111 protein-coding genes and 1 other RNA gene (3 of these 112 cut by a window edge) are annotated in these 112330 nt (G+C 67.3%); 41 read left to right on the forward strand and 71 right to left on the reverse strand.

The annotated features are described in order from the left end of the window. From B0920_RS13370 to B0920_RS13385, 4 genes are all read right to left on the reverse strand, one after another. A protein-coding gene (locus B0920_RS13370) for a HAMP domain-containing sensor histidine kinase (protein ID WP_078032965.1) crosses the window boundary here: on the reverse strand, positions 1-1281 show its 5' portion. 18 nt of this gene lie to the left of the window's left edge; 1281 of the gene's 1299 nt are visible here — the first part of the coding sequence; its start codon is at positions 1279-1281; the stop codon falls past the left edge of the window. Further along, complete coding sequence (locus B0920_RS13375) at positions 1278-1943, reverse strand: response regulator transcription factor (protein ID WP_218669383.1); 666 nt, start codon at positions 1941-1943, stop codon at positions 1278-1280. The genes B0920_RS13370 and B0920_RS13375 overlap by 4 nt, the downstream gene beginning before the upstream one ends. Positions 1944-1956: 13 nt before the next feature. Further along, entirely contained in the window at positions 1957-3003 is a 1047-nt protein-coding gene (locus B0920_RS13380; protein ID WP_078032967.1) for a type 1 glutamine amidotransferase domain-containing protein, read from the reverse strand. A gap of 62 nt (positions 3004-3065) precedes the next feature. Continuing rightward, positions 3066-3557: a DUF1203 domain-containing protein gene (locus tag B0920_RS13385; protein WP_078032968.1), complete on the reverse strand. Its 492-nt coding sequence runs from the start codon at positions 3555-3557 to the stop codon at positions 3066-3068. A gap of 172 nt (positions 3558-3729) precedes the next feature. Here B0920_RS13385 and B0920_RS13390 point away from each other — a divergent pair, with 172 nt between their 5' ends. Beyond that, entirely contained in the window at positions 3730-4056 is a 327-nt protein-coding gene (locus tag B0920_RS13390; RefSeq protein ID WP_078032969.1) for a Dabb family protein, read from the forward strand. 55 nt (positions 4057-4111) lie between these two features. Here the strand turns inward: B0920_RS13390 and secA are convergent, their stop codons facing one another. Further along, positions 4112-6895, reverse strand: a complete 2784-nt coding sequence (gene secA / locus B0920_RS13395; protein WP_078032970.1) for a preprotein translocase subunit SecA — start codon at positions 6893-6895, stop codon at positions 4112-4114. Positions 6896-7121: 226 nt separating this feature from the next. Between secA and B0920_RS13400 the strand changes: the two genes are divergently transcribed. Next, complete coding sequence (locus B0920_RS13400; protein WP_078032971.1) at positions 7122-7619, forward strand: DciA family protein; 498 nt, start codon at positions 7122-7124, stop codon at positions 7617-7619. Positions 7620-7814: 195 nt separating this feature from the next. On the opposite strand, the gene lpxC is transcribed toward B0920_RS13400, so the two are convergent. The 19 genes from lpxC to mraZ all read right to left on the reverse strand — a co-directional run bounded on the left by lpxC (position 7815) and on the right by mraZ (position 28420). Continuing rightward, positions 7815-8750 carry a UDP-3-O-acyl-N-acetylglucosamine deacetylase gene (gene lpxC, locus B0920_RS13405; protein WP_078032972.1) on the reverse strand — a complete coding sequence of 312 codons (936 nt, stop codon included), beginning with the start codon at positions 8748-8750 and terminating at the stop codon, positions 7815-7817. Between the two features lie 83 nt (positions 8751-8833). Further along, positions 8834-9676 (reverse strand): DMT family transporter, encoded by an 843-nt coding sequence (locus B0920_RS13410; protein ID WP_078033415.1) that lies wholly within the window; start codon positions 9674-9676, stop codon positions 8834-8836. Between the two features lie 35 nt (positions 9677-9711). After that, on the reverse strand, positions 9712-10161 hold the full coding sequence (locus B0920_RS13415; RefSeq protein ID WP_078032973.1) for a GNAT family N-acetyltransferase: 450 nt from the start codon (positions 10159-10161) through the stop codon (positions 9712-9714). Positions 10162-10202: 41 nt separating this feature from the next. Next, positions 10203-10706, reverse strand: a complete 504-nt coding sequence (locus tag B0920_RS13420; protein WP_078032974.1) for a peroxiredoxin — start codon at positions 10704-10706, stop codon at positions 10203-10205. Between the two features lie 493 nt (positions 10707-11199). Continuing rightward, positions 11200-12393 (reverse strand): cell division protein FtsZ, encoded by a 1194-nt coding sequence (gene ftsZ, locus B0920_RS13425; RefSeq protein ID WP_078032975.1) that lies wholly within the window; start codon positions 12391-12393, stop codon positions 11200-11202. A gap of 132 nt (positions 12394-12525) precedes the next feature. Continuing rightward, positions 12526-13758, reverse strand: a complete 1233-nt coding sequence (gene ftsA, locus B0920_RS13430) for a cell division protein FtsA (RefSeq protein WP_078032976.1) — start codon at positions 13756-13758, stop codon at positions 12526-12528. A gap of 14 nt (positions 13759-13772) precedes the next feature. Continuing rightward, on the reverse strand, positions 13773-14597 hold the full coding sequence (locus B0920_RS13435; protein ID WP_078032977.1) for a cell division protein FtsQ/DivIB: 825 nt from the start codon (positions 14595-14597) through the stop codon (positions 13773-13775). A gap of 6 nt (positions 14598-14603) precedes the next feature. After that, a complete protein-coding gene (locus B0920_RS13440; RefSeq protein WP_229455620.1) occupies positions 14604-15572 on the reverse strand; it encodes a D-alanine--D-alanine ligase in 969 nt (322 codons plus the stop codon). Positions 15573-15582: 10 nt separating this feature from the next. After that, complete coding sequence (gene murC, locus B0920_RS13445; RefSeq protein ID WP_078032979.1) at positions 15583-16971, reverse strand: UDP-N-acetylmuramate--L-alanine ligase; 1389 nt, start codon at positions 16969-16971, stop codon at positions 15583-15585. A 6-nt stretch (positions 16972-16977) separates the two neighbouring features. Next, entirely contained in the window at positions 16978-18072 is a 1095-nt protein-coding gene (gene murG / locus B0920_RS13450; RefSeq protein ID WP_078032980.1) for an undecaprenyldiphospho-muramoylpentapeptide beta-N-acetylglucosaminyltransferase, read from the reverse strand. After that, a complete protein-coding gene (ftsW, locus tag B0920_RS13455) occupies positions 18069-19286 on the reverse strand; it encodes a putative lipid II flippase FtsW (RefSeq protein WP_078032981.1) in 1218 nt (405 codons plus the stop codon). Before ftsW ends, murG begins: the two co-directional genes overlap by 4 nt. After that, positions 19286-20785: a UDP-N-acetylmuramoyl-L-alanine--D-glutamate ligase gene (gene murD / locus B0920_RS13460; RefSeq protein WP_078032982.1), complete on the reverse strand. Its 1500-nt coding sequence runs from the start codon at positions 20783-20785 to the stop codon at positions 19286-19288. The genes ftsW and murD overlap by 1 nt, the downstream gene beginning before the upstream one ends. After that, positions 20785-21954 carry a phospho-N-acetylmuramoyl-pentapeptide-transferase gene (mraY, locus tag B0920_RS13465; RefSeq protein ID WP_078032983.1) on the reverse strand — a complete coding sequence of 390 codons (1170 nt, stop codon included), beginning with the start codon at positions 21952-21954 and terminating at the stop codon, positions 20785-20787. Before mraY ends, murD begins: the two co-directional genes overlap by 1 nt. Position 21955: 1 nt before the next feature. After that, entirely contained in the window at positions 21956-23452 is a 1497-nt protein-coding gene (gene murF / locus B0920_RS13470; protein ID WP_078032984.1) for a UDP-N-acetylmuramoyl-tripeptide--D-alanyl-D-alanine ligase, read from the reverse strand. Beyond that, a complete protein-coding gene (locus B0920_RS13475) occupies positions 23452-24978 on the reverse strand; it encodes a UDP-N-acetylmuramoyl-L-alanyl-D-glutamate--2,6-diaminopimelate ligase (protein ID WP_078032985.1) in 1527 nt (508 codons plus the stop codon). The genes murF and B0920_RS13475 overlap by 1 nt, the downstream gene beginning before the upstream one ends. Next, entirely contained in the window at positions 24978-26756 is a 1779-nt protein-coding gene (locus B0920_RS13480) for a penicillin-binding protein 2 (protein ID WP_078032986.1), read from the reverse strand. The genes B0920_RS13475 and B0920_RS13480 overlap by 1 nt, the downstream gene beginning before the upstream one ends. Continuing rightward, the gene (gene ftsL, locus B0920_RS13485) at positions 26753-27025 is read right to left on the reverse strand and encodes a cell division protein FtsL (protein ID WP_078032987.1); all 273 of its coding nucleotides are present in this window, start codon (positions 27023-27025) and stop codon (positions 26753-26755) included. The genes B0920_RS13480 and ftsL overlap by 4 nt, the downstream gene beginning before the upstream one ends. Continuing rightward, on the reverse strand, positions 27022-27984 hold the full coding sequence (rsmH, locus tag B0920_RS13490) for a 16S rRNA (cytosine(1402)-N(4))-methyltransferase RsmH (RefSeq protein WP_078032988.1): 963 nt from the start codon (positions 27982-27984) through the stop codon (positions 27022-27024). The genes ftsL and rsmH overlap by 4 nt, the downstream gene beginning before the upstream one ends. A 7-nt stretch (positions 27985-27991) precedes the next feature. Then, entirely contained in the window at positions 27992-28420 is a 429-nt protein-coding gene (gene mraZ, locus B0920_RS13495) for a division/cell wall cluster transcriptional repressor MraZ (protein ID WP_078032989.1), read from the reverse strand. 493 nt (positions 28421-28913) lie between these two features. On the opposite strand from mraZ, the gene B0920_RS13500 reads away from it, so the two are divergent. Next, the gene (locus B0920_RS13500; protein ID WP_078032990.1) at positions 28914-29864 is read left to right on the forward strand and encodes an AAA family ATPase; all 951 of its coding nucleotides are present in this window, start codon (positions 28914-28916) and stop codon (positions 29862-29864) included. Between the two features lie 210 nt (positions 29865-30074). Here the strand turns inward: B0920_RS13500 and B0920_RS13505 are convergent, their stop codons facing one another. After that, positions 30075-30518: an Lrp/AsnC family transcriptional regulator gene (locus B0920_RS13505; RefSeq protein ID WP_078032991.1), complete on the reverse strand. Its 444-nt coding sequence runs from the start codon at positions 30516-30518 to the stop codon at positions 30075-30077. A 118-nt stretch (positions 30519-30636) separates the two neighbouring features. On the opposite strand from B0920_RS13505, the gene B0920_RS13510 reads away from it, so the two are divergent. After that, the gene (locus tag B0920_RS13510; protein ID WP_179119157.1) at positions 30637-31260 is read left to right on the forward strand and encodes a LysE family translocator; all 624 of its coding nucleotides are present in this window, start codon (positions 30637-30639) and stop codon (positions 31258-31260) included. 22 nt (positions 31261-31282) lie between these two features. Here the strand turns inward: B0920_RS13510 and glpK are convergent, their stop codons facing one another. Continuing rightward, positions 31283-32770, reverse strand: a complete 1488-nt coding sequence (glpK, locus tag B0920_RS13515) for a glycerol kinase GlpK (protein ID WP_078032993.1) — start codon at positions 32768-32770, stop codon at positions 31283-31285. A 152-nt stretch (positions 32771-32922) separates the two neighbouring features. Further along, positions 32923-33339 (reverse strand): hypothetical protein, encoded by a 417-nt coding sequence (locus B0920_RS13520; RefSeq protein ID WP_143745726.1) that lies wholly within the window; start codon positions 33337-33339, stop codon positions 32923-32925. A 293-nt stretch (positions 33340-33632) separates the two neighbouring features. On the opposite strand from B0920_RS13520, the gene B0920_RS13525 reads away from it, so the two are divergent. After that, positions 33633-35942 (forward strand): TonB-dependent receptor, encoded by a 2310-nt coding sequence (locus B0920_RS13525; protein ID WP_078032995.1) that lies wholly within the window; start codon positions 33633-33635, stop codon positions 35940-35942. Between the two features lie 101 nt (positions 35943-36043). Here the strand turns inward: B0920_RS13525 and rnpB are convergent. From rnpB to B0920_RS13540, 3 genes are all read right to left on the reverse strand, one after another. Next, positions 36044-36382, reverse strand: an RNA gene (gene rnpB / locus B0920_RS13530) — RNase P RNA component class A. Positions 36383-36463: 81 nt separating this feature from the next. Continuing rightward, the gene (locus B0920_RS13535; protein ID WP_078032996.1) at positions 36464-37012 is read right to left on the reverse strand and encodes a hypothetical protein; all 549 of its coding nucleotides are present in this window, start codon (positions 37010-37012) and stop codon (positions 36464-36466) included. A 22-nt stretch (positions 37013-37034) separates the two neighbouring features. Continuing rightward, positions 37035-37418, reverse strand: a complete 384-nt coding sequence (locus B0920_RS13540; protein ID WP_078032997.1) for a hypothetical protein — start codon at positions 37416-37418, stop codon at positions 37035-37037. Positions 37419-37669: 251 nt separating this feature from the next. Here B0920_RS13540 and B0920_RS13545 point away from each other — a divergent pair, with 251 nt between their 5' ends. After that, positions 37670-39373 (forward strand): thiamine pyrophosphate-binding protein, encoded by a 1704-nt coding sequence (locus B0920_RS13545; protein WP_078032998.1) that lies wholly within the window; start codon positions 37670-37672, stop codon positions 39371-39373. A 36-nt stretch (positions 39374-39409) separates the two neighbouring features. On the opposite strand, the gene B0920_RS13550 is transcribed toward B0920_RS13545, so the two are convergent. After that, positions 39410-39628 carry a hypothetical protein gene (locus B0920_RS13550; protein ID WP_078032999.1) on the reverse strand — a complete coding sequence of 73 codons (219 nt, stop codon included), beginning with the start codon at positions 39626-39628 and terminating at the stop codon, positions 39410-39412. A gap of 240 nt (positions 39629-39868) precedes the next feature. On the opposite strand from B0920_RS13550, the gene ftsY reads away from it, so the two are divergent. The 5 genes from ftsY to arfB all read left to right on the forward strand — a co-directional run bounded on the left by ftsY (position 39869) and on the right by arfB (position 44383). Then, on the forward strand, positions 39869-40966 hold the full coding sequence (gene ftsY, locus B0920_RS13555) for a signal recognition particle-docking protein FtsY (protein WP_078033000.1): 1098 nt from the start codon (positions 39869-39871) through the stop codon (positions 40964-40966). Positions 40967-40974: 8 nt separating this feature from the next. Beyond that, positions 40975-41634 (forward strand): cell division ATP-binding protein FtsE, encoded by a 660-nt coding sequence (locus B0920_RS13560; RefSeq protein ID WP_078033001.1) that lies wholly within the window; start codon positions 40975-40977, stop codon positions 41632-41634. After that, positions 41631-42560, forward strand: coding sequence for a permease-like cell division protein FtsX (gene ftsX / locus B0920_RS13565; protein ID WP_078033002.1), 930 nt, complete (start codon positions 41631-41633; stop codon positions 42558-42560). Before B0920_RS13560 ends, ftsX begins: the two co-directional genes overlap by 4 nt. 481 nt (positions 42561-43041) lie before the next feature. Further along, positions 43042-43932: an RNA polymerase sigma factor RpoH gene (rpoH, locus tag B0920_RS13570; protein ID WP_078033003.1), complete on the forward strand. Its 891-nt coding sequence runs from the start codon at positions 43042-43044 to the stop codon at positions 43930-43932. Between the two features lie 52 nt (positions 43933-43984). Beyond that, entirely contained in the window at positions 43985-44383 is a 399-nt protein-coding gene (gene arfB, locus B0920_RS13575) for an alternative ribosome rescue aminoacyl-tRNA hydrolase ArfB (RefSeq protein ID WP_078033004.1), read from the forward strand. Positions 44384-44467: 84 nt separating this feature from the next. On the opposite strand, the gene B0920_RS13580 is transcribed toward arfB, so the two are convergent. Beyond that, positions 44468-44944, reverse strand: coding sequence for a 3'-5' exoribonuclease (locus B0920_RS13580; protein WP_078033005.1), 477 nt, complete (start codon positions 44942-44944; stop codon positions 44468-44470). 168 nt (positions 44945-45112) lie between these two features. Between B0920_RS13580 and yghU the strand changes: the two genes are divergently transcribed. Further along, positions 45113-45952, forward strand: a complete 840-nt coding sequence (gene yghU, locus B0920_RS13585; RefSeq protein WP_078033006.1) for a glutathione-dependent disulfide-bond oxidoreductase — start codon at positions 45113-45115, stop codon at positions 45950-45952. 7 nt (positions 45953-45959) lie between these two features. Here the strand turns inward: yghU and B0920_RS13590 are convergent, their stop codons facing one another. The 3 genes from B0920_RS13590 to pstS all read right to left on the reverse strand — a co-directional run bounded on the left by B0920_RS13590 (position 45960) and on the right by pstS (position 50476). Continuing rightward, a complete protein-coding gene (locus B0920_RS13590; protein ID WP_078033007.1) occupies positions 45960-48659 on the reverse strand; it encodes an EAL domain-containing protein in 2700 nt (899 codons plus the stop codon). A gap of 86 nt (positions 48660-48745) precedes the next feature. Then, positions 48746-49390, reverse strand: coding sequence for a response regulator transcription factor (locus B0920_RS13595; protein WP_078033008.1), 645 nt, complete (start codon positions 49388-49390; stop codon positions 48746-48748). 57 nt (positions 49391-49447) lie between these two features. Next, a complete protein-coding gene (gene pstS / locus B0920_RS13600) occupies positions 49448-50476 on the reverse strand; it encodes a phosphate ABC transporter substrate-binding protein PstS (RefSeq protein ID WP_078033009.1) in 1029 nt (342 codons plus the stop codon). A 166-nt stretch (positions 50477-50642) separates the two neighbouring features. On the opposite strand from pstS, the gene B0920_RS13605 reads away from it, so the two are divergent. From B0920_RS13605 to ilvD, 5 genes are all read left to right on the forward strand, one after another. After that, the gene (locus B0920_RS13605; RefSeq protein ID WP_078033010.1) at positions 50643-51044 is read left to right on the forward strand and encodes a hypothetical protein; all 402 of its coding nucleotides are present in this window, start codon (positions 50643-50645) and stop codon (positions 51042-51044) included. A 23-nt stretch (positions 51045-51067) separates the two neighbouring features. Continuing rightward, entirely contained in the window at positions 51068-52810 is a 1743-nt protein-coding gene (gene ggt, locus B0920_RS13610) for a gamma-glutamyltransferase (protein WP_078033011.1), read from the forward strand. A 117-nt stretch (positions 52811-52927) separates the two neighbouring features. Next, positions 52928-53821, forward strand: coding sequence for a bile acid:sodium symporter family protein (locus B0920_RS13615; protein WP_078033012.1), 894 nt, complete (start codon positions 52928-52930; stop codon positions 53819-53821). Positions 53822-53903: 82 nt separating this feature from the next. Continuing rightward, complete coding sequence (locus B0920_RS13620) at positions 53904-55970, forward strand: PAS domain-containing sensor histidine kinase (protein WP_078033013.1); 2067 nt, start codon at positions 53904-53906, stop codon at positions 55968-55970. A gap of 166 nt (positions 55971-56136) precedes the next feature. Continuing rightward, positions 56137-57999: a dihydroxy-acid dehydratase gene (ilvD, locus tag B0920_RS13625; RefSeq protein WP_078033014.1), complete on the forward strand. Its 1863-nt coding sequence runs from the start codon at positions 56137-56139 to the stop codon at positions 57997-57999. A 322-nt stretch (positions 58000-58321) separates the two neighbouring features. On the opposite strand, the gene B0920_RS13630 is transcribed toward ilvD, so the two are convergent. From B0920_RS13630 to B0920_RS13645, 4 genes are all read right to left on the reverse strand, one after another. Beyond that, on the reverse strand, positions 58322-58906 hold the full coding sequence (locus B0920_RS13630) for a TerD family protein (protein WP_078033015.1): 585 nt from the start codon (positions 58904-58906) through the stop codon (positions 58322-58324). 26 nt (positions 58907-58932) lie between these two features. Next, positions 58933-59631: a TIGR00266 family protein gene (locus B0920_RS13635; protein ID WP_078033016.1), complete on the reverse strand. Its 699-nt coding sequence runs from the start codon at positions 59629-59631 to the stop codon at positions 58933-58935. Positions 59632-59683: 52 nt separating this feature from the next. Beyond that, the gene (locus tag B0920_RS13640; RefSeq protein WP_078033017.1) at positions 59684-60259 is read right to left on the reverse strand and encodes a TerD family protein; all 576 of its coding nucleotides are present in this window, start codon (positions 60257-60259) and stop codon (positions 59684-59686) included. 120 nt (positions 60260-60379) lie between these two features. Next, on the reverse strand, positions 60380-61444 hold the full coding sequence (locus B0920_RS13645; protein ID WP_078033018.1) for a DUF475 domain-containing protein: 1065 nt from the start codon (positions 61442-61444) through the stop codon (positions 60380-60382). Between the two features lie 110 nt (positions 61445-61554). Here B0920_RS13645 and B0920_RS13650 point away from each other — a divergent pair, with 110 nt between their 5' ends. From B0920_RS13650 to B0920_RS13660, 3 genes are read left to right on the forward strand one after another with little or no spacing between them, the layout of a single operon-like run. Continuing rightward, complete coding sequence (locus tag B0920_RS13650) at positions 61555-62463, forward strand: LysR family transcriptional regulator (protein WP_078033019.1); 909 nt, start codon at positions 61555-61557, stop codon at positions 62461-62463. A 47-nt stretch (positions 62464-62510) separates the two neighbouring features. Continuing rightward, positions 62511-63869: a hemolysin family protein gene (locus tag B0920_RS13655; RefSeq protein ID WP_078033020.1), complete on the forward strand. Its 1359-nt coding sequence runs from the start codon at positions 62511-62513 to the stop codon at positions 63867-63869. Between the two features lie 2 nt (positions 63870-63871). Beyond that, positions 63872-64675, forward strand: coding sequence for an alpha/beta fold hydrolase (locus B0920_RS13660; protein ID WP_078033021.1), 804 nt, complete (start codon positions 63872-63874; stop codon positions 64673-64675). Between the two features lie 473 nt (positions 64676-65148). Here the strand turns inward: B0920_RS13660 and B0920_RS13665 are convergent, their stop codons facing one another. From B0920_RS13665 to B0920_RS13690, 6 genes are read right to left on the reverse strand one after another with little or no spacing between them, the layout of a single operon-like run. Further along, positions 65149-66204, reverse strand: coding sequence for an AI-2E family transporter (locus B0920_RS13665; protein ID WP_078033022.1), 1056 nt, complete (start codon positions 66202-66204; stop codon positions 65149-65151). A gap of 29 nt (positions 66205-66233) precedes the next feature. Then, positions 66234-66839: an SCO family protein gene (locus B0920_RS13670; protein ID WP_078033023.1), complete on the reverse strand. Its 606-nt coding sequence runs from the start codon at positions 66837-66839 to the stop codon at positions 66234-66236. 1 nt (position 66840) lies between these two features. Then, positions 66841-67734 (reverse strand): heme o synthase, encoded by an 894-nt coding sequence (gene cyoE / locus B0920_RS13675; protein ID WP_078033024.1) that lies wholly within the window; start codon positions 67732-67734, stop codon positions 66841-66843. Further along, the gene (locus B0920_RS13680) at positions 67731-68984 is read right to left on the reverse strand and encodes a heme A synthase (RefSeq protein ID WP_078033025.1); all 1254 of its coding nucleotides are present in this window, start codon (positions 68982-68984) and stop codon (positions 67731-67733) included. The genes cyoE and B0920_RS13680 overlap by 4 nt, the downstream gene beginning before the upstream one ends. 3 nt (positions 68985-68987) lie before the next feature. Further along, entirely contained in the window at positions 68988-69611 is a 624-nt protein-coding gene (locus B0920_RS13685) for an SCO family protein (protein ID WP_373887886.1), read from the reverse strand. After that, entirely contained in the window at positions 69592-70329 is a 738-nt protein-coding gene (locus tag B0920_RS13690) for an SURF1 family protein (protein WP_078033027.1), read from the reverse strand. The genes B0920_RS13685 and B0920_RS13690 overlap by 20 nt, the downstream gene beginning before the upstream one ends. A gap of 33 nt (positions 70330-70362) precedes the next feature. On the opposite strand from B0920_RS13690, the gene B0920_RS13695 reads away from it, so the two are divergent. Beyond that, on the forward strand, positions 70363-70563 hold the full coding sequence (locus B0920_RS13695) for a twin transmembrane helix small protein (RefSeq protein WP_078033028.1): 201 nt from the start codon (positions 70363-70365) through the stop codon (positions 70561-70563). A 204-nt stretch (positions 70564-70767) separates the two neighbouring features. Here B0920_RS13695 and B0920_RS13700 read toward each other — a convergent pair whose 3' ends face one another. Genes B0920_RS13700 through coxB form a run of 6 tightly spaced genes read right to left on the reverse strand, consistent with a single transcriptional unit; the run spans position 70768 to position 75428 of the window. Beyond that, on the reverse strand, positions 70768-71637 hold the full coding sequence (locus B0920_RS13700) for a cytochrome c oxidase subunit 3 (protein ID WP_078033029.1): 870 nt from the start codon (positions 71635-71637) through the stop codon (positions 70768-70770). A gap of 54 nt (positions 71638-71691) precedes the next feature. Beyond that, positions 71692-71913, reverse strand: a complete 222-nt coding sequence (locus B0920_RS13705; protein ID WP_078033030.1) for a DUF2970 domain-containing protein — start codon at positions 71911-71913, stop codon at positions 71692-71694. Between the two features lie 7 nt (positions 71914-71920). Continuing rightward, complete coding sequence (locus B0920_RS13710; RefSeq protein ID WP_078033031.1) at positions 71921-72508, reverse strand: cytochrome c oxidase assembly protein; 588 nt, start codon at positions 72506-72508, stop codon at positions 71921-71923. Between the two features lies 1 nt (position 72509). After that, positions 72510-72620, reverse strand: coding sequence for a cytochrome oxidase small assembly protein (locus B0920_RS26135; RefSeq protein ID WP_229455486.1), 111 nt, complete (start codon positions 72618-72620; stop codon positions 72510-72512). After that, the gene (gene ctaD, locus B0920_RS13715) at positions 72620-74215 is read right to left on the reverse strand and encodes a cytochrome c oxidase subunit I (protein ID WP_078033032.1); all 1596 of its coding nucleotides are present in this window, start codon (positions 74213-74215) and stop codon (positions 72620-72622) included. The genes B0920_RS26135 and ctaD overlap by 1 nt, the downstream gene beginning before the upstream one ends. 28 nt (positions 74216-74243) lie before the next feature. Then, entirely contained in the window at positions 74244-75428 is a 1185-nt protein-coding gene (gene coxB / locus B0920_RS13720; protein ID WP_078033033.1) for a cytochrome c oxidase subunit II, read from the reverse strand. A gap of 2 nt (positions 75429-75430) precedes the next feature. On the opposite strand from coxB, the gene B0920_RS25625 reads away from it, so the two are divergent. Beyond that, entirely contained in the window at positions 75431-75700 is a 270-nt protein-coding gene (locus tag B0920_RS25625; RefSeq protein WP_143745727.1) for a hypothetical protein, read from the forward strand. A gap of 76 nt (positions 75701-75776) precedes the next feature. On the opposite strand, the gene B0920_RS13725 is transcribed toward B0920_RS25625, so the two are convergent. Next, on the reverse strand, positions 75777-76697 hold the full coding sequence (locus B0920_RS13725) for a methyltransferase domain-containing protein (protein WP_229455487.1): 921 nt from the start codon (positions 76695-76697) through the stop codon (positions 75777-75779). Positions 76698-76766: 69 nt separating this feature from the next. Between B0920_RS13725 and B0920_RS13730 the strand changes: the two genes are divergently transcribed. Both B0920_RS13730 and trmL read left to right on the forward strand, forming a co-directional pair. Continuing rightward, on the forward strand, positions 76767-77510 hold the full coding sequence (locus B0920_RS13730; protein WP_078033035.1) for a ComF family protein: 744 nt from the start codon (positions 76767-76769) through the stop codon (positions 77508-77510). A gap of 69 nt (positions 77511-77579) precedes the next feature. Continuing rightward, the gene (gene trmL, locus B0920_RS13735) at positions 77580-78050 is read left to right on the forward strand and encodes a tRNA (uridine(34)/cytosine(34)/5-carboxymethylaminomethyluridine(34)-2'-O)-methyltransferase TrmL (RefSeq protein ID WP_078033036.1); all 471 of its coding nucleotides are present in this window, start codon (positions 77580-77582) and stop codon (positions 78048-78050) included. Between the two features lie 24 nt (positions 78051-78074). On the opposite strand, the gene B0920_RS13740 is transcribed toward trmL, so the two are convergent. Then, positions 78075-78317, reverse strand: a complete 243-nt coding sequence (locus tag B0920_RS13740; protein WP_078033037.1) for a hypothetical protein — start codon at positions 78315-78317, stop codon at positions 78075-78077. A gap of 131 nt (positions 78318-78448) precedes the next feature. On the opposite strand from B0920_RS13740, the gene B0920_RS13745 reads away from it, so the two are divergent. From B0920_RS13745 to B0920_RS13755, 3 genes are all read left to right on the forward strand, one after another. Beyond that, positions 78449-79345 (forward strand): SPFH domain-containing protein, encoded by an 897-nt coding sequence (locus tag B0920_RS13745; protein ID WP_078033038.1) that lies wholly within the window; start codon positions 78449-78451, stop codon positions 79343-79345. Positions 79346-79356: 11 nt separating this feature from the next. Further along, positions 79357-79566 carry a hypothetical protein gene (locus tag B0920_RS13750; RefSeq protein ID WP_078033039.1) on the forward strand — a complete coding sequence of 70 codons (210 nt, stop codon included), beginning with the start codon at positions 79357-79359 and terminating at the stop codon, positions 79564-79566. A 197-nt stretch (positions 79567-79763) separates the two neighbouring features. After that, positions 79764-80312 (forward strand): PEP-CTERM sorting domain-containing protein, encoded by a 549-nt coding sequence (locus B0920_RS13755; protein WP_078033040.1) that lies wholly within the window; start codon positions 79764-79766, stop codon positions 80310-80312. A gap of 4 nt (positions 80313-80316) precedes the next feature. Here the strand turns inward: B0920_RS13755 and rfaE2 are convergent, their stop codons facing one another. Then, positions 80317-80790, reverse strand: a complete 474-nt coding sequence (gene rfaE2, locus B0920_RS13760; protein WP_078033041.1) for a D-glycero-beta-D-manno-heptose 1-phosphate adenylyltransferase — start codon at positions 80788-80790, stop codon at positions 80317-80319. A 12-nt stretch (positions 80791-80802) separates the two neighbouring features. Then, complete coding sequence (locus B0920_RS13765; protein ID WP_078033042.1) at positions 80803-81990, reverse strand: PilT/PilU family type 4a pilus ATPase; 1188 nt, start codon at positions 81988-81990, stop codon at positions 80803-80805. A gap of 136 nt (positions 81991-82126) precedes the next feature. On the opposite strand from B0920_RS13765, the gene B0920_RS13770 reads away from it, so the two are divergent. Beyond that, a complete protein-coding gene (locus tag B0920_RS13770) occupies positions 82127-83068 on the forward strand; it encodes a hydrogen peroxide-inducible genes activator (protein WP_078033043.1) in 942 nt (313 codons plus the stop codon). 33 nt (positions 83069-83101) lie between these two features. Here the strand turns inward: B0920_RS13770 and B0920_RS13775 are convergent, their stop codons facing one another. From B0920_RS13775 to B0920_RS13785, 3 genes are all read right to left on the reverse strand, one after another. Next, positions 83102-83560 carry a YaiI/YqxD family protein gene (locus tag B0920_RS13775; RefSeq protein WP_078033044.1) on the reverse strand — a complete coding sequence of 153 codons (459 nt, stop codon included), beginning with the start codon at positions 83558-83560 and terminating at the stop codon, positions 83102-83104. A 94-nt stretch (positions 83561-83654) separates the two neighbouring features. Continuing rightward, positions 83655-84236: a PEP-CTERM sorting domain-containing protein gene (locus tag B0920_RS13780; RefSeq protein ID WP_078033045.1), complete on the reverse strand. Its 582-nt coding sequence runs from the start codon at positions 84234-84236 to the stop codon at positions 83655-83657. 23 nt (positions 84237-84259) lie between these two features. Further along, on the reverse strand, positions 84260-85762 hold the full coding sequence (locus B0920_RS13785; protein WP_078033046.1) for a PhoX family phosphatase: 1503 nt from the start codon (positions 85760-85762) through the stop codon (positions 84260-84262). A 300-nt stretch (positions 85763-86062) separates the two neighbouring features. On the opposite strand from B0920_RS13785, the gene ubiA reads away from it, so the two are divergent. From ubiA to B0920_RS13805, 4 genes are read left to right on the forward strand one after another with little or no spacing between them, the layout of a single operon-like run. Beyond that, a complete protein-coding gene (gene ubiA / locus B0920_RS13790; protein WP_078033047.1) occupies positions 86063-86917 on the forward strand; it encodes a 4-hydroxybenzoate octaprenyltransferase in 855 nt (284 codons plus the stop codon). 42 nt (positions 86918-86959) lie between these two features. Then, positions 86960-87259: a YqjD family protein gene (locus B0920_RS13795; RefSeq protein ID WP_078033048.1), complete on the forward strand. Its 300-nt coding sequence runs from the start codon at positions 86960-86962 to the stop codon at positions 87257-87259. Position 87260: 1 nt separating this feature from the next. Then, positions 87261-87638: a phage holin family protein gene (locus tag B0920_RS13800; RefSeq protein ID WP_078033049.1), complete on the forward strand. Its 378-nt coding sequence runs from the start codon at positions 87261-87263 to the stop codon at positions 87636-87638. Next, entirely contained in the window at positions 87628-87930 is a 303-nt protein-coding gene (locus B0920_RS13805; RefSeq protein WP_078033050.1) for a hypothetical protein, read from the forward strand. The genes B0920_RS13800 and B0920_RS13805 overlap by 11 nt, the downstream gene beginning before the upstream one ends. A gap of 104 nt (positions 87931-88034) precedes the next feature. On the opposite strand, the gene proC is transcribed toward B0920_RS13805, so the two are convergent. Together proC and B0920_RS13815 are read right to left on the reverse strand one after the other, a co-directional pair. Continuing rightward, positions 88035-88844 (reverse strand): pyrroline-5-carboxylate reductase, encoded by an 810-nt coding sequence (gene proC / locus B0920_RS13810; protein ID WP_078033051.1) that lies wholly within the window; start codon positions 88842-88844, stop codon positions 88035-88037. Between the two features lie 14 nt (positions 88845-88858). Further along, a complete protein-coding gene (locus tag B0920_RS13815; protein ID WP_078033052.1) occupies positions 88859-89563 on the reverse strand; it encodes a YggS family pyridoxal phosphate-dependent enzyme in 705 nt (234 codons plus the stop codon). Positions 89564-89630: 67 nt separating this feature from the next. Between B0920_RS13815 and B0920_RS13820 the strand changes: the two genes are divergently transcribed. Together B0920_RS13820 and B0920_RS13825 are read left to right on the forward strand one after the other, a co-directional pair. After that, the gene (locus B0920_RS13820) at positions 89631-90674 is read left to right on the forward strand and encodes a type IV pilus twitching motility protein PilT (RefSeq protein WP_078033053.1); all 1044 of its coding nucleotides are present in this window, start codon (positions 89631-89633) and stop codon (positions 90672-90674) included. An 8-nt stretch (positions 90675-90682) separates the two neighbouring features. Next, a complete protein-coding gene (locus B0920_RS13825) occupies positions 90683-91819 on the forward strand; it encodes a PilT/PilU family type 4a pilus ATPase (RefSeq protein ID WP_078033054.1) in 1137 nt (378 codons plus the stop codon). Positions 91820-91888: 69 nt separating this feature from the next. On the opposite strand, the gene B0920_RS13830 is transcribed toward B0920_RS13825, so the two are convergent. Beyond that, on the reverse strand, positions 91889-93040 hold the full coding sequence (locus B0920_RS13830) for a glutathione-independent formaldehyde dehydrogenase (protein ID WP_078033055.1): 1152 nt from the start codon (positions 93038-93040) through the stop codon (positions 91889-91891). Between the two features lie 267 nt (positions 93041-93307). Then, positions 93308-95023 carry a methyl-accepting chemotaxis protein gene (locus B0920_RS26445; RefSeq protein ID WP_078033056.1) on the reverse strand — a complete coding sequence of 572 codons (1716 nt, stop codon included), beginning with the start codon at positions 95021-95023 and terminating at the stop codon, positions 93308-93310. A 336-nt stretch (positions 95024-95359) separates the two neighbouring features. Between B0920_RS26445 and B0920_RS13840 the strand changes: the two genes are divergently transcribed. Further along, positions 95360-95839, forward strand: coding sequence for a glutathione peroxidase (locus B0920_RS13840; protein WP_078033057.1), 480 nt, complete (start codon positions 95360-95362; stop codon positions 95837-95839). A 3-nt stretch (positions 95840-95842) separates the two neighbouring features. Here the strand turns inward: B0920_RS13840 and B0920_RS13845 are convergent, their stop codons facing one another. From B0920_RS13845 to B0920_RS13865, 5 genes are all read right to left on the reverse strand, one after another. Further along, positions 95843-97879: a glycoside hydrolase family 97 protein gene (locus B0920_RS13845; RefSeq protein WP_078033058.1), complete on the reverse strand. Its 2037-nt coding sequence runs from the start codon at positions 97877-97879 to the stop codon at positions 95843-95845. 172 nt (positions 97880-98051) lie between these two features. After that, positions 98052-98366, reverse strand: coding sequence for a hypothetical protein (locus B0920_RS13850; protein WP_078033059.1), 315 nt, complete (start codon positions 98364-98366; stop codon positions 98052-98054). 86 nt (positions 98367-98452) lie between these two features. After that, entirely contained in the window at positions 98453-99721 is a 1269-nt protein-coding gene (gene glcF, locus B0920_RS13855; RefSeq protein WP_078033060.1) for a glycolate oxidase subunit GlcF, read from the reverse strand. A 1-nt stretch (position 99722) separates the two neighbouring features. Beyond that, a complete protein-coding gene (glcE, locus tag B0920_RS13860; RefSeq protein WP_078033061.1) occupies positions 99723-100790 on the reverse strand; it encodes a glycolate oxidase subunit GlcE in 1068 nt (355 codons plus the stop codon). 10 nt (positions 100791-100800) lie between these two features. Further along, positions 100801-102294, reverse strand: coding sequence for an FAD-linked oxidase C-terminal domain-containing protein (locus B0920_RS13865; RefSeq protein WP_078033062.1), 1494 nt, complete (start codon positions 102292-102294; stop codon positions 100801-100803). 80 nt (positions 102295-102374) lie between these two features. On the opposite strand from B0920_RS13865, the gene B0920_RS13870 reads away from it, so the two are divergent. The 5 genes from B0920_RS13870 (at position 102375) to B0920_RS26450 (ending at position 108573) form a co-directional block, all read left to right on the forward strand. Next, positions 102375-102926 (forward strand): cob(I)yrinic acid a,c-diamide adenosyltransferase, encoded by a 552-nt coding sequence (locus tag B0920_RS13870; protein WP_078033063.1) that lies wholly within the window; start codon positions 102375-102377, stop codon positions 102924-102926. 31 nt (positions 102927-102957) lie between these two features. Continuing rightward, on the forward strand, positions 102958-103656 hold the full coding sequence (locus B0920_RS13875) for a 2OG-Fe(II) oxygenase (RefSeq protein ID WP_078033064.1): 699 nt from the start codon (positions 102958-102960) through the stop codon (positions 103654-103656). Positions 103657-103845: 189 nt separating this feature from the next. Beyond that, positions 103846-104604, forward strand: coding sequence for a PEP-CTERM sorting domain-containing protein (locus B0920_RS13880; RefSeq protein ID WP_078033065.1), 759 nt, complete (start codon positions 103846-103848; stop codon positions 104602-104604). Positions 104605-104701: 97 nt separating this feature from the next. After that, on the forward strand, positions 104702-105436 hold the full coding sequence (locus B0920_RS13885; RefSeq protein ID WP_179119159.1) for an NF038120 family PEP-CTERM protein: 735 nt from the start codon (positions 104702-104704) through the stop codon (positions 105434-105436). After that, a complete protein-coding gene (locus B0920_RS26450) occupies positions 105433-108573 on the forward strand; it encodes a S8 family peptidase (RefSeq protein ID WP_078033067.1) in 3141 nt (1046 codons plus the stop codon). The genes B0920_RS13885 and B0920_RS26450 overlap by 4 nt, the downstream gene beginning before the upstream one ends. 265 nt (positions 108574-108838) lie before the next feature. On the opposite strand, the gene dxs is transcribed toward B0920_RS26450, so the two are convergent. The 4 genes from dxs to B0920_RS25970 all read right to left on the reverse strand — a co-directional run. Next, on the reverse strand, positions 108839-110710 hold the full coding sequence (dxs, locus tag B0920_RS13895) for a 1-deoxy-D-xylulose-5-phosphate synthase (RefSeq protein ID WP_078033068.1): 1872 nt from the start codon (positions 110708-110710) through the stop codon (positions 108839-108841). Then, the gene (locus tag B0920_RS13900; RefSeq protein WP_078033069.1) at positions 110711-111604 is read right to left on the reverse strand and encodes a polyprenyl synthetase family protein; all 894 of its coding nucleotides are present in this window, start codon (positions 111602-111604) and stop codon (positions 110711-110713) included. After that, a complete protein-coding gene (locus B0920_RS13905) occupies positions 111601-111849 on the reverse strand; it encodes an exodeoxyribonuclease VII small subunit (RefSeq protein ID WP_078033070.1) in 249 nt (82 codons plus the stop codon). The genes B0920_RS13900 and B0920_RS13905 overlap by 4 nt, the downstream gene beginning before the upstream one ends. Before the next feature lie 269 nt (positions 111850-112118). Continuing rightward, on the reverse strand, positions 112119-112330 hold the 3' portion of the coding sequence (locus B0920_RS25970) for a hypothetical protein (protein WP_179119054.1). Its footprint extends 28 nt past the window's final position; 212 of the gene's 240 nt are visible here — the last part of the coding sequence; its start codon lies beyond the right edge, outside the window; the stop codon is at positions 112119-112121. Further along, positions 112251-112330: the 5' end (the start) of an aromatic ring-hydroxylating dioxygenase subunit alpha gene (locus tag B0920_RS13910; RefSeq protein WP_078033071.1), read on the forward strand. The gene runs 1018 nt beyond the window's last position; only the first 80 of its 1098 coding nucleotides appear in the window; it begins with the start codon at positions 112251-112253; the stop codon falls past the right edge of the window. The two genes, B0920_RS25970 and B0920_RS13910, sit on opposite strands and share 108 nt — an antisense overlap.

The raw sequence follows: 112330 nt of genomic DNA on the forward strand, positions 1-112330 counted from the left end.
CGGCTGGGCCGCGCACTGCGCCGCGAGCCCCAGCGCGGCCCGCACCCCGCCCTTCGCCCCGTCCTCGATCTTCAGCGCGATGCCGGCGCGCGCGGCCACGCGGCGCGTGATCGACAAGCCCAGTCCGAATCCGGCGCTGCCGGCGCGCTTGACGCCGGGCTGGCCGAGGCGCTCGCGCACCCCGGCGTCCAGTCCCGGTCCGTCGTCCTCGATCACCAGCCAGCCGTCCTGCGCGAAGATTCGCACCGAGCCCTGCGGCGCGTGCTGGAAGGCGTTGGCGACCAGGTTGTCGAGCAGGATCGCGAAGGCGTCGGCGCTGCACTCGGCCTTCACCCGTGCGTCCAGCGACACCGAGACTTCGCCCTGGGCCAGCGCGGCGTGGCGCACCACGCTCTCCTCGACCATCGGCAGCACGGCGAAGGCCCTGGGCTGCCAGGCGCCCTGCGCATCCTCGCGCGCCAGCGCCAGCAGGGTGCGCAGGGTGCGTCCCATGTGTTCGGCGGCCTGGCGGATGCGTTCGGCCTGCTGGCCCGCCTGCCCGGGCAGCGGCTGCTGGGCGAGCAGGAAGGCGGCGCCCTCGATGACCGCCAGCGGCGTGCGCAGCTCGTGGCTGGCGTCGCGCGTGAAATGCTGCTCGCGCTCCACAAACGCCGCGATGCGGGCCATGGCCTGGTCGAGGGCCTGGGCCAGCGCGCCGATCTCGTCGTCCGGAAAGCCGGCGGCGAAGCCGCGCGGCAGCTCCTCGGGCCTGGTGCCGGCGACCAGTGCGGTCAGGCGGCTCAGGGGCGCGGTGGCGCGCCGCGCCAGCCAGTAGCCGGCGCCCAGGGTCACCAGGAGCAGGCACAGGGCCAGCCCGCCAAGCAGCAGGGCGAACTGGCGCAGGCGCGGGCGCACCGCCAGCTCGCCGCTGGTCTCGGCCACAAGGTAACGTGGCGCTTCCTCGCCGGCCAGATGCAGGGCGCGCACGTGGTAGTGGCGTCCGGCCTCGCCGAAGAACTCGCCCGCGCGCGCCGGCCCCTGGCGCGCCAGGTCGGGAGGGAAGCTCGACGCGTCGCGGTGCAGGCTGGTGCCGGCGCGCAGCGGCGGCGCGGTCCTGCCGCTGGCGGCCCAGCTGCCTTCCTGGTGGGCCGCTTCCTCGGCCAGCATGCGGTCGAAGAAGTGATCCTCGACCACGTAGACGAAGACCATGCAGAAAGCGCTGAAGCACAGCGCGCTCAGGAGGGAAAAGCAGGCGAAGGCCAGCGCGAGGCGGCGGCCCAGACCGTGCACGCGCAGCCTCATGCGTCGTCCACCAGGCGCAGGCCGACGCCGTGCACGGTGGCCAGCATGGGCGTGGCGAAGGGTTTGTCGAGCGCCAGCCGCAACTGGTAGAGGTGGCTGCGCAGCGCGTCCGAGTCGGGCGCCTCGTCGCCCCACAGCTTGCGGCTCAGTTCGGAGCGGGTGAGCACGCGCGGGCTGGCTTCGGCCAGCGCCAGCAGGATGCGGTAGCCCAGCGGCTGCAGGCGCAAGACCTGGCCGGCGCGGGTGGCCGTGCGCGCGCGCCGGTCGATGGACAAGCTGCCCACCTGGAGCAGGTAGTCCTCGTGGCGCTGGGCCAGCGCGCGGCAGCGCGCCAGCACTTCCTCCATCGCGAAGGGCTTGACCAGGTAGTCGTCGGCCCCGCAGTCGAAGCCGGCCAGCTTGTCCTGCAGGGTGTCGCGCGCGGTCAGCATCAGCACCGGCAGGCGCCGCGCCTGGCGCGCGCGCAGGCGGCGGCAAAGCTCCATGCCGTCCATGCGCGGCAGGCCGAGGTCGAGGATCACCAGGTCGTAGTCCTGGCTCAGGGCCAGTTGCAGGCCCAGTTCGCCGTCGGCGGCGAAATCGAGCGTATGCCCTGCCCCCTCGAGCGCCTCGGCCAGGTTGTGCGCCAGCGGCGCGTGGTCTTCGACCACCAGCACGTGCAATCCCATGTCCTCTTCACCCCCTTGCCAGCCGCTGCAACTGGAACGCGTCGCCCACCCGCCACTGCATGGCCGCGACCAGCGCGTGCAGCAGCACCAGCGAACGGTCATACTGCGGCGCCTGCGCCGCGCGTGCCGCCGCCAATCCTCCCCGATAATACGCCGCCAGCATGCGCACGCTGCGTTCTTCGGGCGTCGCCTCGCGCGCCACCGGCGCGTGGCCCAGGGCGCGCACCATGGCTTCGGCCACGGACCAGGTCGACCATGGATTCTGCCCTGTTACGAGGCGGCCGTCCACCACGGTGGTGTCGACGAACTGCGGACCGCCGACGAAGCGGGCGCCGCGCTCGCGCGCCCGCTCCTCCAGCAGGAAAGGCAGGCGCTGGCGCGCGTCCTTCATCAGGAACAGCTCTTCGGCATTGGTGAAGCCCGCCATGCGCCGGCCCTGCACCAGGTAGCGGCCGTCGTCCAGCCGCACGTCGAGCAGGGCCGCGGGCCCGTGGCAGACCGCGCCGATCACGCCGCGCCCGGCCAGGTCGCGCACGATGCGGGCGACCTCCGGGTTCCCAGGCAGGTCGAACATGGCGCCCTTGCCGCCGACGAAGTACACGGCAACGTAGCGGCGCGGATCGACCCCGGCCAGCGGCAGGCTGGCGCCGACCTTGCGCTGGGCCTCAGGGTCGTTGAGGAAGGCGTAGTCGACTTCCTGCATGTCGTCGGTGTCGATGCGCTCCGGCGGCCTGCCGCCCTGGGGCGAGGCGATGTCGACCTCGTAGCCATTGGCCCGGAAGACGTAATAGGCGCGCGACAGTTCGGTGAGCTCGTAGCCTGCCTTCTTCTTCCCGTCGCGCATGGTGGCGGTGCTGGACACCACGGCCAGGATGCGGCCGCGCGGCGCGCCCGCGCCCTCCTTTAGGAAGGCAAGGCTGGCCGCGGTGGCCTTGGGGTCGGGCCGCGGGGCCTTGTCCAGCTCGAAGCCACGGGCATACAGGTAGAGGGCGCCGGCGAGCAGGACGAGGGTGGCCAGCAGCCAGGCGGCGCAGCGCAGGATTGTTTTCAGCATGGCGGACTCCCTTGGTGATCGGAAGCCCATGCTGGCGCAGCGCGCGTGAAGAGGATGTGAAGCTAGCGCCGCGCGCCCTCGCCGCGCTCCAGCCTGAGCGCATAGCAGCCATACGCCGTGAAGCGCGCCAGCACGAAGGCGACCTCCGGCCGCGCGAACAGCGCGCTCAGGTCGGCGTCCGCCGACTGCGGCGCGCTGACGCGCGCGTCGACGATGCGTTCGTCGCCACTGTAGGCGCGCAGGACGAAGCTGGCGCCCAGATAGGGCTGCGGGCCGGCCAGCGGCAAGGCGTCGCATGCCGGCGCTTCGCCTCCCTGGGCGGAGACGAACACCGGGCCGTACTCCCGATAGGGGCCGGCCTGGGTGAAGGGGCAGTAGCTGGCCAGCAGGATCGCTTCGCCCGGACGGGCGCGCCGCAACAGGTCGCGCAGCGGCTCGCCGCCTTCGGCGACGTGGCGTTCGACAGCCTGGCCCTGGTCGTCCATGCCCTCGCGGGCGCGCCGCAGGAAAGCGTCGGGGAGCGGAACGATGCGGATCGGTGTGGTGGCTTGCATGGGAAACCTCGCAGTGGATGGAAACCCATTCTCGGCCGAGGCGCTGCCGGCCGCGATCCGTTTCTTGCGCTCGAATCGCCGGGCGTGCGCGGCGCGCGATGCAGGCGCGCTACCATGAGGAACCATCATCGCCGGGCCCGCGCGCCCTGGCCTTCCTGTCTCGAGGAGAACCATGTCAGCCAACCTGTCCGCTTCGCTGCGCCACGTCGTCCTGTTCGCGTTCAAGGACGCCGCGGGCGCCGACGAGATCGACGCCATCGCTTCCGATTTCGCCACCCTGAAGAACGCCATCCCGGCCGTCGCCGGCTTCGAGTGGGGCACCAACGTCAGCCCTGAGGGCTTGAACCAGGGCTTCACGCACTGCTTCACCCTCTCCTTCCGCTCGGTCGAGGACCGCGACGCCTACCTGGTGCATCCGGAACACCAGCGCTTCGTCTCCACGCTGGGCGGCTTGCTGGAGAAGTCGCTGGTGATCGACTACTGGGCCCAGGAAGAATAAGGGCGAAAAAAAAGGCCGGATCGCTCCGGCCTTTTTCCTTGGGCTCAGCGGGCGCTTACGCCAGCTTGCCGTGGCACTGCTTGAACTTCTTGCCGCTGCCGCAAGGGCAAGGATCGTTGCGGCCGACCTTCATGCCCATGTAGGTGCTGTGGTCTTCGGCCGCCACCGGGGCGGCGCCGGACGACACCGGGTTCGGGTTGAGCAGCTCTTCCGGCGCGGCCGACGGATTGAAGTCGGCGTGCTGGAAGTTGATGTTCTCCAGGTGCGCCGCCTGGGCCGCCATCGCGGCTTCGGCCGCCTCGACTTCCTCGCGGGTCTGGATGCGCACGGTCATCACGGTGCGGATCACTTCGTTCTTGATCATGTCCAGCATGTTGCCGAACAGTTCGAAGGCTTCGCGCTTGTACTCCTGCTTCGGGTTCTTCTGGGCGTAGCCGCGCAGGTGGATGCCCTGGCGCAGGTGGTCCAGCGCCGCGAGGTGCTCGCGCCAGTGGGTGTCCACGCTCTGCAGCATGACGTTGCGCTCGAAGCCGCCGAAGGATTCCTTGCCCACGATGCCGACCTTGGCCTCGTAGGCGGCGTCGGCCGCGGCCAGCACGCGCTCGAGGATGTCGTCGTCGTTCAGGTTCGGCTCGTCCTGCAGCATCTGTTGCAGCGGCACGTTCAGGCTCCATTCGCCGGCCAGGGTCGCTTCCAGGCCCTTGATGTCCCACTGCTCTTCCACCGACTCGGCCGGCACGAAGCCGCGCACCACCTCGGTGAACACGCCGGCGCGCAGCGAGGCGATCATCTCGGAGATGTCGGTCGACTCCAGCAGCTCGTTACGCTGGGTGTAGATCACCTTGCGCTGGTCGTTGGCGACGTCGTCGTATTCGAGCAGCTGCTTGCGGATGTCGAAGTTGCGGGCCTCGACCTTGCGCTGGGCCGATTCGATCGAGCGGGTCACGATGCCCGCCTCGATCGGCTCGCCTTCCGGCATCTTCAGGCGCTCCATGATGGCGCGCACGCGGTCGCCGGCGAAGATGCGCAGCAGCGGGTCGTCCAGGCACAGGTAGAAGCGCGAGGAGCCCGGGTCGCCCTGGCGACCCGAACGGCCGCGCAGCTGGTTGTCGACGCGGCGCGACTCGTGGCGCTCGGTGCCGATGATGTGCAGGCCGCCGACCGAGACCACGTGGTCGTGCAGCGACTGCCATTCGTCGCGCAGGGTCTTGGCCTGGGCCGCCTTGTCGGCGTCGGACAGCTTGTCGTCGGCCTCGATGAACTGGATCTGCTTCTCGACATTGCCGCCCAGGACGATGTCGGTGCCGCGGCCCGCCATGTTGGTGGCGATGGTGATCATCTTCGGACGGCCGGCCTGGGCGATGATTTCCGCCTCGCGCGCGTGCTGCTTCGCGTTGAGCACGTTGTGCGGCAGGCTGGCCTGGGTCAGGATCTTGGACAGCAGCTCGGAGTTCTCGATCGAGGTGGTGCCCACCAGCACAGGCTGGCCGCGCTCGTAGCAGTCGCGGATGTCGTTGAGCATCGCGTTGTACTTCTCTTGCGCGCTCTTGTAGACCTGGTCCTGGCGGTCCTTGCGCTGCGAAGGCCGGTTGGGCGGGACGACCACGGTCTCGAGGCCGTAGATCTCCTGGAATTCGTAGGCTTCGGTGTCGGCGGTTCCGGTCATGCCCGCCAGCTTGGCGTACATGCGGAAGTAGTTCTGGAAGGTGATCGAAGCCAGGGTCTGGTTCTCGTTCTGGATGCGCACGCCTTCCTTGGCTTCCACCGCCTGGTGCAGGCCGTCGGACCAGCGGCGGCCCGTCATCAGGCGGCCGGTGAATTCGTCGACGATGGTGACTTCGCCGTTCTGCACCACGTAGTGCTGGTCCTTGTGGTACAGGACGTGGGCGCGCAGCGCCGCGTACAGGTGGTGGATCAGGGTGATGTTGGCGGCGTCGTAGAGCGAGGCGCCTTCCGGCAGCAGGCCCATCTTGGTCAGGATGGCTTCGGCCTTCTCGTGGCCGGCCTCGGTCAGCAGCACGGTGTGCGCTTTCTCGTCCTTGGTGTAGTCGCCCGGGACTTCGATCTTGCCCTTGCCGTCCGGGGTCTCCTCGCCGACCTGCAGGGTCAGCTGCGGCGGGACTTCGTTCAGGCGGTAGTACAGGTCGGTGTGGTTCTCGGCCTGGCCCGAGATGATCAGCGGGGTACGGGCTTCGTCGATCAGGATCGAGTCCACCTCGTCGACCAGCGCGTAGTTCAGGGCGCGCTGCACGCGCTCGCGCGCATCGTAGACCATGTTGTCGCGCAGGTAGTCGAAGCCGAATTCGTTGTTGGTGCCGTAGGTGATGTCGGCGGCGTAGGCTTTCTGCTTGCTGTCGTGGTCGAGCTGGGACAGGTTCACGCCGGTGGACAGGCCCAGCCAGGCGTACAGGCGGCCCATCTGCTCGGCGTCACGCTGGGCCAGGTAATCGTTGACGGTAATGACGTGCACGCCCTTGCCGGCCAGTGCGTTCAGGTAGACCGCCAGGGTCGCGGTCAGGGTCTTGCCCTCGCCGGTGCCCATTTCGGAGATTTTGCCCTGGTGCAGGACCATACCGCCGATCAGCTGCACGTCGAAGTGGCGCATCTTGAGCACGCGCTTGGCGGCTTCGCGGCAGACGGCAAAGGCTTCCGGCAGGATGGCATCCAGGTCCTCGCCCTTGGCCAGGCGGTCCTTGAATTCGGGTGTCTTGGCCTGGAGTTCGGCGTCCGACAGCTTTTCCATCTGCGGCTCGAGCGCGTTGATCTGACGCACGGTTTTTTGATATTGCTTGAGCAGACGCTGGTTACGGCTGCCGAAAATCTGGGTCAGGAATGACATTGCTGTGTTCTAGAAAATTACGCCGCAAAAAGAGCCAGGGATGATATCAGATAGATAAGCACCGAAGACCGCCTATGGCAAAAAGCCACTGATTTTATCATGCGATGGAGCCACACTTGGGGACGATGGTCAGGAACGCAAGAGTTCCGACGACCAGAATGTTATCAAAAGGCACTCGTTAATAGCCTGGCATTGCAAAGCGCGCGCGCTGTGGTATGTTGCAACTATGCAGTTTTCATCCTCTAAGCCGCGTCCGTTTCACATCTTCGGGACTTCGACCCGGAAGACTTCCCACGCCGCGACCGACTTTCTTCAGCGCAACGATCACCTCGCCAGCCTGCTGCCGGCAGCCCAGCGCATGGGCCGCCTGCAGGCCGACTGCGCGGCGGCGCTGCCGGCCATGTTCAGCGGCTGCGCGGTGCTGTCCTTCCAGGACGGGGTGCTGGTCTTGTCGGTGCCGAGTTCGGCGCTGGCGGCGCGGCTGAAGCAGATGCTGCCCAAGCTGCAGGCGAGCTTGCAGCAGAAGGGGTGGCAGGTGGAGAACATCCGGCAGAAGATCCAGATGACGCGGACCGTCGACGAGAAGCCGATCATGCGCACGCTCGAACTACCGCCGCGGGCGGTGCAGGCGTTCGAGGAGCTGGCAGAGTCGCTGGAGGAGACGGCGCAGAACAAGGAGTTGGTGGCGGCGCTCAGGGCGCTGGCGGCCAAGCGCAAGGGCTGAGTACGAAGCTGGTGGCGGCTTTTGGAAACTTGGATCCCGGCCTTCGCCGGGATGACGTTGATTGAGGATACGACACGCCCAAGTGTGCGAACTTCGGCTGCGCAAACTTCGGATTCGCGCCTACGCACCGTCATCCCCGCGTAGGCGGGGATCCAAGTTTGCGTGCGAAGCCCTTAGCTCAGACCCGCAGCCACCTCAGCTCTGCGCCCACTCCCGCGACATCATCTGCACGTAAGACGCCGGCGCCGTCCCCAGCGAATCGAAAGTCACGATCTCGTAGGAATCCGGCTGAGCCAGCAGCGCGCGCAGCAGTTCGTTGTTGAGCGCATGCCCCGACTTGTGGGCCGTATAGCTGGCCAGCAGCGGGTGCCCCACCAGGTAGAGGTCGCCGATCGCGTCGAGGATCTTGTGGCGCACGAACTCGTCCTCGTAGCGCAGGCCGTCCGCGTTCAGGATGCGGTACTCGTCCATCACGATCGCGTTCTCGAGCGAGCCGCCACGCGCCAGGCCCATGCCGCGCAGGCTTTCCACGTCCTGCATGAAGCCGAAGGTGCGGGCGCGCGCGACGTCGCGCACATAGGTGATGTCGCCGAAGTCGACCAGCGCGCGCTGCATGGTGCCGTCCACCGCGGGGTGGTTGAACTCGATGAAGAAGTCCAGCTTGAAACCGTCGTGCGGCGACAGGCGCGCCCACTTCTCGTTGGCGCCGCTGCCCTGGCGCACCTCGACATCCTTGAGCACGCGGATGAACTTGCGCGGCGCATCCTGCTCTTCCACGCCCGACTGCTGCAGCAGGTAGACGAAGGACGACGCCGAACCGTCCATGATCGGGATTTCCTCGGCCGTAACGTCGATGTAGAGATTGTCGATGCCCAGGCCGGCGCAGGCCGACATGATGTGCTCGACCGTCGACACGCGGGCGTCGTCCTTGACCAGGACCGAGGCCATGCGCGTGTCGCCCACCACATGCGCGCTGCTCGGGATCTCGACCGGCGGATTGAAATCCACGCGACGGAACACGATGCCCGTGTCGGCATCGGCCGGACGCAGGGTCAGTTCCACCTTGCGGCCCGAGTGCAGTCCGACGCCGGTGGTGCGGACGGTTTCTTTGATAGTACGTTGATTCAGCATCCGCCGATTATAGCCCGGCAGCGCCGGGCGCGCTGAGGCCCCCTCTTTCGGCTGGCCCCAGGGTTGCGCCCTTGCCACGCTGTCTACGGATGTTCCGCCTCGACGTGCTCCTTCTCGTGGCGGATCAGATACAGCCCGCTGCCGATGATGATGGCGGCGCCCACCAGGGTCCAGGCGTCCGGCAGCGCCCGCCACAGCAACCAGTCCAGGCCCACGCCCCAGGCCAGGGCCGAGTATTCGAAGGGCGCCACGCTCGAGGCCTCGCCCTTGCTGAAGGCTTCGGTGATCGCGAGCTGGCCGATGAAGCCGGGGATGGCCAGGCAGAACAGCAGCGGCACGTCGTCCAGGCCGATGCCGACCCAGTTGGGGGCGGCGAGCACGCTGCCGCCGATGGCCATCATCAGCATCAGCCAGAACACCATGTGCTCGTTGCGGTCGGTGCGCGAGAGCACCCGCACCGTGATGGCCGAGATGGCGTAGCTGGCGGCCGAGCCCAGGATCGCCAGGCCGCCGATGGTGAGGAAGCCGGCGCCGTCCGGGCGCAGCACCACCAGCACCCCGCCCAGGCCGACGGCGATCGCCAGCCAGCGCGCCGGGTCGACGCGCTCCTTCAGGAACAGCACCGACATGGCGGTGATCAGGGCCGGGGCGATGAAGAAGATCGAATAGGCCTCGGCCAGCGACAGGCGCTTGAGGCCGTAGGCGAACAGGGCCAGCATTAAAATGCCGAGCAGCGCGCGCAGCAGGTGCATGGGCCAGCGCACCTGGAAGATGCCGGCGTAGGCGCCGCGCCAGGCCAGGTAGGCCGCCACCAGCGGCAGCGAGCACAGCGCGCGCAGGGCCGCCACCTGCATCGCCGGGTAGCGCGCCGACAGCAGTTTCATGGCGGTGTCCATCAGGGCGAACATGAAGACCGCGAGCAGCATCGCGTAGATGCTGTACAGGTTTTTGCCGGGCTTCTTCAAAGGCGCTTTTCCATGAACAGGCTGAGCGGGTCGGGCTGGTAGTCGCCGAAGGGCGCGCGGCGCACGAAGCCGGCGCGCTCGTAGAGGCGGATCGCCTCCGGCTGGTGGATGCCGGTTTCCAGCATCAGGGACGGCAGGCCGGCCATGCGCGCGAACATCGTCAGGTGCTCGAGCAGCTTGTTGCCGGCGCCCAGGCCGCGCCGGGCTTCGTCCACGTACATCCGTTTGACTTCGCCGTAGCCGTCGCGCCGCACCAGGGCGGCGCAGCCAACCGCCTTGCCCTCGACGTCGCGCGCGACCAGGAACAGGGCTTCCTCGCGCAGCAGGGCCTCGACACCCAGCAGGTGGTTGGATTCGGCCGGGTACAGGGCGGCGCAGTAGGCGTCCAGCTTGTCCAGCATGGCCCGCACTTCGGGCTGGTCGGGTGTTTCGGTGTTGATGATCATGATGAAAAACGGCGCCGCGGCGCCGTTTGCGTCGGTGGGGATCAGCCCAGTTGTTCCAGCATCTTCTCGGCGCTCGACACCTCGAAGCCGGTGGTCTCCAGGTTTAGCGACTTGACCACGCCGTCCTCGACCAGCATCGAGTAGCGCTTGGAGCGGGTGCCCATGCCGTGCTTGGAGAAGTCGGCGTCCAGGCCCAGGGCCTTGGTGAAGGCGGCGTTACCGTCGGCCATCATGCGCACGATGCCGGTGGCTTTCTGGTCGCGGCCCCAGGCGCCCATCACGAAGGCGTCGTTGACCGAGATGCACCAGATCTCGTCCACGCCCTTGGCCTTGAGGGCCTCGGCGTGCTGGACGTAGCCCGGCACGTGCTTGGCCGAGCAGGTCGGGGTGTAGGCGCCGGGCAGGCCGAAGATCACGATCTTCTTGCCCTTCACGAGGTCGGCCACCTGGAAGGTGTTCGGGCCGAGGGCGCAGCCTTCGGTCTCGACGTCGATGAATTCCGACAGGGTGCCTTCGGGCAGGCGGTCGCCGATCTGGATGGTCATGGGTGCTCCTTGTTGATGTTGTGTGAATCCTTACATTATCGCCGATACGGAAGCGGCGTGCAGCAGGTGGTCCACGTGCGTCCTGCCGCGCCCTCTCCTTCCGGCCCGCTGCACTCTCTCCTTTCGGCCCGCTGGCCCTCCCCTTTCGGCCCGCTGCGCCCTCTCTTTTCGCCCCGCTACACCCTCTCCTTTCGGCCCGCTGCCCATGAACGTCATCCCGGCGAAGGCCGGGATCCAAGTCCGTGCCGCAGCCACAGATGCATGCCTTAGCTCGACGCGGGCAAACTTGGATTCCGGCCTTCGCCGGAATGACGGTTTTGCGGCTGGCGATGCAAGGGGATGTACAGAGACGCGGGCTTTTGCCAAGGTGGAGACGCCGGCTTATGCCAAGGCGGAGATGCGGGCTCGGGCCGCGGCGGAGACGCGCGCCGCGAACCGCCAAAGAAAAAGGGCCAGCTCACGCTGGCCCTTCGTGCATTCAAACGAACGCGTATCAGTCAGCCTGCTTGCGCAGGAAGGCCGGGATGTCGTAGGTCTCGACGCCGTTGCGCTGCATCGCCTGCACCTGCTCCGATGCCTGCTCGCGGCGCCACACGGCAGGCTGCTTCAGGCCGCCGACGGTGTCGGCCGTGCCCATGGTCAGGTTGCCGTTCACGCCGTTCGCACCGGCCATCACCGGGGCGTTGTAGGTGCCGGTCTTGAGCACCTGCTGCGGCTGCACCAGCTGGATCGACTTCTTGTTCTTGCCAAGGCCAGTCGCGACCACGGTCACGCGCAGCTCGTCGCCCATCGAGTCGTCGTAGGCGATGCCCTGGGCGATCGACGCGTCCGGCGCGGCGAAGGCGCGCACGGCGGCCATGACTTCCTTGATTTCCTTACCCTTCAGGCCACGGCTAGCGGTCACGTTGACCAGCACGCCCTTGGCGCCCGACAGGTCGATGCCGTCCAGCAGCGGCGAAGCCACGGCCTGCTCGGCGGCGATGCGCGCGCGGTCCACGCCCGAGGCGGTCGCGGTGCCCATCATGGCCTTGCCCTGCTCGCTCATGATGGTCTTGACGTCGTTGAAGTCGACGTTGATGTGGCCCGGCACGTTGATGATCTCGGCGATGCCGGCCACCGCGTTGTTCAGGACGTCGTCGGCGTGCTTCATCCAGTCCAGCATCGACTCGTCTTCGTAGATGTCTTCCAGCTTCTCGTTCAGGATCACGATCAGCGAGTCCACGTGCTTGGTCAGCTCTTCCAGGCCCGCTTCGGCCACGTCCATGCACTTCTGGCCTTCGTAGGAGAACGGCTTGGAGACCACGGCCACGGTCAGCGCGCCCATCGATTTGGCGACTTCGGCCACGATCGGTGCGGCGCCGGTGCCGGTGCCGCCGCCCATGCCGGCCGCGATGAAGACCATGTGCGCGCCGCGCAGCGCGTCTTCGATGCGCGAACGCGATTGCTCGGCGAGCTGGCGGCCGACTTCCGGACGCATGCCCGCGCCCAGGCCGGACGGGCCGATCTGGATCACGTTGTGCGCGCTCGATGCCGCAAGCGCCTGCGCGTCCGTGTTAGCGGCGATGAACTCGACACCGGACACACCCTTATTGATCATGTGCTGGACCGCGTTGCCGCCGGCGCCACCGACGCCAACGACCTTGATCACGGTCCCCAGTGCTGCGTTATCGACCATATCGAACTCCATGATGAACTCCTAATATTCAAAATGCGGTTCCCGGGACGAAGCGTTTTTTCGCTTGAATTGACGGCCCATCTCGGTAACTGCGATTGTATTTAAAAATCTTTAACCCGTGACGAATTTTTTACTTCTCGTTGCTTAGAAATTCCCTGCTATCCATTCCTTCATGCGTTGCCAGACTGCTTTCACCGAACCATCCTGACGGGTCACGATGTGACCGCGCAGGTACTGCTTCTTCGCTTCCAGCAGCAGGCCGAGCACGGTGGCGTAGCGGGGGCTGCGCACCACGTCGGCCAACTGGCCGCGGTAATCCGGCGTGCCCAGGCGCGCCGGTTTGAGGAAAATGTCTTCGGCCATCTCGATCATGCCGGGCATGATCGAGCTGCCGCCGGTGAGGACGATGCCCGAGGAGAGCACCCCTTCGTAACCGGATTCGCGCACCACCTGGTGCACCATCGCGAACAGTTCTTCGACGCGCGGCTCGATAACGGCCGCCAGCGCCTGTCGCGACAGCGCGCGCGGGCCTCGGTCTCCCAGGCCCGGGACTTCCAGGGTCTCGCCCGGATCGGCCAGCACCTGCTTGGCCACCCCGTAGCGGATCTTGATATCTTCGGCTTCGCCGGTCGGCGTACGCAGCGCCATGGCGATGTCGCTGGTGATCTGGTCACCCGCGATCGGAATCACCGCCGTGTGGCGGATCGCGCCGTCGGAGAACACGGCGATGTCGGTGGTGCCGCCGCCGATGTCGATCAGCACCACGCCCAGTTCCTTCTCGTCGGCGGTCAGGACCGCGTCGGCCGAGGCCATCGGCTGCAGGATCAGGTCCGAGACCTCGAGTCCGCAGCGACGCACGCACTTTACGATATTTTGGACCGCGGACACCGCACCGGTGACGATGTGCACCCGCACTTCCAGGCGGATGCCGCTCATGCCGATCGGCTCGCGCACGTCTTCCTGGTTGTCGACGATGAATTCCTGCGGCACCGTGTGCAGCAATTGCTGGTCGGTGGGGATGTTGACCGCCTTGGCGGTCTCGATCACCCGCGCCACATCGGTGGCGGTGACTTCCTTGTCCTTGATCGCAACCATGCCGCTCGAGTTGAAGGAGCGGATATGGCTGCCGGCGATGCCTGCATAGACGTTGCGGATCTTGCAGTCGGCCATCAGCTCGGCCTCTTCGAGGGCGCGCTGGATCGACTCGACGGTGGCCTCGATGTTGACGACCACGCCTTTCTTCAATCCTTTCGACTCGTGCTGACCGAGGCCGATCACCTCGTGGCGTCCGTCGGACATCACTTCGGCGACGACCGCCACCACTTTCGAGGTGCCGATGTCGAGGCCGACGATCAGGTTTTTCGCGTCTTTTGTCATTGCTGTTCGCCTGCTTAGATTTGTTTGCTTGTCTTGTTGGTGGTGCTTGGTTTCTTTTTCGCCGCCTTGACCGGCTTGCTGGCGTCTTCCGGCACGCTCAGCGCGGCCGAGGACAAGGCCAGGCCGTTCGGGTAGCGCATGTCGATCGTGTCGATGCGCCCTTCCTGCAGCCGGGCGACCAGCTGCGGGTACACGCCGACCAGGCGCTGCACGCGGTGCTTCAGCGTGTTGCGGTCCTGCTCGCGTCCCAATTCCACGCTCATCCCGTTGTCCAGCTTCACGGTCCAGGCGTACCGGTCGGACAGGGAGATCGCCTGTGGCACCAGCTTCACCGGCGCGAACAGCGTGCGCAGCTCGGCGAAGCGGGCCAGTACTTCTTTTTCGGTGCCGGCCGGGCCGTCGAAGGCCGGCAGCGGGCGCTCGTCATAGGCCTCGCCCAGGTTGGCCGTGAAGACGTCGCCCTTGATCGACAGCAGGCGTCCGTCCTCGCCCCAGGTGCCGAGGGCTTCGTGCTCTTCCACCTCGACGATCAGCTGGTTCGGCCATTCGCGGCGCACCGTCGCCCGGCGCACCCAGGGCACCGTCTCGAAAGTGGTCCTCACCTGCTCCAGGTCGGCGGTGAAGAAGTTGCCGCGGATCTTGCCGATCACGCCGTTGCGCACCGTGAGTTCGTTCACGTGGCGCAGGTCGATCCCGTACATGCTTTCCACCGTCACCGCGCGCAGCGAGAACATGGGCAGCTGCGACAGCCACCACACGAACGAGGCGAGGCAGGCGAGCACCGTCAGCGCGGTCACCGCGCTGGCGCTTGCATTCAGGGCCCGGACGTCATGCCACATGCGTTCCTATCCTTTCGCCTGACCCATCTTGAGGCGGGCGCTGCGCAGGATCTCCAGGCACAGGTCCTCGTAGCTGATGCCCTCCGCGCGCGCCGCCATCGGCACCAGCGAGTGGCTGGTCATGCCGGGCGAGGTGTTCACCTCCAGCAGGAAGGGACGCATGTCGCTCTCGCGCACCAGCACGTCGATCCGCCCCCAGCCCTCGCAGCCGAGCGCGCGGTAGGCGTTCACGGCGTGGCGCTGGATCTCCTCGGTCAGCTCGGCCGGCAGGTTCGCCGGGCAGTGGTACTGGGTGTCGTCGGTGAAATACTTGTTGTTGTAGTCGTAGTTGCCTTCCGGGGCCACGATCTCGACGATCGGCAGCGCGCGCGCCGAGGCGCCGGTGCCCAGCACCGCGACGGTGAACTCGCGGCCGGTGACGAATTCCTCGGCCAGCACCACTTCGTCGAAGCCGGCGGCCAGGTCGACCGCGGCCTTGAATTCCTCGGCGCGGTTGACCTTGGTGATGCCGATGGTCGAGCCTTCCAGCGGCGGCTTGACGATCAGGGGCAGGCCGAGCCGGGCCACGACCGCGTCCAGGTCGGCGCCGGCCTCGAGCGCCGCGTATTGCGGGGTCGGCACGCCGTGCATGATCCAGATCTTCTTGGTGGTGATCTTGTCCATGCCCACGCTGGAGGCCATCACGCCGCTGCCGGTGTAGGGGATGCCGAGCAGCTCGAGCGCGCCCTGCAGGCTGCCGTCCTCGCCGTAGCGGCCGTGCAGCGCGATGAACACGCGGTCGAAGTTCTGGGCCGCCAGCTCGGCCAGGCTCTGGGTGCCCGGATCGAAGGCATGGGCGTCGACGCCGCGGCTCTTGAGGGCGTTCAGCACGCCGGTGCCGGACATGATCGACACGTCGCGCTCGGCGGAGCGTCCGCCGAACAGCACGCCGACCTTGCCCAAGGAAGCCGGATCAAGTGGAGTGTTTGCGTTCAGGGTCACGGTGTCAGGCCTTTGCATTGGTCAGTTGATGGGGGACGCCGCTGATCGAGCCGGCGCCCATGGTGATGACGACGTCGCCGTCGCGCGCCACGTTCAGGATGGCGGCGGGCATGTCGGCGATCGCCTCCACGAAAATCGGTTCGGTCTTGCCGGCGGTGCGCAGCGCGCGCGCCAGGGCGCGGCCGTCGGCGGCCACGATCGGCGCCTCGCCGGCCGGGTAGACGTCGGACAGCAGCAGCACGTCGGGCGTGGCCAGGACTTTCACGAAGTCCTCGAACAGGTCGCGCGTGCGGCTGTAGCGGTGCGGCTGGAAGGCCAGCACCAGGCGCCGGCCTGGATAGGCGGCGCGGGCGGCGGCCAGGGTCACCTCGGTCTCGACCGGGTGGTGGCCGAAGTCGTCCACCAGGGTGAAGCTGCCGCCGGCCGGCAGGGCGACCTCGCCGTAGCGGGTGAAGCGGCGGCCGACGCCGCGGAATTCGAGCAGGCCCTGGGCGGTGGCGTCGTCGGCGATGCCGATCTCGCGCGCGATCGCGATCGCCGAGCAGGCGTTGAGCACGTTGTGCATGCCGGGCTGGTTGAGCACGAACTTGGTGTCCGGGAAGCCTTCCTGGCGCACGGTGAAGTGCATCTGCACGCCCTCGGCGTAGGCGTCGAAGGCGCGCACTTCGGCGTCTTCCGAGAAGCCGTAGGTGGTCACCGGCTTGGTCACCTGGGGCAGGATGCCGCGCACGTGGGGGTCGTCGATGCACAGCATGGCGCGGCCGTAGAACGGCAGGCGGTGGGTGAAGTGCACGAAGGCCGCCTTGAGCTTCTCGAAATCGTGCTCGTAGGTGTCCATGTGGTCGGCGTCGATGTTGGTGATCACCTCGATCATCGGCGACAGGTTCAGGAAGGAGGCGTCCGACTCGTCGGCCTCGGCGACGATGTACTCGCCCGAGCCCAGCTTGGCGTTGGCGCCGGCGCTGTTCAGGCGCCCGCCGATCACGAAGGTCGGGTCCAGGCCGCCCTGGGCCAGCACCGAGGCCACCAGCGAGGTGGTGGTGGTCTTGCCGTGGGTGCCGGCGATCGCGATGCCGCGCTTCAGGCGCATCAGTTCGCCCAGCATGATGGCGCGCGGCACCACCGGGATCTTGCCGGCGCGCGCCGCCACCACTTCGGGGTTGGCTTCGTTGACGGCGGTCGAGGTCACGACCACGTCGGCGCCCGCCACGTTCTCGGCCTGGTGGCCGAGGAAGACGCGCGCGCCCAGCTGCTCCAGGCGCTGGCTGGCGGCGTTGCTGTTCAGGTCAGAGCCCGAGACTTTATAGCCGAGGTTCACCAGCACTTCGGCGATGCCGCTCATGCCGCTGCCGCCGATGCCGACGAAATGGATGTTCTTGATCTTGTGCTGCATGTCGTCTCAGTTCCTCACTTCTGCCAGTCGCTCGAGTTCGCGCGCGATCGCCTCGTTGGCGTCGCGCTTGCCCACCCGGTGCGCCGCCTCGGCCATGGCCAGGCAGCGCTCCCGCGTCGTCGTTTGCAGCAGGCTCGCCAGCCGCTGCGGATTCAGTTCGCCCTGCGCCAGGTGGACCGCCGCGCCCTGCGCGTCCATCCACACCGCGTTGTCGCGCTGGTGGCTGGTGGTGCTGGCGACAAACGGCACCAGCACGCTGGCCACGCCGGCCGCGGTCAGCTCGGACACGGTGATCGCGCCGGCGCGGCAGATCACCAGGTCGGCCTCGGCGTAGGCGGCGGCCATGTCGTCGATGAAATCGACCACCCGGGCTTCTACCGCCGCGGCGGCATAGCTGGCGCGCAGGGCCTCGATGTTCTTCTTGCCCGACTGGTGGGTCACGACCGGGCGCACGGCCGGGTCGAGCAGCGCCAGCGCGGCGGGCACGGCGTCGTTGAGCACCTTGGCGCCCAGGCTGCCGCCGACCACCAGCACCTTGAGCGGGCCGGCGCGGCCGGCGAAACGCGCGCCCGGCGCCGGCAGGTCGAGGATGGCCTGGCGCACCGGGTTGCCGGTGACCACCGCCTTGCCGGCCGCCTTGCCGAAATCAGCCGGGAAGCCGAACAGCACCCGGTCGGCCATCGGCGCCAGGGTCTTGTTCGACAGCAGCAGCGCGGCGTCGGCGTTCACCAGGGCCAGCGGCACGCCGCGGGCGCGCGCCATCATCCCGCCCGGCACCGTGACGTAGCCGCCCATGCCCAGCACCACGCTCGGCTGGCGCCGCGCGAGGTAGCGGCGGCAGGCGAAGAAGCTGCCGATCATCTTGAAGGCGCCCCGGATCGTATGGCCCATGCCCTTGCCGCGCAAGCCGGCGAAGTCGATGCTGTCCATGGCGATGCCGGCCTTGGGCACCAGCTCGGTTTCCATGCCGTGGGCGGTGCCCAGCCAGCTCACTTCCCAGCCGCGCGCGCGCATGGTCTGGGCGATCGCGATGCCGGGGAAGATGTGGCCGCCGGTGCCGGCCGCCATGATCATCAGGCGCTTGGGCGAAGACTGGCTCATACCCGCCCTCCCCGCATCCGCACCCGGTTCTCGTAGTCGATCCGCAGCAGGATCGCCAGGCCGACGCAGTTGAACATCACGCCCGAGCCGCCGAAGCTCATCAGGGGCAGGGTCAGGCCCTTGGTCGGCAGCAGGCCCAGGTTCACGCCCATGTTGATGAAGGTCTGGGTGCCGATCCAGATGCCGATGCCCTTGGCGGCCAGGCCGGCGAAGGTCTGGTCCAGGGCGATGGCCTGGCGGCCGATGTCGAAGGCGCGCTTGACCAGCCAGTAGAACATGGCGATCACCACCAGCACCCCGGCCAGGCCCAGCTCTTCGCCGATCACGGCCATGATGAAGTCGGTGTGGGCTTCCGGCAGGTAGAACAGTTTTTCCACGCTGCTGCCCAGGCCGACGCCGAAGAACTCGCCGCGCCCGAAGGCGATCAGGGAGTGGGTCAGCTGGTAGGCCTTGTCCAGCGCATGGTCTTCCTGCCAGGGGTCGAGGTAGGCGAACATGCGCGCGCGGCGGAAGGGCGAGAGCGCGATGATCGAGGTGAAGATCAGCACCAGCAGCGCGCCGATGCCGCCGAACCAGACGATGTTGATCCCGCCCAGGAACAGGATGCCCATGGCGATGCAGACGATGACGCCGAAGGCGCCGAGGTCGGGTTCCAGCAGGAGCAGCATGCCGACCAGGCCGATCGCCACCATCATCGGCAGGAAGCCCTTGGTCAGCTTGTGCATGTATTCCTGCTTGCGCACGGTGAAGTCGGCGGCGTACAGCACCACCGCGATCTTCATCAGCTCGGACGGCTGCAAATTCATGACCTTGAGCGGCAGCCAGCGGCGCGCGCCGTTGACCGTCACGCCCAGGCCGGGGATCAGGACCAGGGTGAGCAGCACCAGGGTGCCGATGAAGAGCATCGGCGCCCACTTCTGCCAGACCGCGATCGGAATGCGGAACACCACCGCCGCGGCGGCCATCGACACCGCGATGTACATCGCCTGGCGGTAGAGGAAGTATTCGTTCTTGTCGTTCAGGTACTCGAACTTGGGCGAATCCGGCAGCGCGATCGAGGCCGAGTACACCATCACCAGGCCGAACAGCATCAGGAGCACGGTCACCCACACCAGCGGCTGGTCGTACTCCATCATCTTTGACGGACGGCTGCGCGCCGCGATTGTCGCGTCGCTGGCCGAGCCGGAGAACTTGAAGGGCAGCTGGAAGGCCATCAGATCTCCTGCCCTTTCTCGAGCGCGATCTCGCGCACGGCGTCGACGAACACCTGGGCGCGGTGCGCATAGTTGGTGAACATGTCCAGGCTGGCGCAGGCCGGCGACAGCAGCACGGCGTCGCCCGGCTTGGCCAGGCCGGCGGCGCGGCGCACCGCTTCCGGCAGGCCGGGCAGGTCGAAGCAAGGCACGCCGGTCGGCTCGATGGCGGCGCGCACGCTGGGGGCGTCGCGGCCGATCAGGAGCACCGCGCGCACGTGGCGCGAGGCAGGCATCGCGAGCGGCGCGAAGTCCTGGCCCTTGCCGTCGCCGCCGGCGATCAGGACGATCTGCTGGTCTTCGCCGGCGAAGGCCTTGCCCAGGCCTTCCAGCGCGGCCACGGTGGCGCCGACGTTGGTGCCCTTGCTGTCGTCGTAGTAGTCGACGCCCTCGATGCTGGCGACCAGCTCGACGCGGTGCGGTTCGCCGGCGTATTCGCGCAGGCCGTGCAGCAGCGGCGCCAGCGGCAGGCCGCAGGCGCGGCACAGGGCCAGCGCGGCCAGGGCGTTGGAGGCGTTGTGCAGGCCGCGGATGCGCAGCGCGTCGGCCGGCATCAGGCGGTTGACGGTGATCTCGACCGGCTCCGGCGCTTCGCCCTTCTTGCGTTTCTTTTCCGGCTCGTCGTTGTGGGCGACCGCGTTGGCCAGCCACAGCACGCCGCGCTCGCTCACCAGGCCGAAGCTGTCCGGCTCGGACGGCTCGTCGGTGCCGAAGGTCGCGACCTGGGCGGCGCCGGCCGCCATGCGCATCACGATGGCGTCGTTGCGGTTCAGGATGCGCACCGTGTCCGGCCCGAAGATGCGGGCCTTGTCGGCGGCATAGGCCTGCATGCTGCCGTGCCAGTCGAGGTGGTCCTGGGTCAGGTTCAGGACGGTGGCGGCGTCGGCCTGCAGGCTGAAGGTGGTGTGCAGCTGGAAGCTGGACAGTTCCAGCACCCAGGCCTGGGGCAGCTCGTCGCTGGCCAGCACTTCGCGCAGCACGTCCAGGGCGGCCGGGCTGATGTTGCCGGCCACGCGGGTGCTCAGCCCGGCGCGGCGGCACAGCAGGCCGGTCAGGCTGGTGACGGTGGTCTTGCCGTTGGTGCCGGTGATGGCGATGACTTTCGGCGCATAGCCGCGCTCCTGGCGCAGGTGCGCCAGGGCCTGGGCGAACAGCTCGATCTCGCCCCACACGGGAATGGCGCGCTCTTGGGCCGCCGGGGTGATGGCGGCCAGCTCGCGCTCGGGCGCCAGGCCTGGGCTGACGGCGACGAAGTCGACGCCCTCGAGCAGGGCCGCGGCGAACTCGCCGCCGACGAATTCGGCGTTCGGCACCGCCTGGCGCAGGGCGAACAGGCGCTGCGGCTCGGTGCGCGTGTCGGCGACGCGCACGCGCGCGCCGCAGCGCGCCAGCCATTGCGCCATCGCCAGCCCGGATTCACCCAGGCCCAGTACCAGTGCGAGTTTGCCTTCGTAGTTCATCAGCGCAGTTTCAGAGTCGACAAGCCAACGAGGATGAGCATCATGGTCACGATCCAGAAGCGGACGACGACCTTGGTCTCTTTCCAGCCCTTTTGTTCGAAGTGGTGGTGCAGGGGCGCCATCAGGAACACGCGGCGGCCCGCGCCGTAGCGCTTCTTGGTGTACTTGAACCAGCCCACCTGGATGATCACCGACAGGGTCTCGGCCACGAACACGCCGCCCATGATGAACAGCACGATCTCCTGGCGCACGATGACGGCGATGGTGCCGAGCGCGCCGCCCAGGGCCAGCGCGCCGACGTCGCCCATGAACATCTGGGCCGGGTGCGCGTTGTACCAGAGGAAGGCCAGCCCTGCCCCGGCCATCGCGCCGCAGAAGATCAGGAGTTCGCCCGCGCCCGGGATGTAGGGGATGAACAGGTATTTCGAGTAGGTCACGCTGCCGGTCAGGTAGGCGAACAGGCCGAGGGCGCCGCCCACCATCACGGTCGGCATGATCGCCAGGCCGTCCAGGCCGTCGGTGAAGTTAACGGCGTTGCTGGTGCCGACGATGACACAGTAGGTCAGTGCGATGAAGCCCCACACGCCGAGCGGATAGCTGATCGACTTAAAGAAGGGCACGATCAGGTCGGCCTTGGGCGGCAGGTCCATCGAGAAGCCGGATTCGACCCAGGCGTAGAACAGGCGCGCCACTTCCCAGGGGTTGGCGGCCGAGACCGAGAACGCCAGGTAGAAGGCCGAGGACAGGCCGATCAGCGACATCCAGAAGTATTTCTCGCCCGAGCGCATGCCTTCCGGGTCCTTGTAGACCACCTTGCGGTAGTCGTCGACCCAGCCGATGGCGCCGAAGCCCAGGGTCACCACCAGCACCGGCCAGATCAGGCGGTTGGACAGGTCGGCCCACAGCAGGGTCGAGATGCCGATCGCGATCAGGACCAGCACGCCGCCCATGGTGGGGGTGCCGTGCTTGGTCAGGTGGCTTTGCGGGCCATAGGTGCGCACCGCCTGGCCGACCTTCAGTTCGGTCAGCTTGCGGATCACCGCCGGGCCGCACAGCAGGCCGATGAGGATCGCGGTGATGGTCGCGAACACGGCGCGGAAGGTGATGTAGTTAAACACGCGCAGCGGACCGATGTAGTCCTGGAAGTACTGTGCAAGCCAGAGAAGCATATTAGTGGGCGTCCTTGCCAATAGGGGTTGATCCGGTCAGGTGCTGGACCACGCGTTCCATCTTCATGAAACGCGAGCCCTTCACCAGGACAGTTACGTTGCTATTGCCGCCCAGTGTTGAATCCAGTGCTGCCAATAAATCGTCGAACTGCTCGTAATGCCGTGCTCCCGACGCCGCGAGATGGCGCGCCAGCTCGCCGGTCGCGAGCACGTGTTCGATGCCCTTGCTCTGGGCGTAGGCACCGATTTCCTCGTGAAATTCCTTGCCTTGCGCGCCGACCTCGCCCATGTCGCCCACGACGAGGATGCGCGGTGCCGGGCAGGACGCCAGCACGTCGATGGCGGCGCGCATGGAGTCGGGGTTGGCGTTATAGCTGTCGTCGATGACGGTGGCGCCGTTCGCGGCCTGCTTGCGCTGCAGGCGGCCGCCGACCGGGGCGAACTGCTCCAGGCCGCGCACGATGGCCTCGACCGGGATGCCGGCCGCCAGGGTGCAGGCGAAGGCCGCCAGGGCGTTGCGCACGTTGTGCACGCCGGCGGCTTGGAGCTTGACGGTGCAGGTGGCGGGAGCGTCGGCAGCGCCAGCCGCGGCGCCGTCGTCCCCGCGCAGGCGGGGACCCAAGTTCGCCTGCGCAGTCGCATGCGCGTCCGCTGCGGGCGACGCATCGGACTTGGGCTCCCGCCTGCGCGGGAGCGACGTTGTTATATGTAGGGTGTGACCAAAGTCATTCGCGGTGTAGCTGGCGCGCACGTCGCAGTCCTCGGTGAGGCCGAAGGTCAGCACCTCGCAGGCGCTCAGGCCGCGCCACAGGTCCGTATAGGTGTCGTCGCCGGGGAACACGGCCACGCCGTCGGCCGGCAGGGCCTGCAGCACCGAGCCGTTCTCGCGCGCCACCGCTTCCACGGTGTGCATGAATTCCTGGTGCTCGCGCTGGGCGTTGTTGACCAGGCCCACGGTCGGCGCGGCGATCGCGCTCAACCGGCCGATCTCGCCCGGGTGGTTCATCCCCAGTTCGACCACGGCCGCGCGGTGCTGCGGACCCAGGCGGAACAGGGTCAGCGGCACGCCGATCTCGTTGTTCAGATTGCCCTGGGTCGCCAGGCGCGCGTCCTCGCCCACGGCCGCCGCCAGGATCGAGGAGATCATTTCCTTGACCGTGGTCTTGCCGTTGCTGCCCGTGACCCCGATCACGGGGATCGCGTACTGGCGGCGCCAGTGGTTGGCGATTCTGCCCAGCGCGCCCAGGGTGTCCGGCACCACGATGGCCGGCAGGGTCCAGCCCTCCGGCAGGGCCTCGGCCACCACCGCGGCCGCGCCGCTTGCAGCGACCTGGTTCAGGAAGGCGTGGGCGTCGAAGGTCTCGCCGCGCAGGGCGACGAACAGCATGCCGGGCTTGACGCTGCGGCTGTCGGTCGACACGCCCTCGAAGGCCGTGTCGCTTCCCGCCAGGCGGGCGCCCGGGATGGCGGCGACGAGTTGTGCGAGCGATCCGCGCATCAGTGGGTCCTCAGCATGGTGAGCCGCGCCGTGAGGGCGAGCGCGGCGTGGTCGGCGTCCGAGAACGGCATCTTCCGGCCCTTGATTTCCTGGTAGGCCTCATGGCCCTTCCCCGCCAGCAGGATCACGTCCTGCTTGCCGGCCTGCTTCACCGCCAGCAGGATGGCCGCGGCGCGGTCTTCCACGGTCTGCCAGCGCGAAGTCGGATGCTGCGGGTCCATGCCGGCCACGATCTGGGCGATGATGGCCGCCGGCTCCTCGCTGCGCGGGTTGTCGCTGGTGACCAGCACCTGGTCGGCCGCCTGGGCGATGGCGCCCATCTGCGGGCGCTTGCCCGGATCGCGGTCGCCGCCGCAGCCGAACACGCACCACAGCTGGCCGCCGCGTTCCTGGGCCACCTGGCGCAGCGCTTCCAAAGTCTTTTCCAGCGCATCCGGGGTGTGGGCGTAGTCGATCACGACCATCGGCGCGTCCTGGCCGCCGATCTGCTGCATGCGTCCGGGGGCCGGGGTGAGCGCCTCGATGGCCTCGACCGCCGCCTTGAGGGCGACTTCCTTGGCCAGCAGCGCGCCCAGCACCGCCAGCGCGTTGCTGACGTTGTAGTGGCCGACCAGCTGGGTGCGCACGGTGGCGCTGCCGGCCGGGGTGTCGACCTGGAATTCGGTGCCGGCGTTGCGGCTGCGCATGCCGCTTGCGCGCAGCACCAGCACGCCCTCGGGCGCGGCCTCCGGCCTGATGGTGTAGCCCATCAGGACCAGCTGCGGGTAGTTGGCGCGCAGGTGGTCCACCAGGCGCAGGCCGGCCGGGTCGTCCAGGTTGATCACCGCGTGCTTCAAGCCGTCCCACCCGAACAGCTTGACCTTGGCCGCCTCGTAGCTGGCCATGTCGCCGTGGAAGTCGAGGTGGTCGCGGGTCAGGTTGGTGAAGATCGCGACGTCGAAATGCATGCCGGCGGCGCGGTCCTGCACCAGGCCGATGGACGAGGCTTCGATCGCCAGCGCGGTGGCGCCCTGCTCGCGCAGCTCGGCCAGTTTCTGGGCCAGCAGCACCGCGTCCGGCGTGGTGTAGCCGGTGGCGTCGAACTGGGGTTCGGCCTTGCCCTTGACCAGGCCCACGCCCAGGGTGCCGATCACGCCGGCGGTCTCGCCCAGGCGCGCCAGGCACTGGCTGGTCCACAGGGCGCAGGAGGTCTTGCCGTTGGTGCCGGTGACGGCCACGGTGAACATGGCGCGGTCAGGCTGGTCGAGCACGGCGTGGGCGATCGGCCCGGCGTTCTTCTTGAGATCGGGGACGGCCAGGTGCGGCACCGCCAGCGAGGCGTCCCAGCTGAACCCGTTCTCTTCATAGACGACGAAGGCGGCGCCGGCGGCCACGGCCTGCGCGATGTAGGCGCGGCCGTCGGCGGCCTCGCCGGGATAGGCGAAGAACACGTCGCCCTGGGCGACGCGGCGGGAATCAGAAACGAGACGGCCGCCTGGTGCGGCGGCGCGGATCCTCTGGCAGATGTCGTTCAGGCTCAAGGCCATCACATGCTCTCCTCTAGGGGATGTTCCGGAATGATGATGTCGGTGACCGAGGAGTCGGGCGGCACGTTGGCCGCCCTCAGCGCATTGGAGAACAGGTCGGCCGCGGTCGGCGCGGCCACGCTGCCCCCGGTGCGCAAGGCTCCCCGCGGGTTGTCGACCATGACCGCGATCACGAAGCGCGGCTTGGACATCGGCGCGATGCCCACGAAGTAGCCGATGTTGTCGGTCTTCGAGTAGCGGCCGTTGACGATCTTTTCGGCGGTGCCGGTCTTGCCGCCCACGCGGTAGCCGGCCACCTGGGCCTTGGACGCGGTGCCTTCAGGGCTCACCACCGATTCGAGCATGGTGCGCACCTGGGCCGCGGTCTTGGGCGAGATGACCTGCTGGCCGACCGGCTCGTCGTTCACCTTGAGGAAGGACAGCGGGATGATGTCGCCGTCGCGCGCGAACACCATGTAGGAGCGCGCCATCTGCAGCAGCGACACCGACAGGCCGTGGCCGAAGGACATGTTGGCGTATTCGATCGGCTTCCAGGATTTCCAGGGGCGCACGCGGCCGGCGGCGGCGCCCGGGAAGCCGAAGCGCGGCGCCTGGCCGTAGCCCAGCTTGGTGTACAGCTCCCACATTTCCTGCTGCGGGATCAGCTGGGCGATCTTGACGGTGCCGACGTTGGACGACTTCTGGATGATGCCGCCCACGGTCAGGTGGTCCTTCGGGTGCATGTCGCGGATGGTGCGGCCGGTGATCGTGATGCGGCCGCCCGAGACGTCGAACACGGTGTCCGGGGTGATGCGCTTGGTCTCCAGGCCGAGCGCCACCGTCATCGGCTTCATGGTGGAGCCGGGCTCGAAAGTGTCGGTGATGACGCGGTTGCGCAGCTGGGCGCCGGTCAGCTTGGAGCGGTCGTTCGGGTTGTAGGTCGGGTAGTTGGCCATGGCCAGCACCTCGCCGGTGTGCACGTCCAGCACCACCGCGCCGCCGGCTTCGGCGTTGAACTTCTCGACCGCGTTCTTGACGCTGGTGAAGGCGATGTACTGCAGCTTGCTGTCCACCGACAGGGTCAGGTCCTTGCCCTGGTGCGGCTCGCGGAACATGCCCAGGTCCTCGGCGATGTGGCCGAGGCGGTCCTTGATCACGCGGCGGCTGCCCGGCACGCCCATCAGGGTCTTCTGGTGGAACAGCTCCATGCCTTCCTGGCCCACGTCCTCGACGTTGGTGAAGCCGACCAGGTGGGTCATGGTCTCGCCCTGGGGGTAGAAGCGCTTGTATTCCTTGCGCGTGTCCAGGCCCTCGATCTTGAGCTTCTCGATCTCGGCGATGACCGGCATCTCGACCTGGCGCTTCAGATAGACGAAGGTGCGGTCGGAATCGAGCTTCTTGCGCAGCTCGGATTCCGGCATCTCGAGCAGGCGCGCGAGCGCGCTGATCTTTTCCGGCGGGTTGTTCAGCAGGTCTTCGGGGATCGCCCACACCGCCTTCACCGGCAGCGAGGAGGCCAGCACCTGGCCGTTGCGGTCCAGGATGCGGCCGCGCGTGGCCGGCAGCTCGAGGGTGCGCTCGTAGCGCGACTTGCCCTGCTTTTGCAGGAACTGGGTCGACATCCCCTGCAGCCACATGGCGCGCACGCCCAGCGCCAGGAAGGCCGCGAACAGGGCGAACAGCACCAGGCGCGAACGCCAGTCGGGCAGGCGCACGGCCAGGACCGGGCTCTTGGAAAAAGCCACGCCCTTGGATGCAGCCACCCTTGCGCTGCCTGCTCTTGCCGCGCCGCGCGTCATTTGCCGCCTTCCGTGAGGTATTGGGTACGCGCCGGCGTCAGCGGCGTCATCTTCAATTCCGTACGCGCGATCTGCTCGATACGTTCGTTCTTGCCCAGCGTGGACTGGTCCAGCTGCAGCTGGGCCCAGTCGATGTCGAGCTGGCGCGCCTGCTGCTGCAGGCGTTCCAGTTCGATCAGGAGGTGGCGCGCCTGGTAGCGCGCATTGATGACCGAGAGCGCGCAGCTAACCAGCAGCGCGCTCAGGACGATGTTCAGCTTGGCGCTCATGCTGTCCCTCCCGGCAGGCGCTCGGCCACGCGCAGCACCGCCGAGCGGGCGCGCGGATTCTCGTCGACTTCGAGGTCGGAGGGCTTGATCTTGGCCACCAGTTTCATCAGGGGCTGGGGCAGGTCGACGGCGCGGATCGGCAGGCGGCGGTCAGGCTGGGCCACCTTGGCCTTGGACGCGAAGAACTGCTTGACGATGCGATCTTCGAGCGAATGGAAGCTGATGACGGACATGCGTCCACCCGGCGCGAGCATGGCGTAAGCGGCGTTCAGACCTGTCTCGAGGTCTTCAAGCTCTTGATTGATGAAAATCCGGATAGCCTGAAAGGTCCGGGTCGCTGGATCCTTGCCCTTTTCCCGGGTCTTGACCGCGTCTGCCACGATTGCGGCAAGCTGTCGTGTGGTCGAAACTGGCTCGATTGCCCGGCGAGCAACAATCGCCTTTGCAATCTGAAAAGCATACCGTTCTTCTCCATAATCGCGGATCACTTTCTCGAGTTCGGTTTGGGGCGCGGTCGCGACCCAGTCGGCCGCCGACATGCCGCGCGTGGTGTCCATGCGCATGTCGAGGGGGCCGTCCTGGCGGAAGCTGAAACCGCGGCTGGCGTCGTCCACCTGGGGCGACGAAATACCCAGGTCGAGCAGGATGCCGTCGACCTGGTCGATGCCGCGCGCTGCCAGCGCGTCGCGCATCGTGGCAAAACTGTCATGCACAATACTGAAGCGGGCGTCCTGCACCGCTTGCGCGGTGGCGATCGCCTGCGGGTCCTTGTCGAAGGCAAACAGGCGGCCACTGTCGCTCAGGCGCGACAGGATCAGCCGGCTATGGCCTCCACGGCCGAAGGTGCCGTCTATATAAGTACCTGAAGAACGTGCGCCCTCGAGGTTGAGCGCGTCCACTGCTTCGTCCAACAGCACCGTGCGATGCTGGAATGCTGGCACCGTGATTTTTTCCGTCATCGGCGCCTCAGAACGAGAAGTTGGAAAGGACATCCGGCATGCCACCGGCCACGGCTTCGGCCTCGTCCTCGGCCAGCTTGGCGGCATTCCAGATTTCGAAGTGCGAGCCCATGCCGAGCATCATCACTTCCTTGTCGAGCCCGACCGCATTGCGCAGCTCGGGCGAAATGAGCACGCGGCCGGCGCTGTCGAGTTCGACATCCACGGCATTACCGAGGAAAATGCGCTGCCACGCCCGGGCCGACATGGGCCAGGCGGCAATCTGCTTGCGGTGCTCTTCCCAGACGGGACGGGGAAAGAAAAGCAGGCAACCGTGTGGGTGTTTGGTGAGCGTCATGCGGCCTTCGCACTGGGACAAGAGGGCGTCACGGTGCTTGGCCGGGATGGACATCCGGCCCTTCGCATCGAGATTGATCGCTGACGCGCCCTGGAACACGTATTTACCTAGCTTTTGGAGGGTTTTAAATGATGTTGTTGTAGGTGCCGCGCGGCAGGATTTCTCCCACAATTCGACACTTTTTCACACTGTTTCCCACTTTAGTGGAAGCAATGTTGGTGGTCAAGCGAATTCACGCTTGGCAAAAGCGAAATTTGCTAATGAAACCAATGACTTAGGAACAGGTGTTGAACGCATGACATGCCAAAATGTCTCGTAAAATTAGGCACTTACACAACGGTGTGAAGGTGGCGCATCATATGTAAACCGGGTGTTTACGTTTGACTAACTTCAAGCAGTCACAAAATATTGATGCAAAGAAACAACTGTTTCGGAGCAGAATAGGCCCTTGTGGAAATTGCGGCGCCGCCTGGGACGCGTTACGATGAGGTCAAGGCGACGACCCACCTGCCTATGGCCCGCTCGGCAGGACGGCGAGCCCTGCCTGAGCTGGCCGAAGCGGACCGCCTGGTCCGTTGCCAAGGAGACAGCCGTGAGCATCACCCTCGCCCGTACCCGCGCGGTCTACGACCTGACCGATGTCCAGGAAGCGGCGGACCGCAACCGCGGCCGCTCCCCGGAACTCGACGCGTTCTACGAGCGCATGCTGGAGTCCGGGGCCGAGCGCTTCGTGACCACCCCCTCCTCCCTCGACGCCCTCGATCCCCTGTTCGAGGAATGCCCGAATTTCGACGAAGTCGTGGACGACCTGGCGCGCTACCTGCGCCTGGCCCATGCCGGCGACAAGGGTTTCAACGTCATGCCCATCCTGCTGCTGGGCGGCCCCGGCGTGGGCAAGACGCATTTCGCCAAGCGCCTGGCCAAGGCCATGTCCACCGAGTGCGAACTGATCAGCATGAACGCCCTGTCGGCCGGCTTCGTCATCACCGGCAGCTCGGCCAGCTGGCGCGGCGCCAAGTGCGGCAAGGTGGCCGAGCGCCTGGTGCGCGGCAAGTACGCCAACCCGGTGGTGGTGCTGGACGAGGTGGAAAAAGCCAGCGGCTCGAGCCAGTCCGACCCGCTGGCCGCCCTCTACCAGCTGCTGGAGCCCGAGACCTCGAGCGCCTTCCGCGACGAATTCATCGACGTCGAGCTCGACGCCAGCCAGATCTTCTGGGTGCTGACCGCCAATTCGGTGGAAGGCATCCCCTCTCCCCTGCTCAACCGCATGGCGGTCTACGAGGTGCCCAAGCCGACACCGGAGCAGGCCGCCGGCATCGCCCAGCGCATGTACCGCCACCTGCTGGCCGAGCTGAACCTGAGCGGTTTCGACGACACCCTGGCCGACGCCGTGCTCGACAAGCTGGCGCCGGTCTCGCCGCGCGACCTGAGGAAGACCCTGATCGACAGCCTGGGCTATGCCGTGGCCGACGGGCGCGGCCAGGTGAGCGTCGACGACATCCGCCTGCGGGGAACGCCGCGCAGATCGCGTATCGGGTTCTGACACATCCGGCTCCGCATCTCCTGGCAGGCCCATGCGTGCGGCCTGCGGGCGTCAATTATGCCATCGGCATAGCGGATCCAGCGCACCAGCACGGTGCGCGCGACCGGTTTTTTTTGCCTGATCCTTGGTAAATTGCTTTGGCCCAAGCTTTGGGGAAAGGCGGCAACAGCTGCGTCGATGGACTGCTTCCCTGCCGGCCGCGCCCGCGCCTCAAGCGCCGCGCAAGACCTTGCGCTGCACCGAGGACGAGAGAATCAGCGAGGTTGAGGTGACGCCGCAGCGGGTGAATTCGGCGATTACCTTTTCCAGCTCGCCCACCGAGCCCGCGACCACCTTCACCATGCTGCAGTCGTCGCCCGTGATCGAATGGCATTCCACCACCTGGGGCAGCGCGGCGGCCACGGTCTCGACCGGCGTGTCGTGCGCGCCGCGCGCGATGCGGATGAAGGCGGCGATGCCGTAGCCTAGCGAGGAAGGATCGACCGTGGCGTGGTAGCCCGTGATCACGCCGGCCGCCTCCATGCGCCGCACGCGCTCGGCCACCGCCGGCTGGCTGAGGTGCACCCGGCGGCCGACTTCGGCCAGGGTGAGGCGGGCGTCCGCCTGCAGATGCTCGAGGATACGCCGGTCCTTGGCGTCAAGCGCGATGTTCATTGCCGATCCCGTTCTTTTCCTTGAAAGCCAAGGCGCACGCGGCCCTGGAACTTGCATTATCCATTCAAGCCGCTTTCCTTGCCGAGTAGACTGTTGCAACACTCGACAGGAGAACAAGATGGGATGGGAGACGTATCTGATGTTCGTGCTGACCACCGGGCTGGTGTGCCTGACGCCGGGGCCCGCCGCCCTGCTGGTGGTGGCGCAGGGCATGTCCACCGGGCTGCGCGGAGCCTATGCCGCCACCGCCGGCATCGCGCTCGCCAACGCGTTCTATTTCGCGCTCTCGGCCACCGGGCTGGCGGCGCTGCTGGTGGCCAGCAGCACCCTGTTCTCGATCATCAAATGGCTGGGCGTGGCCTACCTGTTCTGGCTCGGCATCGGCGCCCTGCGCAACCGCGCCGGCGGGCTGACGGTCGCGCCGGCGGGAGCGGAGAGCGGCGGCTGGCGCGCCTTTCGCCGCGGCGTGGTGCTGGAGCTGTCCAACCCCAAGGCCCTGCTCTACTTCGTGGCCCTGCTGCCGCAATTCGTCGACCCGGCGCGCCCGCTGGCGACCCAGATGCTGATCTGCGGCGCCACCACGGTGCTGCTCGACTTCGGCGCCTACAGCGTCTACGCCTGGCTGGCCAGCCGCACCCGCCGCTTCACCGCCAACGCGGGTTTCGTGCGCAATACCAACCGCGCGGCGGGCCTGCTCCTGATGCTGGCCGGCGGCATGATGGCCACCCTGCGCGCCGCCTGAGCGCCGCGCTCCAGGCCCTGGGTCAGGGCGTCTCCCAGCCCTTCGCGTGCTCGACCGCGCGCGCCCAGCGCGCCAGCAGTTCGGCGCGGCGCCCGGCCGGCATCTGCGGCTCGTAGCGGCGTTCGGCGCGCCACTGGGCGGCGATGGCCTCAAGCGAATCCCAGAAGCCGACCGCCAGCCCGGCCAGGTAGGCCGCGCCCAGGGCCGTGGTCTCGGTCACGCGCGGGCGCACCACCGGGATCCCGAGCAGGTCGGCCTGGAACTGCATCAGCATGTCGTTGCGCGCGGCGCCGCCGTCGGCGCGCATCTCCAGCACGGCGCAGGCGGCGTCCTTCTGCATCGCCGCCAGCAGCTCGGCGCTCTGGTAGGCGATGGCTTCGACCGCAGCGCGCGCGATGTGGGCGGCCGTGGTCCCGCGCGTCATGCCGAGGATGGCGCCGCGCGCGTACTGGTCCCAGTGCGGCGCGCCGAGGCCGGTGAAGGCCGGCACCAGCATCACCCCGCCGCTGTCCGGCACGCTCGCGGCCAGGGCTTCGACCTCGCTCGAGGCGCGGATGATGCCCAGGCCGTCGCGCAGCCACTGCACCGTGGCCCCGCCCATGAACACGCTCCCCTCCAGCAGGTAATCGGTGGCGCCGCCGATGGTCCAGCCCACGGTGCCGAGCAGGCGGTTGTGCGAGACCGGCGGCGCGTCGCCCGCGTGCATCAGCATGAAGCATCCGGTGCCGTAGGTGTTCTTGACCAGGCCCTTGCGGTGGCAGGCCTGGCCGAAGGTGGCGGCCTGCTGGTCGCCGGCGATGCCGGCGATCGGGATCGCATGGCCGAACCACTCCTCGGCCGCCAGGCCCACCACCTCGGAACTGGCCACCACCTCCGGCAGGACGGCGGCGGGGATGTCGAACAGCGCCAGCAGCTCCTCGTCCCAGCGCAGGCGGCGGATGTCGAACAGCATGGTGCGCGAGGCGTTGCCGACGTCGGTGACGTGGCGTCCGCACAGGCGGAACACCAGCCAGCTGTCGACCGTGCCGAAAGCCAGCTCGCCGCGCTCGGCGCGCTCGCGCGCGCCGGGAACGTGTTCGAGCAGCCATTGCAGCTTGGTGGCGGAAAAATAGGCGTCCACTTCCAGGCCGGTGCGCTGCTGGATCAGGGCCGCCTTGCCCCCGGCGCGCAGGGCGTCGCAGGCCTGGGCGGTGCGCCGGTCCTGCCAGACGATGGCGGGAGCCACCGGTTCACCGGTGGCGCGGTCCCACAGGACCGTGGTCTCGCGCTGGTTGGCGATGCCGATGGCGGCCACCTGCTGCGGCCGGATGCCGGCCTGGCCCAGGGCCTCGCGCGCGCAGTCGCGCTGGCTGCGCCAGATGTCGAGCGGGTCGTGCTCGACCCAGCCGGGCTGGGGGAAATGCTGGGGAAACTCGCGCTGGCAACTGGCCACCGGCAGGCCCTCGTGGTCGAACACGATCGCGCGCGAGCTGGTGGTGCCCTGGTCGAGGGCGAGGATGTAGCGGTCCATCGGCTGGTCTCCTGGCTTGGCGTGGCGGTCGCTGGACGCCGTCACGCCTTGGTGTCACCCGATTTTACGACAGCCTCGGCCTCGGCCTCGGCCTTGGCCTTGGCCTGGACGTCGCTCCGGCCTCGGCCCCTGACTCGGGCACTGCCGCCGCCTCAGCGCAGCGCCGCCACGCCGAAAACCGCCAGCAGGGTGACCACGATGGTCCAGAACACGATCCCGGCCGCCAGCAAGGCCAAGGACGAGCGGCGCGGCAGCTTGAGCGCGCCGGCCAGCAGGGCGGCGAACACGGGGCCGATCAGCAGGGGACCGAGCAGGCCGATCGCCCACGGCCCCTTGCGCGTCAGCCAGGCCGACATGCGCCCGCCCTCGCCGCTCTCGCCCTTACGCCAGAAGAACAGGCGGCGGATGCCGCCGCCGACGAACATGGCGGCCGTGGCGCCGGTGAAGGCGCCGGCGATCGCCACTGCCGCCAGCACGGCCGGCGGCAACTGCAGGTGGAAACCGAGCGGTATCGCCGCCCACAATTCGATGATCGCCAGCGCGAATACGCCCAATATGCTCTCTGCCATCTTGCACTCCTTGCTAAGGGGTTGTCGTGATGGCTGTCAGCCTAAGGGGCTGGCAGGCGGCCGGGGCCGGAATGCGACGATGCACGAAAGCGGAGGCCCAGGACGCCGGAACACGCGCCCGAACGGGATCGGGGGCAGTTTTTTGGTCGAATGACAACACGGATCCACTTACATTGTCGTAAATATGACGCATTTGACATTCTTTCATTGATGAAACAAACGACCGTTCAGTAAACTCCATGTCTTTACAAAAACGCTTACCGGCGCCCGCTCATCCCCCACCAAGGACACGCATGAACACTCACCGCTCCCGCCCGTCTACCCCGATCCGCCACACCCTGCTGTGCATGGCCATCGCCGCCGCCTTCCCCGCCCAGCTCGCCCTGGCCCAGGACAGCGCCCAGGAAGGCGCCCCGGCCCAGGACGCCCCCGCGGCCAAGCGCGAGGGCGGCCAGCGCCTGGACGTGGTGATCGTGACGGCGCAGCGCCGCGCGGAGAACATCAAGGACGTGCCGATGTCGATCACCACCGTCAGCGGCGACAAGCTCGACACCCTGACCGCCGCCGGCTATGACATCCGCTTCCTGTCCGGCCGCTCGCCCAGCCTGAACATCGAATCGGACTACGGCCGCTCCTTCCCGCGCTTCTACATCCGCGGCCAGGGCAACACCGACTTCGACCTGAACGCCTCCCAGCCGGTCGGCCTGGTGGTCGACGACATCGTGCAGGAAAGCCCGATGCTCAAGGGCTTCCCGGTGTTCGACGTAGAGCAGGTCGAAGTCCTGCGCGGCCCCCAGGGCACCCTGTTCGGCCGTAACTCGCCGGCCGGCGTCATCAAGTTCGACTCGACCAAGCCGGTGTTCCGCACCGAGGGTTACTTCAGCGCCGGCTTCGGCAAGGACGGCGTGAAGAACGCCGAAGGCGCCTTCAACCTGCCGCTGAGCCAGACGGTGGCGGCGCGCGTCTCGCTGCAGTCGCAGAACCGCGACGACCGCGTGCACAACCCGCGTCCGACCGGCACCCGCGACTTCGAGGGCTACCACGACAACGCCGGCCGCCTGCAGGTGCTAGTCAAGCCGAACAAGGAGTTCAGCGCCCTGTTCAACATCCACGCGCGCGACCTCGACAACAACGCCACCCTGTTCCGCGCCAACATCATCAAGCAGGGCACCAACGAACTGGTGGACGGCTTCGACTTCGGCAGCTACCCGAGCGATGGCGTCAACGTGCAGAAGCTGCGCACCAAGGGCGGCAGTGCGCGCCTGCGCTGGGACCTGCCGAGCGTGACCCTGCACTCGATCACCGGCTACGAGACGGCCGACTTCTACAGCCGCGCCGACGTCGACGGCGGCTACGGCGCGGTCTACGCCCAGCCGATGGGGCCCGGCTACATCCCCTTCGTGGTGGAGACCGCCGACCTGCTGCCGGCGCACCGCCAGTTCACCCAGGAGTTCCGGGTCGAGTCGAACGGCGCCGGCCCGCTGCAGTGGATCGGCGGCCTGTTCTACTTCAATGAAGACATCCGCATCGACAGCATCAGCTTCGACTCGCTGGCCCCGGGCAACCCGCAGAACCCCTTCTACGCGACCCAGGACCAGTCGACCAAGTCGTGGGCGGCCTTCGGTTCGGTGAACTACACCGTGTCGGACAAGCTCAAGCTGCGCGGCGGCCTGCGCTACACCAACGACAAGAAGGACTTCTCGGCGCGCCGCGTCGAGGCCACCACCGCCGGCCCCTTCATCATCAATGACGAGTCGAACAACGTCAGCTGGGACCTGAGCGGCACCTACGCGCTGGACGCCGACACCAACCTGTTCGCCCGCGTCGCCACCGGCTACCGCGCGCCCAGCATGCAGGGCCGCCTGAACGGCCTGGCCGACCGCCCCTCCTTCGCCGACGCGGAAGAAGTGCTGTCGTACGAAGCCGGCATCAAGAAGGAACTGTTCGACCGCCGCGCGCGCCTGTCGGCCAGCGTGTTCCACTACCGCGTCAAGGACAAGCAGCTCACCGCCGGCAGCGGCGTGATCAACATGAACCAGCTGATCAACGCCGACCGCGTCACCGGCCAGGGCGTGGAGCTGGACTTCCAGGCGGTGCTGTCGGACTCGCTGCGCATGACCCTCGGCGGCAGCTACAACGACACCGAGATCAAGGACGCCTCGCTGTTCGTCCAGCAGTGCGGCAACTTCGCCAACACCGGCGGCCGCGCCGGCTGCACCGTGACCAACCCGGTCGGGCCCTTCCCGGGCACCGTGCGCATCGACGGCAACCCGCTGCCGCGCGCGCCGCGCTGGCAGGGTAACTTCACCCTGCGCTACAGCATCCCGCTGGCCAATGGCGACTTCTACGCCGACACCGACTGGGCTTACCGCAGCAACTACAACATGTTCCTGTACGAAGCCAAGGAGTACAAGGCCAAGTCGCTGATGGAAGGCGGCGCCCGCGTCGGCTACAAGTGGGCGAACGGCAAGTACGAGCTGGCAGCCTACGTGCGCAACATCACCGACGAGGTGCAGGTGCAGGCGGCGATCGACTTCGACAACCTGACCGGCATCGTCAACGATCCGCGCACCTACGGTGTGCAGTTCCGCGCCAACTTCTAAGCGCAAGCCCACAAAAAAAGCCGTCCCCGCGCAAGCGGGGACGGCTTTTTCACACCGGCGCGGCTCAAGATCCAGGGACCTTCCTGCGCTGGAAAGAATTCAAGTAAAGCAGGCCGATAGGCCGGATTCTGTGTAGTGGTCTCCCTTGCGGGACGCCCCTATGACAGCCATTCCTCTAGGCGCTGGATTACTCCAGCGCTCAAGCTTCCTACCCGCACGCTCCGCGAGCAACATCAACGCGTGCCTATTTGGAATTGCTCCAGGTGGAGGTTACCGCGTTTCACCGTAACTGAATACGCTCGTCTCTGTGGCCCTATTCCTCGCCTTATACCTTGCGGCTTTCAGCGGACGGCCGTTAACCGTCACCCCGCTCTGTGGAGTCCGGACCTTCCTCCCGCCATCGCCCGGGGGCGATGACCAGCGACTGTCTGGCCTGCTTCACCCCACCATTGTACCCGCTGCCGCCCTTCAAGGGGGAATTGCTGCACCGAACCGGGCGCAGCGGATGCACCGGGGCTGGATCAGTTCATGGCGACCTGGTCGACCTTGAGGGCGAACAGTTCTTCGATCAGCTTGGTGATGTTGACCCGCACCGCGCCCTCGTTGGCGATGCGCAGGCGCTCGGTGCCGGCGAAGGCCGCGTCGAAGGACGCCGTGTAGGGCAAGGACACGCGGCGGTTCAGCACTTCCTTGCCGGTGGCGCGCTCGACCAGCGAGTAGCTGGCGGTGACGGTCACGGTCATGTTGAAGCCGGCCATCGGCTGGTCGACCTTTTCCAGGTGCGCGACCAGGGTGTACTTGCCGGCCTGCTTGCCGGCCGACAGCAGGCCCGCATCGCGCAGCGATGCCTCCAGCGCCTGCTCGAATTCGCCGTTGCCGACATTCGACACCCACATCGGATTGGTTTCCTTGCCACCGGTGACGTCGCGCACCGCCACGTTGTCGCGCAGCGGGGTCTTGACGATGCGCTGGGCCGGCGACGCGCTCGCGGTCATCTGCTCGATGCGGGCCGGGGATGCGCAACCCGCCAGGAGGATTGCGATGGCGAGGGCGGTCAGACTCTTTTTCATGCTTGGCTTTCTTTCTTATGGTTTATACAGCGGGGGAAACGGGCGTGCCCACGATGCCGGGGCATTTCTTGAGGATGGCGGATTGCTGGACCGCGTCGTACTCGCCGCGCAGGCGGGCATAGTCGGCTTCCTGCTGCTTGGTGCCGCCCAGCGCGAACAGCGCCGGCCAGAACAGCACGATGCCCACGCCGGCGATCGTCTTGTCGTTCGAGGCGGCCGCGTCCAGGCGGCCGCTGAGCTGCATCACGCGCGCCTGGATGCGCTGCGATTCGCTGGCCAGCTGTTCGCAATCGTAGCCCTGGTATTGCATGGGCGAGACATAGGCGGCAGCAATGTCTTTCGACGCCGTGGCGCAGCCGCCGAGGGCGATGCTGGCGCCCAGCACGAGGCTCATCGTCTTTTTCATGTGATTATCGTCATCCCTATGTGGTTGTTGTGCCAATCAAACCTCGGCACTGGACTATATGTTTTAGGAAATTTTCGTGTCAATGAATAAAGACTTGATGCAGAAAAGCTATCCTTTAAGCATGGATAGTGTCGGCTTTCGGTGACGCAGCGCTCACGAAGAACTGAAATTTGATGTCGCCATTTCAAAAGCCGCTATGGATGGGCTTCATTAGAATTGCCCGGATGCCAAACCAACAAGGACGATCCCTCATGACGCACCCTTCCCGTACCGGCGGCCAGATCCTGGTCGATGCGCTCCACATCCACGGCGTGGACACCGCCTTCGGCGTGCCGGGCGAAAGCTACCTCGACGTGCTGGACGCCCTGCACGATTCGCAGATCCGCTTCGTGATCAACCGCCAGGAAGGGGGCGCGGCATTCATGGCGGAGGCCTACGCCAAGCTGACCGGCAAGCCCGGGATCTGCTTCGTCACGCGCGGGCCGGGCGCGACCAACGCTTCGATCGGGGTGCACACCGCCTACCAGGATTCGACCCCGATGATCCTGTTCATCGGCCAGGTCGGCAACGACTTCATCGACCGCGAAGCCTTCCAGGAAATCGACTACCGCCGCATGTTCGGCCAGATGGCCAAGTGGGTGGCCCAGATCGACCGCGCCGACCGTATTCCCGAATACCTGGCGCGCGCCTTCCAGGTGGCCACCAGTGGCCGCCCCGGCCCGGTGGTGCTGGCCCTGCCCGAGGACATGCTGGTCTCAACCGCGGCCGTGGCCGACACCCGCCGCTACCAGCCGGTGCAGGGCGCGCCGGCCGCCGCCCAGGTCGCCCAGCTGCGCACCATGCTGGCCGAGAGCCGCCGCCCGCTCGTCCTGCTGGGTGGCAATACCTGGACCGAGGAGGCCTGCGCCGACCTGCGCCGCTTCGCCGAGGCCAACCACCTGCCGGTGGCCTGCACCTTCCGCTTCCAGGACCTGCTGGACAATGCCCACCCGAACTACATCGGCGACGTCGGCATCGGCATCAACCCCAAACTGGCCGCGCGCGTGAAGGAAGCCGACCTGGTGATCGCCCTCGGCCCGCGCCTGGGCGAGATGACCACCAGCGGCTACTCGCTGCTGGCTTCGCCGGTGCCGCGCCAGCGCCTGGTCCACATCCACCCGGACCCGGAAGAACTGGGCAGCGTCTACCAGGGCGAACTGATGATCGCCAGCGGCATGGCGCAGGCCTGCGCCATGCTGGCCGCGATGGAACCGGTCGACGCCGCCGCCTGGCAGGGCACGGTGGCCGAGGCGAAGGCCGAGCTGGCCGCCTACCAGGAACAGCCGCCGATCTTCCGTGAAGGCAATGCGCCGCTGGACCTGTGGCAGGTGGTGCAGGAATTGATGCGCCAGTTGCCGCGCGACGCCATCATCACCAATGGCGCCGGCAACTACGCGTCCTGGGCGCACCGCTTCTACCGCTACGGCGGGCTGCGCACCCAGCTGGCGCCGACCAATGGCGCGATGGGCTATGCGGTGCCGGCCGGGGTCGGCGCCAAGATCGTGCGCCCCGAGCGCACCGTCGTGAGCTTCGCCGGCGACGGCGAATTCATGATGACCGGCCAGGAACTGGCGACCGCCGTGCAGTACGGCGCCGGCGTGGTGATCCTGGTGTTCAACAACGGCATGTTCGGCACCATCCGCATGCACCAGGAACGCGAATACCCGGGCCGCGTCTCGGGCACCGGGCTGCACAATCCGGATTTCGCCGCCCTGGCGCGCGCCTACGGCGGCCACGGCGATGTGGTGGAGAAGACGGAAGATTTCGCGCCGGCCCTGGCGCGCGCACTCGTCTTCGCCAACGAACGCAAGCTGCCCGCGCTGATCGAACTGCGCTACGATGGCGAGCTGATCACGCCGAACGCGACCCTCGAGACCATCCGCAAGAATGCACAGGCCGCCAAGGCCAAGGCCTGATCGCCGCGCCTGGCCCGGCTGGCCAAGCCGGTCGGGTCAGGGGGTCAAGGATGTGGGCGCGTGCTCGAGGCCGAGTTCAGGCGGCAAGGGGATCGGCTTGTCGAAGAAACTGATCGGCTCGCCGGATGGATGGGTCAGGAACAAGGCCACCAAGGCAATGAAGGCCCACACGACCAGGGTACGGAAGGCGCTGGCATTGCCGTCGATGGCATTGTCTCCAAACACCAGGCGCTTAAAAAAGTTGGTAATTTTCACGGTTTTTCCCCGTTGTAATTAGCGGATTCTCTCTCCGATGTCAATGTATATCAGCTGCGTCCGTTTTTCCAGTTCCGCACTGTTGAGCAGCCGGGTTTTTTGACAGATTCACGACATGCTTGCCGGACTTGCGCGGCGCAGCAAAACAGCAGGGAGCCGAATTACTGCTCTGGTAGAATATTCGCTACTTTTTTCATCGCGCCGCTTCGCCGGCGCCGCATGCGGCCCCGCCACCAGACTATGTTTAGTTTCTTCAAAAGAAAAAAAGCGGCCCCGGAAACGCCGGCCCTGCCCGACCTCGCGCCCGAGTCAGTCCCGGTCCCGGTACCGGCCGTCGCGGCCGAGCCCGAGGCTCCTGCCGCCGCGCCCGTCGCGACCGACTTCGCGGACGGCGCCCTGTTCCCCGAAACCGCCGAGCGTCCCACCAGCCCGGCCGAGCAGAAGCAATCCTGGATGGCCCGCCTCAAGGCCGGCCTGTCCAAGACCTCGAGCAACCTGTCTCTGCTCTTCGTCGGCGCGCGAATCGACGAAGACCTGTACGAGGAACTCGAAAGCGCCCTCCTGATGTCGGACGCCGGCATGGACGCCACCCAGCACCTGCTCGACGCCCTGCGCCGCCGCGTCAAGGACGAAAAGCTGCTGGACGCCGCCGCCGTCAAGAACGCGCTCAAGGAATTGATGATCGAGCTGCTGCAGCCCCTGCAGAAGCCGCTCGAGCTCGGCCGCCACGAGCCGCTGGTGATGATGATTTCCGGCGTCAACGGCGCCGGCAAGACCACCACCATCGGCAAGCTGGCCAAGCACATGCAGCGCTTCGACCAGTCGGTGCTGCTGGCCGCCGGCGACACCTTCCGCGCCGCCGCCCGCGAGCAGCTGATGGTCTGGGGACAGCGCAACAACGTCACCGTGATCTCCCAGGCTTCGGGCGATCCGGCCGCGGTCGCCTTCGACGCGGTGCAGTCGGGCAAGGCGCGCGGCGTCGACGTGGTGATGGTCGACACCGCCGGCCGCCTGCCGACCCAGCTGCACCTGATGGAAGAACTCAAGAAGATCAAGCGCGTCATCGGCAAGGGCATGGAGAGCGCCCCCCACGAGACCCTGCTGGTGATCGACGGCAATACCGGCCAGAACGCCCTGGCCCAGGTCAAGGCCTTCGACGACGCCCTGCAGCTCACCGGCCTGATCGTCACCAAGCTGGACGGCACCGCCAAGGGTGGCGTGCTGGCGGCGATCGCGCGCACCCGCCCGATCCCGGTGTACTTCATCGGCGTGGGCGAGAAGCTCGACGACCTGCAGCCCTTCAACGCGGAAGAATTCGTCGAAGCGCTGCTCGGCTGAAGGTACCCATGATTGCATTCCAGTCTGTTTCCAAGCAGTACACGCACGAGGCCTATGCGCTGCGCGACGTCACCCTCGACATCGCCAAGGGTGAGCTGGTCTACCTGGCCGGCCCCTCGGGCGCCGGCAAGTCGACCCTGATGAAGATGGTGGCCGCGGTCGAGCGGCCCAGCAGCGGCAAGGTGCTGGTCAACGGCCAGGACATCGGCCGCATCAACAAGGCCGGCATCCCCTTCCTGCGCCGCAACCTGGGCCTGATCTTCCAGCACCAGCGCCTGCTCAACGACCGCCACATCCTGGCCAACGTGATGCTGCCCCTGCTCGTCACCGGCGCCCCGCGCGGCCAGGCCGAGGGGCGCGCCCGCGCCGCCCTCGACAAGGTCGGCCTGCTGGATCGCGCCAAGGCCATGCCGCTCGAACTCTCGGGCGGCGAGCAGCAGCGGGTGGCGGTGGCGCGCGCCATCGTCAACCGCCCGCAGATCATCCTGGCCGACGAGCCGACCGCCAACCTCGACCGCGTCGCGGCCGAGCGCGTGATCGACGCCCTGCACGCCTTCCACCTGGCCGGCGTCACCTGCGTGATCTCGACCCACGACGAACAGGTGCTGGACGCGGCCGGCCGCGTGATCCGACTCGAGCATGGCCAGGTGGTGGAGGGCGCGGCATGAGCCCCTGGTTCCGCCAACACGGCTTCGCCCTCGGGGCCGCCCTGGGCACGGTGCGCAAGTCGCCCGGCAGCTTCCTGTTCAACGTGCTGGTCGTGGCCCTGGCCCTGACCCTGCCCTTCGCCGGCATCACCCTGCTCGACAACGTGCGGCCGCTGTCCGAGCAGCTCTCGGTCGATCCCGAGATCAGCGTCTTCGTCAAGGCCGAGACCCCGCGCGAGCAGGCCCAGGCGCTGGCGCCCCGGATCCGCGCCATCCTCGGCGGCGATGCAGCCGCCAGGACCAGCGTCGCCTTCGTCCCGCGCGAGGACGCCCTGGCCTCGCTCAAGGAGCGCAGCGAACTGGGCGAGGTGATCGACACCCTGGGCGAGAATCCCTTGCCCGACAGCTATGTATTGAAGCTGGATGGCTATACCAGCGCCAGCGCGGCCAGCAAGGTCGACTCCATCGTCGAGCAATTGCGCGCGCTGCCGGGCGTGGACGCGGTGCAGGTCGATTCGAGCTGGGTCAAGCGTCTGGCGGCCCTGCTGGGCGTGCTGCGCCTGGCCCTGCTGCTGCTGGCCGTGACCCTGGGCATCGTGGTGATCGCGGTGGTGTTCAATACCATCCGCCTGCAGGTGCTGACCCAGAAGGAGGAAATCGCCGTGTCCAAGCTGCTGGGCGCGACCGACAACTTCATCCACCGCCCCTTCTATTACACCGGGGCCCTGCTCGGCCTGGGCGCCGGCGCGGTGGCGCTGGGCGTGGTGGCGGCCGCCCTGCTGCCGCTGAACGAAGCGATCCTGGCCTTCGCCCGCCTGTACGGCTCGAACTTCCAGCTCCTGCCGCTGGGCGCGCTGGAAGTGGCGGGCCTGCTGGCCATCAGCGCCGGGCTGGGGCTGATCGGCGCCATGCTCTCGGTACGCCGCCACCTGGCGCGCGTGCGCTAGGCATCGTCACCACCCCGTGGCGGCGGAAGATTTCCGTCTCCACGGGGGCTTGAAATCCCGACATTCGGCCATAATCTTATGGCTTAGCCGGTCCTCCCTACGCAATCGCGCGGAATCGTCCTACAGGCCGCGCCTTGTCTGCGTGCGCCATCCAACAGAGGAAGTGGTCTTCCCCCCGTAAGCTGTCCCTAAGGCGGTTTTCCAGCTCCTTGTACGCCACACTTGAGTTGAATCAAGCATTTAGCGGGCCTCTGCTCTACAGTGGAAGCGTCCACGAAAATGATGCCTTGCGGCAATACTTTGGCACGACTTAAGCGCCCACGGGGTTTCTAGCACTCACCTCGGGAGAGTGCTAATATATGAGCTAAGGAAAGACCAATCAAGGTCAAGCATCCGGTAACAAGCGGTAACAGCCGTGTCACTGAGCAGTAAATGGTGGCAGATTGGGATGCAGCAAGATTTATCGACGAGGGAAATGAATATGTCCGCACAATCCGCATTGGTTCCGGCCGGCAGTCGTGCTCTGGGACTTGGTTTCACCGGCAATCTCGGCAACATCGACGCCTATATCTCGGCCGTCAACCGTCTGCCGATGCTGTCCCACGAGGAAGAGGTCTCGCTGGCGAAGCGGCTGCGGGAAAAGAACGATCTCGACGCCGCGCAAAAGCTGGTGCTCTCGCACCTGCGCCTGGTGGTGTCGATCGCGCGCGGCTACCTGGGCTATGGCCTGCCGCACGCCGACCTCATCCAGGAAGGCAATATCGGTCTGATGAAGGCGGTGAAGCGCTTCGACCCCAACCAGGGCGTGCGTCTGGTGTCCTACGCCATGCACTGGATCAAGGCCGAGATGCATGAATACATCCTGAAGAACTGGCGCCTGGTGAAGGTTGCAACCACCAAGGCCCAGCGCAAGCTGTTCTTCAACCTGCGCAGCAACAAGCAGAGCCTGGACGCCATGTCGCCGGCCCAGGTCGACGAACTGGCGCGCATGCTGGACGTCAAGCGCGAGGAAGTGATCGAGATGGAAACCCGTCTCTCCGGCCGCGACATCGCGCTGGAAGCGCCGACCGACGACGAAGACGACAAGTTCTCGCCGATTGCCTACCTGTCCTCGGACCAGCAGGAACCGACCAAGGTCATCGAGGCCGAGGAAGTGGTGCGCCTGCAGTCCGAAGGCCTGGAGACCGCACTGTCGAAGCTGGACCCGCGTTCGCGCCGCATCGTCGAAGCGCGCTGGCTGGCCAACGACGATGGTTCCGGCGCCACCCTGCACACGCTGGCCGAGGAGTTCGGCGTGTCGGCCGAGCGCATCCGCCAGATCGAATCGGCCGCGCTCAAGAAAATGAAGGGCGCCCTGGCGGCCTACGTCTGAGCCGTCCCCGCCCCGCAGCCCAAAGCCCGCCTCGCGCGGGCTTTCTTTTTCCATGACCGTCACCATCGATCCCGCCGACGTCGAGTTCAGCGCCATCCGCGCCCAGGGCCCGGGCGGCCAGAACGTCAACAAGGTGTCCTGCGCCGTGCACGCGCGCTTCGACATCGCGGCGTCCTCCCTGCCCGAGGCGGTCAAGGCGCGCCTGCTGGCGCTGCGCGACGCCCGCATCACCCAGGAGGGGGTGCTGGTCATCAAGGCCCAGCAGTCGCGCAGCCTGGAGCAAAACAAGCTGGACGCGCTGGCGCGCCTCCAGGCCCTGGTCGACAAGGCGGCCGAGGTGCAGGCGGTGCGCCGCCCTACCCGTCCCACCCGCGCCTCCCAGCGCCGCCGCCTCGAGGCCAAGACGCGCAGCGGCCAGATCAAGGCGCTGCGCGGCAAGGTCAGCGACTGAAGGTGCGCCCGGCACACGCCGGCGCCGGCTGACGCATCGGCGCTGCCCGACCACGTCGGCGGCGCAGCCCCCGCCCAACCGGCTTCAGGACGCGCGCCGCGTCAGGCGCCGGCGGTAATCCGGGCGATAGGCGTAACGGTTGGCGCGCGCATCGTGCAGCGCGTGGTGGACCGGCGCCTCGTGCTGCGCGAAGTAGCGCTCGATCAGGGTCTCGTCCAGCTTGCGGTAGACGTTGCTGGACGCCAGTGGCGCCGGCATGTCGCCCAGCAGTTCGCGCAGCAGCACCAGGTCGTGCGGGTAGTCGTAGGCGATGCAGGGCGCGTCGATGCCGGCCAGGAAGGCGCGCACGGCCTGCGCGACCTCGGCCCGCGCGCCGCGCACCGCCCCGGGCGTGCGCCCGAGCAGCGGCTCCACCACCGCGCGCACGAAGTCGCTCGACAGCGCCCTGTCGTAGTCGCCCAACTCGGCATACAGTTCGCGCCCGTCTTCCGCCACCAGGGCGAGGCTGATCAGATCCTTGTTGGAAAAATCGGTGAATTCGGTGTCGATGAAGACGAGCATGCGGTGGCGGCGGTGTGGGGCGATCCCGCCATTATGCACGGACCGGCCCGCTGCCGGCTGAATGGAGCGGCGTCCGGCAGGCTTTCGCGGCTGGGGCTACAATCCTCCTCCACCCGTCTGGGTCGCCGCCCGCTGCCGGCCGCGGCGCCCGCGCATCAAGGAGAAAGCATGGCCGAACAATCGCCCTACGTCCCGCCGAAGGTCTGGACTCCCGCCGCGTCCGGCGGCACCTTCGCCAGCATCAACCGCCCGGTCGCCGGGCCCACCCACGACAAGGAACTGCCGGTCGGCGCGCATCCGCTGCAGCTGTATTCGCTGGGCACGCCCAACGGCGTCAAGGTCACCATCCTGCTCGAGGAGCTGCTGGCCCTGGGCCACGCCGGCGCCGAGTACGACGCCTGGCTGATCAGGATCCAGGACGGCGACCAGTTCTCGAGCGGCTTCGTGGGCGTGAACCCGAATTCCAAGATCCCCGCCCTGCTCGACCGCAGCGGCGCCGAGCCGGTGCGGGTGTTCGAGTCCGGTTCCATCCTGGTCTACCTGGCCGAGAAGTTCGGCGCCTTCCTGCCGAAGGCGGGGCCGGCGCGCACCGAGACCCTGAACTGGCTATTCTGGCAGATGGGATCGGCGCCCTTCGTGGGCGGCGGCTTCGGCCACTTCTACGCTTATGCGCCGGAAAAGCTGGAGTATCCGATCAACCGCTACGCGATGGAGACCAAGCGCCAGCTCGACGTGCTGGAGCGCCAGCTTGGCCAGCACCGCTACGTCGCCGGCGAGGACTACAGCATCGCCGACATGGCGATCTGGCCCTGGTATGGCGCCCTGGTGCGCGGCGACCTCTACAACGCGGCCGAATTCCTGTCGGTCCACGACTACCCGAACGTGCAGCGCTGGGCCGGTGAGATCGCGGCGCGACCCGCCGTGGTCCGCGGCCGCAAGGTCAACCGCACCTGGGGCGAAGCCGGCGAAGGCGTGGCCGAGCGCCACGCCGCCTCCGACCTCGACTGAGTCCCCTTCAGTCCTGGGGCGCCGGCGCAAGCGCGACCGCTTCCAACAGGAAGCGCCGGCGCATCATCTCCGCCATCTCGGCGGGCGGCACCGGGCGCGCGATGTAGAAACCCTGCACCTCGTTGCAATCGAGCCCGCGCAGGATCGCCAGCTGCTCGCCGGTCTCCACGCCCTCGGCCACCACCGACATGCCGAGCGCGTGGGCCATCGAGACGATGGCCTGGAAGAACACCTTGCCCTCCTTCGAGCGCGCCAGCTCGGTGGTGAAGGCGCGGTCGACCTTGAGCACGTCCATCTTCAGGCGCTGCAGTTGCGACAGCGAGGAGTAGCCGGTGCCGAAATCGTCCACGTGCAGCTTCACGCCCAGCGCGCGCAGGGCCGCCAGCTCGGCCAGGATGTCGTCCTGGTCGCCCATCATGGCCGACTCGGTGATCTCGACCTCGATCAGGCTGGCCGGCACCGCGTGGCGCGCCAGCGCCGCGCTCAGCTGGCGCTGCACGCCGCCGCGCAGGAACTGCTTGGGCGAGACGTTGATCGAGACCGGCACCAGGGCCACCCCGGCCTCGCGCCAGGCGGCCAGCTGGGCGCAGGCCTTGTCGATCACGGCTTCGCCGATGCGCACAATCAGGCCGGTGCTCTCGGCCAGCGGAATGAAGTCGCCCGGCGGCACCATGCCCAGCTGCGGATGGCGCCAGCGCAGCAGCGCCTCCATGCTCAGCAGCTCGCCGCTGCGCGCATCCACGCGCGGCTGGTAGTGCAGCAGGAACTGGTCGGCCTCGATTGCTTCCAGCAGGTGCTGCTTGAGGCGGGCGCGCGTGTTCAGGCTGTTGGAATAGGCCGGATCGAAGAAACGGTACTGGCCCTTGCCTTCGTTCTTGCCCGCGTACATGGCGATGTCGCTGTGGCGCACCAGGGTCTCGGCGTCCAGCCCGTCGCGCGGGTACATGGCGATGCCGATCGAGGCCCCCACCGCATGCAGCTCGTCCTTGAACAGGAAGGGCACGCCGAAGGCGTCGACGATGCGCGCCGCCACCGAGGCCGCCTGGCGCTCGCCTTCGCAGGGGTGGAGCAGCACCACGAACTCGTCGCCGCCGAAGCGCGCCACCTGGTCGGTCGGGCGCAGCAGCGACAGCAGGCGCTGGGCCGCCGACTTGAGCAGCTGGTCGCCGGTGGCGTGGCCGTGGCTGTCGTTGACGTGCTTGAAGTCGTCCAGGTCGATGAAGAGCAGCGCCAGGCCGGCGTTGTCGTTCCTGGCGCGCGCCAGCGCGGCCGGCATCGCGGCCAGGAAGGCGTGACGGGTGGACAGGCCGGTCAGGCTGTCCTCGTTGGCCAGGCGCTCCAGCTGCACCTCGTGCGCCTTGCGCTCGCTGATGTCCTGCAGGGTCACTGCCAGGCCGTTGCCGACCCGGACCAGGCGCCGCCGCCCCCAGCTGATGTTGAGGCGGTTATCGGCCGGCATCCTGCGGTCGTCTTCGTAGAAGCCCTCTTCCATCGCCTTGCGGTAGGTGCCGAGCAGCTCCTCGCCGAACAGGCCGGCGTCGATGCGCGACAGGCTGGCGCCCACCAGTTCGTCGCGCCGCAGGCCGTAGAAGAAGGCGCCGCGCTCGTTGCAGTCGACGATGCGGAAATCCTCGATCGCGCCGTCGCGCCCGCGCACCGCGGCCGCCATGTAGAAGCCGTCGTTGCCGCTCTCGGTGGCGGTGCGGTAGGCGCGCCTGACCTCGTCCTGCTCGCGTTCGCGCAGCACGGCGCGGCGCGCCAGCACCGCGCCACCCAGGCCCAGCAGGGCCAGGCAGAAACTGGCGACGATGGCGCGGTCGCGGCTCTCGATCCAGTAGGCCTGGGCCCCGGCCTGGGCTTCGTCGCGCGACAGCGCCACCAGGGCCACCAGCGGGTAGACGCTCGAATGGCGCCAGCCCAGCACGCGCGCGCGGCCGTCGCCGAAGCCGTCCCTGCCCTCCACCACGCGCACCCCGCGCTCGCTGGTCCACATCGACCCGCGCCGCGGCAGCACCGCCGCCGCGCGCTCCAGGTAGGCCGCGCCGTCGCTGCGCTGCTCTACCCGCAGCCGCCCCTCGAGGGCGGCCAGCGCCACCACGCCGTCGGCGCCCAGGGTGGACGGGCTGACGAAGGAAGTGAAGTAGCGCGCGTCGACCGCCATCAGCACGATGCCGTCGAATTCGTCCTCGCTGGTGTCCAGGCGCCGCGTGAACAGCACCACGTTCCCTTCGCGCCCGAACTGGGGCGGCGCGGCGCCGACCCGCAGCGCGGTCGAGATGTGGTCGCGGTGCTGGGAAAAATAGCCGCCGCCGGAAAGATCCGCGCCCAGCAGCGCCGGACGGGTCGCGGAGCGCACGATGCCGGCGCGGTCGAGCACCGCCACCACCTGGAAGGCGCTGTCGGTGAACATGCCGTCGCGGCGCAGGTCTTCCAGCAGGCCCGGGTGGCGCGAATGCTCCCAGCTGTACTTCAGCTGCATGGTGATCTGATCCATCTGGCCGACCGAGCGCGTGATGTACTGCTCGTAGGCCTCGGCATAGGCGCCGGCGTCCTTGCGCACCTGGAGCGCGGCGCGCTCCTGCTCGGCGTCGGCACGGAGCACGGTGGCGATCCACAGCGCGGCGCAGGCGAGCAGGGCCAGCAGGGGCCAGACCACGACCAGGAAGCGGTGGCTGCGGATAGAGACGTGGACCGGAAGTTTGCTCATGCGTAGACTGTTATGCGGCTTCAATACAAGTTGCCGCGAGTCTACTAAGCGCAGATGTCATGTTCGTGACATGACTTAGCTTCGTGTCAAGAAGCCGACAGCATGTAGCCGGCGCCGCGCACGGTCTTGATGAGCGACTTGGCCCGTCCCAGCGCCTTGCGCAGCCGCAGCACGTGGACGTCGACCGTGCGCTGGTCCAGGGTGTCGTGGGCTTCCCACAGGTGTTCCAGCAGCTGGGCGCGCGAAAACACCTGGCCCGGGTGGCACAGCAGGAAGCGCAGCAGCCGGTATTCGGCGTGGCGCACCTCGACCTTGTGGCTGCCGACCCTGACGCTGCAGCTGAGCGGGTCCAGCACCAGGCGGCCCGAGCGCAGCAGGCGCGAGGTGTCGGCGTCGCCGGGCGGGGGCTGGGGGATGAATTCGGCGGGCGCCGGCGCGGGTGGCAGGCCGCGTTCGCCCTCGGCGCATTCGGCCGCCAGCAGGATCACGGGACGCTCGCGCAGGCGGCGGTCGCCGCGCAGGCGCGCGAGCAGACGCATGCCGCCTTCCTGGCGCAGCATCGATTCCTGCAGCAGCAGTTCGGGGCGCTCGCGCCCGATGAAGTCCCAGGCCTGCGCCAAACTCGGCACGCTGTGCCAGATCCACTCGTCCTCGTGCAGCGAGAACTTGAGCAGTTCGGCAATCGCCGGCTTGTCGTCGACCACCAGGACGATCGTATTGGCCGTTGTCATGGGGAGCTCAAAGAAAATCCGGCAGCCGCGCTGCCGGATCGTTGGTACTCAGGCGTATCAGTAGATCGCCTTGCCCGATGCGTCTTTCAGGTTGCTCTTCCAGGAGGTCTGGACCAGCTTGACCACCGAGGCCGGCAGCGGGACGTAGTCCAGCTCGGCGGCAGCCGGGGCGCCGTTCTTGAAGGCCCAGTCGAAGAACTTCACGACTTCGGCGCCCTTGTTGGCGTCGGCCTGGCTCTTGTGCATCAGGATGTAGGAGACGCCGGTGATCGGCCAGCTCTGCTTGCCTGCCTGGTCGGTCAGCACCACGCCGAAGCCCGGGGCCTTGGTCCATTCGGCGCTGGCGGCGGCGGCCTTGAAGTTCTCGTCGTCCGGCTGCAGGAAGACGCCGTCCTTGTTCTTCAGCTGGGTGTGCGACAGCTTGTTCTTCTTGGCGTAGGCCCATTCCACGTAGCCGATCGCGCCCTTGATGCGCTGCACGTTGGCGGCCACGCCTTCATTGCCCTTGCCGCCCACGCCCACCGCCCACTTGACGGTGGTGCCGGCGCCGATGCCGCTCTTCCACTCCGGGCTCACCTTCGACAGGTAGTCGGTGAACAGGAAGGAGGTGCCCGAGCTGTCGGCGCGGTGCACGACGGTGATGTCGGCGTCCGGCAGCTTCACGCCCGGGTTCAGGGCGGCGATCGGCTGGGCGTTCCACTTGGTGATCTTGCCCATGTAGATGTCGGCCAGCACCGGACCGGTCAGCTTGAGCTGGCCCGGGGTCACGCCGTCGACGTTGATCACGGCGACCACGCCGCCCATGATCGCGGGGAACTGCATCAGGCCGTCGCTGTCCAGGTCCTCGGCCTTGAGCGGCATGTCGGAGGCGCCGAAGTCGACGGTCTTGGCCTTGATCTGCTTGATGCCGGCGCCCGAACCCACCGACTGGTAGTTCAGGCCGGTGCCGGTGGCTGCCTTGTACGACTCGGCCCACTTGGCGTAGATCGGGTACGGGAAGGTAGCGCCCGCGCCGGTGATGTCGGCGGCGAACGAGGTCGTCATCACGAGTGCTGCGGCTGCGCCGGCGAGGATCTTCTTGATCATTGGCTTCTTATTCCTATTGCTGGTTGTAAGGGAAGTTTTGGACTACGCAGCACAGAATACTTGCCGAATATGACTGGTTTATGACTTGCGTTTGCCTTGGGGCGCGGCCCCGCGCTTGTGGTTTTGCTATCATGGCTGCTCCACTTCCCCACCTGGATGACGACGCATGCGCACTTCCTTCCGTGTCCTGTTTTCCCTGCTGGCCGCGGCGGCCCTGGGCGGCTGCGCCAGCAGCGAACGCCTGCCCGACGCCCGCTACGCCCTCGCCGAGCGCCAGACCCTGCCGCTGGCCGAACGCCTGACCCTCACCTACGAGGGCGCCGAGGACAGCCGCTGCCCCGACAACGCGCGCTGCATGTGGGCCGGCCAGGTGGCTTACCGCTTCACCCTGCGCATCGGCACCGTGGCCCAGGCCTTCTACCTCGTGCCCGGCAAGCCGGGCTACACCAACCCGGCGCTGCGCGGCTCGCGCATCGAGCTCGACCGCGGCCTGGAGCCGCCGCCGCGCGGCATGGCGGAAACCCGGCCGGCGAGCTATCCGGTCAGCATCAACATGTACGGCATGTGAGCCGGCGTCACCGGGAGCCAGGCATGAACGGAATCGCGCTCGCGAGCGGGCTGGTATTGTCCATCGTCATCCACCTGCCGGCGGCCCTGGCGGCGCCGGTGGCCAGCGGCAGCGGCGGCGCGGTCGCCACCATCAGCGCCCAGGCCTCGGAATCGGCCATGCGCATCCTGAACCAGGGCGGCAACGCGGTCGACGCGGCGGTGGCGGCGGCGGCCACCCTGGGGGTCACCGATCCTTTCAGCTGCGGCATCGGCGGCGGCGGCTTCATGCTGATCTACCTGGCCAAGGAGGGCCGGGTGATCACCATCGATCACCGCGAGACGGCGCCGGCCAGCGCCTCGCCCGCCCTGTTCAAGTCCGACGGCAAGGCGATCGATTTCGACGCGGCGGTCGCCAGCGGCGCGGCGGTCGGGGTGCCGGGCACCGTGCGCGGCTGGCACGAGGCCCTGCAGCGCTACGGCAGCATGCAGTTCAAGCAGGTGCTGGCGCCCGCCATCGAGGTCGCCACCAAGGGCTTCAAGCTCAATGAAAATTTCTTTCATTTAACGAGCGGAAATGAAAGGAAATTCCAGCAGTTCGCGCCCACGGCCGCGCTCTATCTGAAGGACGGCAAGGCGCTGCCTGCGGGCACACTCCTGAAGAACCCCGGCATGGCGCGCGCCTACCGCGAGATCGCCTCCGGCGGCGTCAAGGCCTTCTACGAGGGGCCGATCGCGCGCGCCATCGTGGAGGCGGTCAACCAGCCGCCGGTGGCCGCCGGCGCGTCGGTGCGCCCGGGGCGCATGACCCTGGCCGACCTGGCCAACTACGAGGCGCGCATCCGCCGCCCGCTGCACAGCAGCTATCGCGGCTACGAGATCTACGGCATGCCCCTGCCCTCGAGCGGCGGGGCGACCGTGGCCGAAGCCCTCAACATCCTCGAGGGCTTCGAGCTCAAGACCCTGCCGCGCGAGCGCGCCGAACACCTCTACCTGGAAGCCAGCCGGCTGGCCTTCGCCGACCGCGACGCCTACCTGGCCGACCCGGAATACGTGGACGCCCCGCTCCCGGGCCTGCTGTCGAAGGACTACGCGGCCCAGCGCCGCAAGCTGATCGGCGAGCGCGCCGCCGTCAAGGTCGCCGCCGGCGACCCCTACCCCTACCAGGACGACCAGAGCGTGCCGCTGCGCCCGAACCGCGAGCGCCTGCGCCGGGAAAGCGCCCACACCACCCACCTGGCGGTCTCGGACAAGGACGGCAACGTGGTGGCCTACACCTTCACCCTCGAGGACTGGGGCGGCAGCGGCATCGTGGTGCCGGGCTATGGCTTCTTGCTGAACAACGAGATGACCGACTTCGACTTCGAAGGCCCCCACCCCAACGTGCCGGAGGCCGGCAAGCGTCCGCGCTCGAGCATGGCGCCCACCATCGCCCTCAGGAACGGCAAGCCCGCCTTCACCGTCGGCAGCCCAGGCGGCGCCACCATCATCACCACCGTGCTGCAGAGCATCGTCAACTACGTCGACCTCGGCATGCCCATGGACGCGGCGATCGATGCGCCGCGCATCAGCGAGCGCAATGGCGAGGCCAGTTCCGTGGAGCCGGGCTTCGCCGGCAGCGCCCAGGCGCGCGCCCTGGAGGCGCGCGGCCACCGCTGGGACCCCAAGGCCGAGGAGATCGGGGCCGCCAACGCCATCGTGTTCAACCCGGACGGCACCGTCACCGCCGTCAGCGAAGGCAAGCGCCACGGGGTCGGCACCGCTTTGGTGCAAAAGCGCGGCCACTGATATTTGTCGCCAGGCCGGCACGCCGGCGGTTTTTGCCTGGCGACTTGCTCTACACTGTCCCGCGGCGAGGAGGGCCCACCCTCCCGCCGAAAAAACCAACAAAAGAATGGAGACACCATGAGCGATTTCATCACCCTGCTGCCCAGCCTCCTGATCGGCGCCCTGGCCCTGATCATGTTCGGGCTCGGCCTGTCCCTTACCCCGGCCGACTTCAAGCGCCTGCTCGGCCATCCCAAGGCGGTGCTGCTGGCCCTCCTCCTGCAGGCGGCCGTGCTGCCGGCGATCTGCTACGGCCTGATCCTGGCCTTCGGCGTGCCGCCGGTGTTCGCGGTCGGGCTGATGCTGCTCGCGGCCTCGCCGGGCGGGGTCTCGGCCAACCTGTTCAGCCACCTGTTCGGCGGCAACGTGGCGATGAACATCTCGCTTACCGCGATCAACACCCTGCTCTCCATCGTCAGCCTGCCCCTGATCGCCAATTTCGCGATCGACGCCTTTTCCGACAGCGGCCAGGTGGTGCCGATGCAGACCGGGAAGGTGATCGAGGTGATCGGCATCGTCCTGATCCCGGTGGCGATCGGCATGCTGGTCAAGGCGCGCGCGCCCGGCTTCGCGGCGCGCATGGACAAGCCGATGAAGATCTTCTCGATGGTGGTGCTGGCCCTCCTGGCCGTGATCGCCTTCGCCAAGGAATGGAACGCCCTGGTGTCCTCCTTCGCCACCGTCGGCCTGGCGGTCATCGCCTTCAACGTCCTGAGCCTGGGCCTGGGCTACTACGTGCCGCGCCTGACCGGCATGGACAAGCCCGACGCGGTGGCGATCGGCTACGAGATCGGGATCCACAACTCCACCCTCGCCATCTTCGTGGCGGTGTCGGTGCTGGGCGACTTCCAGCTGATGGTGCCGGCCGCGATCTATTCGGTCAGCATGTACGTGTTCGCGACCGCCTTCGGCCTGCTGGTGCTGGGCCGCGAGCGCAAGAGCGCGCCGGCGGCGGCCCCGAACCGCATCTGAAAACGCTTCGTGCAGGAATGCCGCAACTGTGAGAACATGCGGCGTTCTCCACGCTCGGCCGTATCCGGCCCATCCTGGCACCATGCCGTTCTCTGACGACCACGCTCCTCACGCCGCCGGGCCGGATCCCGCCGGCGAACTGCGCTACCGCGAACTGTTCGAGCAGGCGCCGGTGAGCATCCAGATCCTGGCCCCGGACGGACGCACGGTCCGGGTCAACAAGGCTTGGGAAGAGCTGTGGCAAATCCGCGACGGCAGCGAGCTGAAACGCTATGTGGTCGGCGGCGACTACAACGTCCTGACCGACCCGCAACTGCGCGAGACCGGCGTGCTGCCCTACCTCGAGCGCGCCATGGCCGGCGAAGCGGTCGACATCCCGGCCAACCGCTATGACACCGCGGCCATCGGCGGCCCGGGGCGGGTGCGCTGGGTCGAGACGCGCGCCCGGCCGATCAAGGATGAGCAAGGCCGGCTGCTCGAAGTGCTGCTCATGCACGAGGACATCACCGAGCGGGTCGAGAACGAGGCCGTGCTGCGCACGCGCGAGGAGCGTTTCCGTTCGCTGGTGATGGCGACCTCGCAAATCGTCTGGACCAACACCCCCGACGGCCGGGTGGAAGACGACTCCCCGTCCTGGCGCGCCTTCACCGGCCAGACCTACGAGGAGTGGCGCGAATTCGGCTGGCTCGACGCCGTGCACCCGGACGACCGCGAGCACAGCCTGCGCGAGTGGCAGGAATGCGTAGCGGCGCGCTCCGTGTACGAAACCGAATACCGCCTGCGGCGCGCCGATGGGGTCTACCGCTGGACGGCCGTAAAGGGCATTCCCATCCTCGACAAGGCGGGCGCGGTGCGCGAATGGATCGGCGCCAACACCGACATCGACGACGCGGTGCGCGCCCGCGCCGAGCTGGCCGGGCGCCTCGAGCGCGAGCGGCGCCAGTCGGCCCTGCTGGCCAAGGTGGCCCAGGCCTCCCAGACTCTGCATGCGGCGCTGTCGGACAAGGACATCGCCGAGACCCTGGTGCTGACCGTGCGCGACATCCTCGGCGCCCACCAGGCGGTGGTGTCGCTCACCAGCGACGAAGGCATGAGCCAGGCGATCAACGCGGTGTCAATGTCGGACAAGTACGCGGCCTATGCCGGCTACGCCAGGCCGACCGACGGCAGCGGCATCTATGCCGAAGTCTGCCGCAGCAACCGGCCGATGCGCCTGACCCAGGCCCAGCTCGAAGCCCATCCGGCCTGGCGCGGCTTCGGCGCCCACGCGGCCGAGCATCCGCCGATGCGCGGCTGGCTGGCGGCGCCCCTGGTCGACCGCCAGGGCCGCAACATCGGCCTGATCCAGGTCTCGGACAAGCACGAGGGCGAATTCAACGCGGAAGACGAAGCGGTGCTGGTGCAGCTGGCCTCGATCGCGGCCAACGGCTTCGAGAACGCGCGCCTGGTCGCTTCGCTGCAGGAGCAGGATCGGCGTAAGGACGAATTCCTGGCCATGCTGGCCCACGAGCTGCGCAATCCGATGGCGCCGATCTCCGCCGCCGCCGAGCTGCTCAAGATGTCGGCGGACGACCCGCGGGTGCGCCGCACCAGCGAAGTGATCGGCCGCCAGGTGCGCCACCTGACTTCGCTGGTGGACGATTTGCTGGACGTCTCGCGGGTCACGCGCGGGCTGATCGAACTGGATCGCAAGGTGGTCGAAGTGCTGGGCATCGTGGCCAGCGCGGTGGAGCAGTCGCGCCCGATGCTGGAAGCGCGCGGCCACACCCTCAGCCTCGACCTGCGCGCCGACCGCGCGCGCGTGCTGGGCGACGCCACCCGCCTGGTGCAGGTGCTGACCAATCTGCTGAACAACGCCGCCAAGTACACGCCGCCGGGTGGCGCGATCGAGGTCGCCGCCGTGCAGCAGGGCGCGCGCGTGCGCCTATCGGTGACCGACAACGGCATCGGCATCGAGCCGCGCCTGCTGCCCCAGGTGTTCGACCTGTTCACCCAGGCCGAGCGCACCCCCGACCGTTCCCAGGGCGGCCTGGGTATCGGCCTGGCCCTGGTGCGCAACATGGTCGCCCTGCATGGCGGCGAGGTCCAGGCCCACAGCGAAGGCCTGGGGACCGGCAGCACCTTCACGGTCTGGCTGCCGGCCGCCTGAATCGGGCGCAGGGAAGCATGGCGCCGGCTGGGGACCAACGCCCACTGGACGACATCGTCAACTGATATGGAAAACATATCACAGCGGCGGTTATCATATATTGGACAACTCTAAGCCGACACGGCACCCTCGGCCTGTCCGATTGTCGCTTTCCAAGGAGATTCCCATGCCGACCTACCGCTCCCGTACCACCACCCAGGGCCGCAACATGGCCGGAGCGCGCGCGCTGTGGCGCGCCACCGGCATGAAGGACGGCGACTTCGAGAAGCCGATCATCGCCGTGGTCAATTCCTTCACCCAGTTCGTGCCCGGCCACGTGCACCTGAAGGACCTGGGCCAGCTGGTCGCGCGCGAGATCGAAGCGGCCGGCGGCGTGGCCAAGGAATTCAACACCATCGCGGTCGACGACGGCATCGCCATGGGTCACGGCGGCATGCTGTATTCCCTGCCCTCGCGCGACCTGATCGCCGACTCGGTCGAATACATGGTCAACGCCCACTGCGCCGACGCCATGGTCTGCATCTCGAACTGCGACAAGATCACCCCGGGCATGCTGATGGCCGCGATGCGCCTGAACATCCCGACCGTGTTCGTCTCGGGCGGGCCGATGGAAGCCGGCAAGGTGGTCAAGGTGGTCAACAACGACCGCAAGGTGATCAAGCTCGACCTGATCGACGCCATGATCAAGGCGGGCGACGCCAGCGTCTCGGACGCCGAGGTGGCCGAGGTCGAGCGCTCGGCCTGCCCCACCTGCGGCTCCTGTTCCGGCATGTTCACCGCCAACTCGATGAACTGCCTGACCGAGGCGCTCGGCCTGTCCCTGCCGGGCAACGGCACCATCGTCGCCACCCACGCCGACCGCAAGGAACTGTTCCTGCGCGCCGGCCGCCTGGTCGTCGAGCTGGCCAAGCGCCACTACGAGGGCGATGACTACTCGGTGCTGCCGCGTTCGATCGCCAGCAAGGCCGCCTTCGAGAACGCGATGACGCTCGACGTCGCGATGGGCGGCTCGACCAACACCGTGCTGCACCTGCTGGCCGCGGCCCACGAGGCCGAGGTGGAATTCACCATGGCCGACATCGACCGCATCTCGCGCAAGGTGCCCTGCCTGTGCAAGGTGGCGCCGATGACGGACAAGTACCACATCGAGGACGTGCACCGGGCGGGCGGCATCGTCGCCATCCTGGGCGAGCTGGCGCGCGCCGGCCTGCTCGACACCTCGGTGCCGACCGTGCACAGCCCGAGCCTGGGCGAGGCGATCGAGCGCTACGACATCCGCCGCAGCGACGACCGTGCGGTGCACCAGCTGTTCCGCGCCGCGCCGGGCGGGGTGCCGACCCAGGTCGCGTTCTCGCAGGCCGAGCGCTACGACAGCAATGACCTGGACCGCAGCGCCGGCTGCATCCGCGACCGCGAGCATGCGTATTCGCGCGACGGCGGCCTCGCGGTCCTGTACGGGAACATCGCCGAGAAGGGCTGCATCGTGAAGACCGCCGGGGTGGACGAGAGCATCCTGAAGTTCTCGGGCAAGGCACGCGTGTTCGAGAGCCAGGACGCGGCGGTCGAGGCCATCCTGGGCGACACGGTGCACGCGGGCGACGTGGTCATCATCCGCTACGAAGGCCCGAAGGGCGGCCCGGGCATGCAGGAGATGCTGTACCCGACCTCGTACATCAAGTCCAAGGGCCTGGGCAAGGCCTGCGCCCTGTTCACCGACGGCCGCTTCTCGGGCGGCTCCTCGGGCCTGGTGATCGGCCACGCCTCGCCGGAAGCGGCCGAAGGCGGCGCGATCGGCCTGGTGGAGGAAGGCGACCTGATCGACATCGACATCCCCGCGCGCAGCATCGCGCTGCGGGTCACGCCCGAGGAGCTGACCGCGCGCCGCGCCGCGATGGAAGCGCGCGGCCGCGACGCCTGGAAACCGCTGAACCGCGAGCGCGCGGTCTCGCAAGCCCTGCAGGCCTACGCCGCCCTCACCACCTCGGCCGACCGCGGCGCGGTGCGCGACCTGTCCCAGCTGAAGCGCTGAACACCAGGGTCGGAGTCGAATTAAATGACAACTTTCGAATGTTGTCATTTAATTCGACTCCGACCCTAATTGTTCAGTATCGCAGCAGAAAAAGAAAAACCTGGAAGCTTGCGCGGCCTCAAACGCCGAAAACTTGTACTTGCGCCGAATTGTGCGTCGGCGAGCTCAGCGAGTAAAAATAAAATAGGGTCGGAGTCGATTTTTCGGGCAATTCCTCAGAGTTGTCAAAAAAATCGACTCCGACCCTGTTTTTTGCGGGCGAAAAAAAGCCGGGGCGCGAGGCCCCGGCCAAGGCGGGAGACAGCAAACTACAAAAACAGTGTTACAGGTGGGCGACGATCTGCGGCATCAGGTCGTCGATGGTGCGGCCGACGCCGTTTTCGCCGATCGCATGCATCTTCCATTCGCCGTTGTGGCGGTACAGCTTGGCCATGATCTGGGCCGTGTGCGTACCCTGCACCGACAGGTTGAAACGCGCCACTTCCTGGTTGTTGGCGGCGTTCACCAGGCGGCAGTAGGCGTTCTCCACCGTCGAGAAATTCTGGCCGGTGAAGCTGTTCACCGTAAACACCAGCGCCTGGACTTCCGGCGGCACCCGGTTCAGCTCGACCGAGATCTGCTCGTCGTCGCCCTCGCCGGCGCCGGTGCGGTTGTCGCCGCTGTGGCTGACGCTGCCGTCACGGCTCTTGAGCTGGCGGAACCAGACCACGTCCACCGGACGCTTGGCGTCGTCGAACATCACCACCGAGGCGTCCAGGTCGACCGCCTGGCCCTTGCCGCCGCCGAAGCCGAAGAAGCCCTTCGACTTGGCCACGTCCCAGCCCAGGCCCATCACGATCCGGTTGAGCGCCCCGCCGGCTTCCTTGTCCAGCGAGATCTTCTGGCCCTTCTGCAAATTGACTGCCATGATTTGACTCCTTGTTCTTGCTGCGATTAGCCGCGCGCAGGCTGCTGCATCCAGGCCTTGAATGCATTGCGGTTGCGCGAACAGACATACACCTTGCCCTTGCCCGAGAAGCGAAGCACCATGCCTTCGCCGCTGGTCTGGCTGTTGATCAGGTTGCCCAGGAAGCCGCCGCTGGTGCCGGTCGTGATCGAGATCTCGTAGCGCAGCGTGCTGTCCCAGGCCACCACGTGCGCGTTGTCGATGATCGCGTCCTTGCCCGGCTCGACGTCCAGCAGCGACATCGATCCGAAGCCCGACACCACCACCTGCCCGCTGCCCGAGGTCTCGGTGACGAAGAAACCGCCGCTCTGCGCGAACAAGGCATTGCCCACGCTCTGGGTACGCACCTTCAGCTCCACCCCGGAGGTGGCGGCGACGAAGGCGCCGTCGCTGATGATGTACTGATTCGGACCGCAGTCGACGATCTGCATCGCCCCCGGCAGGGTCGGCGAGAGCAGGCAGTCGCCATCGCCGCGGGTGGCTTCGATGTGCTGCTGGAAGAAGGACTCGCCGTTGGCGAAGGTGCGCATCAGCGCGCTCCCCAGCCCGCCCTTCATCTTGCCCTTCAGGTCGAGCGTCGATTCCATCATCACCATCGCATCCGATTCGCAATAGATGGTTTCGCCGCGGCGCATCGAGACGTGCAGGAAGGGATCGACGTCCCCGGTCACGGTAAACACTGGCATGGTGGCTTCCTTTCAAAGGGCGGCCCGTCGCCGGGCAGCCCGCGGTAAGTGATTAGACGTTGACGCCGAAGTTGCGGGCCAGCGGACCGAGGCCGCCGTTGAAGCCCTGGCCGATGGCGCGGAACTTCCAGTCGGCGCCGTTGCGGTACACCTCGCCGAAGATCATCGCGCCTTCGGTCGAGCTGTCTTCCGACAGGTCGTAGCGCGCGATCTCCTGGTTGCTGGCGGCGTTGACGCAGCGGATGTAGGCCTTGCCCACCATGCCGAAGTTCTGGCGGCGCGCCTCGGCGTCGTGGATGGTCACGCCCAGCACCACCTTGTCGACGTCGGCCGGCACCTTGGACAGGTCGATCGAGACGGTTTCGTCGTCGCCCTCGCCTTCGCCGGTGCGGTTGTCGCCCGAGTGCACGACCGAACCGTCGGCCGACTTCAGGTTGTTGTAGAAGATGAAGTCGCTGTCCGAACGCACCTTGCCGGAGGCGTTCAGCAGGAACACGGCGCCGTCGAGGTCGAAGGCGGCGCCGTCGGTGGCGCGCACGTCCCAGCCGAGACCGACCTTGAGCTGGGTCAGGCCCGGCGCTTCTTTCGACAGGTTGACGTTGCCGCCTTTTTGCAGACTGATTGCCATGGATGTCTCTCCTAATGTAAGACTACGTGTGAACACCGGGGTTGACCGCAGCGAGCTGGTGTTCTGCCACTCGCCGGGGATTCCTGCGGGCCGGCCGATGCCGTCCCGCTCTTGCTTCGCTCAGGCCGGCAGCTTCTCGCCGTCGGCGTCTTCCAGCGCCATGCGCTTCTTGTACTGCACCGAACTCCACAGCGAGGCCAGGATGAAGGCCACACCCACCAGGCCGGTCACCAGTTCCGGCACGTGGAACTTCATCGAGGCCAGCATGATCACGGCCAGGATACCGATCGCATAGTGCGCGCCGTGCTCCAGGTAGACGAACTCGTCCAGCGTGCCCTTGCGCACCAGGTACACGGTCATCGAACGCACGAACATCGCGCCGATCGCCAGGCCCAGCATGATGATCACGACGTCGGTGGTGATCGCGAAGGCGCCGATCACGCCGTCGAAGCTGAACGAGGCATCCAGCACCTCGAGGTAGAGGAAGCCGCCGATACCGCCGCGCTTGACCATCTCGCCGACGTCGCCGCCGCCCTCTTCGCTCTTCTCGAGCAGGCTGGACAGCATGTCGACACCGACGTAGACCAGGATGCCCCACAGGCCGGCGATCAACACCACCATCTTCTGGGCTTCATCCACATAGGTCATCGAGAACAGCAGGGCGGCGATCGCCACCATCACCGAAATCGAGGACACGCGGCCGAGCGTGGCCAGTTTCTTCTCGAAGTTGCCCAGCCAGTGGGTTTCCTTCTCGTCGTCCAGCAGGAAGTTCAGGAAGACCAGCAGCAGGAACATGCCGCCGAAGGCCGCCACTTCCGCATGGTGGTTGGTCAGGTGCGAGGAGAAGCCCTTGGGATCGGTCAGCGCCAGGTTCCACACGTCCATCATGCCCAGGTCGGCCGCCACGGCGACGATGACCAGCGGGAACACCAGGCGCATGCCGAACACGGCGATGATCATGCCCAGGCCCAGGAAGAGCTTGAGCCAGAACTCGTCCCAGCCCTTGAGCACCGAGGCGTTGACCACCGCGTTGTCGAAGGACAGCGAGACCTCCATCACCGACAGGATGGTGGCGATGCCAATCGCGGTCAGCGCGCCGGCCACCCCGCTATGCTCGTAACCCCACCAGCCGGCCAGTCCCAGGCAGATGAAGGTCACGACGAATGACCATGTGAAGTGCTTCATATTGTTTTCCCCTCTTGGATATTAAAAATTCGACAGGATGCAGTGTAAGCCCGTGCACCATCATGGAAAAGCGAAGATAATGGAAGCGTTACTTCTAAAAAACCGAAGCCATGAAGAATAGCCCGCCAAATTTCCGCCATCTGCATTACTTCTGGGTCGTGGCCAAGGAAGGCAGCATCACGCGCGCCGCGGCGCGCCTCGGGCTTGCCATCCAGACGGTCAGCACCCAGTTGGCCCTGCTCGAGCAATCCTTCGGAAAATCCCTGTTCACCCAGCAAGGCCGACGCCTGAGCCTGACGGAAGCCGGCCGTCTCGTACTCTCCTATGCGGACCAGATCTTCCTTCTGGGGGAACAGATGCAGGAGGCGATCGACGAGTCGGGCAGCGCGCGCATCCGGCTGACGGTCGGCATCTCGGATTCCCTGCCCAAGTTCACCGCCTACCGCCTGCTGGAAGTCACCACCCGGCTCGACAAACCGGTGCGCCTCGTATGCTACGAAGACCAGTATGAGGCCCTTCTCGGGGATCTGGCGCTGCATAAGTTGGATGTGGTCCTGACCGACCGCGCGGTGCCGCCCGGCACCACCCTGCGCGTGTTCAGCCACCTGCTGGCCGAAAGCGCGATGTACGTGGTGGGCGCGCCGGCGCTGGCCGCGCTGCACCGCGACGGCTTCCCGGACGCCCTGGACGGCGCCCCCTTCCTGCTGCCGACCCGCAACAACGCGCTGCGCGCCAAGATCGACGACTGGTTCGAGCGCCATGAGGTGCGCCCGGACGTGGTCGGCGAATTCGAGGACAATGCCTTGCTCAATACCTTCGGACGGCGCGGGCTGGGCCTGTTCTTCACCCCCTCCGCCCCGCTCGAAGTGATCCAGGAGCAGCTGGGCGCCGAGCTGGTCGGGAAGGTGCCGGAAGTCAACGAGCACTTCTACGCCATCTCGAACGAACGCAAGATCAAGCATCCGGCGGTCGAGGCCATCCTCAACGCCGTGCACGAGGGCGTGCTGTCCGCGGGTTGAGCGGTACAATGGAGCCGGCTTTTGCCTTTTGTTAACTAACCACCGGTATGCAAAACTTTTTATTCGTCGTTCTCGCCCTCTTCCTGGTGGCGCTGAACGGCTTTTTCGTGGCGGCCGAGTTCGGCATCGTCACCCTGCGCAAGACCCGCGTGCGGGCCATCGCCAAGACGGCGGGATTGCGCGGACGCATCCTCGCCAAGGTCCACGGCCAGCTCGACGCCTACCTGTCGGCCTGCCAGCTCGGCATCACCCTGGCGTCGCTGGGCCTGGGCTGGGTCGGCGAACCGGCCTTCGCCAGCCTGCTCGAACCGCTGTTCGCCCTTGCCGGCATCACTTCCGAGGAAGTGATCCACGGCGTGTCCTTCATCGTCGCCTTCTCGGTGATCTCCTTCCTGCACATCGTGGTGGGCGAACTGGCTCCCAAGTCGCTGGCGATCCGGGTGCCGGAAGCGGTGGCCCTGTGGTGCGCCCTGCCCCTGTACGCCTTCTACTGGGCGATGTACCCGGCGATCTACGTGCTCAACGCCAGCGCCAACATGGTGCTGCGCCTGGCCGGCCTGGCCGGCGCCGGCGGCCACGAGACCCATTACTCGCTCGACGAGCTCAAGCTGATCCTGCGCACCAACACCAGCACCAGCCCGAATGCGCCGGACGAGAAGTTCACCCACGACGAACGCAACATCCTGGCCCAGTCGCTCGACTTCGGCCAACTGGCGGTGTCCGACCTGATGCGCCCGATTAACGAGGTGAGCGCCCTGTACGCCAGCCGCTCGCTGGAGCAGAACCTCGAGACGGTGCGCCGCAACCGCTTCTCGCGCTATCCCTATTTCGACACCGACGGCGAAGAGGTGCTGGGCGTGATCCACCTGAAGGACCTGTTCTTCGCCCTGCAGGCCGGCCGCGCCATCACCGACCTGACCCAGTTCCTGCGCCCGGTCGAGACGATCTCGGCGCGCACTCCCGCCCAGGACATCTTCCGGCGCTTCCGCAGCGGCGCCCCGCACTTCGCCCTGATCGGCGAAAAGGGCAAGCGCCCGGTCGGCTTCATCACCCTCGACAACCTGCTGGGCGCGATGGTGGGCGAGATCCGCGACGAATTCCGCCTCAACGAGAACGACTGGATGAAGCAGGCCGACGGCACCTACATCGGCAAGGCCAGCCTGCCGATCTTCTCGCTCGAGCGCCTGCTCGGGATCGACATCGACAACGAGGAGATGGGCCTGGACGAGGTCGAGTCGGTGGGGGGCCTGCTGATGGCCAAGCTGGGCGACATTCCCAAGCAGGGCCAGCGCATCGCCTTCCCGCGCTTCGACGTGGTGGTCAAGAAGATGAACGGCCCGCGCATCCTGCTGGTGAAGGTCATTCCCCGGGCGGCGCGCGGCGAACACGACGAGGACCAGGACTGAACATGAATATCGCGTTTCGCAATCACGTGCAGGTCGCCGGCGAAGGCGAGGCCACGCTGGTGTTCCTCCACGGTTTCGGCTGCGACCAGAGCATGTGGCGCTTCCTGGCGCCGCATTACGCGCAGCGCTACCGCACCGTCCTGTACGACCTGACCGGCAGCGGCCGCTCGGACCACGCGGCTTATGGGCGCGAGCGCTACGCCAGCCTGCACGGCCACGCCGAGGACCTGCTCGAGATCGTCGACGAATTCGCCAGCGGGCCGGTGGTGGTGGTCGGGCACTCGGTCAGCGCCATGATCGGGATGCTGGGCACCATCCGGGCGCCCGGGCGCTTCGCGGCCCAAGTGATGCTCGGGCCTTCCGCCTGCTACCTTAACGACGGCTTCTACCTCGGCGGCTTCGCGCGCAGCGAGATAGAGGAACTACTGGCCACGATGGAGTCCAACTACCTGGACTGGTCGGCGCGCATGGCGCCCGCCATCATGGGCGCGCCCGGCCAGCCCGAGCTGGGCAAGGAGCTGGTGGACGCCTTCTGCCGCAACAACCCGGACATCGCGCGCCACTTCGCGCGCGTGACCTTCCTGTCCGACCATCGCGAGGACGCGCAGCTGTCGGAGACTCCGGCCCTCATCCTGCAATGCAGCGAAGACCTGATCGCCCCGCGCACGGCCGGCGAATTCCTGCAGCGCAAGCTGCCCAACGCCACCCTGCGCATGATCGGGAACGTCGGCCACTGCGCCCACATGAGCGCGCCCGGGGCCTGCATGCGCGAGATCGACGCTTTCCTGCCGACGGTACTGGGCTGAGGGCGCTTGAATGGCGCCCTGCTGTCAGGGCGTCGGTTTTGGCATCAACCGAGGGCCGCCGCCCCTGAGGCTGAAAGAACACGGTCGCCCAAGACGCTGAGTGGAAAACCGTCGCCCCTGACGCTGAGTGGAAAATTGTCGCCCCTGACGCTGAATGGAAACCGTCGCCCCTGACGCAAACCGGAAAACCTCGCCCTAGACGCAAACCCTGAATCCGTCGTCCCCGCGAAGGCGGGGACCCAAGTTCCTTTGCGCCGACGTGATGCATGCAAACTTGGGCCCCCGCCTTCGCGGGGGCGACGTTCATGCGCCAGCAATGCCGGTTCAGTTCAGCAGTGCTTTCGTCAGTTTCCGATTCAGTTCGGTGCTGCTTGGGTCAAGTTCCGCTTCAGTTCCGTGCTGCTTCGGTAAGTGCCGCTTCGGTTCGGTGCTGCTTCGGTCAAATGCCGCGTCATTGGCGCCTCAAGCGCCCCTCACTGCTTGACGATCGGATCCTTGGTCCCCGTCCACTCGCTCATCAGGGAATAGCCCACCGCCAGCAGGGTCGGCCCGATGAACATCCCCACGAAGCCGAAGGCGATCACCCCGCCCAGCACACCCAGCAAGGTGAGCAGGAAAGGCAGGCTGCTGCCGCGCGAGATCAGCATCGGCCGCACCACGTTGTCCACCCCGCTGATCAGGACCGTGCCCCAGATCGCCATGAAGATCGCCCACCCGGTCTCGCCCTGGGCGAACAGCCACAGCGCGGCCCCGCCCCACACCAGCGGCGGGCCGACCGGCACCAGGGACGACAGGAAGATCAGCACCGACAGCAGCGGCACCGCCGGCACGCCCGCGATGGCGAAGCCGATCGCCGCCACCACGGCCTGGGCCAGCGCCGTGCCCAGCAAGCCGTACATCACGCCGCGCACCGTCTGGCTGACCGTGTGCGAGACCGATTCCGCGCCCTCGCCCATCACCTTCTTCATCGTCACCGCGATCACCTCCAGCAGCGCGTGGCCGTCGCGGTAGAAGAAGAAGCTCACGAAGGCGGCCAGGCTCATCTGCATGACGCCGGTGCCCAGCATGATGCCGCCGGCCAGCAGCCAGCGCCGCGCAGGTTCCACCATGCGCTGGGCCAGCTCGACCATGCGTTCGCGGCTGGCGATCAGCTGGCGCAGGTAGTTGTCGATCGTCTCGCCGACCAGGGGCAGCTCGCGGATCCAGGCTGGCGGGCCGAGCTCGCGGTGCTCGACCAGCCAGCGCAGCTGCTCGAAGCCCTTGGCGACATCGTCGGCCAGGTTGTAGGCCACCATCGACAGCGGGAAGATGATCAGGAAGGTCAGCGTGAGCGTCATCGTCAGCGCCGCCGGGGTGCGGCGGCCGCGCATGAGCTCGAGCAGGCGCAGGTAGAGCGGCCAGGAAGAGATGACGACGGCGGCCGCGAACAGGATCGCGGCCAGGAAGGGACGGAGGACGTAGAGACAGCCCAGCGTCAGCAGGACGACAATGGCGATGCGGGTGTAGTTCCTGCCCTGGCGTTGTTCCATGCCGTCCTGTTGAAGTGGTGTTTACACCATCATAACAGCTGACGCAGGTCGTGTGCGATCGGTGCGGGGCCCTGGCCGTGGCGCAGGAAGAGCCTCGCCTTGCCCTCGCGGTCGAACACGTAGCTGCCCGCCGTGTGGTCGATGGTGTACTGGCCCGGCTCGCTGCCCGGCACCTTGCTGTAGAAGACCTTGAACTCCTTGGCCGTGCGCGCCGTCGCTTCCGCGTCGCCGCGCAGCCCCAGGAAGCGCTTGTCGAAGGCCGGCACGTAGCTGGCCAGCAGCTCCTGGGTGTCGCGCTCGGGGTCGAGGGTCACGAACAGCACCTGCACCTCGTCGGCGGACGGGCCCAGCTCCTTCAGCACGGCGGCCATCTCGGCCATCGTGGTCGGGCACACGTCGGGACATTGGGTATAGCCGAAGAACAGGACGGTCAGCTTGCCGCGGAAGTCCTGCAGGGTGCGCGGCTTGCCGTTGTGATCGGTGAGGGAGAAGCCCTTGGCGTAGTCCAGCCCGGTCACGTCGACGTTGTTGAAGGCGGCCGGCTTGTTGGCGGCCTTGTCGCAGCCGCCGGCGAAGGCGGCCAGCAGCATCAGGGCCGCGACGCGCGCAGTGACGTAGGAAGACAGTCGTTTCATCTCAGAACTTGAAGTAGTGGTCGACGAGCAGGGCAGCGAACAGCAGCGACAGGTAGACGATGGACCAGGTAAAGGTCTTGCGCGCGGCCATGTCGCTGTAGTGGCGGTGTACGCGCCAGGAATGGCGCAGGAAGATCGCGTTGAGCACGACGGCCGCCGCGAGGTAGATCAGGCCGCTCATGCCCACCGCGAAGGGCAGCAAGGTGGTGGCGGCCAGCGCCACGGTGTAGAGCCAGACCTGCAGGCCCGTGAAGCGCATGCCGTGGGTGATCGGCAGCATCGGCAGGCCGGAGCGGGCATAGTCGTCGCGGCGGTACATGGCCAGCACCCAGAAGTGCGGCGGGGTCCACATGAAGATGATCAGCACCAGCAGCCAAGCCTGCATCGGCACCTCCCCCGCCACCGCGGCCCAGCCGAGGGCCGGCGGCATGGCGCCCGAGAGGCCGCCGATCACGATGTTCTGCGGGGTGTTGGGCTTGAGCAGGAGGGTATAGATGAAGGCGTAGCCGACGAAGGTGACGAAGGTCAGCCACATGGTCAGCGGATTGACGAAGGTGTACAGGATCCACATCCCCGCCCCGCCGATGATGGCGGAGAACAGGATGGTCTGGGTCTGGCTCAGCTCACCCATCGCGGTGGCGCGGCGCGCGGTGCGCGCCATGCGGGCGTCGATCTCGGCTTCCACGAGGCAGTTCACCGCGAATGCGGCGCCCGCGAGCAGCCAGATGCCGGCCGTGCCGGCGATCAGGGTCTGCCAGCCCGGGAAGCCGTCGGTGGCGAGGAACATACCGATCACGGCGCAGAACACGGCGAGCTGGGTCACGCGCGGCTTGGTCAGGCTCCAGTACTGCGAGAACCGGCTCGGGGATTTATGGATGGCTGTCTGGGTTGTCATGGTGTTCTCGGGCTTGGCGGCTGCGTCCGGGCGGGCGCCGCCGGCTCCGTCGCCGGCCCGCTGTCGCTTCCGCCATGGCTTGCATTGCCGGCGCGGCTGCCGCCCCCGGGGGCGCCGGCAGCCGGCGCGCCGGCCAGTTCGCCAGCCACGTCGATCTGATGCTTGACCCGGTAGTTTAACATGGTCACCAGCAAGACCAGCAGGGCCGCCCCGGCGTTGTGCAGGACCGCGATCGCCAGCGGGAAGTCGAACCAGACCGTGGCCGCGCCGGTGAACAGCTGGGCCACGAGCACCAGGGCCAGGCGGCGCGCGGTCGGGCGCAGGTCGGCATGGCGCCAGGCCCTGGCGATCGCCAGGCCCAGCACCAGGGTCAGCACCAGGGCCGACACCCGGTGCACCCAGTGGATGGCGACCAGGGCGGAAAACGGCAGGTAGTGGCCGGCCGCGGTCTTGCCCAGCTCGCGCCACAGGGTGAAGCCGTGCTCGAAGTCCATGGGCGGAAGGAGCTGGCCGTCGCAGAGCGGGAACTCGTCGCAGGCCAGGGTCGCATAGTTAGTGCTTACCCACCCGCCCAGCGCGATCTGGAGCGTCAGCACCACCGCGGCCAGCAGGGCCAGGCCGCGCAGGGCGCGCAGGGCCGGCAGTTCGCCGGGCGCCGGTGCCGGGGGGCGCCGCATCAGGTAGTCTTCGCGTCCGCCCAGCCAGGTCAGCATGGCCAGCAGGGCCATGCCCAGCAGCAGGTGGATGGTGACGATCGCCGGCTGCAGCTTGAGGGTGACGGTCCAGGCGCCGAAGGCGCCCTGGATGCAGACGAAGACGAACAGGGCCAGGGGCATGGCCGGCTTGAAGGCCTGGTTGCGGGTGCGGCGCCATTGCATGATGGCGGTGAACAGCAGGGCCATGATGATCACGCCGATGCCCATCGCCAGGTAGCGGTGGATCATCTCGATCCAGGCCTTGGCCACCGTCACCGGGCCGGTCGGCATGGCCGCTTCGGCGGCGGCGATCTCCTCGTGCGCCAGGAAGGGATTGGCCATGCCGTAGCAGCCCGGCCAGTCGGGGCAGCCGAGGCCGGAATCGGTCAGGCGGGTAAAGCCGCCGAACACGATCAGGTCGAAGGTCAGGAACACGGCCACCCAGACCAGCTTGCGGAATTTGTTGATGCTGGAGGACATCCAGACCATGGCCAGGGGCAGGCTGGCGACCAGCAGGCCCTTCAGGGCCAGCAGCAGGAGGGAAGACGCTTCCATGGCTTATCCGATCGCCGACGCCTTGAGCAATTTGGCAATGTCCTGATAGACCCGGCGCGGTTCCGGCTCCTTGGGGAAGCGCATCATCAGGTTACCGAGCGGGTCGATCAGGTAGATATGGTCGGCGGCGCCTGAGCCGGCCTCCGCCGGCAGCCATTGCTGCACGGTGGCGGCATCGGCGCGCAGCACCTGCACGCCGTCGAGCACGTCCACGCCCTCGACCTGGCGCAGGGCCGCCGCGTCCGGCGCGCCGGCGTCGGTCAGCAGCCAGACGCGCTGGATACGGTCCATGTTCTTGCCCTGCATCAGGCGCCACTGGCGCATCGCGTGCAGCTGCTTCTGGCAGGCCTGGGCGCAGTCGGCGCCGCCAACCTTGACCATCAGCCACTTGCCCGCGAGGTCTTCCAGGCGGCGCGGCTCTCCGGCCAGGGTGGTGCTGGCCATGGGCGGGATCGGACGCTCGCGCGGGTCGATCAGGGTGCCGTAGTTGGTGCGGCCGCTCGGCTTGATGACGTAATAGGTGAGGTAGGAGGCGATCATGGGCGCCGCGCACACCAGCAGCACGGCGAACAGCTTCCAGCGGCCGCGGCGGCGCGCCTGGGTCGGGTCAATCGCTTTTTCCTGCAATGTGTTTTCTACCACTTCGAAATCCCGTTATCACGAAAAAGAGGATGGCCATGGCCGCCAGCGCATACCACTGGAAGGCATAGCCGCGGTGCTTGTCGATGCCGGCCTCCGGGGCCGGCCAGTCGCGCGCCAGCTCGTCGCCTGGCGCTGCGGGCGTCAGCTGCTGCACCAGGAAGGGCTGCATCGCCAGGCCGGCGGCCCGCGCCAGGTCTTGCGGCGCCAGGTTCTGCACCAGGGCGCCGGGTTGGAGGGCTTGTTCGCCGCCCAGTTCCATCACCCGGCCGCTGCCGCTCACCACCTGCCCCTCGAGCGTCACCAGCCCCGCCGGCGTCGAGAAAGGCGGCAGTTTGCCGTACTCGGCCTGGCGCGGCAGCCAGCCGCGCAGCACCAGCACGTGGCTGTCGCCGCCCGCTATTTTAAACGGCATGGCGAGGATGAATCCGGACTGGCCATTCATCGGCCGGTTCGACAGGAAGACGGGCCAGTCGGCGCGGAATTCGCCCTGGAGGCGCACGCGCCGGAACTCGAGCGGTGCGGCGGGCTGGATGGCGGGGCCGAGCAGGAGTGGCGGCTCGGCGCCACGGGCGGCCCGGCGGGCCTGGAGTTCGGCTTTCTGGGCCGCCCTGCCCTGCTGCCAGTTGCCCAGCAGGACAGCGATGACGGCCACCAGCACGGCGGCAATGAAGGGCAAGGCGCGAAAACGGAAGGCGAACGGCATTACAATGGTGCCTCAAGCTTTCCAGGGCCAACCATGAAACTCTTTGTTGCCATTGCCTTCATCCTGATACTTGCCAGCCTCGGTTCGGCCCTGTTCTTCCTGATGCGCGACAAGGGCCGCAGCAACCGCACCGTCCATGCGCTGGCGATGCGGGTGGGACTGTCGATCACGCTCTTCCTCTGCCTGCTCGGGGCCTACAAGCTGGGCTGGATCGCGCCGACCGGCATCCGCTGACAGCACACCAACATCGCGCGGGCCGGCCGGCTTGCCCGGACCGGCCCGCTTCCATGACGACGGCCGACAGCCTGTGACCACGGCTGAAAGCCTAAGACGACAGCCGACAGCCTGTGACGACAGCTGACAGCCTGTGACGACAGCTGACGGGTGTGACGACGGCTGACAGCCAATGACGCCGGCCGGCAGCCCTACGACAATCGCTTACAGCCAGTAGACGACCACGTACAGGCCCAGCCACACCACGTCGACGAAGTGCCAGTACCAGGCCGCACCCTCGAAGCCGAAGTGGTTGTCGGGAGTGAAATGCCCTTTCATCACGCGGTAGAGGATCACGGCCAGCATGATCGCGCCCATGGTCACGTGGAAGCCGTGGAAGCCGGTCAGCATGAAGAAGGTCGAGCCGTAGATGCCCGAGGTCAGCTTCAGGTTCAGGTCCGAGTAGGCGTGCATGTACTCATAGACCTGGAAGCCCATGAAGATCGCGCCCAGCAGGATGGTGGCGAACAGCCAGAAGGCGGTCTTGGCGCGGTGGCCGGCGCGCAGCGCGTGGTGGGCGATGGTCAGGGTCACGCCCGAGGTCAGCAGCAGCGCGGTGTTGATGGTCGGGATCGGGAAGGGACCCATGGTCTGGAAGCCGTCCACCACGCCCGCCGGGCCGGTGTTGCCCCAGTGCGCGGCGAAGTCCGGCCACAGGATCTTGTGGTCGAGGTCGGCCAGCCAGGGCATGGTCACGGCGCGCGCGTAGAACAGCGCGCCGAAGAAGGCGCCGAAGAACATTACTTCCGAGAAGATGAACCAGCTCATCGACCAGCGATAGGACAGGTCGATGCGCTTGCCGTACAGGCCGCGCTCGGATTCGCCGATGGCGTCGCCGAACCAGAAATAGAGCACCACCAGCATGGCGGCGATGCCGACCAGGCAGACCGCCGGGCCCCAGGGCAGGCTGTTGACCCAGCCGGAGGCGCCGGCCATGGTGACCAGCATCGAGATGCCCGCAAGCATCGGCCAGCGCGACGGGCCCGGTACGAAGTAGTACGGCGCGCTGTGGGGGGTACTCGTTGGCGAACTCATCTTCTTCTCCTCGATCAAACTCTTTGGAATTGTTGGGTACTGCTCACATTCTCTCTACTGCGTTACCGCGATCCGCACCGCCAGCATCAGGATGCCGATGAACAGCGCCACCCCGATCAGCCCGGCGATGATCACGTGCACCGGGTTCAAATTGGCCGCGTCGCGCTCGTAATCCTTGCGCTTGCGCACACCGAAGAAGGACCAGAACACCGCCTTCATCGTCGCCAGGAAACTGCCCTTGCGGCGATGCGGTTCGTCCCGGGGCCCCTCTTCCATCTCGTCCTCAGTTCGCCGCGACCGCCGCGCCCGCCGCGCCGCCGATCTCGAAGAAGGTATAGGACAAGGTAATGTTCTTCACTTCGCGCGGCAGCTCCGGATCGATGTAGAACACCACCGGCATCTGGCGCGCCTCGTTCGCCTTCAGGGTCTGCTCCTGGAAGCAGAAGCAGTCCACCTTCTTGAAATGCGGGGTGGCCGACTGCGGCGCATAGCTCGGAATCGCCTGCGCCTTGACCACCCGCGGCTGGGTGTTGACCACCTCGTAGACCACGGTGGTCAGTTCGCCCGGATGCACCTCGACGCTGCGCGCGGTCGGACGGAAGCGCCAGGGCCCCTGGGCGTTGCCGTCGAGTTCGACCGTGATCACCCGGCTCTTGTCGACCTGGCTGTTCTTGGGCGCCTCGACCAGTCCGTCCTTCTGGGTCAGCACGTTAATGCCGAGCACCTCGCAGATCTGGCGGTAGACCGGCACCAGCGCATAGCCGAAGCCGAACATCGCCACCGCCACCACCACCAGCTTGCCGAGCGTGCTGCGGTTGAGCCGCAGCAGCCCGCCGTCTGGTTTGCCGTCCGGCTTGCCGTCCGCGCTCATCTCAGCTCAGGAAGGTGAATTTGAAGAACACGCTGATGAAGAAGAACAGCGCCACGCCGCCCAGGATCAGGGCGGTGCGCAGGTTGTTCTTGTCGCGCTGCGGGGCCATCATCATTTCACCAGCGGCGGGGTTTCGAAGGTGTGGAAAGGCGCCGGGCTCGGCACGGTCCACTCCAGGCCTTCCGCGCCTTCCCAGGGCTTGGCCGGGGCGGCCTCGCCGCCACGGATGGTCGGCAGCACCACGGCGAACAGGAAGTAGACCTGCGACAGGCCGAAGCCGAAGGCGCCGATCGACACGATCATGTTGAAGTCCGTGAACTGGGTGGCGTAGTCCGCATAGCGGCGCGGCATGCCGGCCAGGCCCAGGAAGTGCATCGGGAAGAAGGTGATGTTGAAGGTGATCAGCGAGAGCCAGAAGTGGATCTTGCCGCGGCCTTCCGGATACATGTGGCCGGTCCACTTCGGCGCCCAGTAGTAGAAGCCGGCGAACAGCGCGAACAGCGAACCCGCCACCAGCACGTAGTGGAAGTGGGCCACCACGTAATAGGTGTCGTGGACCTGGATGTCGATCGGGGTCACGGCCAGGATCAGGCCGGTGAAGCCGCCCATGGTGAACACGAAGATGAAGCCGACCGCGAACAGCATCGGGGTCTCGAAGGTCATCGAGCCCTTCCACATGGTGGCGACCCAGTTGAACACCTTCACGCCGGTCGGCACCGCGATCAGCATGGTGGCGTACATGAAGAACAGCTGCGAGGTCACCGGCATGCCGGTGGTGAACATGTGGTGGGCCCAGACGATGAAGGACAGGATCGCGATCGAGGCGGTCGCGTAGACCATCGAGGCGTAGCCGAACAGCGGCTTGCGGGCGAAGGCCGGGATGATCTGCGACACGATGCCGAAGGCCGGCAGGATCATGATGTAGACCTCGGGGTGGCCGAAGAACCAGAAGATGTGCTGGTACATCACCGGGTCGCCGCCGCCGGCGGCGTTGAAGAAGGAGGTGCCGAAGTGGCGGTCGGTCAGGGTCATGGTGATCGCGCCCGCCAGCACCGGCATCACGGCGATGAGCAGGTAGGCGGTGATCAGCCAGGTCCAGCAGAACATCGGCATCTTCATCAGGGTCATGCCCGGCGCGCGCATGTTCAGGATGGTGACGATGATGTTGATCGAGCCCATGATCGACGAGGCGCCCATGATGTGCATGGCGAAGATCGCCATGTCCATGCCGATGCCCATCTGGGTCGAGAGCGGCGCGTACAGGGTCCAGCCGGCGGCGGTGGCGCCGCCCGGGGCCAGGAAGGACGCGGCCAGCAGGATCGCGGCCGGCGGCAGCAGCCAGAACGAGAAGTTGTTCATGCGCGCGAAGGCCATGTCCGAGGCGCCCACCTGCAGCGGCAGCATCCAGTTGGCGAAGCCCACGAAGGCCGGCATGATCGCGCCGAACACCATCACCAGGCCGTGCATGGTGGTCAGCTGGTTGAAGAACTCCGGACGGAAGAACTGCAGGCCGGGCTCGAACAGCTCGGTGCGGATCATCAGCGCCAGCACGCCGCCCGAGAGCAGCATGATGAAGGAGAACCACAGGTAGAGGGTGCCGATGTCCTTGTGGTTGGTGGCGAACAGCCAGCGGCGCCAACCGTGGGGATGGTCGTGCGCGTGATCGTGGCCGTGATCGTGTGCGTGATCGAGAGTGCTGGTAGTCATTTCAATATCCCTGAAGCGAATGCGTGGATTACTTGCGTGCAGCCAGAACCTCGGCCGGTTGTACGATGTTTTCCGCCGCCTTGTTGGTCCAGGCATTGCGGGTGTAAGTGATCACGGCAGCGATCTCGGTGTCCGACAGCTGCTTCCAGGCCGGCATGGCTGCCGGGTACTTCGGGGTGTCCTGGCCATTGAGCAGAACGTCGATCTGCGGCGCCTTGGCGCCCAGGACGAGCTCGGAACCTTCCAGCGGCGCGAAGGCGTTCGGCACGCCCTTGCCGTTGGCCTGGTGGCAGGCCACGCAGTTGGCGTTGTAGACCTGCTCGCCGCGGGTCTTGAGTTCGTCGATGGTCCAGGTCTTGTTCGGATCGTCGGCCTGGGCCGCCATTTCCTTCTTCTTGCCTTCGACCCAGGCAGTGTACTCGGCGTCGGTCACGACGCGCACCACGATAGGCATGAAGGCGTGGTCCTTGCCGCACAGCTCGACGCAGTTGCCGCGGTAGACGCCGACCTTCTCGGCCTTGAACCAGCCGTCGCGCACGAAGCCGGGGATGGCGTCCTGCTTGATGGCGAAGGCCGGGATGGTCCAGGCGTGGATCACGTCGTTGGCGGTGAAGACCATGCGGATCTTCTTGTTGACCGGAACCACCATTTCGTTGTCGACCTCGAGCAGGTAGTTTTCGCCCTTCTGCTCGGTGGCGGCCTCGCCCGGCAGGCCGATCTGGCTGCGCGGGGTGGCCAGGTTGGACAGGAAGGAGATGCCCTCGCCTTCGCCCTTCAGGTAGTCGTAGCCCCACTTCCACTGCATGCCGGTGGCCTTGATGGTGATGTCGGCGTTCGAGGTGTCCTTGAGCGCGACCACGGTGCGGGTGGCCGGCAGGGCCATGCCGATGACGATCAGGAAGGGAACGACGGTCCAGGCGATCTCGACGGCGGTCGATTCATGGAAGGTGGCGGGCTTGTGGCCCAGGGATTTGCGGTGCTTGAACACCGAGTAGAACATGACCCCGAACACGCCGATGAAGATGACCAGGCAGACGATCATCATCCAGTTGTGGAGGGAATAGATGTCGGCGCCGACACCGGTCACGGGGGTCTGCATGTTCAGCTGGTGCTCAACCGGCCGGCCCGTGATCTCCGGTGCCGCCCACGCTGGGATGCCGGCAGTTACTGCGAGGCCGAACAGCATGGCCCCAAGTCGCGTTGCATAAGTCATGTATGTCCCCAACCACCCAAAAAATAAAAGTATTTTTTAAACGGCGGCAATCCGAGAACAAACTGCCGCCGCCTCCGAACGATGTTCGCAGAGGGCTGCCGGGTCGTCCCGCGAAATTGCGCTGCGGAATGGTGGGAAACCATCACGCCGGGCCGTCCAGCGGGTGCTGGCAAGGTCCGGCGCTTACTCTGCTCATGCTGCAATTCAGTTCTATTTCTCGTCCGGAAGTGCTGTTTTTTTCAGCGTTGTTCTGGTCCGAAAGAGAAAAATAGCGATTGATTATACTGAAATTGCTAATTTTTATTCAAGGAAAATCGGGAATGCAACAGATGTTGTGTCCGCGGCCATTCAGCCCGGTTTACGGGGCTGGAAACGCACGATGGCCTCGCCCGAGGCGGTAGTGCGCGGGGCGGGACGGAAGGCGTGGCCGTAAATGACCTCGAAGGTCAGGCCGAGCTTGCCGTCGGGGCGGCGCTGGGCCTCGAAGGCGCCCTTCACCTTGTCCCAGGCCGCGCGTCCGACCAGGCCGCGGCGGCGCGTCTCGAGCGGATTGCCGCCCAGGGCGCGCACGTCGGCCAGCAGGGCCTCCACCGTGTCGTAGGTGACCGTGATGCGTTCCATGTCCATGACGGGCGTGGAGAAGCCCGCCTCCACCAGCTGGTCGCCGAAGTCGTGCATGTCGACAAAGGGCAGCGTATGCGGCGCCTCGTCCAGCACGGCGAAGGCGGCGCGCACTTCCTGGAAGGTGTCGGGGCCGAAGTTCGAGAACATCAGCAGCCCGTCCACGCGCAGCACGCGGCGCCATTCGGCGAACACGCGGTCCGGCTGCGGATGCCAGTGCAGCGCCAGGTTCGACCAGAGCAGGTCGAGCGAGTTCGGACCGAAAGGCAGGCTGCCGAAATCGCCGCAGACGATGTCGACGCCGGCCTTGGCCGGCAGCAAGCGGCTCAGCATCTGGTTCAGGCCGCGCGTGGCGGGGGCCGGCAGCCTGGCGGCGGCGGCCATCGCGGGCGCCGCGTCCAGGCCCAGGATCTGGGCCGCCGGATAGGTCTTCTGCAGCAGCGCCAGGTCCGCGCCCGCCCCGCAGCCCGCGTCCAGCACCTGTTTCGGCGCGATCTTCACCAGTTGCAGGCGTTCGTGCATGCGGCCGGCGATCTCGCGGCGCAGGAAGTCGGAGGACTGGACGCGCTGGGGCCGCGCGAACAGGGCGCGCACGCGCGCCAGGTCGATCGGCGCGCTCATGTTGGACGGGGATTGAGGAGAAGCCATGGGAGGGGATGCGTACAAATGAGATAATGGCGGGAGTGTACCCGTTTGCCGCGATTTCAGCCGACGCCCATGCCCGTCCACCCGCTGCCCCGGCGCCTCGCCGCTCCCCTGGAAGGGCTGCTGCGCTGGCTGCTGCCGCACTGCTGCGCATTGTGCGGCGGCGCCGGCGAGGCGGCGGTGTGCGCCGCCTGCGAAGCCGACTACCTGCGCGCCCGGCCGCGCTGCCCGGTGTGCGCCAACCCGGCCGGGGCCGCGGACGCCGCCCTGCCCTGCGGCGCCTGCCTGGCCGCGCCGCCGTCCTTCGACGCCACCGTGGCCGCCTGCGACTATGCAGCGCCGCTCGACGGCCTGGTGCTGCAGCTGAAGTTCCACGCCCAGCTGGCGCTCGCGCCCTGGATGGCGCGCATGCTGCACCGGGAGTGGCGGCGCGGCGGACTGGCTCCGCCCGAGCTCCTGTGTCCGGTGCCCCTGGGCGCCGCGCGGCTGGTCGAACGCGGCTACAACCAGGCGCTCGAGCTGGCGCGCCCGCTCGCTCGGCTGATGGAGACGCCGCTGGCGCCGCGCCTGGCCTTGCGGGTGATCGAGACGCGCGCCCAGTCCGGGGTCGAGCCGGCCGCGCGCCGGCGCAACGTGCGCGGCGCCTTCGCAGTGGCCGACGAGGCGCAGGTGCGCGGCCGCCACGTCGGCGTAGTCGACGACGTGATGACCGGCGGGCACACCCTGGATGAACTGGCGGCGGCGCTCAAGCGCGCCGGCGCCGCGCGCGTCACGAACTTCGTGTTCGCGCGCACCCCGCCGCACCGGCATGCATGAATAGCGTCCGGGTGTCCGCTGCCGCGGCGCCCGCTTGAATCAATAGGAATAAGTCAAGAGGAGAGCGAGTTGTTCCACGTCGTCCTGGTCGAACCAGAAATCCCGCCGAACACCGGCAACGTCATCCGCCTGTGCGCCAACACCGGCGTGCAGCTGCACCTGATCGAGCCGCTCGGCTTTCCGCTGGACGACGCCAAGATGCGCCGCGCCGGCCTCGATTACCACGATTACGCGAGCATGAAGGTGCACAAGGACTGGGACGCCTTCCTGCGCGACGCCCGGCCGGACCCGGCGCGCATGTTCGCCCTGACCACCCACGGTTCCTCGCCCTTCGCCGAGGCCAGCTTCCGGCCGGGCGACGTCTTCGTGTTCGGGGCGGAATCGCGCGGCCTCGATCCGCTTCTCCGCAACACCTTCCCGCCGGCCCAGCGCATCCGCCTGCCGATGCGGCCCGACAACCGCAGCCTGAACCTGTCGAACACGGTGGCGGTGGTGGTCTACGAGGCCTGGCGCCAGAACGGCTACGCAGGGGGCGCCTGAGCCCGTCCCGGCCTCGGGCCCGCTTCAGGCCCGGTAGCCCGCATCCACGAGCGCCAACGCCAGCGGAATGACGGCGATGGCGATGCCCATGGGCAGGAGCGCCAGCAAGCGCCGCAACGGCCCGACGGGGCGGCCTGCCGTGACGCGCCGGTAGGATTTCCAGCCGAAATAGATGCCGAGCGCCCCGAAAATGAAGATCGGCAGGATCGCCCAGATCAGTACGAATACCATCAGGGAACACAGCAGCGAGAGGATGGCCATCAGCATGGTAGGTCACGTGCAATGAAGATGCGCGAGCATACCGCGAAATGCGGCCCCCCCATTCATTGCTTGACATGCATGCCAACGCGGCCATAAAGTGATATCACTTTGATGTCACACCCACGAAGGAGCCGAGCATGAATGCAGTACATACCCGCAGCGAAAAGCCTTTCTCCTCCGCGAACGGCTATCTGGCGGCCGCCTCCGGCGTCGTGCTGCTGCTGGGCGCCGCCTACCTGGTGAAGGCGGGACTGGAAGAAGGCGGCGGCATCGCCTTCCTGCTGGGCAGCCTGGCGCTCGGCGCGGGCGGCCTGCTCTGCCTGACCGGCCTGTTCATGCTCCAGCCGAACGAAAGCGCGATCCTGACCCTGTTCGGCAAGTACATCGGCACCGACCGCAGCGAAGGCTTGCGCTGGGCCTTCCCGCTCTACGTGAAGCGGCGCCTGTCGCTGCGCGCGCGCAATTTCAATGCCCCGACCCTCAAGGTCAACGACAAGCGCGGCAACCCGGTGGAGATCAGCGCGGCCATCGTCTGGCGCGTGCGCGACACCGCCCAGGCCGTCTTCGACGTCGACGATTTCGAGCGCTACGTGGCGATCCAGGCGGAAGCCGCGCTGCGCCACCTGGCGTCGCAATACGCCTACGACGAGGGCGAGGACTTGTCGGCGGGTGAGACCACGCTGCGCGCCGGCATGGACACGGTGGCGGACGCCCTCAAGTGCGAACTGCAGGCGCGCTTCGATGCGGCCGGCGTGGAAGTGCTGGATGCTAAACTCACCCACCTGGCATACGCCGCCGAGATCGCCCAGGTGATGCTGCGCCGGCAACAGGCCGAGGCCATCATCAGCGCCCGCGCCAAGATCGTGCACGGCGCGGTGAGCATGGTCGAAGCGGCGCTCAAGGGCCTGTCGGAGCGCGGCATCGTCGAACTCGACGACGAACGCAAGGCGGCCATGGTCAGCAACCTGCTGGTGGTGCTCTGCTCGGACAAGGAAACCCAGCCGATCGTGAACACCGGCACCCTCTACAACTAGCAATTAATAGTATGGCAAGTCCCGGCAAGAAATCCTACCCCCTGCGGATCGATCCCCTGTTGTGGGAAGAACTGCAGCGTCTCGCCGCCCGGGACTTGCGCAGCGTGAACGCGGAAATCGAGTTCCTGCTGCGGGAAGGCCTGGCGCGCCGGGGCGTCAAGCACCTGGAGGCCAGGCGCGAGGATGAGGACGGCAAGGCGACCAGGACCCAGGGCGACTGAAGCGCAAGGGGACGGGCCCACGGCCACGCGGCCCCGTCCGGACGCGCCCTGTGGCGGCCAGGAGACATCTGTTAGCCATCGAACACGACAGTAAGCGAATTCAGGAGTACGCTTGTTACACCGTCACAGTTTACAAAGTGACGTTAACATTTAACGTTCACTGTCCAGGCGCCCCCCTGTTTTCGTTCGAGGTATTTATGAAGAAGTTGCTCACCGCCGGCGCCCTCCTCCTTGGCTGCGCTGCCGCCCATGCCGATCCCGTGTCCTGGGGTTTTTCCTTCGCCGGCTTCTATGATCAAGAAGCCAATCTGTTCCTGACCGATGAAGTCATTTCCGGCTCCTTCAAGGGAGACGACATGAACGGCAACGGCCTGCTGGAGATCGGCGAGCTGACCACCCTCGTGGTGGGGGAACTGGACTACATCGCCTGCGCGGCCAACAGCAACGCCTACTACCAGTGCGGCGCCACCGCCTTCTCGTTCTCGCCCGACGCCGGCCTTTCGTTCTCGGTCGGCAGCTACGGCAACGACCCCGAAGGCTGGGTCGGGGGCGGCAAGCTGATCACGGTGGGCGACATGCACTATGCCTACGAATACAACCCGATGGCCACCAACGAGCGCCACCTGCGCTGGACCAGCGACACCACGCTGACCATCATGTCGCAGGCGCCGGAACCCGGCACCTGGGCCATGCTCGGCGTCGGCCTGCTGGGCATCGGCTGGCGCCTGCGCCAGCGCAAGGCTTGAAGCCTTAGCCGCGGATCTTGGCCACCAGCTTGGTGGTCGAGCGGTCGTGCTCGAAATCGATCGCGACCGCCCGGCCGCCATAGGCCAGGACCGCCTTGCCTTCCGGGATCTGGTCCATCACGTAGTCGCCGCCCTTGGCGTAGATCCCGGGGCGCGCTTCCTGCACCACGGCCAGCGCCGTGTCCTCGTCGAATTCCACCACCAGGCTCACCGCCTCCAGCGCGGCCAGCACCGCCATGCGGTCGGCCAGGGTGTTATGCGGGCGGTCCTCGCCCTTGCCCAGGCGCTTGACCGAGGCGTCGGTATTCACCGCCACCACCAGCGAGGCGCCCAACTCGCGCGCCTGCGCCAGGTAGGTCACGTGCCCGCGGTGCAGGATGTCGAACACGCCATTGGTCAGCACCACCGGCTGGGGCAGGCTGGCGACGCGCGCGGCCAGGTCGGCGCGGGCGCAGATTTTCTTTTCAAATGAAGGCATAGGTAACAGCAATTAGGGTTTGGGTGGGACGTCGTCTTCCGCTTCTTCCTCGATCGCCATCGAGAGCGCGCTGGCCGGCGCGCCGCCCTCGCCGGGGCCCTTGCGCTCGCCCGAGAGCTTGATCTGCAGGCGCAGGCCGTTGCTCGAATCGGCGTTGCGGATCGCTTCCTCGTAGCCGATATAGCCCTTGTTGTACAGCTCGAACAAGGCCTGGTCGAAGGTGCACATGCCGAGCTCGCGCGACTTGTGCATGATTTCCTTAATGTTCTGGAAATTCCCCTTCAGGATCATCTCGCTGATGGTCGGGGTGTTCAGCAGGATCTCGATGGCGGCCTTGCGGCCCTTGCCGTCCTCGGTACGGATCAGGCGCTGGGAGACCACCGCGCGCAGGTTGGACGAGAGGTCCATCAGCAGCTGGTTGCGGCGCTCTTCCGGGAAGAAATTGATGATGCGGTCCAGGGTCTGGTTCGCATTGTTCGCGTGCAGGGTGCCCAGGCACAGGTGGCCGGTCTCGGCGAAGGCGATCGCGTGCTCCATGGTCTCGGTGTCGCGGATCTCGCCGATCAGGATCACGTCCGGCGCCTGGCGCAGGGTGTTCTTCAGCGCGTTATGCCAGGACAGGGTATCCACGCCCACCTCGCGGTGGGTCACCAGGCAGTTCTTGTTCTTGTGGACGTATTCGACCGGATCCTCGACCGTGATGATGTGGCCGGCCGAATTGCTGTTGCGGTAATCGATCATCGCCGCCAGCGTGGTCGACTTGCCGGAACCGGTGCCGCCCACCACCAGCACCAGGCCGCGCTTGGTCATCACCACGTCCTTGAGCACCTCGGGCAGGTCGAGCTTTTCGAAATTCGGGATTTCCGAGGCAATGGTGCGCACCACCATGCCCACGCTCTGCTGCTGCACGAAGACGTTGACGCGGAAACGGCAGACGCCGGGCAGCGAGATCGCGAAATTGCACTCCATCTCGGCCTCGAACTCGGCGCGCTGGCGCTCGTTCATCAGCGACAGCGCCAGGGCGCGCGTGACCTCGCCGTTGAGGCGCTGCTGGCTCAGGGGCTTCATCGCGCCCTGGTGTTTCATGCTTGGAGGAAAGTCAGCCGAAATAAAGAGGTCGGACCCGCCCTGGTGGTGCATGACGGTGAGCAGCTTGTGGATATAGGCCTGGGCTTCCGCCGGGCCGAAGGTCGAGGACATGCGGGGCCTTTCGCTGGATCGCAGGCAAAAACGGCCTGCGCGGCAATTATATAGACTAAGATTCCCGTTAAAATAATATTTCATGGCCGGCTGGCGGCGTCACAGACGCCGGGCGGCCGATCCAGGACCAGACGCTATGACACTGACCGAGCTCAAATACATCGTTGCCGTGGCCCGCGCCAAGCATTTCGGCCACGCGGCGGAAGCCTGCTTCGTCGCCCAACCCACCCTGTCCGTCGCCATCAAGAAGCTGGAGGACGAACTGGGCGTGACGCTGTTCGAGCGCGGCGGTTCCGAGGTGTCGGTGACGCCCCTCGGCGCCCAGATCGTGGCCCAGGCCGAACGGGTGCTGGAACAGACGGCCGCCATCAAGGAACTGGCCAAGCAGAACAAGGACCCGCTGGCCGGCCCGCTGCGCCTGGGGGTGATCTACACCATCGGGCCCTACCTGCTGCCGCCGCTGGTGAAGAACCTGATCGACACCGTGCCGCAGATGCCGCTGGTGCTGCAGGAGAACTACACCCACAAGCTGCTGGAGCTGCTGCGCCAGGGCGAGCTGGACGCCGCCATCATGGCCCTGCCCCTGCCGGACCACGGGATGTCGATCCAGCCGCTGTACGACGAACCCTTCATAGTGGCCATGCCGCGCAACCATCCCTGGGCCGCGCGCAAGGAAATCTCGGCCGAGGATCTCAAGAGCGAAACCATGCTGCTGCTGGGCGCGGGCCATTGCTTCCGCGACCAGGTGCTGGAAGTGTGCCCGGAGATGGCGCGTTTTTCGGCCGGCGGCAATGGCATGCAGCGCACCTTCGAAGGTTCCTCGCTCGAGACCATCCGCCACATGGTGGCCAGCGGCATCGGCCTGACGGTGCTGCCGCGCGCCTCGGTGGCCGACATGAACGATCCCAACGGGCTGCTGACCTATGTGCCCTTCTCGCCGCCGGCGCCCTCGCGCCGCGTGGTGATCGCCTGGCGCAAGAGCTTCACGCGCAAGGCGGCGATCGACGCGATCATCCGGGCGGTGGGCGAATGCAAGCTGCCTGGAGTGGAGATGGTGGCCTGGGAAGCGGCCGCCTGAGGTCGCCCTGGCGGACGACGCCGGCGTCGCCGGCTAATCGGGGCGCGGGGCGCGCCGCGCCAGTTCGCGGTCGAGGGCATTGGCGAACTGCTGGCGGTCGGCCTGGCTGAAGGCGGCCGGACCGCCGGTATCGACGCCGCTGCCGCGCAGCTCTTCCATGAAGGCCCGCATCGTCAGTTGCTGGGCGATCGTGTCTTTCGTGTACCAATCGCCGCGCGGGTTGAGCGCCAGCCCGCCCTTCTCCAGCACCTGGGCCGCCAGCGGGATATCGCCGGTGACGACCAGGTCGCCCGGCTCCAGGCGCGCCACGATCTCGGCGTCGGCCACGTCGGCCCCGGCCGGCACCTGGAGCGCGCGGATGTAGCGCGAGCCCGGCACCCGCATCAACTGGTTCGCCACCAGGGTGACGGGGAGTTGCCGGCGTTCGGCGACCCGGAACAGGATGTCCTTGATGACGGCGGGACAGGCGTCGGCGTCGACCCAGATGTGCATGGCGGTGAATGGAAGGTGTCGCCGGGATCCCGGCCGGCCCCCATTGTACCCGCTGGAGCGCCGGCCTATCCTTCCCGCACCGCCCGCCGCCTGCTCAGTGCTGGTCCTGGCGGCGGCGCGCCATCCACAGGCCGGCGCACAGCATCGGCAGCATCAGCGCCAGGATCGAGGGTTCCGGCACCTGGGCGGTGATGGTGAAGCTGTCGCCCGCGCGCAGGCCGGCGGTGCTGAGCAGCCAGTCGTCCTGCGCCGCCACGCCGAAGGGATTACCGAATTGGAATTCGGCCGGCTCGGGGCTGGCGAAATCGATCACGGCGCTGTGCGCGTCGAAGCGGACGCCGCCCAGGCTGCCGAAGGCCGGGGTGACGCTGCCGGCGGCGGCGAAGCTGATGCCATCGAGCAGGAAGCTGAAGTTGTTCAGCGGGATGCCGGTGAGGTTGGCGACGATCGCGTTCATGCTGAGCGGGCCCGCCAGGTCGCCCTCTTCCAGCACGAAGGTCAGGGTGCTGCCCGGCAGCTTGGCCAGGTCGAGGTTGAAGGCGACCGTGCCGGCGCTGCTGAAGTCGGTGACCGTGTTGCCGGCCGGGCCACTGGTCGATTGCAGCACGGCCGCTTGGGCGCCGCTTGCCAGCACCAGGGCGGTGAAGGCTGCGGTGATGAGCTTGATGAAGTTCATGCGTTTCTCCTTGTTGGAATGGATTACAGCGGGCCCTTGGCCCACGGACCCGAGATGGCGAAAGTCACGCCCGGGGTCTGGATGTTGACGAAGAGGTAGCGGCCGGTCGGGTCGAAGCAGGCGCCGGCGAATTCGTTGGCGCGCTGGTCGCCCGCGAGCGAAGTCAGCTTGCCCGCGGCCTGGAGCTGGGCGGCGGTGAGGACGATGTTGTTCTTGGCGAAGATGTAGGCGTCCCCCAGGGCGGTCAGGCCCATCAGGCGTTGGCCGAAGCCGTACATGTCGGTGGCGGCGGTGGAGGCGTCCTCGCAGATCAGGATCGCGTTGCGCGGGCTGACGGTGAGGTTGTCGCCCATGTTGCCGACCAGCGCGCTCGGGCTCGAGTAGATGCACTTGAGCACCTGGGTCGCCAGGTCCAGCTCCCAGATGGTGCCGCGCTGCACCGCGCCGCCCGAGGTGTCCATCACGTACATCTTGCCCTGGGCATACCAGATGCCTTCGCCGCGGTTCATGCGCGCCGCGCCCTGCAGCCAGCCCTGGACGAAGGGGCCGGCGGCGCCGGTGATGGTCACGCCCGAGGGACCGGTGGCGTTGCCGCGGTCGGCGTCCGGGTTGGCGATGTCCACCCATTCCAGCTCATAGGTGGCGTTGACCGGGGCGACCGCCAGGTTGGCGTTCTGAATGCCGCGCACGCGCGCCATCTGCAGCACGCCGCCCATGGCCAGCGAACCGGGGCGGCCCTGCTTGACATCCGGGACGTAGCGGTAGAAGCCCGACTTGCCCCCGGCGTCCTCGGTCTCGTAGACGATTCCGGTGACCGGGTCGACGGCGGCGGCCTCGTGGGCGAAGCGGCCCATGCCGATGATGGGCTGGCCGGTGGTCTGGGCCGGGTCGGCGGTCACTTCGAACACATAGCCGTGCTTCCTGCCCGAGGCGCTGACCGCGTCCGAACCGACTTCCTCGCAGGTCAGCCAGGTGCCCCAGGGGGTGATGCCGCCGGCGCAGTTGGTCTGGGTGCCGCCCAGGCTGGGGGTCATGCTGACCCAGTTGCCGTCGCGGAAGATCAGGTTGGTGGTGCCGCCGCCGAACTTGTTGGACGAGCTGCCGCTCACGTTGCCGCCGTCGTAGACGCCGATGGCGTTGATGAAGTTGCCGGCGCCGGTGCCGCCGATCTCGTGGTTACGCACCAGCACCAGTTCGGTGCTGCGGCCAAGCTTGCGCGAGACCACCACGCCCATGCCGTCGTGGCCGCCCGGGCAGGCCTTGCCGTCGGTCATCAGGTCGCCGCGCCAGCCGAAGCTCTTGTAGCTGAAGCCGGCCGGCAGTTGCAGCAGCGGCAGGCCGGTCGTGAGGTCGTTCACCGGTGCGATCGGGCCGTAAGGGCTGTCCACCAGGGCGGTCGAGCCATTGGCGGCCATGGCTTGCTGCGCCTGCATGGCGGCGAAGGCGCCGACGAAAGGCAGGGCCGAGGCGCTGGCCAAGCCCTTGAGCAGATTGCGTCGCGACGGCGACAGTGCGTTGTCAGTCATTGAACTTCTCCAATTGGATGCGCCGGTCTTCCGGCAGTCTGTGTGCGTGGGCCGGCGCCTGGGCGGGCCGCCTCGTCCGCGCCCCCCTGGCACGGATCGATGCATTTAAACAAACAAAAATGTCGGTTCAATGACAACAAAATGGCAAGTTTTCGGCCGACCGCAGGCCGGGCTGTCATCCGCATGTCATGCATGCCGCAGGCCGGCACAGGCGAAGGGCGTCCGCCGCGCGCCGTGCAAAAGCTTTAGAATCGCTGTCTTCTGCTCAACAGTTCTTGCACGACAAGACCTTATTCCTTTATGAACAAGCTGGCGCTCTATTTCCGCCTGGTCCGGGCCGACAAGCCGATCGGCATCCTGCTGCTGCTGTGGCCGACCCTGTGGGCCTTGTGGATGGCCTCAGGCGGGGTGCCGGACCTGCAGGTGCTGGCGATCTTCGTGCTCGGCACCGCGCTGATGCGCTCGGCGGGCTGCGCGATCAACGACTACGCCGACCGCGACTTCGACCGCCACGTCAAGCGCACGGTCGACCGCCCGCTCACCAGCGGCAAGATCCGCGGCTGGGAGGCGGTGATGGTGGCGCTGGTGCTGTCCCTGCTAGCCTTCCTGCTGATCCAGCCGCTCAACCTCCTGACCAAGCAGCTCTCGGTGGTGGCCCTGGTCGTGGCCGGCACCTATCCCTACTTCAAGCGCTTCTTCGCCATCCCCCAGGCCTACCTCGGGATCGCCTTCGGCTTCGGCATCCCGATGGCCTTCGCCGCCGTGCAGGGCGAGGTGCCGGCGGTGGCCTGGTGGCTGCTGGTGGCCAATGTGTTCTGGTCGGTGGCCTACGACACCGCCTACGCCATGGTCGACCGCGACGACGACCTCAAGATCGGCATCCGCACCTCGGCCATCACCTTCGGCCGCTTCGACGTGGCGGCGATCATGCTGTGCTACGGCGCCGCGCTGGCGATCGACCTGGTGTGCGGCTGGTACCTGGGCCTGCGCTGGTGGTTCGTGGCCGGGGTCGCCGTGGCGGCCGCGATGGCGCTCTACCACTACACCCTGATCCGCGATCGCGACCGCATGTCCTGCTTCAAAGCCTTTCGTCACAACAATTGGCTTGGCGCCGCACTGTTCGCAGGTGTCGCGCTAGACTATGCAATCGGGTAATATTGCCCAAAAAGCATCCACACTCAACATTACGAGGTCAGCATGATTGAAAAGATCCCCACCCAAACCGGCACCCGCGAACAACTGATGTCGGACCTGAAGACCGTGATCCACGATGCTGAAGCCTGGCTGCGCAATGGTGGGGGCATCAACGGCGAAGAACTGAAGGCCAAGTTCGAGACCACCCTGGCGCGCGCCAAGGAAGGCGTCGCCCACTACCAAGAATCCGTGGTCGAGGCCGCCAAGGCGACCGACGAATACGTCAAGGAAAACCCCTGGAAATCGGTGGGCCTGGGCGCGGCGGTCGGCGTCGTGATCGGCATGCTGATCGCCCGCAAATAAGATGGCCCTGAGCGAGGCGGTAGGCAGGATCGGGACGACCGTGCTGGCGATGGCGCGCACGCGCCTGGAACTGGCCACGGTCGAGCTGCAGGAAGAAACCCAGCGCCTGTTCGGCTACCTCGGGCTGGCCCTGATCGCCGCGGTGTTGGGCGCCGGCGCGCTGGTCCTGGCGGTGCTGTTCATCCTGGTGTTGTTCTGGGACAGCCACCGCCTGCTGGCGGTCGGCGGCATGACGGCGCTGTTCGCGCTCGGCTGCTGGATCGCCGTGGCCAAGCTGCGCGGCGCTCTCGCCGCCCGTCCGCCGATGCTGGCGGCGACCCTGGCGGAACTGCGCAAGGACGTGGAATTCGCGAAAGGAGAGCCGGTCGATGTCGAGTAAATCGCAGGAACTCGCCGCGCGCCGCGCGGCGCTGGTGGCGCGCTGCGCCGAGCAGCGCGCCATTGTGGCGCATGAATTCGCGGTGCTGAAGTCGCCCGAGACCCTGGGCGTGATTCCGGCCTACGTCAGCCAGCACAGGAAAACCGCGCTGATCGTCGCCGGCGTGGCGGCCGGTTTCCTGGCCACCAAGCCGAAGTGGGCGGTCGGCATCGTCACGGCCGGGGTGTCGCTCTACAAGTTTGCCCAGAAAGCCTTGCCGGTCCTGCGCTGGAAAGGCTTCGAGGTCCACTGAGACGGGATTGCCCGCTGCGAGCCGTCGTACGCGCCACTGGCGCCTGCGACTTCCCGCGGAGGCGGGAACCCAAGTTGCTCTCTGCCGGCTTGCCGGCAGCACTTTCAATCCTTCCCGAGCTCCTCGCCCAGCTCGCGCCCCCGCGCCGCCGCCGCCTTCATGGCCGCCACGATCGCTTCCTTCACGCCCGCCGCCTCCATGCTGGTAATGGCCGCGTGGGTGGTCCCGCCCTTCGAGGTCACGCGCTGGCGCAGCACCTCGACCGGTTCCGGGGAACGCTCGGCCAGCTGGGCCGCGCCAGTGAAGGTGGCCAGCGCCAGCTCCCTGCCCTGCTCCGGCGTCAATCCCATCTCCGCCGCCGCCTGCTGCATCGCTTCCAGGAAGAAGAACACATAGGCCGGCCCGCTGCCCGACACCGCCGTCACCGGGTCGATCTGGGCTTCGTCCTCCAGCCACACGGTCTGGCCCACCGCCCGCATCACCTGGTCGGCCGCCTCGCGCTGGGCCGGGCTCACGCCCCCGCCTGCCGCCATGCCGGCGATGCCCTTGCCGATCAGCGCCGGGGTGTTGGGCATCGCGCGTACGATGGCCTCGTGGCCGCCCAGCCAGCGCGCCAGGTCGGCGATGCGGATGCCGGCCGCGATCGACAGCACCAGCTGGCCGCGCAGCTGCGGCGCCAGCGCCGACGCCACTTCGCGCATCTGCTGGGGCTTCACGGCCAGCACCACCACCTCGCTGTCGCCGACCTCGGGCCCGATGGCGGCGGCCGTGCTCACGCCGAAGTCGCGTTGCAGGCGTTCGAGGGCTTCGGCGTTGGGGTCGACCACGTGCAGGCTGCCCGCGGGGAGTTGTCCGGCCAGGCCGGCGATCAGGGCGGTGGCCATGTTGCCGCCGCCGATGAATGCGATCTTCATGGGATCCTTGTGAGTTATTCCGCGTAGTGGCGGGCGCCGAAGATGGCGCTGCCGATGCGCACGATGGTCGCGCCCTCGAGGATGGCCGCTTCCATGTCGCCCGACATGCCCATCGACAGGGTGTCGAGCAACAGGCCCTCGGCGCGCAGGCTGTCCGCCAGCGCGCGCAGGCGCGCGAAAGCCTGGCGCTGCAATTCGGGTTCGGCCTGGCGCTCGGGAATCGCCATCAGGCCGCGCAGGCGCAGGTTCGGCAGCGCCGCCACCTGGCGCGCCAGCTCGGGCAGCTCGTCGGGGTCGGCGCCGCTCTTGCTGGCCTCGCCGCTGATGTTCACCTGCAGGCAGATATTGAGGGGTCCCAGCTCAGGCGGGCGCTGTTCCGAGAGGCGCTGGGCGATCTTGAGCCGCTCGACCGAATGCACCCAGTGGAAGTGGGTCGCGATCGGGCGCGTCTTGTTGCTCTGGATCGGACCGATGAAATGCCATTCGACTGGCGCCCCCGGTTGCGCGCGCGCGACGGCTTCGATCTTGTCGATGCCTTCCTGCAGATAGTTTTCGCCGAAGGCCCGCTGGCCCGCGGCCATCGCTTCCAGCACCGCCTCCGCTGGGAAGGTCTTGGAAACCGCCAGTAGCTGGACCGTGGAACGGGGCCTGCCGGCGGCGTCAACAGCCCTTCCGATTGTCGCTTCGACAGCTTGCAAGTTCTCAGCGATTATGGACATAATGATTTTCTGTAGGAAATATTTTCAGCCGCAAAGTACTGCCTCCAACACGGCACAGGGATTATAAATGGACATTTCGGAATTACTCGCCTTCTCGGTCAAGAACAAGGCTTCGGACCTGCACCTCTCGGCCGGGCTGCCGCCGATGATCCGGGTGCATGGCGACGTGCGCCGCATCAACCTGCCGCCGCTGGAGCACAAGGACGTGCACGGCATGATCTATGACATCATGAACGACGGCCAGCGCAAGCAGTACGAGGAAGTGCTGGAGTGCGACTTCTCGTTCGCGATCCCGGGCCTGGCGCGCTTTCGCGTCAACGCCTTCAACCAGGAGCGCGGCGCCTCGGCGGTGCTGCGCACGATTCCGTCCAAGATCCTGAGCCTGGAAGAGCTGAACGCGCCCAAGATCTTCGCCGAGCTGGCCCTCAAGCCGCGCGGCCTGGTGCTGGTGACCGGCCCGACCGGCTCGGGCAAGTCGACCACCCTGGCGGCCATGGTCAACCACCTGAACGAGAACGAATACGGCCACATCCTCACCATTGAGGACCCGATCGAATTCGTGCACGACTCCAAGAAGTGCCTGATCAACCAGCGCGAAGTCGGCCCGCACACACTGTCCTTCAACAACGCGCTGCGCTCGGCGCTGCGCGAAGACCCGGACGCGATCCTGGTGGGCGAGCTGCGCGACCTGGAAACCATCCGCCTGGCGCTGTCGGCGGCCGAGACCGGCCACCTGGTGTTCGGCACCCTGCACACCTCCTCCGCCGCCAAGACCATCGACCGTATCGTCGACGTCTTCCCGGCCGAGGAAAAAGAGATGGTGCGCGCGATGCTGTCGGAATCGCTGCAGGCCGTCATCTCGCAGACCCTGCTCAAGACCAAGGACGGCTCGGGCCGGGTCGCCGCCCACGAGATCATGATCGGCACCCCGGCCATCCGCAACCTGATCCGCGAAGCCAAGATCGCCCAGATGTATTCGGCGATCCAGACCGGCAGCAGCGTCGGCATGCAGACCCTCGACCAGAACCTGACCGACCTGGTGCGCCGCAACGTGATCTCGAGCGCCGCCGCCCGCGCCGCCGCCAAGATCCCCGAAAACTTCCCGGGCTAAAGGACATCATGGAACGCGACCAGGCCTCCAAATTCATGTTCGACCTGCTGCGCCTGATGGTCAGCAAGGGCGGGTCGGATCTGTTCATCACCGCCGGCTTCCCGCCCGCGATCAAGATCGACGGCAAGATGACTCCGGTCTCGAACCAGCCGCTCACCGGCGGCCACACGGCCGACCTGGCGCGCGCCATCATGAACGACAAGCAGGCCGCCGGCTTCGAGCTGAGCAAGGAATCGAATTTCGCGATCAGCCCGGGCGACCTGGGGCGCTTCCGCGTCTCGGCCTTCATGCAGATGGGCTGCGTGGGCATGGTGCTGCGGGTGATCACCACCACCATCCCGAAGTTCGAGGACCTCGAACTGCCCGAGGTGCTCAAGGACGTGATCATGACCAAGCGCGGCCTGGTGATCATGGTCGGCGCGACCGGCTCGGGCAAGTCGACCACGCTGGCGGCGATGGTCGGCTACCGCAACGAAAACAGCTACGGCCACATCATCACCATCGAGGACCCGGTCGAATTCGTCCACCCGCACCGCAACTGCGTGATCACCCAGCGCGAAGTGGGCGTGGACACCGACAGCTTCGAGGCCGCGCTCAAGAACTCGCTGCGCCAGGCCCCGGACGTGATCCAGATCGGCGAGATCCGCGACCGCGAGACCATGGAGCACGCGATCGCCTTCGCCGAGACCGGCCACCTGTGCCTGGCCACCCTGCACGCCAACAGCGCCAACCAGGCGCTCGACCGCATCATCAACTTCTTTCCGGAAGAGCGCCGCCAGCAGCTGCTGATGGACCTCTCGCTCAACCTCAAGGGCCTGATCTCGCAACGCCTGGTGCCGAAGAAGGAAGCCAAGGGCCGGGTGGTGGCGATGGAAATCCTGCTCAATTCCCCGCTGATCTCGGACCTGATCTTCAAGGGCGAAGTGCACGAGATCAAGGAGATCATGAAGAAGTCGCGCGAGCTCGGCATGCAGACCTTCGACCAGGCCTTGTTCGACCTCTACGAGGCCGACAAGATCAGCTACGAGGACGCGCTGCGCAATGCCGACTCGGTCAACGACCTGCGCCTGAACATCAAGCTCAACAGCAAGCACGCGAAGAACCGCGACTTCTCGATCGGGACCGAGAACCTCGGGCTGGTATAAGGGCGCCAAGCGGAGCCCTTTCCTGCCGCGCGACGATGCGTCACGGCGCGGCCGCGCGGCGCTAGCGGCTCAGCTCCCGCCAGGGTGCAGGATGACCTTGGTCCAGCCGTGGTCGCGCTGGTCGAAGTGCTGGTAGGCGTTGGGCGCCTCCTCCAGCGTCAGTTCATGGGAAACGATGAACGAGGGTTTGGCGCGGCCGGCGTGGATCAGGTCGCGCAGTTGCCGGTTGTAGGCCTTGACGTTGCACTGCCCGGTGGCGACACGCTGCCCCTTGAACCAGAGCTTGCCCCACTCGAGCGCGAGCTTGCCTTCTTTCTCCAGTGCGTCCGGGCTGCCCGGATCCTGGGGAATGAAGACGCCGACCACGCCGATCCCGCCGGTGAACTTCACTGAGTTGATCAGGTTGTTCATGGTCAGGTTGGGACGCTCCTCGCGGTGATGGTGGTGGTCGTGGCATTGGTAGCCGACGCATTCGCAACCCACGTCGGCGCCCATCCCATGGGTCAGGTCCAGCACGCGCTGCACCGGATCCTCCTTGGAATAATCGATCGCGATCGCGCCGATCGACTCGGCCAGCTTCAGCCGGTCGGAGTGGCAGTCGACCACCATCACGCTGCAGGCGCCCTTGATCATCGCCGAGTGGGCGGCCATCAGCCCGACCGGTCCGGCGCCATAGATCACGACGGCATCACCCGGGCGCATGCCGGCCAGTTCGGTGGCGTGCCAACCGGTCGGGAAGATGTCGGCGCACATGACGTAGTCGGACTGTTTGCCTTCCGCGTCCGGCGGCAGCTTCAGGCACATGAAGTCGGCCCAGGGCACGCGCAGGAACTCGGCCTGCCCACCCTGCCAGGGCCCCATGTCGGCGAAACCGAAAGCGCCCCCGGCCACACCGGGTTCGTTTGCCTTGAGGCAGTACGCGGTCAATCCGCGCTCGCAATTCTTGCAGTGGCCGCAGCTGATGTTGAAGGGCATGCACACCCAATCGCCGGGCTTGAGCCGCTCGACCGAGGGACCGACCTCCATCACTACCCCGAGGTTTTCGTGGCCGAACACGCGGCCCTGCTCGAAATCGGTCCGGCCTTCATACATGTGCAGATCCGAACCGCAGATGTTGGTGCTGGTAATTCTGATGATGGCGTCAAGCGGACGTTCGATCTTGGGATCGGGGACGTTCTCGACAGCTACCTGATTGGGACCACGATAGACGACAGCTTTCATCATGTTCTCCTGTTCTCCCAGGATTCCTCGCGCCGCATTTATCGGACGCAAGGGAGCCCGGGGCCTGATAGGAAGCCCACGGATGCCCGCGGGAACGGACAGCCACCGTCAAGCGATCCCGCAATCGGGTAGCATAGAAAGCATTAGGGGCCGTACTCGCGAGTGTCAATACAGGACCAAAAGTATTTTTTCGCTGTTTTCTAAGCGTCCACTATTTCATCGAAAGTTTTCCAGACCGGACTGGGGCATGAGCGGCCCCAGTCCAGCTCAGAACTCTTCCCAGTCTCCCGCCGCCGCCGTGGCACGCGCACTCGACTTCGCTTGCGCGGCAGGCGCCGGGCGCGCCGCCGGCAGCGACTTGCGGTGTGCCGCCGCCAGGGTCGCGCCGGCCTTGGCCGAAGCGCGCGCCAGCACCGCCTGGGCCATGCCGTCGACCTTGAACACGCTGACGATCTCGGCCAGCTTGGCGGCCTGGTTCTGCATCGATTCCGAGGCGGCCGCCGCTTCTTCGACCAGGGCCGCGTTCTGCTGGGTCACCTGGTCCATCTGGGTGATCGCCACGTTGATCTGCTCGATTCCCGAAGCCTGCTCGGTGCTGGCCAGGTTGATCTCGACCATGATCTCGCGCACGCGCCCGACGCTGGCAACGATCTCGCTCATCGTCGTGCCGGCCGTGTTCACCAGGCTGCTCCCGCTCTCGACCTTGGCGACCGAATCGCCGATCAGGGTCTTGATGTCCTTGGCCGCCAGGGCCGAGCGTTGGGCCAGGTTGCGCACCTCGCTCGCCACCACGGCGAAGCCGCGTCCCTGCTCGCCGGCGCGCGCCGCTTCCACCGCCGCGTTCAGCGCCAGGATATTGGTCTGGAAAGCGATGCCGTCGATGACGGCGATGATGTCGACGATCTTGTTGGCCGACTCGTTGATGCGGGCCATGGTGTCGACCACTTCGCCGATCACGTCGCCGCCGCGGGCCGCGATCGAGGACGCGGTCTCGGCCAGCGTGTTGGCCTGGCGCGCGCTGTCGGCGTTCTGCTTCACGGTCGAGGTCAGCTCTTCCATCGAGGAGGCGGTTTCCTCCAGCGACGAGGCCTGCTCTTCGGTGCGCGAGGACAGGTCCTGGCTGCCCGCCGCCACCTGGGCCGAGGCGGTGGCAATGGTCTCGGTGCTGTTGCGCACTTCGGTGACGATGGCCGCCAGGCTGTCGCGCATGGTCTTCATCGCGCACAGCATGCTGTCGCTGTCGTTGTTGCGCAGCTGGATGGGCACGGTCAGGTCGCCGCCGGCGATCCTGGCCGCGATACCGGCCGCATCGCCAGGCTCGCCGCCGAGCTGGCGCACCAGCTGGCGGGCGATCAGGAGCGCCAGCACGATCCCGAGCGCGAGCGCGGCCGTGAGCGCGACCACGATCAACTGGCGCGAGGCCGCGTACAGCAGGTCGCCGTCGCGGCTGGCCTGCTTGCCGCCCTCGATGTTCATGTTCACGATGGTTTCCAGGTCGGCGCTCGCTTCGTCGAACTGGCGTTGGGAATTACCGCGGATCAGGGCCTTGGCCTCGTCGTTCTGGTTGGCGCGCGACAGGCCGATCACCTTCTTGTGCTCGGCCAGGTACTCATCCCAGTTCTTCTGGAAAGCCTCGTAGGCGCGGCGTTCCTCCTCGGTGCTGATCAGTTTGGCGTAATCGGCGCGGGTACGCTCCACCAGCGCCGTGATGGCCGCGATATTCTGTTCATACGCCGCCATTTCCTGTTCGGAGGTCGAGAGGATGTGCTGCAGCTCGGCGGCGCGGAAGTCGGAGGTGGCGGTGTTCAGTGCGCTGGCATGGCGCACGCTGGGCATCCAGTTGACTTCCATGTCGGTCGAGGTCTGGTTGACCCGCCCGAGCTGGACGATCGCCAGCGCGCCGACGAAGAGCGTGAGCGCCAGTACGATGCCGAATGCGGTGAGCAGCTTGGCGCCTACCTTGAGTTGATTGAACCATTGCATGGCGATTCCCTCGGATATCTGTCTAATGTGTGTGTGGAGGAGCCGCCGCCGGTGATGACGGTAGGTGTCGGTGCTGCGGAGATGGGGCAGGAAAACCGGAAGCGGCGTCCGACCGGCGCGATGCGGCGGCTCGGAGAGACACGGCCATGGGTGCGGGACGGGAGCATGGTCCGGCGCAGGCGGAGGTGCCCAGGCACTGTAGCAGAGATATCCGACAAAAAGCTGGGTGGTTGTATAACCACCACATCAATGTGGGTATTCCACGTCGAGCCGCGTTCAGGCAGCCCACGCGCGCATGCCGTACACTCTTGTCTTTATCCCAACGAGAGGTATCCCATGAACGCATTCGACTTCGAGGCCACCGCGCTCGATGGCAGTCCGGTGGCGCTCTCGCGTTACCAGGGCAAGGCGCTGCTGATCGTGAACACCGCCAGCGAATGCGGCTTCACGCCGCAGTACAAGGGACTGGAAGAACTTCACCGCCGTTATGGCGAGCAAGGCCTGGTGGTGATGGGCTTCCCCTGCAACCAGTTCGGCAAGCAGGAGCCGGGCAGCGAGGCCGAGATCGGCGCCTTCTGCGAGAAGAATTACGGGGTGAGCTTCCCGATGTTCGCCAAGGTCGAGGTCAATGGCGACGATGCCCACCCGCTGTTCAAGTTCCTGAAGGGCGAAGCCCCCGGCGTGCTGGGCACGGAGGCCATCAAGTGGAACTTCACCAAGTTCCTGGTCGACAAGGACGGCAAGGTCCACAAGCGCTACGCGCCCCAGACCAAGCCGGAAGAACTGGGCAGCGACATCGAGAAGCTGCTCGCCTGATGCTTACTGCGGCGTGAAGCGGATCGCCTGGCCGCCGCCGGGCGCGAGCTTCAGTTGCAGGGTGTCGCCAGCGCCCACCAGCTTCGATTCGACCACCAGGTCGAAGCGGCGCTCGCTGCGGTAGTCGGCGGCGTCGCCGTCGCGGTAGATCTCGGCCTTGTAGCGCTTGTCCTTGTCGAGGAAGTCGAGCGGCAGCGCCAGGGTGCGCGCCTGGCCGTCGGTGACGGAGCCGACGTACCAGTCCTGCGAGCGGCGGTCCTTGCGCGCGATGGTCGCGTACTCGCCCACCGCGCCGTGGATCACGCGGGTGTCGGCCCAGTCGGCCGGCACGTCGCGGATGAACTTGAAGGCCTGCGGGTACTTCTCGTAGTTCTCCGGCAGGTCGGCCGCCATCACCAGCGGCGAATAGATCACCACGAAGTTGGCCAGCTGCTTGGCCTGGGTCGAATTGAACACCTTGCCGTCCGCGCCCACCAGGCTCAGGACGCCCGGCGTGTAGTCCATCGGGCCGCTCAGCATGCGGGTAAACACCAGTTTCGCCTCGTGGTCCACGCTGTTGGGCGGATTGCCCCAGGCGTTGTACTCCACACCGCGCGCGCCCTCGCGCGTCATCCAGTTGGGGTAGGTGCGGCGCAGGCCGGTGTCCTTCACCGGTTCGTGGGTGTCGATCGCGATGCGGTGCTTGGCTGCCTCGGTGACCGCTTTCAGGAAGTGACGCACCCCGTCCTGCGAATCGTAGTGGCCGTAGCGCGGCTTGCCGTCGCGGCCAGGCAGCAGCGCGCTGCCCGCCTCGTGCACATAGCCCGACTTGACGCTGTCCACGCCGTGCTTGGCGTAGAGCTTGTAGGCGGCCGTCATCTGCTTCTCGTAGGCCGGGATGTTGGCCCCGGTCTCGTGGTGGCCGATCAGGCGCACGCCCTTGGACTTGGCGTAGGCGGCCAGGCCGGGCAGGTCGAAGTCCGGGTAGGACCTGGTGAAGCTGAAGTCGGCGCCGCCGTGGCCCCAGTCGCTTTCCCAGCCCAGGTTCCAGCCCTCGACCAGCACGCCGCGGAAGCCATGCTTGGCGGCGAAGTCGATGTAGCGCCTGGTGTTCTCCGTGTTGGCCGCATGCTTGGGGCCGGCGTTCCAGGTGCCCTTGTTCAGGTGCATCTCCCACCACACGCCCACGAACTTGGCCGGCTGCACCCAGGAGACGTCGCCCAGCTTGTTCGGTTCGTTCAGGTTCAGGATCAGGTCGGACATGTACAGTCCCGCCGCGTTGTCGGCGATCTGCAGGGTGCGCCAGGGCGTGTGGAAGGCGCCGCGGCGCACCACGGCCGGGCCGTAGGACGAAGGCGCGAGCATGGCGCGCAGCTTCTGGCCCTCGACCTTGCGCAGCCACATCGAGGCGTAGTCGACCAGGGCCGCCTCGTGGAAGGCGATGTGGGTGCCATCGTCCAGGCGCAGGGTGAGCGGGGTGTTGGCGGTGCCGATCTCGGCCAGCGGCGCCTTGCGCACCTCTTCTTCCAGGCCAGGCAGCTCGGCGGCCGGGATCCACCAGGCGGTCGCCGGCCTGGCCACGGTGAACTCGGTCAGCTCGTCGAGGATCTCGACTTCGCGCAGTTGCGGCTGCTCTGGGAATTCGTAGCGGAAGCCGATGCCGTCGTCGTAGATGCGGAACACGATGGCGAGGCGGCGGTTGTTGCGGTTCTTCTGCTCGACCTCGACCCGCAGTTCGCGGTAGCGGTTGCGCACGAACTGGCGCTCGCCCCAGGGCTGCTCCCAGGTGGCGTCATGCTCGCTGGTGCTTTTCTTGACCAGGCTGAAGCCGCCGTCCAGCTTCTGGGCGTTGGCCAGGTTGAAGCCCAGGCGCGAAGGGGTGATGACGTCCTTGCCGCGGCGCTTCACGCCATAGGCCAGCTTGCCGTTGCCCTCGAGCTGGACCTCGACGCTCAGGACCTCGCCCGGCGAGCTGGCGTTGGCGATGATCTGCTGCGCCCAGGCGGGCAAGCTCAGCGTGAGGGCGGCCGCCATCAGGGCGGCATTGCGGCGAAGGCGCATGCGGAAGTCTCCTTATCGTTGTCGGTGGTCGCGGCGGCGAAAGTATTAGGTAATAAAACTACCTGGCTGCCGCGAGAACTCAGCCGATGATAAGGGAATTCTTGTAATTCGACTACTAACGGCCGTGCGGAAAAGCCGTCATTACGCAGGAATGCCTCAGCGGGTGCGCGCTTCAGCGGGTGCGCACCTCGGCGGCCGCATGCGTGGTGCAGGCGCGGTGCACGTTGTCGAGGAAGCGCGCCGCTTCCGACAGCGACAGCCCGGCCGGCAGCAGCCGGGCCAGCCCCTCCTCCTGGCTCACGCGGTCCAGGCCGAAGGCGATGGCGCGCGAGATGTCGCGCGCGCGCCGGCCGTCGCTGTTGTAGAGGGCGTCGTAGACGCCGACTTCCTCCCACAGCGGCACCAGCCCTGGGCTGGTCGTATCCTCGAACACGACCGCGGGCGGCAAACCCTCGTCCTCGCGCAGGAGCTGGAATACGTAACTCATGATCGCCTCTTGCTTGTTTCACCTTGCAGACAGGGCGCGATCCTACCATCTCCGCAGCCCGCCTGCCGGACGCGCCGCGCGTCTGCTCAGCCGGCGGGCGAGGCGGCCGCCGAAGTGGCCGACAAGGTGGCTGGTGTGGCCAGCACGCGGTCGAGCAGCTCGATCCAGTGGCTGACCGGGGTGTCGGTGCCGGACTGCAGGTGGGTCAGGCAGCCGATGTTGGCGGAGACGATTTCCCCGGCGCCGGTGGCGGCCAGGCTGGCCAGCTTGCGGTCGCGCAGTTCGTGCGCGATCTCCGGATGCAGCACGGAGTAGGTCCCGGCCGAGCCGCAGCACAGGTGATTGTCGCCGCACAGCACGACGTCGATGCCGGCCGCCTGCAGCACGCCCTCGACCTTGCCGCGGATCTGCTGGCCATGCTGCAGGGTGCAGGGCGGATGGTAGGCAACGCGCCCGGACAGCCTGCCCTTGAGCTGGGCGGCGATCTGGTCCTGGAACGCGGGCAGGATCTCCGACAGGTCGCGGGTGAGTTCCGAGATGCGCTTGGCCTTGGCCGCATAGGCCGGGTCGTGCGCCAGCAGGTGGCCGTATTCCTTGACCGTGACGCCGCAGCCGGAGGCGGTCATGACGATGGCCTCGACCTGGGTGACGTAGGGCCACCAGGCGTCGATGTTGCGGCGCATGTCGTCCAGGCCGCCGGCCTGGTCGTTCAGGTGGTAGCGCACCGCGCCGCAGCAGCCGGCCTTGGGCGCTACGATCAGCTGCACGCCCAGGGCGTCGAGCACCCGCGCGGCGGCGGCGTTGATGTTGGGGCCCATGGCCGGCTGCACGCAGCCATCCAGCACCAGCATGCGGCGCGCATGCGCGCGCGTGGGCCAGTGGCCGGCCTGGCGGGTCGGCTGGAGCTTGTCGCGCAGGCCCCGCGAGAGCAGCGGGCGCAGCGCCTGGCCGCTGCGGAAGGCCGGCTTGAACAGGCCGCCGCGCGGCAGCAGCGCCTTGAGCGTGGTGCGCTTGATGCGGTCCTGCATGGGCCGCGCCACGCGCTCCTCGACCACGCGCCGGCCAATGTCGATCAGGCGGCCGTACTTCACGCCCGAGGGACAGGTCGATTCGCAGTTGCGGCAGGTCAGGCAGCGGTCCAGGTGCAGCTGGGTCTTGCGGGTCGGCTCGGTGCCTTCCAGCACCTGCTTGATCAGGTAGATGCGTCCGCGCGGGCCATCGAGCTCGTCGCCCAGCAGCTGGTAGGTCGGGCAGGTGGCGGTGCAGAAGCCGCAGTGCACGCAGGCGCGCAGGATCGCTTCGGCTTCCTCGCCCTCGCGCGTGCCCTTGATGAAATCGGCGAGATTGGTTTGCATGTCAGTTCATCCGTCCCGGGTTGAAGATGTGCGACGGATCGAAGGCGTCCTTGAGGCGCGCCTGGATGCGGGCCACGGCCGGCGCCACCGGGTGGAACACGCCCACCCGCTTGTCGCCGCCGCGGAACAGGGTCGCATGGCCGCCGCAGGCGGCGACGGCGCGGCGGATCGTCTCGGCTTCAGCTTCGGCTTCGGCCGCGTCGGCGCCGGCGCGCAGCCAGCGCTGGGCTCCGCCCCACTCGATCAGCTGGGCACCGCCGAGCGCGATCGGCCCGGTGGTGGACGGCACCGACAGCCGCCACAGCGCGCCCTCCCCCGCGAAGAAGGGATGGCGCTGCTCGCGCAGGCTGGCCCAGAACGGGCCGCAATCGGCCATGCGCTCGCCGCCCAGCGTGCGCTCGGCGTGCTCGACCGCCGCTTGGGCGCCGGCCAGGCGCAGGGCCAGCACGCCATCGTGCCAGCAACTGGCCGCGATCGGCAGCGGCTGGCCGCCCCATTCGTTGAGCTTGCGGATGGCCTCGGCCTCGCCCATCCGGAAGCGCAGCGTGGTTTCGGCGAAGGGGCGCGGCAGCACCTTGACCGAGATCTCGAGCAGCAGGCCGAGCGTGCCGAGCGAACCGGCGAGCAGGCGCGAGACGTCGTAGCCGGCCACGTTCTTCATCACCTGGCCGCCGAAGGACAGCACCTCGCCCTTCCCGTCCAGCAGCTTGGCGCCCAGCACGAAGTCGCGCAGCGCCCCGCTTGCCGCGCGGCGCGGGCCGGACAGGCCGGCCGCCACCATCCCGCCGAAGGTCGCGCCTTCGCCGAAATGCGGCGGCTCGAAGGCCAGCATCTGGCGGCGCTCGGCCAGCGCCGCCTCGATCTCGGCCAGCGGCGTGCCGCAGCGCGCGGTGATCACGAGTTCGGTCGGCTCGTAGTCGACGATGCCGCTGTAGGCGCGGGTGTCGAGGATCTCGCCCTCGAGGCGCTGGCCGTACCAGTCCTTGGTGCCGCCGCCGCGGATGCGCAGGCTGCGCTTCTCGAGGCTGGCCGCGCGCACGCGCTCCTGGAATTGTTCGATCGACTGCATGGTGGTGCTCTCAAAAACGCGGCAGCTCAGGGAAAGGCAGCTCGCCATGGTGGACGTGCATCTTGCCGAATTCGGCGCAGCGGTGCGGGGTCGGGATCGCCTTGTCGGGGTTGAGCAGCATCGGCGGATCGAAGGCGCGCTTGAGCGCGAAGAAGGCGTCCAGCTCCTTGCGCGTGAACTGCACGCACATCGAAGTGATCTTCTCCATGCCCACCCCGTGCTCGCCGGTGATGGTGCCGCCCACTTCCACGCACAGGGCCAGGATCGCCGCCCCGAAGGCCTCGGCGCGATCGAACTCGCCCGGCTGGTTGGCGTCGAACAGGATCAGGGGGTGCATGTTGCCATCGCCCGCGTGGAACACGTTCGAGCAGCGCAGGCCGAAGGCGCGCTCCATCTGCTCGATCCCCGAGAGCACGCGCGCCAGCTGCTTGCGCGGGATGGTGCCGTCCATGCAGTAGTAGTCGGGCGAGATGCGGCCCGCCGCCGGGAAGGCGTTCTTGCGGCCGGACCAGAAGCGCACGCGCTCCGCTTCGCTCTGCGAGACGGCGATCGCGCTGGCGCCCGCCTCCCTCAGCACGGCGCTCATGCGTTCGATCTCCTCGGCCACCTCGAGCGCGGTGCCGTCGGCCTCGCACAGCAAAATGGCGGCGGCGTCCAGGTCGTAGCCGGCCTTCACGAAGGGTTCGACCATGCGCACCGAGGTGCGGTCCATCATCTCCAGGCCGGCCGGGATGATGCCGGCCGCGATCACGTTGGCCACCGCGTTGCCGGCCGTGACCACGTCGTCGAAGGAGGCCATGATGACCTGGGCGACGGCGGGTTTCGGCACCAGCTTGACGGTCACCTCGGTGACGATGCCGAGCATGCCTTCCGAGCCGATGAACACGGCCAGCAGGTCCAGGCCCGGCGCGTCCAGGCTGGCGCCGCCCAGCTCCACGATCTCGCCCTCGATGGTCGCGACGCGCACGCGCAGCACGTTGTGCACCGTCAGCCCGTACTTGAGGCAGTGCACGCCGCCCGAATTCTCGGCCACGTTGCCGCCGATGGTGCAGGCGATCTGCGAGGACGGATCGGGCGCGTAGTACAGGCCGTGCGGCGCTGCGGCCTCCGAGATGGCGAGGTTGCGCACGCCCGGCTGGACCACCGCCGTGCGCGCATAGGGGTCCACCTTGAGGATGCCGTTCATGCGCGCGGTGGAAATCACCACGCCGTCGGCGATCGGCAGCGCGCCGCCCGAGAGCCCGGTGCCGGCGCCGCGCGGCACGATCGGCACGGCCAGTTCGCGGCAGACCTCCATGATCGCCAGCACCTCGGCCTCGCTGGACGGCAGGGTGACGATCAGGGGCAGCTGGCGGTAGGCGGCCAGGCCGTCGCATTCGTAAGGGCGGGTGTCTTCGGGGTCGGACAGCACGCGGCCATGCGGCAGGCGCGCGCGCAGCGCGCTGGCGACCTGGTGACGCCGGGCGTCGACGGAGGGGGTGGGCGCGGAAGTAGAGACTGGCATGCTCCGATTGTAAGCACAATCGCCGCGATTTGGCGTATGCTCGGGTATCGTTTTTTCAAGACTGTACATAAGACAACATCATGGGTAACCGACTTTCAAAAATCTCGACCCGCACCGGCGACGACGGCAGCACCGGCCTGGGCGACGGCAGCCGCACCGGCAAGGACAGCGCGCGCGTCCACGCCCTCGGCGAAGTCGACGAACTGAACTCCTTCGTCGGCCTGCTGCTGTGCGAAGAGATGCCCGACACCCTGCGCGAAGAGCTGGTGACGATCCAGCACGACCTGTTCGACCTGGGCGGGGAGCTGTGCATTCCCGGTTACCAGCTGATCAAGGAAGAGCACGTGGCGCGCATCGACGGCCTGGTCGAGAAGTACAACGCCGACCTGCCGGTCCTGAAGGAATTCATCCTGCCGGCCGGCTCGCGCGCGGCCTCGCTGGCCCACGTCTGCCGCACCGTGTGCCGCCGCGCCGAGCGCGCCATCGTGGCCCTGTCCAGGGCCGAACAGATCAACGCCCACCCGCGTCAATACGTGAACCGCCTGTCGGACCTGATGTTCGTGCTGGCGCGCGTGCTGAACCGCCATGCCGGCGGCAGCGACGTGCTGTGGCAGCACGAGCGCAAGCGCTGATCGCGAACAGGACCGAAAGGAGACGCGGGCGGTGGACGATTTCATCGGTGTATACGACGGCGCCCTGAGCGCCGCGCAGTGCGACGCGCTGGTGGCGCGCTTCGAGGCCAGCGACAAGGTGGCGCGCGGACGCACCGGCCAGGGCGTGGACGTGCAGAAGAAGGACAGCTACGACCTCACGATCACCGCCTTGCGCGAGTGGGACGACGCGACCGGCCTGCTGCTGCAGACCATGTCGCGCCACCTCGAGGACTACATCGACCGCTACCGCATGCTGGTCATGGGCTCGCTCTCGCCCACGCTGGCCCACCCGCGCAGCGGCCAGCCGACCGTGCTCAGCCTCGAGAACTTCGACGAAGTGGGCAAGCCCAACCTCGAAGACCTGATGCGCACCCTGTACAGGCCGGGCAGCGTCAACCTGCAGAAGTACCTGCGCGGCACGGGCGGCTACCACCACTGGCATTCCGAGATCTATCCGCAGAACGCAACCTGCGAATCGCTGCACCGGGTGCTGCTGTGGCAGTTCTACCTGAACGACGTCGAGGAAGGCGGCGAGACCGAATTCCTCTACCAGCAGCGCAGCATCGCGCCGAAGAAGGGCCGGCTGGTGATCGCGCCGGCCGGCTTCACCCACACCCACAAGGGCCATGTGCCCAGAAGCGGCGACAAGTACATCGCCACCTCCTGGATCCTCTACCAGCGCGCCGAAACCCTGTTCGGCCAGGGTTGAACGCATGCACCAGCCTGGTGCATGCATGTGCTAAGAAAGTACGATAAGTAGTCAGAAAATTCTTATATATGTTCGTAAACGAACTGAATTTTCCAAAAATAAACTTGTCATAAAATTGTACATACGAATCGTGCGCGGCGAACTGAGCCGTAATATGCATGCTCCCACCCACCCGACGAGGAGATGCTCATGACGTGCACTGCAGTCGTATCAGATGAAGTACCGCCGGCCCGGCCGGCGGCGAGGGGAAGAACGGCGGCGCTGGGCAGCGCCGCCCTGCTGGCCGGGCTGCTGGCCTGCCAGCCGGCGCTGGCCCAGACCATCAGCATCCAGCCCACCATGATGGGCGGGGTCAACAACCTGGGCAACAGCAACGGCAACGCGGCCGGCGCCAACATGATCACCGGTCTCACCGACGGCAAGCTGTACAACAGCTACGCTGTGTTCTACATCCCGCCCGGCGAATACGAGAAGGCCAGCCTGAGCTTTTCTTCCTTCGCTCCCGAAGGCTCGCTGTTCCCCGAAAGCCGCATCGGCATCTTCGACGTCTCCACCTACTACATGCAGTTCGCCGACACCTTCCGCCCCGGCGTGGAGGCCTATGCCGACCTGGGTTCCGGCATCCAGTACGGCAGCGCCCTGCTCGGTTCGGGCCCGGCCGAGGTGACGCTCTCGGGCGGCGCCCTGTACGACATCAACGCCACCGCGGGGCGCTACTTCATGCTGGGCTTCACCAGCTTCACCGCCAACGCCCTCGGCATCGGCGCCGAAGGCGAACAGCTCACCGTCATCAACGGCGTGGGCCGCCCTCCTCCTCCCTTCTACCTCCAGCTCGACATCGCCGCGCCGGTGCCCGAACCCTCGGCCTGGGCCATGGGCGGCGCCGGCCTGCTGCTGCTCGGCCTGCGCGCACGCCGACGGCAGGCGCGAACACCCGCCCTGTCCTGAAGCACGGGCCTGACCGGGCCCACCGAACCTGACTCCGCTATCGATGCGCCCGTACGCCGGGCGCCGCATCCGTTCGCACTTTTTTTGGAAGGACATCATGAACACCCCGTTTCGACGCATCTTCCACAGCGCCCTGCTCGGCCTGTGCCTGGCGGCCGCCGCGCCCCTGCACGCCGAGACCATCGACTTCGATACCCTGGCGCCGCAGGCGCTGCACGTGGGGCAAAGCATCGCCGCCGGCGGCTACCTGTTCCGCGGCGATTCCGGATTCGCCGACGCCCTGCCGACCGACCTGGTCGGCGGCATCCTCGACGGCGGCAGCGGCGCCTGCGTCTGGCTGCACTGCCCCGAGGGCGCCAGCGGCAGCTACCTGGCCGGCCTAAACGACGGCGTGGTGGTGATCGAACGCGCCGACAGCGCCGCCTTCTCGATCAGCGCCCTGTCGGCCTCCTTCATCGGTCCCTATGCCGGCGCCATCTACCCCTTCGTGCCCGGCATCCTGCGCCTGGAGGGCTTCCGCGCCGACAGGAGCTCGGTCTTGTTCGACATCGAGCTGCCGGCGCTCGGCAAGGAGCTGTCCTTCGCCGACTACAGCACCGGCGCCTTCGCCAGCGAGCAGTTCGTCGCGCTGGCCCTGTTTGCCTTCGCCTGCAACCAGGACGGCGCCTGCTTCGCCTTCCAGACCAACGAGGGCCAGTTCGCGGTCGACAATCTGGAGCTGGTCAGCGCGGTGCCCGAGCCGGGCGCCTGGATCATGCTTGGCGTCGGGCTGCTCGGACTGTTCGCCTATCGCCGCCATGACCGCAAAGCCGTGCGCGAGGTGAAGGAATGAAGCCGCGCCTGTCTTCCACCGTCCTGCTGGGCGTGCTGCTGGCGCCCCTGCTCCAGGCCGGCGCCGCCGATACCCGCCGCCCCTACATCGTGCGCCTGGCCGACGCCCCGGTGGCGTCCTACCAGGGTGGCGTGGACGGCCTGGCCGCCACCCGCACGAGCGCCGGCCGCCGCCTCGACCTGAGCTCGGCCCCGGTGCAGCTGTACGCCGACTACCTGCGCCAGCGCCAGGCCGGGGTCCAGGCCACGGTGGCGTCCGCGCCAGTGCTGCATACCTACCAGCTGGTGTTCAACGGCTTCGCCGCCCTGCTGACCGACGAGGAGGTGCGCCGCCTGAAGGCCAGCCCGGAGGTGGCCGCGATCTCGGCCGACGAGCCGCGCCGCCTGCACACCAGCTACACCCCGACTTTCCTCGGCCTGGACCGCCCGGACGGCCTGTGGAACCGCGCCGGCGGCGCCGACAAGGCCGGCGAGGACGTCATCATCGGCATCATCGACAGCGGCCTGTGGCCGGAGAACCCCGCCTTCGCCGACCGCGTCGACGCGGCCGGCAAGCCGACCTTCGACAACAGCGGCGCCCTCGCCTACGGCCCGCCACCCGCCCACTGGCAAGGCGAATGCCAGACCGGCGAGGCCTTCACGGTGGCCCACTGCAACAACAAGCTGATCGGGGCGCGCTATTTCGACGCCACCTTCCGCGCCGCGATGGAAGCCAGCGGCGGCGAGATGTCCTGGACCGACTTCCGCTCGCCGCGCGACTCGATCGGGGGCGCGCTCGGCAGCGGAGGCCACGGCACCCACACCGCCAGCACGGCGGCCGGCAACCACGGCGTCCAGGCGGTGAGCGGCGGGGTCGCCTTCGGCGCCGTGTCGGGCATGGCGCCGCGCGCGCGGGTGGCGGCCTACAAGGTGTGCTGGAGCTACGCGGATCCGGGCAGCGAAAAGGGCAACGAGGTGAGCTGCTGGACCGGCGACAGCATTCGCGCCATCGAGCAGGCCGTGGCCGACGGCGTGCACGTGCTGAACTATTCGATCAGCGGCGGCTTCACGGTCGCCGATCCGGTCGAGCAGGCCTTCCTGCACGCCTCCAACGCCGGGGTCTTCGTCGCCGCCTCGGGCGGCAACGCCGGCGCGCCCCAGGCCGTGACCCACGTCAGCCCCTGGCTGACCACGGTGGCCGCCTCCACCCACGACCGCTTCATGCAGGCCGAGCTCACGCTCGGCAACGGCGCCAAGTACATCGGCGCGTCGCTCAACGGCAGCGCCCTGCCGGCCGGCACCCCGCTGCTCAACGCCGCCAGCATCGCCCTGCCCGGCGCCGACCCGGCGCGCGCCGCGCTGTGCCCGAGCGCCGGCGCCAACGGCGGCCAGGCGGTGCTCGATCCGGCCAAGGCGCGCGGCGCGATCCTGGTGTGCCGGCGCGGCGACAACGCCCGCCTGGACAAAGGGACTGCGGTGCGCGAGGCCGGCGGCGCCGGCATGGTGCTGGTGGACGACGGCGGCGGCCTGGTGGCCGACCCGCAGGCGGTGCCCGCGCTGCACGTGAGCGAGGAAGACGGCGCGGCCATCCTGGCCTATGTGGCCAAGGGCGGGGCCACGGCGGCGCTGGGCAAGTTCACGATCGGGCGGCGCGGCAGCGCCCCGGTGGTGGCGGGCTTTTCCTCGCGCGGGCCGAACCGCTTCGACCCCAACGTGCTCAAGCCCGACCTGGCCGCGCCCGGCGTCGACATCCTGGCCGGCGTCACGCCGGGGCTGAGCCGGGACCAGCACGCCGACCTGGTCAACGGCAGCTTCGCACCGCCGTCGGACTGGGCCATGTACCAGGGCACTTCGATGGCCAGCCCGCACGTGGCCGGCCTGGCCGCGCTGCTGCGCCAGCGCCACCCCGACTGGTCGCCCTCGGCGATCAAGTCGGCGCTGATGACGACCGCCTACGACACCCTGTTCGACGGCCAGTACGGCGAGATGGCGGGCTACGCGCCCTGGGGACAGGGAGCGGGCCACGTCGATCCGAACCGCGCCGACGGCCCGGGACTGGTGTATGCGGCGACGCCCAGCGACTACAGGAAGTACCTGTGCGGCGTGGGCATGGACAAGGAGTGCGGGGAAGGCCGTATCGAGGGCTATGAGCTGAACCAGCCGGGCATCGCGGTCGGCAACGTGGTCGGCACGGTCGTCGTCAAGCGCCGGGTGACCAACGTCGGTTCCACCAGCGCGACCTACACCGGCAAGGTCGAGATGAGCGGCTTCGACGCCGTGCTCTCGCCCTCTTCGCTCACCCTGGCGCCCGGAGAGAGCAAGGACTTCACGCTGTCGCTGACGCGCACCAGCGCGGTCGAGCGCGTGTGGCGGGTCGGCAAGCTGACCTGGACCGACGGCAAGCACGTGGTGCGCAGCCCGATCATCGCGCGCATCGGACGCGACGTGGTGGCGCCGAACATCCTGCACTCCGAGAAAACCAGCGGCAGCAGCATGATCGCGGTGTTCACCGACTTCAGCGGCCGCATGGGGGCGACCCCGCGCGGGCTGCGCGAGATCGAGCGCACCAGCCTGCGGGTCGGCCAGGCGGCGCGCTACGACACGCCGGCGCGGTTGCAGGCGGCCTGCCGCGCCGGGGCGCCCGGGGTCCTGGCGCGGCCGGTGGCGATTCCAGCCGGGACCGCGGTGGCCCTGTTCGAGCTGTTCGACCGCGACACCGGCGCGCCGGGCGAGGACGACCTCGACCTGGCGGTGCTGGGGCCGGACGGCGCCCTGGCCAGCTCCAGCATGGCCAGCGGCTCGAACGAGCAGGCGATCCTGTCGGCCCCGGCGGCCGGCGAGTACCGGGTGTGCGTGGTCGGGCACCGGGCGGCCAACGGTTCGTCGGTCGATTTCGCGCTGTCCTCCGCGCTGGTGGGCGGTGGTGGCGCGGGGAACCTGAGCGCCAGCGTGCCGCCGCGCGTGTACGCGGGCCGGACCGCGACGGTGAACCTGAGCTGGTCGGGGCTGGAGGCGGGCAAGCGCTATGTGGGCGCCCTGCAGTACCTGGGCCGGACCGGGGCGCCGGCGGCGACCACGGTGCTGATGGTGGAGACCGACGATCCGGTGCCGCTGGCGCGCGCGGAACGCGCGGCGCAGGTGGGTGATTCGGGGCGTTGATCAGGCGTTCGCTTCGCCTTGCTGACCGCTAGTCCGCTGCCCTCACACGTCGTTCCGGCGAAGGCCGGAACCCAAGTTTTCATGCGCAGCCACAAGCGTCTCAAAATAGCTGTTGCGCGAGCAAACTTGGGTTCCGGCGGGGCCGCCGAGGCCTGCGCCGGAACGACGGTTTGTGGCAGGTGGCCAAAAAAGGAAAAGCCGTGGGCAGCTCAGGCTGCGCACGGCTTTTTTTTACCGGGCCGGCTTGGGCCGGATTGGACGGCGCTCAGGTATTGTTGACCACCAGCCTCGGCTCCCCACCCGCGAAGCGCTGGCGGATCGAGGCTGCGATGCCCTTGGCGTCCAGGCCCACCGAGGCCAGCAGCGCCGCCGGGTCGCCCTGGTCGATGAACTTGTCCGGCAGGCCCAGGTTCAGCACCGGCTTGGCGATGCCGGCCGCGGCCAGCGCCTCCATCACGGCGGCGCCTGCGCCGCCCATCACGCAGCCCTCTTCCACCGTCACCAGGTAGTCGTGCTCCTTGGCCAGGCGCGCGACCAGTTCGACGTCGAGCGGCTTCACGAAACGCATGTTGGCGACCGTCGCATCCAGCTCCTCGCCCGCCTTCAGGCTCGGGGCGACCATCGATCCGAAGGCCAGGATCGCGATGCCCTTGCCTTCGCGCCGCACTTCGCCCTTGCCGATCTCGATCGAGCTCAGCTCCGGCTGGATCGCCGCGCCCACGCCGGCGCCGCGCGGGTAGCGCACCGCGGCCGGGCCGGGGAAGTGGTAGGCGGTGGTCAGCATCTGGCGGCACTCGTTCTCGTCCGAGGCGGCCATCACCACCATGTTCGGGATGCAGCGCAGGTAGGCCAGGTCGTAGTTGCCGGCGTGGGTCGCGCCGTCGGCGCCCACCAGGCCCGCGCGGTCGAGCGCGAAGGTCACGTCCAGGTTCTGCAGCGCCACGTCGTGGATCAGCTGGTCGTAGGCGCGCTGCAGGAAGGTCGAATAGATCGCCACCACCGGCTTCAGGCCCTCGGTCGCGATGCCGGCGCCGAAGGTCACCGAGTGCTGCTCGGCGATGCCGACGTCGAAGTAGCGCTCCGGGTACTCCTGGTGGAAACGCACCATGCCCGAGCCTTCGCGCATCGCCGGCGTGATGCCGACCAGGCGCTTGTCGACCGCCGCCATGTCGCACAGCCAGTTGCCGAACACCTCGGTGTAGGTCAGCTTGCTCGGCGCGGGCGCCGGCTTGATGCCTTCGGCCGGATTGAACTTGCCGGTGCCGTGGTACAGGATGGGTTCGGCCTCGGCCAGCTTGTAGCCCTGGCCCTTCTTGGTCACCACGTGCAGGAACTGCGGGCCCTTGAGCTTGCGGATGTTCTCCAGGGTCGGGATCAGCGAATCGAGGTCGTGGCCGTCGATCGGGCCGATGTAGTTGAAGCCGAATTCCTCGAACATGGTCGCCGGCACCACCATGCCCTTGGCGTGTTCTTCCAGCTTGCGCGCCAGGTCGAGCACCGGGCCAGGCAGTACGCTCTTGCCCACGTTCTTGGCGGCGGCGTAGAACTGGCCGCTCATCAGGCGCGCCAGGTAGCGGTTCAGCGCCCCCACCGGCGGCGAGATCGACATGTCGTTGTCGTTCAGGATGACCAGCAGGTTGACGTCGTCCTCGACGCCCGCGTTGTTCAGCGCCTCGAAGGCCATGCCGGCGGTCATCGAGCCGTCGCCGATCACGGCGATCGCGTGGCGCTCCTCGCCCTTGAGCTTGGCCGCCTGGGCCATGCCCAGGGCCGCCGAGATCGAGGTCGACGAGTGCGCGGTGCCGAAGGTGTCGTAGATGCTCTCGTCGCGCTTGGGGAAGCCGGACAGGCCGTTCAGCTGGCGCAGGGTGGGCATGCGCTCGCGGCGGCCGGTCAGGATCTTGTGCGAATAGGTCTGGTGGCCCACGTCCCACACGATGCGGTCGTGCGGGGTGTTGAACACGTAGTGCAGCGCGATCGTCAGTTCGACCGTACCCAGGTTCGAGGACAGGTGGCCGCCGGTCTTGGAGACGGAATCGAGCAGGAACTGGCGCAGCTCGTGGGCGAGCGGGGTCAGTTGCGTGCGCGGGAGCTGGCGCAGGTCGGCGGGGTCGTTGATGGTTTCTAGCAGTTTCATTTAGGCCTTCCGCTGCACGATCAGGTCCGCGAGTTCGCGCAGCCGCAGTGCTTGTTCTCCGAATGGCGCCAGCGCCTCATGCGCTTCGCGCCGCAATTGCTCGGCCAGGGCCCGCGACGGCTCCAGCCCGAGGATCGACACATAGGTCGGCTTGTTGTCCGCCGCATCCTTGCCGGCGGTCTTGCCCAGCGTGGCCGAATCGGCCGTCGCATCGAGCACGTCGTCCACCACCTGGAAGGCCAGGCCGATGGCCTTCGAATACGTGGCCAGCGCTTCCAGCTCGCGCGGGGCCAGGTCGCGGCCCGCGAGCGCGCCCAGGATCACCGAGACGCGCAGCATGGCGCCGGTCTTGAGCTGGTGCATGCGCTCGAGTTCCTCGCGCGTGAGCGCCAGGCCGACGCTGTCCAGGTCGATCGCCTGGCCGCCGCACATGCCGCTCGAGCCGGCCGCTTCGGCCAGCAGGCGCAGCATGCCCACCAGGCGCGCCGGCGGCAGGCTGTCCGCCTCGGCCAGCACCTGGAAGGCCTGGGCCTGGAGGGCGTCGCCCACCAGCAGCGCGGTCGCCTCGTCGTAGGCCACGTGCACCGTCGGCTTGCCGCGGCGCAGGGCGTCGTCGTCCATGCAGGGCATGTCGTCGTGCACCAGCGAATACACGTGGATCATCTCCACCGCCGCCGCCACCCGCGCCAGGGCGCGGCGCTCGGCGCCGAACAGGGCGCCGCTGGCGTAGGCCAGCAGCGGGCGCACCCGCTTGCCGCCGCCCAGGGCCGTGTAGCGCATCGCTTCGTGCAGCTTGCGCGGCACCGCGCCGGCCTCCGGCAGGAAGGCATCGAGCGCCCCTTCGACTTCGGCCTGGACTTCCTGCACCCAGGCGCTGAACGCCACTGCCGTCATTGCCCGCCCTCGTCGCCGTCGTTCGAGAAGGGCTTGAGCATGTCGCCTTCCAGGACCTTGACCTGGGCCTCGACCTTCTCCAGTTGGGCGGCGCAGTATTTCACCAGTTCCGAACCGCGCGCATAGGCCGCGACCGAGGCTTCCAGCGGCAGCTGGCCGGACTCCATCTGGGTCACCAGCTGGGCCAGTTCGGCCATGGCCTGTTCGAAGGATTCGGGCGGCGCCGCGGTAATAGTGTTTGACATAGCCTTTGTTTCGTAGAGGCGCAAGTTGTGCGCCATAGGTCGGTCCAATCGCGTATTTTAGATCAATCCTTCCGCACAGGGGTGCGCACCTTGCAGCATCCACAACTTGCCCGCCAGGCCACATTCTAGCCGAGACCCCTCCCCGCTTATGAAAACAATGCCATTTCGGCAATTTCTGTGCACCCGAGTACCACATTCTCGCGCAGGCCCAAGACTGTAGCGCTTATTACACGGTATAATCTCCGGTTCTGTCCGAAATACCGTATTCCTCAACCGAAACGAAGCCCGATATCGCAGTAGGCCGCTGCCTGGCGCGCCGCACTTTCTTTCCCGGCTTTCGTAAATACTGGTCTTTGGATTCTTTCTCTTCTTTGGTAGTGCTTATTTAAAGGGGGGTTGGGATGTCCGATCTGGCTACCCACGCCAAGCTGGCGCGCTCCGCTCAGCTTCCGGTAAATGTTTACTTTGACGAAGCGCTGCT

Origin of the sequence: Massilia sp. KIM (assembly GCF_002007115.1) — a bacterium.
In the GTDB taxonomy this organism is placed as follows: domain Bacteria; phylum Pseudomonadota; class Gammaproteobacteria; order Burkholderiales; family Burkholderiaceae_D; genus Telluria.

Coding starts and splice junctions, on each gene's coding strand:
- B0920_RS13380 (WP_078032967.1), bottom strand. CDS start 3,003: ATGCTGAAAACAATCCTGCGCTGCGCCGCCTGGCTGCTGGCCACCCTC.
- B0920_RS13385 (WP_078032968.1), bottom strand. CDS start 3,557: ATGCAAGCCACCACACCGATCCGCATCGTTCCGCTCCCCGACGCTTTC.
- B0920_RS13390 (WP_078032969.1), top strand. CDS start 3,730: ATGTCAGCCAACCTGTCCGCTTCGCTGCGCCACGTCGTCCTGTTCGCG.
- secA (WP_078032970.1), bottom strand. CDS start 6,895: ATGTCATTCCTGACCCAGATTTTCGGCAGCCGTAACCAGCGTCTGCTC.
- B0920_RS13400 (WP_078032971.1), top strand. CDS start 7,122: ATGCAGTTTTCATCCTCTAAGCCGCGTCCGTTTCACATCTTCGGGACT.
- lpxC (WP_078032972.1), bottom strand. CDS start 8,750: ATGCTGAATCAACGTACTATCAAAGAAACCGTCCGCACCACCGGCGTC.
- B0920_RS13410 (WP_078033415.1), bottom strand. CDS start 9,676: ATGCTGCTCGCGGTCTTCATGTTCGCCCTGATGGACACCGCCATGAAA.
- B0920_RS13415 (WP_078032973.1), bottom strand. CDS start 10,161: ATGATCATCAACACCGAAACACCCGACCAGCCCGAAGTGCGGGCCATG.
- B0920_RS13420 (WP_078032974.1), bottom strand. CDS start 10,706: ATGACCATCCAGATCGGCGACCGCCTGCCCGAAGGCACCCTGTCGGAA.
- ftsZ (WP_078032975.1), bottom strand. CDS start 12,393: ATGGAGTTCGATATGGTCGATAACGCAGCACTGGGGACCGTGATCAAG.
- ftsA (WP_078032976.1), bottom strand. CDS start 13,758: ATGACAAAAGACGCGAAAAACCTGATCGTCGGCCTCGACATCGGCACC.
- B0920_RS13435 (WP_078032977.1), bottom strand. CDS start 14,597: ATGTGGCATGACGTCCGGGCCCTGAATGCAAGCGCCAGCGCGGTGACC.
- murC (WP_078032979.1), bottom strand. CDS start 16,971: ATGCAGCACAAGATCAAGAACATCCATTTCGTCGGCATCGGCGGCAGC.
- murG (WP_078032980.1), bottom strand. CDS start 18,072: ATGAGCCAGTCTTCGCCCAAGCGCCTGATGATCATGGCGGCCGGCACC.
- ftsW (WP_078032981.1), bottom strand. CDS start 19,286: ATGGCCTTCCAGCTGCCCTTCAAGTTCTCCGGCTCGGCCAGCGACGCG.
- murD (WP_078032982.1), bottom strand. CDS start 20,785: ATGAACTACGAAGGCAAACTCGCACTGGTACTGGGCCTGGGTGAATCC.
- mraY (WP_078032983.1), bottom strand. CDS start 21,954: ATGCTTCTCTGGCTTGCACAGTACTTCCAGGACTACATCGGTCCGCTG.
- murF (WP_078032984.1), bottom strand. CDS start 23,452: ATGCGCGGATCGCTCGCACAACTCGTCGCCGCCATCCCGGGCGCCCGC.
- B0920_RS13475 (WP_078032985.1), bottom strand. CDS start 24,978: ATGGCCTTGAGCCTGAACGACATCTGCCAGAGGATCCGCGCCGCCGCA.
- B0920_RS13480 (WP_078032986.1), bottom strand. CDS start 26,756: ATGACGCGCGGCGCGGCAAGAGCAGGCAGCGCAAGGGTGGCTGCATCC.
- ftsL (WP_078032987.1), bottom strand. CDS start 27,025: ATGAGCGCCAAGCTGAACATCGTCCTGAGCGCGCTGCTGGTTAGCTGC.
- rsmH (WP_078032988.1), bottom strand. CDS start 27,984: ATGACGGAAAAAATCACGGTGCCAGCATTCCAGCATCGCACGGTGCTG.
- B0920_RS13505 (WP_078032991.1), bottom strand. CDS start 30,518: ATGAACATCGCGCTTGACGCCAAGGACCGGCGTATCCTCGAGCATCTG.
- B0920_RS13510 (WP_179119157.1), top strand. CDS start 30,637: ATGGGATGGGAGACGTATCTGATGTTCGTGCTGACCACCGGGCTGGTG.
- glpK (WP_078032993.1), bottom strand. CDS start 32,770: ATGGACCGCTACATCCTCGCCCTCGACCAGGGCACCACCAGCTCGCGC.
- B0920_RS13520 (WP_143745726.1), bottom strand. CDS start 33,339: ATGGCAGAGAGCATATTGGGCGTATTCGCGCTGGCGATCATCGAATTG.
- B0920_RS13525 (WP_078032995.1), top strand. CDS start 33,633: ATGAACACTCACCGCTCCCGCCCGTCTACCCCGATCCGCCACACCCTG.
- B0920_RS13535 (WP_078032996.1), bottom strand. CDS start 37,012: ATGAAAAAGAGTCTGACCGCCCTCGCCATCGCAATCCTCCTGGCGGGT.
- B0920_RS13540 (WP_078032997.1), bottom strand. CDS start 37,418: ATGAAAAAGACGATGAGCCTCGTGCTGGGCGCCAGCATCGCCCTCGGC.
- B0920_RS13545 (WP_078032998.1), top strand. CDS start 37,670: ATGACGCACCCTTCCCGTACCGGCGGCCAGATCCTGGTCGATGCGCTC.
- ftsY (WP_078033000.1), top strand. CDS start 39,869: ATGTTTAGTTTCTTCAAAAGAAAAAAAGCGGCCCCGGAAACGCCGGCC.
- B0920_RS13560 (WP_078033001.1), top strand. CDS start 40,975: ATGATTGCATTCCAGTCTGTTTCCAAGCAGTACACGCACGAGGCCTAT.
- ftsX (WP_078033002.1), top strand. CDS start 41,631: ATGAGCCCCTGGTTCCGCCAACACGGCTTCGCCCTCGGGGCCGCCCTG.
- rpoH (WP_078033003.1), top strand. CDS start 43,042: ATGTCCGCACAATCCGCATTGGTTCCGGCCGGCAGTCGTGCTCTGGGA.
- arfB (WP_078033004.1), top strand. CDS start 43,985: ATGACCGTCACCATCGATCCCGCCGACGTCGAGTTCAGCGCCATCCGC.
- B0920_RS13580 (WP_078033005.1), bottom strand. CDS start 44,944: ATGCTCGTCTTCATCGACACCGAATTCACCGATTTTTCCAACAAGGAT.
- yghU (WP_078033006.1), top strand. CDS start 45,113: ATGGCCGAACAATCGCCCTACGTCCCGCCGAAGGTCTGGACTCCCGCC.
- B0920_RS13590 (WP_078033007.1), bottom strand. CDS start 48,659: ATGAGCAAACTTCCGGTCCACGTCTCTATCCGCAGCCACCGCTTCCTG.
- B0920_RS13595 (WP_078033008.1), bottom strand. CDS start 49,390: ATGACAACGGCCAATACGATCGTCCTGGTGGTCGACGACAAGCCGGCG.
- pstS (WP_078033009.1), bottom strand. CDS start 50,476: ATGATCAAGAAGATCCTCGCCGGCGCAGCCGCAGCACTCGTGATGACG.
- B0920_RS13605 (WP_078033010.1), top strand. CDS start 50,643: ATGCGCACTTCCTTCCGTGTCCTGTTTTCCCTGCTGGCCGCGGCGGCC.
- ggt (WP_078033011.1), top strand. CDS start 51,068: ATGAACGGAATCGCGCTCGCGAGCGGGCTGGTATTGTCCATCGTCATC.
- B0920_RS13615 (WP_078033012.1), top strand. CDS start 52,928: ATGAGCGATTTCATCACCCTGCTGCCCAGCCTCCTGATCGGCGCCCTG.
- B0920_RS13620 (WP_078033013.1), top strand. CDS start 53,904: ATGCCGTTCTCTGACGACCACGCTCCTCACGCCGCCGGGCCGGATCCC.
- ilvD (WP_078033014.1), top strand. CDS start 56,137: ATGCCGACCTACCGCTCCCGTACCACCACCCAGGGCCGCAACATGGCC.
- B0920_RS13630 (WP_078033015.1), bottom strand. CDS start 58,906: ATGGCAGTCAATTTGCAGAAGGGCCAGAAGATCTCGCTGGACAAGGAA.
- B0920_RS13635 (WP_078033016.1), bottom strand. CDS start 59,631: ATGCCAGTGTTTACCGTGACCGGGGACGTCGATCCCTTCCTGCACGTC.
- B0920_RS13640 (WP_078033017.1), bottom strand. CDS start 60,259: ATGGCAATCAGTCTGCAAAAAGGCGGCAACGTCAACCTGTCGAAAGAA.
- B0920_RS13645 (WP_078033018.1), bottom strand. CDS start 61,444: ATGAAGCACTTCACATGGTCATTCGTCGTGACCTTCATCTGCCTGGGA.
- B0920_RS13650 (WP_078033019.1), top strand. CDS start 61,555: ATGAAGAATAGCCCGCCAAATTTCCGCCATCTGCATTACTTCTGGGTC.
- B0920_RS13655 (WP_078033020.1), top strand. CDS start 62,511: ATGCAAAACTTTTTATTCGTCGTTCTCGCCCTCTTCCTGGTGGCGCTG.
- B0920_RS13660 (WP_078033021.1), top strand. CDS start 63,872: ATGAATATCGCGTTTCGCAATCACGTGCAGGTCGCCGGCGAAGGCGAG.
- B0920_RS13665 (WP_078033022.1), bottom strand. CDS start 66,204: ATGGAACAACGCCAGGGCAGGAACTACACCCGCATCGCCATTGTCGTC.
- B0920_RS13670 (WP_078033023.1), bottom strand. CDS start 66,839: ATGAAACGACTGTCTTCCTACGTCACTGCGCGCGTCGCGGCCCTGATG.
- cyoE (WP_078033024.1), bottom strand. CDS start 67,734: ATGACAACCCAGACAGCCATCCATAAATCCCCGAGCCGGTTCTCGCAG.
- B0920_RS13680 (WP_078033025.1), bottom strand. CDS start 68,984: ATGGAAGCGTCTTCCCTCCTGCTGCTGGCCCTGAAGGGCCTGCTGGTC.
- B0920_RS13690 (WP_078033027.1), bottom strand. CDS start 70,329: ATGCCGTTCGCCTTCCGTTTTCGCGCCTTGCCCTTCATTGCCGCCGTG.
- B0920_RS13695 (WP_078033028.1), top strand. CDS start 70,363: ATGAAACTCTTTGTTGCCATTGCCTTCATCCTGATACTTGCCAGCCTC.
- B0920_RS13700 (WP_078033029.1), bottom strand. CDS start 71,637: ATGAGTTCGCCAACGAGTACCCCCCACAGCGCGCCGTACTACTTCGTA.
- B0920_RS13705 (WP_078033030.1), bottom strand. CDS start 71,913: ATGGAAGAGGGGCCCCGGGACGAACCGCATCGCCGCAAGGGCAGTTTC.
- B0920_RS13710 (WP_078033031.1), bottom strand. CDS start 72,508: ATGAGCGCGGACGGCAAGCCGGACGGCAAACCAGACGGCGGGCTGCTG.
- B0920_RS26135 (WP_229455486.1), bottom strand. CDS start 72,620: ATGATGGCCCCGCAGCGCGACAAGAACAACCTGCGCACCGCCCTGATC.
- ctaD (WP_078033032.1), bottom strand. CDS start 74,215: ATGACTACCAGCACTCTCGATCACGCACACGATCACGGCCACGATCAC.
- coxB (WP_078033033.1), bottom strand. CDS start 75,428: ATGACTTATGCAACGCGACTTGGGGCCATGCTGTTCGGCCTCGCAGTA.
- B0920_RS25625 (WP_143745727.1), top strand. CDS start 75,431: ATGTCCCCAACCACCCAAAAAATAAAAGTATTTTTTAAACGGCGGCAA.
- B0920_RS13725 (WP_229455487.1), bottom strand. CDS start 76,697: ATGGCTTCTCCTCAATCCCCGTCCAACATGAGCGCGCCGATCGACCTG.
- B0920_RS13730 (WP_078033035.1), top strand. CDS start 76,767: ATGCCCGTCCACCCGCTGCCCCGGCGCCTCGCCGCTCCCCTGGAAGGG.
- B0920_RS13740 (WP_078033037.1), bottom strand. CDS start 78,317: ATGCTGATGGCCATCCTCTCGCTGCTGTGTTCCCTGATGGTATTCGTA.
- B0920_RS13745 (WP_078033038.1), top strand. CDS start 78,449: ATGAATGCAGTACATACCCGCAGCGAAAAGCCTTTCTCCTCCGCGAAC.
- B0920_RS13750 (WP_078033039.1), top strand. CDS start 79,357: ATGGCAAGTCCCGGCAAGAAATCCTACCCCCTGCGGATCGATCCCCTG.
- B0920_RS13755 (WP_078033040.1), top strand. CDS start 79,764: ATGAAGAAGTTGCTCACCGCCGGCGCCCTCCTCCTTGGCTGCGCTGCC.
- rfaE2 (WP_078033041.1), bottom strand. CDS start 80,790: ATGCCTTCATTTGAAAAGAAAATCTGCGCCCGCGCCGACCTGGCCGCG.
- B0920_RS13765 (WP_078033042.1), bottom strand. CDS start 81,990: ATGTCCTCGACCTTCGGCCCGGCGGAAGCCCAGGCCTATATCCACAAG.
- B0920_RS13770 (WP_078033043.1), top strand. CDS start 82,127: ATGACACTGACCGAGCTCAAATACATCGTTGCCGTGGCCCGCGCCAAG.
- B0920_RS13775 (WP_078033044.1), bottom strand. CDS start 83,560: ATGCACATCTGGGTCGACGCCGACGCCTGTCCCGCCGTCATCAAGGAC.
- B0920_RS13780 (WP_078033045.1), bottom strand. CDS start 84,236: ATGAACTTCATCAAGCTCATCACCGCAGCCTTCACCGCCCTGGTGCTG.
- B0920_RS13785 (WP_078033046.1), bottom strand. CDS start 85,762: ATGACTGACAACGCACTGTCGCCGTCGCGACGCAATCTGCTCAAGGGC.
- ubiA (WP_078033047.1), top strand. CDS start 86,063: ATGAACAAGCTGGCGCTCTATTTCCGCCTGGTCCGGGCCGACAAGCCG.
- B0920_RS13795 (WP_078033048.1), top strand. CDS start 86,960: ATGATTGAAAAGATCCCCACCCAAACCGGCACCCGCGAACAACTGATG.
- B0920_RS13800 (WP_078033049.1), top strand. CDS start 87,261: ATGGCCCTGAGCGAGGCGGTAGGCAGGATCGGGACGACCGTGCTGGCG.
- B0920_RS13805 (WP_078033050.1), top strand. CDS start 87,628: ATGTCGAGTAAATCGCAGGAACTCGCCGCGCGCCGCGCGGCGCTGGTG.
- proC (WP_078033051.1), bottom strand. CDS start 88,844: ATGAAGATCGCATTCATCGGCGGCGGCAACATGGCCACCGCCCTGATC.
- B0920_RS13815 (WP_078033052.1), bottom strand. CDS start 89,563: ATGTCCATAATCGCTGAGAACTTGCAAGCTGTCGAAGCGACAATCGGA.
- B0920_RS13820 (WP_078033053.1), top strand. CDS start 89,631: ATGGACATTTCGGAATTACTCGCCTTCTCGGTCAAGAACAAGGCTTCG.
- B0920_RS13825 (WP_078033054.1), top strand. CDS start 90,683: ATGGAACGCGACCAGGCCTCCAAATTCATGTTCGACCTGCTGCGCCTG.
- B0920_RS13830 (WP_078033055.1), bottom strand. CDS start 93,040: ATGAAAGCTGTCGTCTATCGTGGTCCCAATCAGGTAGCTGTCGAGAAC.
- B0920_RS26445 (WP_078033056.1), bottom strand. CDS start 95,023: ATGCAATGGTTCAATCAACTCAAGGTAGGCGCCAAGCTGCTCACCGCA.
- B0920_RS13840 (WP_078033057.1), top strand. CDS start 95,360: ATGAACGCATTCGACTTCGAGGCCACCGCGCTCGATGGCAGTCCGGTG.
- B0920_RS13845 (WP_078033058.1), bottom strand. CDS start 97,879: ATGCGCCTTCGCCGCAATGCCGCCCTGATGGCGGCCGCCCTCACGCTG.
- B0920_RS13850 (WP_078033059.1), bottom strand. CDS start 98,366: ATGAGTTACGTATTCCAGCTCCTGCGCGAGGACGAGGGTTTGCCGCCC.
- glcF (WP_078033060.1), bottom strand. CDS start 99,721: ATGCAAACCAATCTCGCCGATTTCATCAAGGGCACGCGCGAGGGCGAG.
- glcE (WP_078033061.1), bottom strand. CDS start 100,790: ATGCAGTCGATCGAACAATTCCAGGAGCGCGTGCGCGCGGCCAGCCTC.
- B0920_RS13865 (WP_078033062.1), bottom strand. CDS start 102,294: ATGCCAGTCTCTACTTCCGCGCCCACCCCCTCCGTCGACGCCCGGCGT.
- B0920_RS13870 (WP_078033063.1), top strand. CDS start 102,375: ATGGGTAACCGACTTTCAAAAATCTCGACCCGCACCGGCGACGACGGC.
- B0920_RS13880 (WP_078033065.1), top strand. CDS start 103,846: ATGACGTGCACTGCAGTCGTATCAGATGAAGTACCGCCGGCCCGGCCG.
- B0920_RS13885 (WP_179119159.1), top strand. CDS start 104,702: ATGAACACCCCGTTTCGACGCATCTTCCACAGCGCCCTGCTCGGCCTG.
- B0920_RS26450 (WP_078033067.1), top strand. CDS start 105,433: ATGAAGCCGCGCCTGTCTTCCACCGTCCTGCTGGGCGTGCTGCTGGCG.
- dxs (WP_078033068.1), bottom strand. CDS start 110,710: ATGAAACTGCTAGAAACCATCAACGACCCCGCCGACCTGCGCCAGCTC.
- B0920_RS13900 (WP_078033069.1), bottom strand. CDS start 111,604: ATGACGGCAGTGGCGTTCAGCGCCTGGGTGCAGGAAGTCCAGGCCGAA.
- B0920_RS13905 (WP_078033070.1), bottom strand. CDS start 111,849: ATGTCAAACACTATTACCGCGGCGCCGCCCGAATCCTTCGAACAGGCC.